This is a genomic window from Pseudomonas sp. R3.Fl (assembly GCF_023516765.1).
Taxonomy (GTDB): Bacteria; Pseudomonadota; Gammaproteobacteria; order Pseudomonadales; family Pseudomonadaceae; genus Pseudomonas; species Pseudomonas citronellolis.
The window spans coordinates 3,314,507-3,428,775 of the sequence record NZ_JAMGSO010000001.1 but is presented as its reverse complement, the minus strand read 5'-3'; the positions used below and the strand labels follow the sequence as shown (position 1 = coordinate 3,428,775).

Annotated in this window: 95 protein-coding genes and 1 pseudogene (2 of these 96 running past the window's edge); 52 read left to right on the top strand and 44 right to left on the bottom strand. The window is 68.2% G+C overall.

The features are described 5' to 3' along the window. Positions 1–485, bottom strand: the beginning of a protein-coding gene (locus M8R19_RS15075; RefSeq protein WP_283939641.1) for an inorganic phosphate transporter. The gene continues 1,087 nt to the left of window position 1, outside the view; only the first 485 of its 1,572 coding nucleotides appear in the window; it begins with the start codon at positions 483–485; its stop codon lies off the left edge, out of view. A gap of 319 nt (positions 486–804) precedes the next feature. On the opposite strand from M8R19_RS15075, the gene M8R19_RS15070 reads away from it, so the two are divergent. Beyond that, positions 805–3,318, top strand: coding sequence for an EAL domain-containing protein (locus M8R19_RS15070; RefSeq protein ID WP_249918192.1), 2,514 nt, complete (start codon positions 805–807; stop codon positions 3,316–3,318). A 256-nt stretch (positions 3,319–3,574) separates the two neighbouring features. Here M8R19_RS15070 and M8R19_RS15065 read toward each other — a convergent pair whose 3' ends face one another. After that, positions 3,575–3,841, bottom strand: coding sequence for a YheV family putative zinc ribbon protein (locus M8R19_RS15065; RefSeq protein ID WP_249918191.1), 267 nt, complete (start codon positions 3,839–3,841; stop codon positions 3,575–3,577). Further along, positions 3,841–5,886, bottom strand: a complete 2,046-nt coding sequence (prlC, locus tag M8R19_RS15060) for an oligopeptidase A (protein WP_249918190.1) — start codon at positions 5,884–5,886, stop codon at positions 3,841–3,843. The genes M8R19_RS15065 and prlC overlap by 1 nt, the downstream gene beginning before the upstream one ends. Positions 5,887–5,964: 78 nt before the next feature. Between prlC and M8R19_RS15055 the strand changes: the two genes are divergently transcribed. The 6 genes from M8R19_RS15055 to siaD all read left to right on the top strand — a co-directional run bounded on the left by M8R19_RS15055 (position 5,965) and on the right by siaD (position 11,202). Further along, positions 5,965–6,507 carry a gamma carbonic anhydrase family protein gene (locus M8R19_RS15055; RefSeq protein WP_249918189.1) on the top strand — a complete coding sequence of 181 codons (543 nt, stop codon included), beginning with the start codon at positions 5,965–5,967 and terminating at the stop codon, positions 6,505–6,507. Between the two features lie 76 nt (positions 6,508–6,583). Further along, a complete protein-coding gene (locus M8R19_RS15050) occupies positions 6,584–7,234 on the top strand; it encodes an HAD family hydrolase (protein ID WP_249918188.1) in 651 nt (216 codons plus the stop codon). A 213-nt stretch (positions 7,235–7,447) separates the two neighbouring features. Beyond that, positions 7,448–9,442, top strand: coding sequence for a biofilm regulation protein phosphatase SiaA (gene siaA / locus M8R19_RS15045; RefSeq protein ID WP_074980561.1), 1,995 nt, complete (start codon positions 7,448–7,450; stop codon positions 9,440–9,442). A gap of 9 nt (positions 9,443–9,451) precedes the next feature. Further along, positions 9,452–9,994: a biofilm regulation protein kinase SiaB gene (siaB, locus tag M8R19_RS15040; protein WP_074980562.1), complete on the top strand. Its 543-nt coding sequence runs from the start codon at positions 9,452–9,454 to the stop codon at positions 9,992–9,994. A 25-nt stretch (positions 9,995–10,019) separates the two neighbouring features. Next, positions 10,020–10,400 carry a biofilm regulation phosphoprotein SiaC gene (gene siaC / locus M8R19_RS15035; RefSeq protein ID WP_074980563.1) on the top strand — a complete coding sequence of 127 codons (381 nt, stop codon included), beginning with the start codon at positions 10,020–10,022 and terminating at the stop codon, positions 10,398–10,400. 4 nt (positions 10,401–10,404) lie between these two features. After that, a complete protein-coding gene (gene siaD, locus M8R19_RS15030; RefSeq protein WP_074980564.1) occupies positions 10,405–11,202 on the top strand; it encodes a biofilm regulation diguanylate cyclase SiaD in 798 nt (265 codons plus the stop codon). Between the two features lie 349 nt (positions 11,203–11,551). Here the strand turns inward: siaD and gbdR are convergent, their stop codons facing one another. Further along, entirely contained in the window at positions 11,552–12,655 is a 1,104-nt protein-coding gene (gbdR, locus tag M8R19_RS15025; protein WP_064581597.1) for a choline metabolism transcriptional regulator GbdR, read from the bottom strand. A gap of 365 nt (positions 12,656–13,020) precedes the next feature. Continuing rightward, on the bottom strand, positions 13,021–14,397 hold the full coding sequence (locus M8R19_RS15020) for an L-serine ammonia-lyase (protein ID WP_249918187.1): 1,377 nt from the start codon (positions 14,395–14,397) through the stop codon (positions 13,021–13,023). Positions 14,398–14,779: 382 nt separating this feature from the next. Between M8R19_RS15020 and M8R19_RS15015 the strand changes: the two genes are divergently transcribed. The 4 genes from M8R19_RS15015 (at position 14,780) to choV (ending at position 18,880) form a co-directional block, all read left to right on the top strand. Beyond that, positions 14,780–15,655: a choline ABC transporter substrate-binding protein gene (locus M8R19_RS15015; protein WP_370686637.1), complete on the top strand. Its 876-nt coding sequence runs from the start codon at positions 14,780–14,782 to the stop codon at positions 15,653–15,655. A gap of 220 nt (positions 15,656–15,875) precedes the next feature. Further along, positions 15,876–16,814, top strand: coding sequence for a choline ABC transporter substrate-binding protein (locus tag M8R19_RS15010; RefSeq protein WP_116424578.1), 939 nt, complete (start codon positions 15,876–15,878; stop codon positions 16,812–16,814). 41 nt (positions 16,815–16,855) lie between these two features. Beyond that, the gene (choW, locus tag M8R19_RS15005; protein ID WP_074980568.1) at positions 16,856–17,695 is read left to right on the top strand and encodes a choline ABC transporter permease subunit; all 840 of its coding nucleotides are present in this window, start codon (positions 16,856–16,858) and stop codon (positions 17,693–17,695) included. Positions 17,696–17,701: 6 nt separating this feature from the next. After that, entirely contained in the window at positions 17,702–18,880 is a 1,179-nt protein-coding gene (choV, locus tag M8R19_RS15000) for a choline ABC transporter ATP-binding protein (RefSeq protein WP_009614797.1), read from the top strand. 172 nt (positions 18,881–19,052) lie between these two features. On the opposite strand, the gene M8R19_RS14995 is transcribed toward choV, so the two are convergent. The 4 genes from M8R19_RS14995 to M8R19_RS14980 form a co-directional block, all read right to left on the bottom strand. Further along, positions 19,053–20,060: an alpha/beta fold hydrolase gene (locus M8R19_RS14995; RefSeq protein ID WP_249918186.1), complete on the bottom strand. Its 1,008-nt coding sequence runs from the start codon at positions 20,058–20,060 to the stop codon at positions 19,053–19,055. 300 nt (positions 20,061–20,360) lie between these two features. Beyond that, positions 20,361–21,221 (bottom strand): helix-turn-helix transcriptional regulator, encoded by an 861-nt coding sequence (locus M8R19_RS14990; protein ID WP_249920182.1) that lies wholly within the window; start codon positions 21,219–21,221, stop codon positions 20,361–20,363. A 53-nt stretch (positions 21,222–21,274) separates the two neighbouring features. Then, positions 21,275–22,693 (bottom strand): aminotransferase, encoded by a 1,419-nt coding sequence (locus M8R19_RS14985; RefSeq protein WP_249918185.1) that lies wholly within the window; start codon positions 22,691–22,693, stop codon positions 21,275–21,277. A gap of 242 nt (positions 22,694–22,935) precedes the next feature. Continuing rightward, positions 22,936–24,039 carry a polyamine ABC transporter substrate-binding protein gene (locus tag M8R19_RS14980; RefSeq protein ID WP_249918184.1) on the bottom strand — a complete coding sequence of 368 codons (1,104 nt, stop codon included), beginning with the start codon at positions 24,037–24,039 and terminating at the stop codon, positions 22,936–22,938. A 157-nt stretch (positions 24,040–24,196) separates the two neighbouring features. Here M8R19_RS14980 and M8R19_RS14975 point away from each other — a divergent pair, with 157 nt between their 5' ends. From M8R19_RS14975 to M8R19_RS14880, 20 genes and pseudogenes are all read left to right on the top strand, one after another. Then, positions 24,197–24,844 (top strand): TetR family transcriptional regulator C-terminal domain-containing protein, encoded by a 648-nt coding sequence (locus tag M8R19_RS14975; RefSeq protein ID WP_249918183.1) that lies wholly within the window; start codon positions 24,197–24,199, stop codon positions 24,842–24,844. Between the two features lie 110 nt (positions 24,845–24,954). Next, positions 24,955–25,695 carry a response regulator transcription factor gene (locus M8R19_RS14970; RefSeq protein WP_135499876.1) on the top strand — a complete coding sequence of 247 codons (741 nt, stop codon included), beginning with the start codon at positions 24,955–24,957 and terminating at the stop codon, positions 25,693–25,695. Positions 25,696–25,697: 2 nt separating this feature from the next. Then, a complete protein-coding gene (locus M8R19_RS14965) occupies positions 25,698–26,480 on the top strand; it encodes a substrate-binding periplasmic protein (protein WP_249918182.1) in 783 nt (260 codons plus the stop codon). Further along, the gene (locus M8R19_RS14960; RefSeq protein ID WP_249918181.1) at positions 26,477–28,678 is read left to right on the top strand and encodes an ATP-binding protein; all 2,202 of its coding nucleotides are present in this window, start codon (positions 26,477–26,479) and stop codon (positions 28,676–28,678) included. Before M8R19_RS14965 ends, M8R19_RS14960 begins: the two co-directional genes overlap by 4 nt. A gap of 716 nt (positions 28,679–29,394) precedes the next feature. Then, on the top strand, positions 29,395–30,798 hold the full coding sequence (locus tag M8R19_RS14955; RefSeq protein WP_249918180.1) for an amino acid permease: 1,404 nt from the start codon (positions 29,395–29,397) through the stop codon (positions 30,796–30,798). A gap of 331 nt (positions 30,799–31,129) precedes the next feature. After that, entirely contained in the window at positions 31,130–31,918 is a 789-nt protein-coding gene (locus tag M8R19_RS14950) for an enoyl-CoA hydratase/isomerase family protein (RefSeq protein ID WP_249918179.1), read from the top strand. Positions 31,919–31,935: 17 nt separating this feature from the next. Next, entirely contained in the window at positions 31,936–33,096 is a 1,161-nt protein-coding gene (locus M8R19_RS14945; protein WP_043269862.1) for an acyl-CoA dehydrogenase family protein, read from the top strand. A gap of 10 nt (positions 33,097–33,106) precedes the next feature. Then, positions 33,107–35,197, top strand: coding sequence for an acetate--CoA ligase family protein (locus tag M8R19_RS14940; protein ID WP_249918178.1), 2,091 nt, complete (start codon positions 33,107–33,109; stop codon positions 35,195–35,197). A gap of 132 nt (positions 35,198–35,329) precedes the next feature. After that, positions 35,330–37,004 (top strand): annotated as a pseudogene (locus M8R19_RS14935) (5-guanidino-2-oxopentanoate decarboxylase); the annotation flags it as partial. A gap of 54 nt (positions 37,005–37,058) precedes the next feature. Continuing rightward, complete coding sequence (locus M8R19_RS14930; protein ID WP_074980581.1) at positions 37,059–38,249, top strand: pyridoxal phosphate-dependent aminotransferase; 1,191 nt, start codon at positions 37,059–37,061, stop codon at positions 38,247–38,249. Beyond that, positions 38,242–39,660, top strand: coding sequence for an aldehyde dehydrogenase family protein (locus M8R19_RS14925; RefSeq protein ID WP_249918177.1), 1,419 nt, complete (start codon positions 38,242–38,244; stop codon positions 39,658–39,660). The genes M8R19_RS14930 and M8R19_RS14925 overlap by 8 nt, the downstream gene beginning before the upstream one ends. A 200-nt stretch (positions 39,661–39,860) precedes the next feature. Beyond that, positions 39,861–40,565 carry an NAD(P)H-dependent oxidoreductase gene (locus tag M8R19_RS14920; RefSeq protein WP_249918176.1) on the top strand — a complete coding sequence of 235 codons (705 nt, stop codon included), beginning with the start codon at positions 39,861–39,863 and terminating at the stop codon, positions 40,563–40,565. A 151-nt stretch (positions 40,566–40,716) separates the two neighbouring features. Beyond that, entirely contained in the window at positions 40,717–41,889 is a 1,173-nt protein-coding gene (locus M8R19_RS14915) for an IS4 family transposase (RefSeq protein ID WP_249918175.1), read from the top strand. Between the two features lie 386 nt (positions 41,890–42,275). Beyond that, positions 42,276–43,211, top strand: a complete 936-nt coding sequence (locus M8R19_RS14910) for a LysR family transcriptional regulator (RefSeq protein WP_249918174.1) — start codon at positions 42,276–42,278, stop codon at positions 43,209–43,211. A 121-nt stretch (positions 43,212–43,332) separates the two neighbouring features. Beyond that, positions 43,333–43,533: a hypothetical protein gene (locus M8R19_RS14905; RefSeq protein WP_009614826.1), complete on the top strand. Its 201-nt coding sequence runs from the start codon at positions 43,333–43,335 to the stop codon at positions 43,531–43,533. Positions 43,534–44,055: 522 nt separating this feature from the next. Further along, on the top strand, positions 44,056–44,913 hold the full coding sequence (locus M8R19_RS14900) for a MurR/RpiR family transcriptional regulator (protein WP_043269847.1): 858 nt from the start codon (positions 44,056–44,058) through the stop codon (positions 44,911–44,913). A 2-nt stretch (positions 44,914–44,915) separates the two neighbouring features. Continuing rightward, positions 44,916–45,557 (top strand): cysteine hydrolase family protein, encoded by a 642-nt coding sequence (locus M8R19_RS14895; protein ID WP_249918173.1) that lies wholly within the window; start codon positions 44,916–44,918, stop codon positions 45,555–45,557. Positions 45,558–45,571: 14 nt separating this feature from the next. Then, on the top strand, positions 45,572–46,903 hold the full coding sequence (locus M8R19_RS14890; protein WP_249918172.1) for a glutamine synthetase family protein: 1,332 nt from the start codon (positions 45,572–45,574) through the stop codon (positions 46,901–46,903). Beyond that, positions 46,887–47,630, top strand: coding sequence for an N-formylglutamate amidohydrolase (locus M8R19_RS14885; RefSeq protein WP_249918171.1), 744 nt, complete (start codon positions 46,887–46,889; stop codon positions 47,628–47,630). Before M8R19_RS14890 ends, M8R19_RS14885 begins: the two co-directional genes overlap by 17 nt. 77 nt (positions 47,631–47,707) lie before the next feature. Next, entirely contained in the window at positions 47,708–49,051 is a 1,344-nt protein-coding gene (locus M8R19_RS14880; RefSeq protein ID WP_249918170.1) for an APC family permease, read from the top strand. A gap of 116 nt (positions 49,052–49,167) precedes the next feature. Here the strand turns inward: M8R19_RS14880 and mifR are convergent, their stop codons facing one another. Together mifR and M8R19_RS14870 are read right to left on the bottom strand one after the other, a co-directional pair. Beyond that, entirely contained in the window at positions 49,168–50,502 is a 1,335-nt protein-coding gene (gene mifR / locus M8R19_RS14875) for a two-component system response regulator MifR (protein ID WP_043269838.1), read from the bottom strand. Next, the gene (locus M8R19_RS14870; RefSeq protein ID WP_074980589.1) at positions 50,499–52,256 is read right to left on the bottom strand and encodes a sensor histidine kinase; all 1,758 of its coding nucleotides are present in this window, start codon (positions 52,254–52,256) and stop codon (positions 50,499–50,501) included. The genes mifR and M8R19_RS14870 overlap by 4 nt, the downstream gene beginning before the upstream one ends. Before the next feature lie 103 nt (positions 52,257–52,359). Between M8R19_RS14870 and M8R19_RS14865 the strand changes: the two genes are divergently transcribed. After that, entirely contained in the window at positions 52,360–53,238 is an 879-nt protein-coding gene (locus M8R19_RS14865) for an alpha/beta fold hydrolase (RefSeq protein ID WP_249918169.1), read from the top strand. Here M8R19_RS14865 and M8R19_RS14860 read toward each other — a convergent pair whose 3' ends face one another. Next, entirely contained in the window at positions 53,239–53,700 is a 462-nt protein-coding gene (locus M8R19_RS14860) for a DUF3301 domain-containing protein (protein WP_074980591.1), read from the bottom strand. Positions 53,701–53,824: 124 nt separating this feature from the next. Here M8R19_RS14860 and pdxY point away from each other — a divergent pair, with 124 nt between their 5' ends. Beyond that, the gene (gene pdxY, locus M8R19_RS14855; protein WP_249918168.1) at positions 53,825–54,694 is read left to right on the top strand and encodes a pyridoxal kinase PdxY; all 870 of its coding nucleotides are present in this window, start codon (positions 53,825–53,827) and stop codon (positions 54,692–54,694) included. Positions 54,695–54,754: 60 nt separating this feature from the next. On the opposite strand, the gene ybaL is transcribed toward pdxY, so the two are convergent. From ybaL to M8R19_RS14830, 5 genes are all read right to left on the bottom strand, one after another. Beyond that, on the bottom strand, positions 54,755–56,452 hold the full coding sequence (gene ybaL, locus M8R19_RS14850) for a YbaL family putative K(+) efflux transporter (RefSeq protein WP_074980593.1): 1,698 nt from the start codon (positions 56,450–56,452) through the stop codon (positions 54,755–54,757). A gap of 182 nt (positions 56,453–56,634) precedes the next feature. Next, the gene (locus M8R19_RS14845; protein WP_009614849.1) at positions 56,635–57,138 is read right to left on the bottom strand and encodes an acyl-CoA thioesterase; all 504 of its coding nucleotides are present in this window, start codon (positions 57,136–57,138) and stop codon (positions 56,635–56,637) included. 142 nt (positions 57,139–57,280) lie between these two features. Further along, positions 57,281–58,039: an SDR family NAD(P)-dependent oxidoreductase gene (locus tag M8R19_RS14840; protein ID WP_043269825.1), complete on the bottom strand. Its 759-nt coding sequence runs from the start codon at positions 58,037–58,039 to the stop codon at positions 57,281–57,283. A 194-nt stretch (positions 58,040–58,233) separates the two neighbouring features. After that, positions 58,234–59,616 carry a glutamine synthetase family protein gene (locus tag M8R19_RS14835; RefSeq protein ID WP_249918167.1) on the bottom strand — a complete coding sequence of 461 codons (1,383 nt, stop codon included), beginning with the start codon at positions 59,614–59,616 and terminating at the stop codon, positions 58,234–58,236. A 311-nt stretch (positions 59,617–59,927) separates the two neighbouring features. Then, positions 59,928–61,322, bottom strand: a complete 1,395-nt coding sequence (locus M8R19_RS14830; protein ID WP_249918166.1) for an aspartate aminotransferase family protein — start codon at positions 61,320–61,322, stop codon at positions 59,928–59,930. Positions 61,323–61,583: 261 nt separating this feature from the next. Between M8R19_RS14830 and M8R19_RS14825 the strand changes: the two genes are divergently transcribed. Continuing rightward, positions 61,584–62,246, top strand: coding sequence for a GntR family transcriptional regulator (locus M8R19_RS14825; protein WP_283939465.1), 663 nt, complete (start codon positions 61,584–61,586; stop codon positions 62,244–62,246). A gap of 7 nt (positions 62,247–62,253) precedes the next feature. On the opposite strand, the gene M8R19_RS14820 is transcribed toward M8R19_RS14825, so the two are convergent. The 3 genes from M8R19_RS14820 to M8R19_RS14810 all read right to left on the bottom strand — a co-directional run bounded on the left by M8R19_RS14820 (position 62,254) and on the right by M8R19_RS14810 (position 64,659). Further along, complete coding sequence (locus M8R19_RS14820) at positions 62,254–62,466, bottom strand: YgdI/YgdR family lipoprotein (protein WP_009614860.1); 213 nt, start codon at positions 62,464–62,466, stop codon at positions 62,254–62,256. 104 nt (positions 62,467–62,570) lie between these two features. After that, complete coding sequence (locus M8R19_RS14815) at positions 62,571–62,972, bottom strand: SMI1/KNR4 family protein (RefSeq protein ID WP_249918165.1); 402 nt, start codon at positions 62,970–62,972, stop codon at positions 62,571–62,573. A gap of 817 nt (positions 62,973–63,789) precedes the next feature. Beyond that, positions 63,790–64,659 carry a Tim44 domain-containing protein gene (locus M8R19_RS14810; protein WP_249918164.1) on the bottom strand — a complete coding sequence of 290 codons (870 nt, stop codon included), beginning with the start codon at positions 64,657–64,659 and terminating at the stop codon, positions 63,790–63,792. Positions 64,660–64,908: 249 nt separating this feature from the next. On the opposite strand from M8R19_RS14810, the gene M8R19_RS14805 reads away from it, so the two are divergent. Continuing rightward, positions 64,909–66,666 carry a cation:proton antiporter gene (locus M8R19_RS14805; RefSeq protein ID WP_074978280.1) on the top strand — a complete coding sequence of 586 codons (1,758 nt, stop codon included), beginning with the start codon at positions 64,909–64,911 and terminating at the stop codon, positions 66,664–66,666. A 221-nt stretch (positions 66,667–66,887) separates the two neighbouring features. On the opposite strand, the gene uvrD is transcribed toward M8R19_RS14805, so the two are convergent. Next, positions 66,888–69,068 (bottom strand): DNA helicase II, encoded by a 2,181-nt coding sequence (gene uvrD / locus M8R19_RS14800; protein WP_074978250.1) that lies wholly within the window; start codon positions 69,066–69,068, stop codon positions 66,888–66,890. Positions 69,069–69,247: 179 nt separating this feature from the next. Here uvrD and M8R19_RS14795 point away from each other — a divergent pair, with 179 nt between their 5' ends. Next, a complete protein-coding gene (locus tag M8R19_RS14795) occupies positions 69,248–72,100 on the top strand; it encodes an EAL domain-containing protein (RefSeq protein ID WP_249918163.1) in 2,853 nt (950 codons plus the stop codon). A gap of 5 nt (positions 72,101–72,105) precedes the next feature. On the opposite strand, the gene M8R19_RS14790 is transcribed toward M8R19_RS14795, so the two are convergent. The 7 genes from M8R19_RS14790 to M8R19_RS14760 form a co-directional block, all read right to left on the bottom strand. Beyond that, positions 72,106–72,618, bottom strand: coding sequence for a nitrous oxide reductase accessory protein NosL (locus M8R19_RS14790; protein ID WP_074978244.1), 513 nt, complete (start codon positions 72,616–72,618; stop codon positions 72,106–72,108). 23 nt (positions 72,619–72,641) lie between these two features. After that, entirely contained in the window at positions 72,642–73,466 is an 825-nt protein-coding gene (locus tag M8R19_RS14785; RefSeq protein ID WP_009614874.1) for an ABC transporter permease, read from the bottom strand. Further along, positions 73,463–74,377 (bottom strand): ABC transporter ATP-binding protein, encoded by a 915-nt coding sequence (locus tag M8R19_RS14780; protein WP_074978240.1) that lies wholly within the window; start codon positions 74,375–74,377, stop codon positions 73,463–73,465. Before M8R19_RS14780 ends, M8R19_RS14785 begins: the two co-directional genes overlap by 4 nt. Continuing rightward, the gene (locus tag M8R19_RS14775) at positions 74,374–75,645 is read right to left on the bottom strand and encodes a nitrous oxide reductase family maturation protein NosD (RefSeq protein WP_370311023.1); all 1,272 of its coding nucleotides are present in this window, start codon (positions 75,643–75,645) and stop codon (positions 74,374–74,376) included. The genes M8R19_RS14780 and M8R19_RS14775 overlap by 4 nt, the downstream gene beginning before the upstream one ends. Before the next feature lie 75 nt (positions 75,646–75,720). After that, positions 75,721–77,634: a TAT-dependent nitrous-oxide reductase gene (gene nosZ / locus M8R19_RS14770; protein ID WP_074978235.1), complete on the bottom strand. Its 1,914-nt coding sequence runs from the start codon at positions 77,632–77,634 to the stop codon at positions 75,721–75,723. Between the two features lie 37 nt (positions 77,635–77,671). Beyond that, entirely contained in the window at positions 77,672–79,771 is a 2,100-nt protein-coding gene (gene nosR / locus M8R19_RS14765) for a transcriptional regulator NosR (protein WP_249920180.1), read from the bottom strand. 115 nt (positions 79,772–79,886) lie between these two features. Further along, on the bottom strand, positions 79,887–80,198 hold the full coding sequence (locus M8R19_RS14760; protein ID WP_009614885.1) for a c-type cytochrome: 312 nt from the start codon (positions 80,196–80,198) through the stop codon (positions 79,887–79,889). 199 nt (positions 80,199–80,397) lie between these two features. On the opposite strand from M8R19_RS14760, the gene M8R19_RS14755 reads away from it, so the two are divergent. The 6 genes from M8R19_RS14755 (at position 80,398) to M8R19_RS14730 (ending at position 85,899) form a co-directional block, all read left to right on the top strand. Then, positions 80,398–81,192: a CbbQ/NirQ/NorQ/GpvN family protein gene (locus tag M8R19_RS14755; RefSeq protein ID WP_009614887.1), complete on the top strand. Its 795-nt coding sequence runs from the start codon at positions 80,398–80,400 to the stop codon at positions 81,190–81,192. Then, positions 81,176–81,769 carry a cytochrome c oxidase subunit 3 gene (locus M8R19_RS14750; protein ID WP_074978229.1) on the top strand — a complete coding sequence of 198 codons (594 nt, stop codon included), beginning with the start codon at positions 81,176–81,178 and terminating at the stop codon, positions 81,767–81,769. Before M8R19_RS14755 ends, M8R19_RS14750 begins: the two co-directional genes overlap by 17 nt. Further along, positions 81,766–82,014, top strand: coding sequence for a cytochrome C oxidase subunit IV family protein (locus M8R19_RS14745; protein WP_009614890.1), 249 nt, complete (start codon positions 81,766–81,768; stop codon positions 82,012–82,014). The genes M8R19_RS14750 and M8R19_RS14745 overlap by 4 nt, the downstream gene beginning before the upstream one ends. Positions 82,015–82,128: 114 nt before the next feature. Next, complete coding sequence (locus M8R19_RS14740) at positions 82,129–82,569, top strand: c-type cytochrome (RefSeq protein ID WP_043314711.1); 441 nt, start codon at positions 82,129–82,131, stop codon at positions 82,567–82,569. Further along, positions 82,569–83,993 (top strand): cbb3-type cytochrome c oxidase subunit I, encoded by a 1,425-nt coding sequence (locus M8R19_RS14735; protein ID WP_249920179.1) that lies wholly within the window; start codon positions 82,569–82,571, stop codon positions 83,991–83,993. Before M8R19_RS14740 ends, M8R19_RS14735 begins: the two co-directional genes overlap by 1 nt. Before the next feature lie 58 nt (positions 83,994–84,051). Continuing rightward, a complete protein-coding gene (locus tag M8R19_RS14730; RefSeq protein ID WP_249918162.1) occupies positions 84,052–85,899 on the top strand; it encodes a nitric oxide reductase activation protein NorD in 1,848 nt (615 codons plus the stop codon). A gap of 513 nt (positions 85,900–86,412) precedes the next feature. Here M8R19_RS14730 and M8R19_RS14725 read toward each other — a convergent pair. The 7 genes from M8R19_RS14725 to nirK form a co-directional block, all read right to left on the bottom strand. Continuing rightward, positions 86,413–87,585 (bottom strand): IS4 family transposase, encoded by a 1,173-nt coding sequence (locus tag M8R19_RS14725; RefSeq protein WP_249917089.1) that lies wholly within the window; start codon positions 87,583–87,585, stop codon positions 86,413–86,415. A 232-nt stretch (positions 87,586–87,817) separates the two neighbouring features. Then, positions 87,818–88,000: a protein DnrP gene (locus M8R19_RS14720; RefSeq protein ID WP_074978221.1), complete on the bottom strand. Its 183-nt coding sequence runs from the start codon at positions 87,998–88,000 to the stop codon at positions 87,818–87,820. A 2-nt stretch (positions 88,001–88,002) separates the two neighbouring features. Further along, complete coding sequence (locus M8R19_RS14715) at positions 88,003–88,686, bottom strand: Crp/Fnr family transcriptional regulator (RefSeq protein WP_009614901.1); 684 nt, start codon at positions 88,684–88,686, stop codon at positions 88,003–88,005. A 101-nt stretch (positions 88,687–88,787) separates the two neighbouring features. Next, the gene (gene ytfE / locus M8R19_RS14710) at positions 88,788–89,459 is read right to left on the bottom strand and encodes an iron-sulfur cluster repair protein YtfE (protein WP_116424626.1); all 672 of its coding nucleotides are present in this window, start codon (positions 89,457–89,459) and stop codon (positions 88,788–88,790) included. Between the two features lie 78 nt (positions 89,460–89,537). Next, positions 89,538–90,269 carry a Crp/Fnr family transcriptional regulator gene (locus M8R19_RS14705; RefSeq protein ID WP_249918161.1) on the bottom strand — a complete coding sequence of 244 codons (732 nt, stop codon included), beginning with the start codon at positions 90,267–90,269 and terminating at the stop codon, positions 89,538–89,540. A 71-nt stretch (positions 90,270–90,340) separates the two neighbouring features. Continuing rightward, positions 90,341–91,153, bottom strand: coding sequence for an SUMF1/EgtB/PvdO family nonheme iron enzyme (locus M8R19_RS14700; RefSeq protein WP_249918160.1), 813 nt, complete (start codon positions 91,151–91,153; stop codon positions 90,341–90,343). A 48-nt stretch (positions 91,154–91,201) separates the two neighbouring features. Beyond that, entirely contained in the window at positions 91,202–92,350 is a 1,149-nt protein-coding gene (gene nirK, locus M8R19_RS14695; RefSeq protein ID WP_249918159.1) for a copper-containing nitrite reductase, read from the bottom strand. 237 nt (positions 92,351–92,587) lie between these two features. Here nirK and M8R19_RS14690 point away from each other — a divergent pair, with 237 nt between their 5' ends. Beyond that, positions 92,588–94,774: a PA5441 family protein gene (locus tag M8R19_RS14690; RefSeq protein WP_249918158.1), complete on the top strand. Its 2,187-nt coding sequence runs from the start codon at positions 92,588–92,590 to the stop codon at positions 94,772–94,774. 7 nt (positions 94,775–94,781) lie between these two features. Then, entirely contained in the window at positions 94,782–95,501 is a 720-nt protein-coding gene (locus M8R19_RS14685) for a DUF3142 domain-containing protein (RefSeq protein WP_249918157.1), read from the top strand. Between the two features lie 331 nt (positions 95,502–95,832). Here the strand turns inward: M8R19_RS14685 and trhP are convergent, their stop codons facing one another. Next, complete coding sequence (gene trhP / locus M8R19_RS14680; RefSeq protein ID WP_249918156.1) at positions 95,833–97,191, bottom strand: prephenate-dependent tRNA uridine(34) hydroxylase TrhP; 1,359 nt, start codon at positions 97,189–97,191, stop codon at positions 95,833–95,835. A 390-nt stretch (positions 97,192–97,581) separates the two neighbouring features. Next, positions 97,582–99,051, bottom strand: coding sequence for a glucose-6-phosphate dehydrogenase (gene zwf, locus M8R19_RS14675; RefSeq protein ID WP_116424758.1), 1,470 nt, complete (start codon positions 99,049–99,051; stop codon positions 97,582–97,584). A 107-nt stretch (positions 99,052–99,158) separates the two neighbouring features. Here zwf and hexR point away from each other — a divergent pair, with 107 nt between their 5' ends. Together hexR and M8R19_RS14665 are read left to right on the top strand one after the other, a co-directional pair. Further along, complete coding sequence (hexR, locus tag M8R19_RS14670; protein ID WP_009614923.1) at positions 99,159–100,046, top strand: transcriptional regulator HexR; 888 nt, start codon at positions 99,159–99,161, stop codon at positions 100,044–100,046. A gap of 112 nt (positions 100,047–100,158) precedes the next feature. After that, positions 100,159–100,371, top strand: coding sequence for a PA3496 family putative envelope integrity protein (locus tag M8R19_RS14665; protein ID WP_043269785.1), 213 nt, complete (start codon positions 100,159–100,161; stop codon positions 100,369–100,371). Here the strand turns inward: M8R19_RS14665 and M8R19_RS14660 are convergent. Then, positions 100,325–101,260, bottom strand: a complete 936-nt coding sequence (locus M8R19_RS14660; protein WP_249920178.1) for a LysR family transcriptional regulator — start codon at positions 101,258–101,260, stop codon at positions 100,325–100,327. The genes M8R19_RS14665 and M8R19_RS14660 overlap by 47 nt on opposite strands. A 235-nt stretch (positions 101,261–101,495) precedes the next feature. On the opposite strand from M8R19_RS14660, the gene M8R19_RS14655 reads away from it, so the two are divergent. The 4 genes from M8R19_RS14655 to M8R19_RS14640 all read left to right on the top strand — a co-directional run bounded on the left by M8R19_RS14655 (position 101,496) and on the right by M8R19_RS14640 (position 105,952). Further along, positions 101,496–102,911 carry an acetyl-CoA carboxylase biotin carboxylase subunit gene (locus M8R19_RS14655; RefSeq protein ID WP_249918155.1) on the top strand — a complete coding sequence of 472 codons (1,416 nt, stop codon included), beginning with the start codon at positions 101,496–101,498 and terminating at the stop codon, positions 102,909–102,911. Positions 102,912–102,921: 10 nt separating this feature from the next. Beyond that, a complete protein-coding gene (gene oadA, locus M8R19_RS14650) occupies positions 102,922–104,745 on the top strand; it encodes a sodium-extruding oxaloacetate decarboxylase subunit alpha (protein WP_074978197.1) in 1,824 nt (607 codons plus the stop codon). 188 nt (positions 104,746–104,933) lie between these two features. Next, positions 104,934–105,557, top strand: coding sequence for a c-type cytochrome (locus M8R19_RS14645; protein ID WP_249918154.1), 624 nt, complete (start codon positions 104,934–104,936; stop codon positions 105,555–105,557). A 56-nt stretch (positions 105,558–105,613) separates the two neighbouring features. Further along, positions 105,614–105,952: a zinc ribbon domain-containing protein YjdM gene (locus M8R19_RS14640; protein WP_074978193.1), complete on the top strand. Its 339-nt coding sequence runs from the start codon at positions 105,614–105,616 to the stop codon at positions 105,950–105,952. Positions 105,953–106,183: 231 nt separating this feature from the next. Here M8R19_RS14640 and M8R19_RS14635 read toward each other — a convergent pair whose 3' ends face one another. Then, positions 106,184–106,702, bottom strand: coding sequence for a nucleoside 2-deoxyribosyltransferase (locus tag M8R19_RS14635; protein WP_249918153.1), 519 nt, complete (start codon positions 106,700–106,702; stop codon positions 106,184–106,186). 2 nt (positions 106,703–106,704) lie between these two features. Further along, positions 106,705–107,787 carry a calcium:cation antiporter gene (locus M8R19_RS14630; protein WP_249918152.1) on the bottom strand — a complete coding sequence of 361 codons (1,083 nt, stop codon included), beginning with the start codon at positions 107,785–107,787 and terminating at the stop codon, positions 106,705–106,707. Positions 107,788–108,045: 258 nt separating this feature from the next. Between M8R19_RS14630 and M8R19_RS14625 the strand changes: the two genes are divergently transcribed. Together M8R19_RS14625 and M8R19_RS14620 are read left to right on the top strand one after the other, a co-directional pair. Beyond that, entirely contained in the window at positions 108,046–109,131 is a 1,086-nt protein-coding gene (locus M8R19_RS14625; protein WP_249918151.1) for a BMP family ABC transporter substrate-binding protein, read from the top strand. A gap of 118 nt (positions 109,132–109,249) precedes the next feature. Further along, complete coding sequence (locus tag M8R19_RS14620) at positions 109,250–110,221, top strand: isopenicillin N synthase family dioxygenase (RefSeq protein ID WP_249918150.1); 972 nt, start codon at positions 109,250–109,252, stop codon at positions 110,219–110,221. Between the two features lie 244 nt (positions 110,222–110,465). Here M8R19_RS14620 and M8R19_RS14615 read toward each other — a convergent pair whose 3' ends face one another. The 4 genes from M8R19_RS14615 to M8R19_RS14600 form a co-directional block, all read right to left on the bottom strand. After that, a complete protein-coding gene (locus tag M8R19_RS14615; RefSeq protein ID WP_249918149.1) occupies positions 110,466–110,912 on the bottom strand; it encodes an NfeD family protein in 447 nt (148 codons plus the stop codon). Positions 110,913–110,915: 3 nt separating this feature from the next. After that, positions 110,916–111,854 (bottom strand): SPFH domain-containing protein, encoded by a 939-nt coding sequence (locus M8R19_RS14610; protein ID WP_043269777.1) that lies wholly within the window; start codon positions 111,852–111,854, stop codon positions 110,916–110,918. Positions 111,855–111,995: 141 nt separating this feature from the next. Then, entirely contained in the window at positions 111,996–113,780 is a 1,785-nt protein-coding gene (gene tfpB, locus M8R19_RS14605; protein ID WP_249918148.1) for a type IV pilus assembly ATPase TfpB, read from the bottom strand. 84 nt (positions 113,781–113,864) lie between these two features. Next, positions 113,865–114,269, bottom strand: partial view of a CYTH domain-containing protein gene (locus M8R19_RS14600; RefSeq protein WP_074978175.1) — the 3' portion only. It continues 957 nt past the right edge of the window; the window shows 405 of its 1,362 coding nt (coding positions 958–1,362); its start codon lies beyond the right edge, outside the window; it ends in the stop codon at positions 113,865–113,867.

The following is a 114,269-nucleotide window of genomic DNA, read 5'->3' as shown; positions in this document are numbered from 1 at the left end:
AGGGTGTGCGACGACGACACCGGCAGCCCCAGCCACCAGGTGCCGAGGTTCCACAGGATGGAGGCGCCGAGCAGGGCGAAGATCATCGCCAGGCCGGCGGCGCTGTCTACCCGCAGCAGCAGGTCCAGGGGCAGCAGGGTAACGATGCCGAAGGCCACCGCGCCGCTGGAGAAGAGCACGCCGAGCAGGTTCCACAACCCCGACCAGCCCACCGCCACCTGCGGCGGCAGGGCGTTGGTGTAGATCACCGTGGCCACTGCGTTGGCGGTGTCGTGGAAGCCGTTGATGAATTCGAAGCCCAGGGCGATCAGCAGCGCCAGGGCCAGCACCAGCAGGGTGCCGCTGGGGCGCAGCTGGCCGCCCTGGGCGAGGATGTCCAGGGCCAGGTTGCCGAAGGTGTAGACCAGGCCGCCGCCGAGCAGGAGGAAGAACAGCGCCTGCCCGGTGGGCGTGGCCACCTCCTGCAGCACCGGGTTCACCGGCATGCGCGAGACGCGCGTGGCGCGCAGGGACTGGAGCAGGTGGTAACGGTCAAGCACGTCCGCTGTGCTCCCTGTCGGAGACTGTGGTGTCGGGGGAGGGGCGAGGGGGCACTGGCGGCTCCTTCCTGCAAATGCCTAATAGCCTAGTCCGCCGGGCGGCGCTGCGGTTCTCCAATGTTTCCGAGATAGGCGGTCCAGGCGATATGTCAAATGGCTATTAGCCGTGCCAGTATTTCAGCCACTACGCTTTCCTGGTGGGCCACCCGAGGGCACTGTCATGCAGGAAGAAAGCCCAAGTGCGTTTCCGAGATGGATGCCAGCCATGCCCTACGACCAGCTCCCGGATGTCTTCGCGCAGATTCTCGAACAGGCCATCGATGGCGTGGTGGTGCTGGACGAGCACAACCGCGTGCTGCTGTTCAACGCCGCCGCCGAGCGCCTCTGGGGCTATTCCCGCGATGCGGTGCTGGGGCAGGACGTCGGCCTGTTGCTGCCCCAGGAGGTGCGCCCGCGCCTGGACGCCAGCCTGGACACCGAGGGCATAGTCGGCAGCCGCAGCGAGGTGCCCATGCGCTGCCGCGACGGCAGCCGGCTGTGGGGCTCGATGTCGATCTCGCACATCGAGTTCGACGGCAAGCGCCTGCTCGCCGCCTTCATCAAGGACTGCACCCTGCAGCGCCGCCAGCGCGAGCAGATGGACGTGCTGTCGCTGGCCGCCAACGAGACCGACAACGCGGTCATCGTCACCGGCCGCGAGGGGCGCATCCTCTACGTCAACGCCGGCTTCAGCCGCATGTTCGGCTGGAACGCCGAGCAGGCCCAGGGGCGCTACCCCTCGGAGCTGCTGCAGGTGCCCCAGGCCAGCGTGCGGCGCTGGCGCCAGGCCGGCGCCGGGCTGTTTCGCAGCGAGGAATTGGTGCGCGACCTGATCGGCCGGCCGCTGTGGTGCTCGGTGGTGGCCAACCCCATCCTCGACGCCCGCGGCCAGCCGGTGAACTCGGTGATGCTGCTCACCGACATCACTCACACCAAGCTGCACGAGGTGTTGCAGAACAAGGTGCTCGACGCCCTGGTGCGCGAGCGCCCGCTGGTGGACGTGATGGACCTGGTGTGCCGCGAGGTGGAGCGCATCGCCCCGGAGGTCAAGGCCTCGATCCTGCGCGTGGACGCCCAGGGGCGCATGCACCCGCTGGCCGCGCCGAGCCTGCCGGAGACCTTCTCGCACTCCATCGAGGGCGCGCGCATGGGCCCCCGCGCCGGCAGTTGCGGCACCGCGGCCTACCGGGGCAAGGCGGTGATGGTCAGCGACATCGCCAGCGACCCGCTGTGGGACGACTACCGCCAGTTGGCCCTGCCCCTGGGCCTGAAAGCCTGCTGGTCGAGCCCGATCAAGAACAGCGAGGGCCGCGTCATCGGTACCTTCGCCTTCTACTACGAACAGTGCCGCGGCCCGGACGAGCTGCACCTGCGCCTGGTGGACGTCAGCCTGCCCCTCTGCGCCCTGGCCCTGGAGCGCGAGGAAGCTCGCGCGCACATCCGCCAACTGGCCTTCTACGACACCCTGACCGGCCTGCCCAACCGCAGCCTGCTGCTGGCCGAGGCCGAGCAGGCGATGACGCGCATCGAAAACGACGAGGCGGAAATGGCGGTGCTGTTCATCGACCTGGACCGCTTCAAGCAGATCAATGATTCCCTCGGCCACCCGGCCGGCGACGAGCTGCTGCGCCTGGTGGCGGCGCGCCTGCAGGACGTGGTGCGCGAGCAGGGCCTGGTGGGGCGCCTGTCGGGCGACGAGTTCGTGGTGGTGCTGCCGCACTGCGGCGGCCTGCTCGCCTCGCAGGTGGCCGAGCGCATCCTCGCCCGCCTGGCGCCGGCGCACCGGGTGGGCGGCGTCAGCCTGATCACCCTGGCGAGCATCGGCATCAGCCTGTTCCCCAGCAACGGCCGGGACATGGAGACGCTGCTGCACCGCGCCGACATCGCCATGTACCAGGCGAAGAACGGCGGGCGTGGCAGCTACCGCTTCTTCAGCGAAGAGATGAACCAGCGCGCCCAGGAACGCCTGGCCCTGGAAAGCGCGCTGCGCGAGGCCGTGCAGCGCCAGGCGCTGAGCCTGCACTACCAGCCCCAGGTGTGCCTGGACGATGGCCGCGTGCACGCGGTGGAGGCCCTGGCCCGCTGGCGCCACCCGCAACTCGGCGCGGTGGCGCCGAACCGCTTCATCCCCCTGGCCGAGGAGTGCGGCATCATCGGCGAGCTCAGCCAGTGGGTATTGCGCGAGGCCTGCCGGCAACTGGCCGACTGGCGCCGGCGCGGCATCCACATCCCGGCGGTGGCGGTCAACCTGTCCCCCGCCGACTTCCGCGACCCCGACCTGCCGGCCCGCCTGCAGGACCTGCTGCAGCGCAACGGCCTGGCCGGCACCGACCTGGTGGTGGAGATCACCGAAGGCATGCTGCTGGACAACCACCCGGCGACCCTCGACATCCTCCGCGCCGTGCACGGCCTGGGCGTGCGCCTGTCGATGGACGACTTCGGCACCGGCTACTCCAGCCTCGGCTACCTGCACCGCCTGCCGATCAGCGAACTGAAGCTCGACCGCAGCTTCGTCGCCGAGCTGAACGCCGGCGCGGCGGCGCAGGCGCTGACCGACGCGGTGATGAACATCGGCCGCAGCCTGGAGCTGATGGTGGTCGCCGAAGGGGTGGAGGACGAGGCGCAACTGGAGCTGTTGCGCCAGCAGGGCTATCCGGTGGCCCAGGGCTACCTGTTCTCGCGGCCGTTGCCGGCGGCGGCGCTGGAGGAGTGGTTGGTGAGGAGGGGAAGAGGGTTGTAGGAGCGAGCTTGCTCGCGAACCAGGTTTGCCGGTGGCTCTGGCATGTCGGGTTGACTCCGCTCCCTCTCCCCAGCCCTCTCCCTGAAGGGAGAGGGGGCTAGTCCGTGCCGAGAGAAGGTATGGTTCCAGCTGGAAACCACCGGAGCTGTCGGCTAACGCCAGAGCAACCGTTTCTGCCGAACGGTCCCCTCTCCCTTCAGGGAGAGGGTTAGGGAGAGGGCGCTCTAACCCCCAGCACCGATAGCCCCCAGCAACCTCAATCCTTCTTCTTCAACTTCGGATTAGGAAAGAACTGCACCCCCTGCACCTTCGGATCATCCGGCTTCTTCAACGCGCTGGTATTGACCCGCGTAGCCAACTCCTTCGGCACCGACTGCCCCTGGGCATTGAGCGTGTCGGCGTAACCGCAGGCCACGCACTCGCGGTGCGGCACGCCGTCCTCGTCCCACATCAGGATCTTGTCCTGTTCGCTGCAGGCCGGGCATACCGCGCCGGCGATGAAGCGCTTCTTCACCTCGGCCATCACGCAGCCTCCCCGGTCAGGCCCGAATGGCGCAGCAGCGCGTCGATCGACGGCTCGCGGCCGCGGAAGGCGACGAACAGCGCCATCGGCTCCTGGGAGCCGCCCTTGGCCAGGATGGCCTCGCGGAAGGCCGCGCCGGTCTGCGGGTTGAACACGCCTTCTTCCTCGAAGCGCGAGAAGGCGTCGGCCGACAGCACTTCCGCCCACTTGTAGCTGTAGTAACCGGCCGCGTAGCCGCCGGCGAAGATGTGCGCGAAGCTGTTGGCGAAGCGGTTGTACGCCGGCGGGCGCATCACCGCCACTTCGTCGCGCACGCCATTGAGCACGTCGAGCACGCTGCGGCCGTCGCCGTGGCTGGTGTGCAGTTCGAAGTCGAACAGCGAGAACTCCAGCTGGCGCACCATCATCAGGCCGGACTGGAAGTTCTTCGCCGCCAGCATCTTCTCCAGGATGTCCTGGGGCAGCGGCGCACCGCTCTCGTAGTGGCCGGAGATCAGCGCCAGGCCCTCGGGCTCCCAGCACCAGTTCTCCATGAACTGGCTGGGCAGCTCCACCGCGTCCCAGGCCACGCCGTTGATGCCCGAGGCGCCGGCGTGTTCCACACGGGTCAGCAGGTGGTGCAGGCCGTGGCCGAATTCGTGGAACAGCGTGGTCACTTCGTCATGGGTGAGCAGCGCCGGCTTGCCGTTCACCGCCGGGGTGAAGTTGCACACCAGGTAGGCCACCGGAGCGACCAGCTGGCCGGCGGCGTCGCGGCGGCGGTCGCGGGCGCCGTCCATCCAGGCGCCGCCGCGCTTGTTGGCGCGGGCGTAGAGGTCGAAATAGAAGCGCCCGACGTGCTGGCCGTTCTCCTCGATCTCGAACAGGCGCACGTCCGGGTGCCAGCGTTCGAAGTCATGCAGCTCGCGAATCTGGATGCCATAGAGCTTCTGCACGATGGCGAACAGGCCGGACAGCACCTTGTCCACCGGGAAGTACGCGCGCAGCGCTTCCTGCGACACGCTGTAGCGCGCCTCGCGCAGCTTCTCGCCGTAGTAGCCGGAGTCCCAGCTCTGCAGTTGCGCGCAGCCCTGCTCGGCGGCGTAGGCCTTGAGCTGGTCGAGGTCCTGCTGGGCGTAGGGCTTGCTGCGCACCGCCAGGTCGCGCAGGAAGTGCAGCACCTGCTCGGGCGATTCGGCCATCTTGGTCGCCAGCGACAGCGCCGAGAAGTTGGCGTAGCCCAGCAGGCGCGCCAGCTCCTGGCGCAGGTCGAGGATTTCCTGCATCACCGGGCCGTTGTCGTTCTGCCCGGCGTTGGGGCCCTGGTCGGAGGCGCGGGTGCAGTAGGCGGCGTAGACCTCTTCGCGCAGGGCGCGGTCGTCGGCGTAGGTCATCACCGCGAAATAGCTGGGGAATTCCAGGCTGATCAGCCAGCCGTCCAGGCCCTTGGCCTGCGCGGCCTGCTGCATCTGCGCCCTGGCCGAATCGGTCAGGCCGGCCAGGGCCGCCTCGTCGGTGACGTGCTTGGTCCAGGCCTGGGTGGCGTCCAGCAGCTGGTTGGAGAAGCGGCTGCCCAGCTCGGACAGGCGCGCCTGGATTTCCGCGTAGCGCTTCTGCTGCTCGGCCGGCAGATCGATGCCCGACAGGCGGAAATCGCGCAGGGCGTGCTCGAGGATGGTCTTCTGCGCCACGTCGATGTTCGCCGCGGCGGGGTTGGCGGCCAGGGCCTCGTAGGCCTTGAACAGCTCGCGGTTCTGGCCCAGTTCGGTCCAGTAGGCCGAGAGCATCGGCAGGCAGCCTTCATAGGCCTCGCGCAGCTCGGCGCTGTTGCACACGGCGTTGAGGTGGCTCACCGGGCTCCAGGCCGCGCCCAGGCGCGCGTGCAGTTCGTCCATGGCCAGCACCAGGCCGTCCCAGCTGGGGTTGGCGCCCTGTTCGGCGAGAATGCGCGCAATGCCGGCGCGGTTGTCGGCGAGGATCTGCTCGATGGCCGGCTTCACATGCTCGGGGCGGATGGCGGAGAAGGGCGGCAGGTCGTAGGACTGCAGAAGGGGATTCGCGCTCACGGTGGCAACCTTGGCTGAGGAAACACCCGGCCATCTTAAATACAATCGACGGCATCCGCAGCCTGAAGGAAAACTATCGTGGCCATACGTTCGTATCAGGGTAAAACGCCGAAACTCGGCGAACGCGTCTTCGTCGACCCCAGCGCCGTGCTTATCGGCGACATCGAAATCGGCGCCGACAGCTCGGTCTGGCCGCTGGTCACCATCCGCGGCGACATGCACCGCATCCGCATCGGCAGCCGGACCAGCATCCAGGACGGCAGCGTGCTGCACATCACCCACGCCGGCCCCTACAACCCCGACGGCTTCCCGCTGACCATCGGCGACGAAGTGACCGTCGGCCACAAGGTCCTGCTGCACGGCTGCAGCGTCGGCAACCGCGTGCTTGTCGGCATGGGCTGCATCGTCATGGACGGCGCGGTAATAGAGGACGAAGTCATCCTCGGCGCCGGCAGCCTGGTGCCGCCGGGCAAGGTGCTGGAAAGCGGTTTCCTCTACGTCGGCAGCCCGGCGAAGAAGGCCCGGCCGCTGAGCGACAAGGAACGGTCCTTCTTCGCCTATACCGCGGGCAATTATGTGAAGCTGAAGGATCAGCATATTGCCGAGGGCTATGCCGGGTAGGCCGTCCGTCAGTCATCTCTTTTCGCCAGGCGGCGTCAGCGTCAATCTGCGCCCGGCCCAGCCCAAGTGAGTTCCCATGCACTACCAGAACATCCTCTTCGACCTCGACGGCACCCTCACCGACCCGCGCGAGGGCATCACCCGTTCGATCCAGTACGCCCTGGCGCAGCTGGGCATCGACGAGCCGGACCTGCGCCAGCTCGAGCATTTCATCGGCCCGCCGCTGCTGCAGTGCTTCATGAGCACCTATGGCTTCGACGAGGCGCGGGCCTGGGAGGCGGTGAACCATTACCGGGTGCGTTTCAAGGACACCGGGCTGTACGAGAACCGGGTGTTCGATGGCGTCGGCGAGTTGCTGGCGCTGCTCGGCGGCCAGGGCCGCACGCTGTTCATCGCCACCAGCAAGCCCACCGTGTTCGCCGCCGAGATCGCCCGGCACTTCGACTTCGCCCGGCACTTCAAGGTGATCTACGGCAGCGAGCTGGACGGCACGCGCACCAACAAGGTGGAGCTGATCGAGCACCTGCTGCGCCTCGAAGGCCTGGACCCGGCGCAGACGCTGATGATCGGCGACCGCAAGCACGACCTGATCGGCGCGCACCGCAACGGCCTGAGCGCCGCCGGCGTCGGCTATGGCTTCGGCAGCCGCGAGGAGCTGCTGGCCGAAAGCCCGGCGCACTACTTCGCCAACCTGGGCGAACTGCGCGCGGCCTTCGCCGCCGGCTGAGGCGCAAGACCCCGGGAGGACCGCCTCCCCGTGCCGCTGCGGGGGCGCCGTGGCGGTGGGGGAAATCGCGTCTAGAATGAGTCAGTCGGATGACGTCAAAAATATGGCAAATAGCCATTAATTTGCATTGCCTGGGGAAAGGCTCGCCTGCACAATTGCGCTTTCGCCAAAAGAACGACACTGACTCGGCGAACGGGATTTCTGGGGACAGCCATGGCGGCACGATGGGGATTGCGCGGCAAATCGGTGGTAGCGCTGTTACTGGCCTGCGTTCTGGCGTTGGTTCCCGCGGTGCTGCTCGGCTGGAAGGCGATGGAGGACATCCGTACGCACTTCGGCCTGGCCTATGCGAAGAACTTCACCCTGCTCAACCAGCAGAAGATCCTCGCCCCGGTGATCCGCGAGCTGTCGCTGTCGCGGCGCCTGGCCGAGTCGGTGGTGACCCAGGACTGGCTGCTGGACGAGAGCAGTTCCGAGCGGCGCACGCGCTTCTTCCGTGAGGCCGACGGTTACCGCGGCGACCAGGGCGAGTATTCCTACTTCGTCATCGTCGACTCCTCGCTGCACTACTACTTCAACGACTCCACCTCGCCGCTGTCCAACGCCCCGCGCTACACCCTCAGCCGCGACGACCCGCAGGACGCCTGGTACTTCGCGACCATGGCCAGCGACAGCCCCTACAACATCAACGTCAACTACGACGCCAAGCTGCGCGCCACCAAGGTCTGGTTCAACGTCCAGGTCATCGCCGGCAACCACAAGGTCGGCCTGGCCGGCGGCGGGCTGGACCTGACCGCCTTCCTCGACCAGTTCATTTCGCGCCGCGAGCCCGGGGTGACGCCGATGATCGTCGACGCCGACGGCGCCATCCAGGCGCACCCGGACCGCAAGCTGATCGCCCTGAGCTCCGGCGCCGGCACCGCCGACAACGGCGGCCACCGGGTCTTCGACCTGCTGGCCAGCGACGAGGAACGCAAGGGCCTGCGCCAGGTGCTGGACGACGCCCAGGCGCACCCGGGCGAGGTGCGCACCTTCTGGGCCACCCTCGACGGCAAGCGGCAGCTGCTGGCCACCGCGTACATTCCCGAGCTGCGCTGGCACGTGCTCAGCGCCGTCGACCTGCACGCCGCGCAGGTGCTCGACAGCCGCTGGATCTGGCCGCTGGCGGGCACCCTGCTGGGCCTGCTGGCGCTGCTGCTGATCGGCTTCGCCTACACCGTCGAGCTGCTGCTGCTCAAGCCGCTGCGCGGGCTGCGCCAGTCGGCCAAGGCGATCGCCGCCGGGCAGTACGACAACCCGCTGCCCAAGTCCCGCGGCGACGAGATCGGCGAGCTGTCCGACGCCTTCGCCAGCATGGCCAACCAGGTCCGCCGGCACACCGAGGACCTGGAGGACAAGGTGCGCCAGCGCACCCAGGCCCTGGAGCAGGCCAACCGCGAGATGGCCGCGGCGCAGAAGAAGATCGGCGATTCCATCGACTACGCCAGCCTGATCCAGCGCGCCATCCTGCCCGACCGCCAACTGCAGTCGTCCCTCGGCCAGCACCATTTCGTGCTGTGGAAGCCGCGCGACGTGGTCGGCGGCGACTTCTACATCTACCGCGAAGGCAGCGAGGACAGCCTGATCGGCGTGGTCGACTGCGCCGGCCACGGCGTGCCCGGCGCTCTCATGACCATGCTGGCGCTGGCCGCCATCGACCACGCCATCGACAGCGTGCAGAGCCACGACCCCGCGTCGATCCTGCGCGAGACCGACCAGGTGATGCGCGGCATGATCAGCCAGGAGCGGGTGACCCAGGCCCTGGCCACCAACATGGACGCCGGTTTCGTGCGCGTCGACCACGGCCGCCGGCTGCTGCATTTCTCCGGGGCGAAGATCTCGCTGTTCGCCAGCAATGGTGACGAGGTTCGCGAATACAAGGGCGGCCGACGCGCCATCGGCGACAAACGCCAGGGCGAGTACGAGAATATCCAGCTGCCGCTGGAGCCGGGCTGGACCTTCTACCTGTGCACCGACGGCTTCCTCGACCAGGCCGGTGGCGAGCACGGCTTCGGTTTCGGCAACAGCCGCTTCGCCGAACTGCTGCGCCGTCATTCACGTCTGCCATTGGCCGAGCAGGCGCGGGTGTTTGCCGCTACCCTGGCGGACTATCAGGGCGAACGGCCGCAACGCGACGACATCACCATCCTGTCCTTCCGATTCGAGTAGGAGTACGCCATGGAGACACTAGACCTGTTGGCCATGCGTGAAAGCTACACCCGACAACGCATCCTGCTGTGCTTCAACGGCCCGATCTCGCGCAGCCTGATCGAGGAGATCGGCCACGCCCTGCGCAACTACATGCAGGCCGAGCAGGCGCACCCCAGCGAGGCCATGGACGTCTTCGCGGTCTACATCGAGATGACCCAGAACATCCGCCACTACGCCACCCAGCGTGGCTACGGCGACCAGGACGCCTCGGCCACCGTGGCCATCGCCCGCGACGACGACGGCCACTACGTGGTGTCCGCCGGCAACCTGGTGGAGCTGGCGGACGGCCGCGAGCTGGTGCGCAACATCGAGGCCATCGCCGGGCTCGACAAGGCCCAGCTCAAGGCGGCCTACAAGGAGCAGCTGCGCCGCCCGCGCGATTCCGGGGTCAGCAGCGGTGCCGGCCTGGGCCTGCTGGACATCGCCCGCAAGTCCGGCATGCCCTTGCAGACCTCCCTTACCGAACAACCCGATGGGCGCGCGTTCTTCAGTCTGCGCGCCGTGATCTGACCACGCGTTTCAGGAATACAAAGGTATGAGTGACCTTCACATCAGCGGCACCCAGTCCACCCCGTCGATCCACGGTGACTGGGAAGCCGGCGTCCTGGCCATGCAGGGCGACTCCTATCCCGAGAACTCCTACGAACTCTTCGGCCAGGTGATCGAATGGGTGCAGCGCTTCCTCGCCGAGGAACAGCGCCCGCTGGCCCTGGACCTGCGTCTGCTATACCTCAATACCAGTTCGATCAAGGCGATGATGGATATCTTCGACCTGCTCGAAGAGGCCCACACCGGCGGCCGCAAGACCCAGGTGAGCTGGCACTACGACCGCCGCAACGAGCGCGTCGCCGAACTGGCCGAGGAATTCCGCGAAGACTGTAGCTTCCCGTTCGTCATACAGCCCTACGACGAGTGATGCCATGAACAGCGAACGCGAGCTGGACCTGTTGATCGAGGAGCTGCTGGCCGACCCGCAGTATTTCGACCATCCGCTGCGCGAGGCGCTGTTCCTCAAGCACCAGCAGTCCCTCGACCAGCTCGCGCGCCTGGAGCGCATCGCGCGGATTTCCGACGGTTTCCAGTCGATGGCGCGGGCGCAGAACTCGACGCTGTCCGAGCGCTACCACAAGCAGTTGCGCCAGCTGGAGAAGGTGGCGCGGATCTCCGACCGCTACCAGAACATGATGCGCGACCTCAACGTGGCGCTGCGCGAGGCCTCCACCCACGACCCGCTGACCGGCATCGGCAACCGCCGCCTGCTGATGGAGCGCCTGCGCGAGGAAAGCGAGCGCGCCCAGCGCAGCGGCAAGCCCTACGTGCTGGTGATCCTCGACATCGACCACTTCAAGCAGGTCAACGACAACTGGGGCCACGAGGTGGGCGACCGCGTGCTGGTGGAGATCGGCTGCACCATGCAGGCCGCGCTGCGCCAGTACGACCTGTGCGGGCGCTGGGGCGGCGAGGAGTTCCTCCTGCTGCTGCCGGAAACCGCCATGGCCGACGCCGACCAGGTGATCGACCGGGTGCGCCAGGACATCCGCTCGCTGGCCGTGCGCGTGGGTACCGAGGCGCTGTCGGTGACCGCCAGCTTCGGCGTGGCCGAATACCGCCTGGGCGAGAGCTACTCGCAGACACTCAGCCGGGCCGATGCGGCGCTGCTGGAGGCGAAGCGCAGCGGGCGGGACAAGTGCGTGGCCAGTGCTGTGGCGAGTGGTTGAGCTACGTCCTGTGGCCTGACGGCTGTTCGTAGGAGCGAGGGGGACGCCCAGTTCTTGCTCGCGAACGGTGCTTGCCGGTGGCATGGGTGTCTCAGGTCACCTCCGCACCCTCTCCCCAGCCCTCGGCTGCGCGCCCCGCCCTGAAGGGAGAGGGGGCTTGTCCGTGCCGAGAGAAGGCTTGGCGTCAGTCGGAAACTTCGCGCTAACCGGCTAACGCCGAAATACCCGCGCACACCGAACGGTCCCCTCTCCCTTCAGGGAGAGGGTTAGGGAGAGGGGCGGAGCCAATCTCAAGCACCAAAGCGACAGGTGAACCCCCATCGCAATCACCCCGCCGCAAAAAGCCCCCTCAAACCCTCACACTGGCAAAGGTCGACTCCCCCTGCGCCTGGCTCAGTGCCGAGATTGCCGAGGAGTGCGGCATCAGCGCCAGGTCCTGGGGTATCGGCATGACCATCACCGGCTGGCCGATCGGCTGGCCCTGGCGTTCGTCGCGCGGCGGGATGCCGAAGTATTCGCGGTAGCACTTGGAGAAGTGCGGGGTGGAGACGAAGCCGCACACCGAGGCCACTTCGATGATCGACATGGAGGTCTGCTTGAGCAGCTGGCGTGCGCGGATCAGGCGCAGCTTCAGGTAGTAGCGCGACGGCGAGCAGTGCAGGTACTTCTGGAACAGCCGCTCCAGCTGGCGCCGCGAGACGTTGACGTAGACCGCCAGTTCGTCGAGGTCGATCGGCTCTTCCAGGTTGGCTTCCATCAGCGCGACGATTTCCTGCAGCTTCGGCTGGTTGGTGCCGAGCATGTGCTTGAGCGGCACGCGCTGGTGGTCCTGCTCGTTGCGGATGCGCTCGTAGATGAACATCTCGGAGATCGCCGCCGACAGCTCGCGGCCGTGCTCGCGGCCGATCAGGTGCAGCATCATGTCCATCGGCGCGGTGCCACCGGAGGAGGTGTAGCGGTTGCGGTCGATGGAGAACAGGCGGGTGCTCATGGCCACCCGCGGGAAGGCTTCCTGCATCGCCGCCAGGCATTCCCAGTGCACGCTGCAGTCGTAGCCGTCGAGCAGGCCGGCGCGGGCCAGCGCCCAGCTGCCGGTGCACACCGCGCCGAGGCGGCGGCCCAGGCGCGCCTGGGTCTGCAGGAAGGTCACGTGTTCGCGGGTGACGCTGCGCTGGATGCCCACGCCGCCGACCACGATCAGCGAATCCATCGGCGGGGCGCCGTCGGTGCTGGCGTCGGGGGTGATCTGCAGGCCGTCGCTGGCCCATACCTGGCGGCCGTCGAGGGTGAGGGTGTGCCAGCGGTACAGCTCCCTGCCGGAGAGCTGGTTGGCCATGCGCAGCGGTTCCACCGCGGAGGCCAGGGAGATCAGGGTGAAGTTGTCCAGCAGCAGGAAGCCGATGGACTGCGGAGCTCGGTTTTGCGGGGGAACTCCGGGGTTGAAAGCATTCATGATGCTCGATCTCCTCACGCTAGTCACGGTCGCCCCTGAGGGGCTTTCTTATGCTTGTTTTTTTGCCTGGGTGACCCGCAGGTCACCACCGCTTCCAAGAGCAAGGCAAATGCCGTGCCTATATTGATTGAGCGTTCAATAAAAAAAGAAAAGCGCCTGGGAACGGCGCTTTTGGGAGCTTGGATGCGACGCCTGACAGGTCGCAAATGCCTATGGGACGTGGCCTCTGGGGCATTTGGTAGCACTCGGCTCGTGGCTGCCGAGTGCCAGCATTTTCCGAAAGTAACGCTTGTCAGACCTGCCCGATAAAGGCGCGAGGCTGCGCCAAAAGGTGGCGCCGGACGCGCCGGATGAGCGAAAGGGGGTCAGCACTCGATGATGCTGACGGCCAGGCCGCCGCGGGAGGTTTCCTTGTACTTGTCGTGCATGTCGGCGCCGGTGTCGCGCATGGTGCGGATCGCCTGGTCGAGGCTGATGAAATGCTGGCCGTCGCCACGCAGGGCCATCTGCGCGGCGTTGATGGCCTTCACCGCGGCGATGGCGTTGCGCTCGATGCAGGGCACCTGGACCAGGCCGCCGACCGGGTCGCAGGTCAGCCCGAGGTTGTGCTCCAGGCCGATCTCGGCGGCGTTCTCGACCTGCTCGGGGCTGGCGCCGAGCACTTCGGCCAGGCCGGCGGCGGCCATGGCGCAGGCCGAGCCGACCTCGCCCTGGCAGCCGACTTCGGCGCCGGAGATGGAGGCGTTCTTCTTGCACAGGATGCCCACGGCGGCGGCGGCGAGGAAGAAGTCCACCACGTCCTGCTCGCTGGCATCGGGGTTGAAGCGCATGTAGTAGTGCAGCACCGCCGGGACGATCCCGGCCGCGCCGTTGGTGGGCGCGGTGACCATGCGCCCGCCGGCGGCGTTCTCCTCGTTCACCGCCAGGGCGTAGAGATTGACCCACTCCATGGCGCTGAGGGTGGAGCCGATGACGTTGGGCTTGCCGATCTCCAGCAGGTTGCGGTGCAGGCGGGCGGCGCGGCGCTGCACGTTGAGGCCGCCGGGGAGGATGCCCTCGGCCTTGAGGCCGTTGTTCACGCAGTCCTGCATGGCGCGCCAGATGCGCATCAGGCCGTCGCGGGTGTCGGTGTCGCTGCGCCACATGCGCTCGTTGGCCAGCATCAGCTGGGAGACTCGCAGGTTGTGGCGGCGGCACAGCTGCAGCAGCTCGGCGGCGCTGTTGAAGTCGTAGGGCAGGCGGGTGGCGTCCTGGTCGAGGGAACCGGCGGCGGCCTGCTCGGCATCGACGACGAAGCCGCCGCCGATGGAGTAATAGGTGTCGGCGTACAGCTCGGCATCGCCCTCGTAGGCGACCAGGCTCATGGCGTTGGGGTGGTAGGGCAGGTTCTCCTCCAGCAGACGCATGTCGCGCACCCAGTCGAAGGGAATGCGCCGCTCGCCGGCCAGCAGCAGTTCGCCGCTGCCGAGCAGCTCGGCCATGCGCGGGGCGATCTGGCTGGGGTCGATGCGGTCGGGCCATTCGCCCATCAGGCCCATGATCACGGCACGGTCGGTGCCGTGGCCGACGCCGGTGGCGGAGAGCGAACCGTAGAGCTTCACTTCGACGCGGTCGACGCGGGGCAGCAACTGGCGTTCGCGCAGGGCGCCGACGAACAGGGCGGCGGCGCGCATGGGGCCGACGGTATGCGAGCTGGAGGGGCCGATACCGATCTTGAACAGGTCGAACACACTGATAGCCATGCCGGCCTCCGCAGGAACTGGGCGTGATGCGGAGCGCCCGCGGGCACCCCTGATGCGGGGCATCATCGGCCCTCGGCCGGCTAGGCCGGCGTCCGGCACCGACTTGGCCTTATCCAAAAGCGCCGCGGCGTGCGACATGGGAAGAATCGTGCCAGTCGATGTCGCTCACGCGACAAATAATTACGAATTTGAGACGCAGTCGATAGACAACATCAATCAGTCGACAGCCCCATATTTCGGGGTGTTTCATGATGAACGGTCGACGAACGGCTATGGTTTCGCCTTCGGACCTGCGCTTGACCCCTCCCCGTAATTGCTAGAGGCTGACCTCATGAAGTGTCTTCTGTTGTCGCTGTTGGCGTTACCCGTTCTTTGCTCTGGCCTGGCCCAGGCCGCCGAACCACAGTCCTGCTCGCTGGTCCGTTTCGCCGATGTCGGCTGGACCGACATCACCGTCACCACCGCCGTCACCCGCCTGGTGCTCAGTGAACAGGGCTACCGCACCAAGGTCGAGCGTCTCTCCGTTCCCGATACCTACAAGGCCATGGCCGAGAAGCGCATCGACGTCTTCCTCGGCAACTGGATGCCGAGCATGGCCGCGGACATCAAGCCCTACGCCGACGACGGCCGGGTGCAGACCGTGCGCGCCAACCTGGAGGGCGCCAAGTACACCCTCGCCGTTCCCCAGTACGCCTACGACGCCGGCCTGAAGAGCTTCGCCGACATCGCCAGGTTCAAGGAGCAGCTGGGCGGCAAGATCTACGGCATCGAGCCGGGCAACGACGGCAACCAGCTGATCCGCAGGATGATCGCCGAGAAGGCCTTCGGCCTGGGCGACTTCAAACTGGTGGAGTCCAGCGAGGCCGACATGCTCGCCTCGGTGCGCCGCGCCGGCGCCCTCAAGCAGCCGATCGTGTTCCTCGGCTGGGAACCGCACCCGATGAACACCCGCCTGCAGATGCGCTACCTGGAAGGCGGCGATGCCTATTTCGGCCCGAACTACGGCGGCGCCACCGTCTACACCAACGTCAGGGCCGGCTATCTTGATGAATGCCCGAACGTCGCGCAGCTGCTGCGCAACCTGAAATTCGACCTGCCCATGGAGAACCGCCTGATGGACGCGGTGCTCAATGAACGGAGCAATCCGCGCCAGGCCGCCAAGGACTGGTTGCAGGCCAACCCGCAGGTGCGCGATGCCTGGCTCAAGGGCGTGCAGCCGCGCGCCCAGGCCCAGTCCAAGGCCGTCGCCCAGCAGTGAGGGCGACGTCTCCGGGCTGCCGGAACAGGGCCGTGGAACTGGATGCGACACCCCTGGTGCTGATTGCGACTTCGCCTGCACTGGTTGCGACGCACCCGGTATGCGGCGGATTTTTCCTGTTCCATGATCGTTTCCGAATCGACGAAGAAAGGGCCCGCGTCCCGGCGCGGCCCACCTAGAAACCCACGCAGATCGTCCCATCCCGTAGAGGAGTACGCTCATGAAAGGTTGCAAGTCTTTGCTGCTGGCTGTGTCCCTGAGTGCGCCGCTGGTGGTTCAGGCCGCTGAACCTGAGTCGTGCGGCACGGTTCGCTTCTCCGACGTCGGCTGGACCGACATCACCGTTACCACCGCGACCACTCGCCAGGTGCTGGAGTCGCTCGGCTACACCACCAAGGTGAACATGCTTTCCGTGCCGGTGACCTACCGCTCGCTGGCGAACAAGGACCTCGACGTCTTCCTCGGCAACTGGATGCCGAGCATGGCCAACGACATCAAGCCCTACGCCGACAACGGCTCGGTGGAAACCGTGCGGGCCAACCTGGAGGGCGCCAAGTACACCCTGGCGGTCACCCAGGCGGCCTACGACGGCGGGCTGAAGACCTTCGCCGACATCGCCAAGTTCTCCGACAAGCTCGGCGGCAAGATCTACGGCATCGAGCCGGGCAACGACGGCAACCGCCTGGTCCAGGGCATGATCGACAAGAACCAGTTCGACCTGGGCAAGTTCAAGCTGGTGGAGTCCAGCGAGGCCGGCATGCTCTCGCAGGTGGGCCGCGCCGACCGCCGCAGCCAGTGGATCGTGTTCCTCGGCTGGGAACCGCACCCGATGAACACCCGCTTCAAGATGCAGTACCTGCAAGGTGGCGATGACGTGTTCGGCCCCAACTACGGCGGCGCGACCATCTACACCAACGTGCGCAAGGGCTACGCCCAGGAGTGCCCGAACGTCGGCAAGCTGCTGACCAACCTCACTTTCACCCTGGACATGGAAAACAAACTGATGGACGCCGTGCTCAACGAGGGCAAGAAGCCCGAGGACGCGGCCAAGGCCTGGTTGAAGGATCACCCGGAACTGCTCGATGCCTGGCTGGCTGGCGTCACCACGCGTGACGGCAAGCCGGCGCTCGCCGCGGCCAAGGTCGCTTTCGCCAAGTGACCCTGGCCGGTCGCTTCCACCTTGCTTGATGGGCCCGCACTATGTTTCTGACTGAACACAAGATCCCCCTCGGTGAGCACATCGCCGCCTTCGTCGACTGGCTCACCCGCCATGGTTCGGCGGTCTTCGACAAGATCTCGGATGTCCTCGAGTTCCTCATCCACGGTGTCACCGGCGGGTTGCTGTGGTTCCACCCGCTGCTGCTCACCGCCATCCTGGTGGGCCTGGTGCACTTCATCCAGCGCAGCATCGGCCTGACGCTGTTCGCCCTGGCCTCGCTGCTGCTGATCCTCAACCTGGGCTACTGGCAGGAAACCATGGAGACCCTGGCCCAGGTCATCTTCGCCACCCTGGTGTGCGTCGCCATCGGCGTGCCCCTGGGCATCGTCGCGGCGCACAAGCCCTGGTTCTACACCGCCCTGCGCCCGCTGCTGGACCTGATGCAGACGGTGCCCACCTTCGTCTACCTGATCCCCACCCTGACGCTGTTCGGCCTGGGTGTGGTGCCGGGCCTGATTTCCACTGTGATCTTCGCCATCGCCGCGCCGATCCGTCTGACCTGCCTGGGCATCCAGGACGTGCCGGCGGAGCTGATGGACGCCGGCAAGGCCTTCGGCTGCTCGCGTTGGCAGCTGCTGACCCGTATCGAACTGCCGCACGCCATGCCCAGCATCGGCGCCGGCATCACCCAGTGCATCATGCTGTCGCTGTCGATGGTGGTGATTTCCGCGCTGGTAGGCGCCGACGGCCTCGGCAAGCCGGTGGTGAACGCGCTGAACACCGCGGACATCTCCCTGGGCTTCGAGGCCGGCCTGGCCATCGTCCTGCTCGCCATCCTGCTCGACCGGGTGTGCAAGCAACGTTCGCTGCGGGGGAGGTAAGCAACCATGGCTGCGATTGAATTCAAGAACGTCGATGTCATCTTCGGCAAGAACACCAAGGAAGCCCTGCGCCTGCTCGACGAAGGCCTGGGCCGCCAGGAAATCCTCAAGCGCACCGGCCAGGTGCTGGGCGTGGAGGACGCCAACCTGGACGTCGAGCGCGGTGAAATCTGCGTGATGATGGGCCTGTCCGGCTCGGGCAAGTCGAGCCTGCTGCGCTGCATCAACGGCCTCAACACGGTCAGCCGCGGCAAGCTGCTGATCGAGCACGAAGGCCAGCAGGTGGACGTCGCCAACTGCTCGCCGGCGACGCTCAAGACCATGCGCACCAAGCGCATCGCCATGGTGTTCCAGAAGTTCGCCCTGATGCCCTGGCTGACCGTGGCCGAGAACATCGGCTTCGGCCTGGAGATGCAGGGCCGCCCGGCCGCCGAGCGGAAGAAGGTGATCGACGAGAAGCTCGAACTGGTGGGCCTGTCGCAGTGGCGCGACAAGCGCCCGGACGAACTCTCCGGCGGCATGCAGCAGCGCGTCGGCCTGGCCCGCGCGCTGGCCATGGACGGCGACATCCTGCTGATGGACGAGCCCTTCTCGGCGCTGGACCCGCTGATCCGCCAGCAGCTGCAGGACGAACTGCTGGTGCTGCAACGCCAGCTGCACAAGACCATCGTCTTCGTCAGCCACGACCTGGACGAGGCGCTGAAGATCGGCTCGCGCATCGCCATCATGAAGGACGGCCGCATCATCCAGCACAGCAAGCCCGAGGAGATCGTGCTGAACCCGGCGGACGACTACGTGCGCACCTTCGTCGCCCACACCAACCCGCTCAACGTGCTGTGCGGCTCCAGCCTGATGCGCGGCCTGGACCAGTGCCGCCGGCAGGACGGCGAGGTGTGCTTCGACCAGGGCCGCGACTGCTGGATCGGCCTCACCGAGACCAACCAGATCAAGACCGCGCGCCAGGGCAGCAACATCATCGACCTGCAGCAATGGCGCCCGGGCGACCCGGTGGAAAAGCTCAAGCACGAGCCGACCCTGGTGGACGTCAGCATCCGCATGCGCGACGCCCTGCAGATCCGCTACCAGACCGGCCACAAGCTGGTCCTGCAGGAGCAGAGCCGCGTGGTCGGCGTGCTCGGCGACAGCGAGCTGTACCACGCGCTGCTGGGCAAGAACCTGGGCTGACGGGCCGAGGCAACGAAAACGCCGGGCAGATGCCCGGCGTTTTCGTTTTGCGTAACCGTTCGCGAGGCGGGCATGGCTTCTCGTAGGAGCGAGCTTGCTCGCGAACCGCACGGCACCGCAGCCGCCGGGAAGTCCGTTCGCGAGCAAGCTCGCTCCTACGAAGAGCGCGTCCTTAATGCTTGAGTTCGGCCAGGCCCTTGAGCAGCGCCGCGTGGAAGGCCTGCGGGTCCTGGATCTGCGGCGCGTGGCCGAGCTTGTCGAACTCCACCAGGGTGGCGTGGGGGATGGCCTGGGCGGTGCGCTTGCCCAGCTCGGCGTAGTTGCCCAGCTTGGCGCGCAGCGGCTCGGGGGCCACGTCCTTGCCGATCGCGGTGTTGTCCTGGGTGCCGATCATCAGCAGGGTGGGCGCCTGGATCTGGCCGAACTCGTAGACCACCGGCTGGGTGAAGATCATGTCGTACTGCAGCGCCGAGTTCCACGCCACGCGCTCGTGACCGGAGCCGTTGTACAGGCCGGCGAGCATGTTCACCCACTTGTCGTACTCCGGCTTCCACTGGCCGGCGTAGTAGGTGGCCTGCTCGTACTTGCGGATGCTTTCCGCGCTGGTCTTCAGCTCGCGCTCGTACCACTGGTCCGGGGTGCGGTAGGGCACGCCCAGGGCCTTCCAGTCCTCAAGGCCGATGGGGTTGACCAGCACCAGCTGCTCGACCTGCTGCGGGTACATCAGCGCGTAGCGCGCGGCGAGCATACCGCCGGTGGAGTGGCCGAGCATGGTCACTTTGTGCAGCCTGAGCTTGTCCAGCAGGGCGTGGGTGTTGCTCGCCAGTTGCTGGAAGCTGTACTGGTAGTGCTCCGGCTTGGTCGACTTGCAGAAGCCGATCTGGTCCGGCGCCACCACCCGGTAGCCGGCGGCGCTGAGGGCGGCGATGCTGGCCTCCCAGGTGCCGGCGCAGAAGTTCTTGCCGTGCAGCAGCAGCACCGCGCGGCCGTTGGGCTTGGCCGGCTTCACGTCGATGTAGGCCATGTGCACGTGCTTGCCCTGGGAGACGAAGCTGAAGTGCCCCACCGGGTAGGCGTAGTTGAAGCGTTCCAGTTCGGGGCCGTAGGTCGGCCGGGTTTCGGCGGCCTGCAACGGCAGGGCGGCGGCCAGCAGCAGGGCGGGGAGCCAGCGTCGGAACATGGGGTTTCCTCGGGAGGGCGGGGGAATGCTCTAGCATGCCTGGGGAGGGCCTGGGCTGGGAAGGGCGTGGGCGCCATCGTGCCAGGCGAATCGCGGACGAGGCACGGCGTCGAAGTCGCTGGGTTCCCGCGTTCGCGGGAATGACGTCGGAAAACACGAATCTTAATCCCGTCATTCCCGCGAACGCGGGAAACCAGAAAACAGCGTAAGCGGACTCCGTCCGCGGTATATCCGTATGTAGGAGCGGGCCCTGCCCGCGAATCGCGCGCAGGGCGCGCTCCTACATGGGGCGATCGATGTTCAGGCGGGCCCGTCGCGCGTCAGCCAGTCGATGAACAGCGAGAACAGTTCCGCCTGGGAATTGATCTCCAGCTTGGTGTAGAGGTGCTTGCGATGCATGCGCACCGTCTCCGGCGAGATGTCCAGCACGCGGGCGCTGGACTTCACCGAGTGGCCGCGCAGCAGCAGGTGGGCGATTTCCCGTTCGCGCTCGGTCAGGCAGTCGCCGCCGAAGTTCATGAAGGCTTCGCGGATGTGCCGGTTCAGCGCCGCCGCCGGTTGCGCGCCGGCGTCGCCGCCGGCCAGCAGCAGGTCGAGGCCGCCGCGGCTCTCGAACTGCCGGCACAGCTCGCGCACCAGCGGCAGCGCGGCGCGCAGCAGTTCGGTCTGTTCCTCGCTGAAGCGCGCGCCGCTACGGCCTTGATACACGCACAGGGAAAGCTTGCGCTGGGCGTCGAGGTCGACGATGTAGTGGCTGTCTTCCACCGAGCCGCACTTGAGGTAGTAGGTCTTGTAGTACTCGCTGGCGAAGAAGTCGTCCGGGGCGATTTCCGCCAGCGGGTAGAAGCCCTCGGCCAGGCCGCCTTCGATGGCCAGGCAGAAGGGGTCGAGCAGGTAGCCGCGGGCGTAGTAGCGCTCGGTCAGCGGCTCGCGGTATTCCGCGGGGATGCCGTGCTGGAACAGGTGGCGCGGCGGCTGGCCCTTGCGCTCCAGGCCGAACAGCGACGACTCGATGGGCACCAGCGCGCCGAGTGCCTCCACCAGCCGCGCCGGGAATTCCGCCGTGGCCACCGCGGCCATGGCGCGCGCCAGCCCCACATGCCAGGCATGCAGGGCCGGGCTGTTGGGTGGGGTGTCGAGTGGGGTGGCCGGTGTGCTCATGGTCGGCAGCATACGGCCGCCGCCGACCAGGTGCAAAGCGCCGCGTCCGCGCATCAGTGCCCCGCGTAGTCGCCGCTGCGCTTGAGGTCCTCGGCGGTTTCGAGAATCGCCTCGCGCAGGGTGTCGACCACCTCGTCGACCTGCTCGCGGGTGATGGTCAGCGGCGGCGACATCACATTCAGGTGCACGATGGGGCGCACCAGCAGGCCGCGCTTCTGCGCCCGCAGGTGGATCTTCTCGCCGATGTTCAGCTCCTCGGGGAACAGCGTCTTGCTGCGCTTGTCGGCGACGAACTCGACGCAGGCCATCAGCTTCTGGCAGCGGACGTCGCCCACCAGCGGCAGGTCGGCCAGCTCCTGCAGGCGCTGCTCCAGGTAGGCGCCGACGTCCTTGACGTGCTCCAGCAGGTTCTCGCGCTGGATGATCTCGATGTTCTTCAGCGCCGAGATGCAGCTCACCGGGTGCCCGCTGTAGGTGAAGCCGTGGCTGAAGCAGCGGCCCTGGTTCGGCTCGGCGATCACCTTCCAGATGCGGTCCGAGAAGATGCACGCGCCCAGCGGCAGGTAGCCGGAGGTCAGGCCCTTGGCGGTGGTGATGATGTCCGGCTGCATGCCGAACACGTCCTCGGAGGCGAAGAAGGCGCCCAGGCGGCCGAAGGAAGTCACCACCTCGTCGGCGACGTAGAGCAGGTCGTACTTCCGGCACACCTCCCACATGCGCTTGTGGTAGCCCTTGGGCGGGATGATCACGCCGCCCGAGCCCATGATCGGCTCGGCGAAGAAGGCCGCCACGTTGTCCGCGCCCAGTTCCAGGATCTTGTCCTCGAACTCCTTGACCAGGAATTCCAGGAAGTCGCCCTCGGTCATGCCCGCCGGCGCGCGGTAGGGGTTGGGGCAGGAGATGTGGTGGATGAAGTCCTTGAGGAAGTCGAACTCGGCCGGGTGGTCGGCCACCTTGCCGCCGAGCGACATGGTCAGGAAGGTCGAGCCATGGTAGGCGTTGACGCGGCTGATGATGTGCTTCTTGGCGTGCTTGCCGCGGCAGTTCTGGTAGTACTGGATCAGCCGGTAGGCGGTGTCCACGGCGGTGGAGCCGCCGGTGGTGAGGAACACGTGGTCGAGGTCGCCCGGGGCCAGTTCGGCGAGCTTTTCGCAGAGCTGGATGGCGGTGACGTTGGCCATGTCGCAGAAGGGGTTGGAGTAGGCCAGCTGGCGCACCTGCTCGGCGATGGCCTCGGCCATCTCCTCGCGGCCCAGGCCGATGTTGGTGCACCACATGCCGCCCACGGCGTCCAGGTAGCGGTTGCCCTTGGTGTCGTAGATGTAGGCGCCCTGGCCTGCGGCGATGTTCAGCGCGCCGTTCTCGCGGTGGTCGTCGAACACGTGGTAGCCGTGCACGTAGTGGGCCTTGTCGGCGGCGACCAGCTTTTCGTCATCGAATTGGGCGAAGAAGGCGGCGGATGGGGTGGTCATGGCAGTACCTCGATATTGCGGTTTCAACTCGTTAATTCCGTTTCCCTCTCCCTGACCCGCTCCCTGAAGGGAGAGGGGATCGTTCGGAGCGGGCTGAGGCTCCGAACTTCCTTGCCGGATCTGGCGTCGCCTGAGCGTTTCAGGAGGGCGCCATCAGTCATCTCGGCACTATCGGCCCCCTCTCCCTTCAGGGAGAGGGCTGGGGAGAGGGGGCTCTTAAGTCAGTAGTCAGTCACGAAAACTCAGGTCCCCGTCTTCACCGCATTCCACGTCCGGGTGATCAGCCGCGTGGCCTTGGGCCCCTGGACCTTCTGGGTGAACAGCCGCGAGCGCGTCTCGGCATCCGGGTAGATCGCCGGGTCGTCGCGCACCTCGGCGGCCAGCAGCGGCTTGGCCGCGCCGTTGCTGGTGGCGTAGCGGATGTAGTCGCTGACGTCGGCGGCCACCTTCGGCTGCAGCATGTACTCGATGAACTTGTGGGCGTTGGCCACGTGCGGCGCGTCGGCCGGGATGTAGAAGTCGTCGAACCAGATCAGCGAGCCTTCCCTGGGCACGAAGTAGCCCAGCTTGACCTTGGCCCCGGCCTCGTCGGCGCGGGCCTGGGCGGTGGCGTAGTCGCCGGACCAGGTCATGGCCATGCACTGGTCGCCATTGGCCAGGCCGTTGAGGTAGCTGGTGGAGTCGAACTTGCGGATGTACGGGCGGATCGACTGCAGCAGGTCCTGGGCGGCCTTGAGGTCCTCGGGGTTGGCGCTGTTCGGGTCGCGCTTGAGGTAGGCCAGGGCCAGCGGGATGACGTCGGTGGGCGAATCGATGATGGTCACCCCGCAGTCGGCGAATTTCGACACCACCTTGGGATCGAACAGCATCGCCAGCGAGCCGATGGGCGCGTCGGGCATGCGCTGCTTGATCTTCTCGATGTTGTAGGTGATGCCGTTGCTGCCCCAGGTGTAGGGCGCCGAGTACTGCACGCCCGGGTCATAGTGCTCCAGGTGCTTGAGCACTTCGGCGTCGAGGTTGCTCCAGCTGGGCAGCTTGCTCTTGTCCAGCGGCTGGAACACCCCGGCCTTGAGCAGCGGCGGCACCAGTGCGGCGTTGAGCACCACCAGGTCGTAGCCGGAGCGGCCGGGCAGCAGCTTGCCCTGCACCGTCTCGTAGGAGTCGAAGGTGTCGTAGACCACCTTGATCCCGGTGGCCTTCTCGAAGTCGGCGATGGTGTGCTCGCCGATGTAGTCGGTCCAGTTGTACAGCCTCAGCGTTTTGGCGCCGTCGGCGTCCGCGGCCTGGCCGAGCAAGGGGCTCAGCAGCAGGGCCGTGCCCAGGATCGCTGCGCAGGATTTGTACATGTCACTCCCACCTGTGGTTGTTTTCGAGGGTCGTGTCGGCTGTGGCCACTGTCCGCCGCCAGCTGTCGCCGGGCCATTCCCCGAATGGGTGGGTGGGGCTGGTATGCTGTTGCACATTCGTTCAGATTGGCGGCCTCGGACACAGGAGCGGCAGGCGATGAACCAGGCAGTGCGCTTTTCCCGGCTGGAACCCGAACAGCGCAAGGCGCTGCTGATCGAGGCCACCCTGGCGTGCCTGAAGCAGCACGGCTTCCAGGGTGCGTCGATCCGCAAGATCTGCGCCGAGGCCGGGGTCTCGGTGGGGCTGATCAACCACCACTACGCGGGCAAGGACGAGCTGGTCGCCGAGGCCTACCTGACGGTCACCGGGCGCGTCATGCAGTTGCTGCGCGAGGCCATCGACCAGGCCGCGCCGGACCCTCGCGCGCGCCTGTCGGCGTTCTTCCGCGCCTCGTTCAGCGCCGAACTGCTCGACCCGCAGCTGCTCGACGCCTGGCTGGCGTTCTGGGGCGCGGTGAAGACCGCCGAGGCGATCAACCGCGCCCACGACCATTCCTACGGCGAGTACCGCGCCCTGCTGGCCCAGGCGCTGAACCAATTGGCCGAAGAGGAAGGCTGGGCCGACTTCGATGCCGATCTCGCCGCCATCGCCCTGTCCGCCATGCTCGACGGCCTGTGGCTGGAATCCGGGCTGAACCCCAACACCTTCACCGCGGAACAGGGCATCCAGGTCTGCGAGGCCTGGGTCGACGGCCTGCAGGCCGGCGGGCGGCAGCGCTTCAGCCGTCGGCGGTCGGACTGTTGATCGGCCGTTCAGCAATCGCTACTCTGCGCCGGCCCCTGGGAAATTTCCCACGGGCGTCCATCCTCTAATAAGAAATCCGCCGCGACCTCGCCGGCGGCCGCAGCAGGGTATTGGCGATGGCTCCCCGTGTACTGATCGTCGACGACGATCCGCTGATCCGCGAACTCCTCCAGTCCTACCTCGCCGGGGAGGGCTACGAGGTGGCCTGCGCCAGCACCGCCGAACAGGCCGAGGCCAGCCTGGCCGAAGCCGAGCAGGGCGGCCCGCCGTTCGACCTGGTGCTGCTGGACATCCGCCTGCCCGGCAAGGACGGCCTGACCCTCACCCGCGAACTGCGCGTGCGCTCGGAGGTGGGGATCATCCTGATCACCGGGCGCAACGACGACATCGACCGCATCGTCGGCCTGGAATGCGGCGCCGACGACTACGTGATCAAGCCGCCGAACCCGCGCGAGCTGGTGTCGCGGGCGAAGAACCTGATCCGCCGCGTGCGCCATGCCCGCGCCCCGGCCACGGCAACGCCGGCGCGCCAGCCGCTGAAGCGCTTCGCCCAGTGGCGCCTGGACCCGGACCGCCGGCGCCTGGTCGACCGCGACGGCGGCGAAACCCTGCTCACCCACGGCGAGTTCCAGCTGCTCAGCGTGTTCCTGCGCAACAGCGGCCACACCCTCAGCCGCGACCAGCTGATGGACCAGATCCGCAACCGCGAGTGGCTGCCCAACGACCGCTCCATCGACGTGCTGGTCGGCCGCCTGCGCCGCAAGCTGCGCGACGACCCGGCCGAACCCGAGCTGATCATCACCATCCACGGCGCCGGCTACCTGTTCACCGCCGCCCCCAGCGACGCCTGAACGTGCGCTGGCTGGCCCTGCTCGCCCTGGCGCTGCTCGTCCTGGCCCGGGGTGGCCTGGCGCCGGCCGCCGAGCGCGTGCGCTACTGCGACTATCCGGTGTACCCGCCGGTCTCCTGGAGCGACGGCCATGAAGTGCGCGGGCTGGCGCCACAGGTGGTGAAGCGCGTGCTCGGCGGGCTCGGCTACGACGTGCAGGTGGTGGTGCTGGGCAACTGGAAGCGCTGCCTGATGGATGCCGCCGCCGGGCGCGTCGACGTGGTCCTGGCCTACCGCACGGCGCAGCGCGACCAGGGCCTGGCCTTCGCCGAGGCGCCGGTGCTGCGCGAGGAAGTGGCGCTGTTCTACAACCGCCGCAAACCGGTGCGCTTCCAGACGCTGGAGGACCTTTCCCGCTACCGCGGCGGCCTGCTCTTCGGCGAGAGCTACGGCGCCGCGTTCGACCGCTTCGTCGCCAGCCACGACAACATCGAGTACGTCTCCGACAGCACGCAGAACTTCGGCAAGCTGATCCGCCAGCGCATCGACTTCATCCCCTACGAGCGGCGCACCGGGCGGCTGCTGGTCGAGCGCCTGCCCGGCGGGGAGGACATCGTGGACGCGCCGCAACCGATCACCGTCGACTACCTGCGCCTGGCGGTGTCGCGGCACTCGCCGTTGCAGGCGCGCCTGGGCGAGATCGACAAGGCCCTGCAACGCCTGCAGGCCGACGGCAGCCTGGCGCGCTGGCTGGACGAAAGCGAGCGTGACTACCGCGCCATGCTTGCCGCCGGAGCCACGCCATGAGAGCCCTGCGCGCCCCCGGCCCGCTGGCGCGGCGCCTGCTGCTGCGGGTGCTGGGCTTCAGCCTGTGCTTCACCCTGCTGGCCGGCGCGCTGCAGCTGTACCTGGAATACCGCCGCGAGATGCGCGACATCGAAACCCGCCTGGAGCTGATCCGCAGCGGCTACCTGGCCAGCTTCGAGCGCAGCCTGTGGGACCTCAACCAGGCCCAGCTCAACGTGCAACTGCACGGCCTGGTGGACTTCCCCGACATCGCCTGGGCGAGCCTCGCCAGCGCCGACTTCAACCTGATCCAGGGCGACATCCAGGCCCCCGGGCCGCTGCGCGTCGAACACTTCCCGCTCAGCTACCAGCCGCCGGACGGCGAGCTGCGCGCCCTTGGCGAGCTGGCCGTGGCCATCGACCAGGGCGCCGTGTACCGCCGCCTTTGGCACGGCGGGCTGAGCAACCTGCTGTGGATGGGTCTGTTCCTCTGCGGCCTGGCGGTGGCCCTGAGCTGGCTGTTCCACAAGCTGGTGACGCGCCACCTGGAGCGCATGGCCGAGTTCGCCGGGCGCATGGCCGGCGGCGACCTGCAACAGCCGCTGCGCCTGGACAAGCGCATCCGCGCCGAAGACGACGAACTCGACACCGTGGCCCATTCCCTGGACGACATGCGCCAGGCCCTGCGCGAAGAGCGCGACGAGCTGCAGCGCCAGGTCGAGCGGCGCACCGCCAGCCTGCGCCGGGCCAAGGACGAGGCCGAGGCGGCCAACGAGGCGAAGAGCCGCTTCCTGGCCACCATGAGCCACGAAATCCGCACCCCGCTCAATGGCATCCTCGGCATGGCCGAACTGCTGCGCGACGCGCCCCTCGGCGAGCTGGAACGCAAGCGCCTGCACGCCCTGCACAAGGCCGGCGAGGGCCTGCTGGCAGTGCTCAACGAAGTGCTGCACTTCGCCAAGCTGGAGGACGGCGCCAGCCTGCCGGAGCCGGTGGACTTCGACCTCGGCGAGCTGCTCGACGAGGTGCTGACGCTGCTGGAACCCCGCGCGGCGGCCAATGCCACGCGCCTGTCGCTGCACCTGGACGACGACGTGCGCCGCCGTTGCCGCGGCGCCGAACAATTCCTCCGCCAGGTGCTGAGCAACCTGGTGGCCAACGCGGTGAAGTTCACCGAGGGCGGCGGAGTGCGCGTGGAGGTGGAGCTGCTGGCGCAGCAGGGCGAAGGCCAGCGCCTGCGCTTCGCCGTGGTCGACGACGGCATCGGCATTCCCGAGGCGGTGCAGGCGCGCATCTTCGAGCGCTTCACCCAGGCCAGCGAGGAAGTCACCCGCCGCTACGGCGGCAGCGGCCTGGGCCTGGCCATCAGCAAGCGCCTGGTGGAAGCCATGGGCGGGCGCATCGGCGTGCGCAGCCGGGAAGAGCAGGGCAGCACCTTCTGGTTCGAGGTCGAGCTGCAAGCCGCGCTGGCTCCCGTGGTGGAACCGCAGGCGGCCCCGCGCGGCGAACGTGCCCTGAGCGTGCTGCTGGTGGAGGACGCGCCGCTCAATCGCGAAGTGGCGCAGGGCCTGCTGGAGCGTGACGGCCATGCCGTGTGCCTGGCCGAGGATGCCGAACCGGCGCTGGTCGCCTGTCGCGAGCAGGCCTTCGACCTGATCCTGCTGGACATGCACCTGCCGGGGCTGGGTGGCATCGAACTGTGCCGGGCGATCCGCGGCCAGGAGGGCGGGCGCAACCGAGAAACGCCGATCCTCGCCTTCACCGCCAGCGTGCAGCCGGCGCTGGTGCGCACCTACTTCGAAGCCGGCATGCAAGGCGTGCTGGCCAAGCCGTTGCGGGTCGATGATCTGCGTCGTGCGCTGGCCAACCTGCATGCGCCTGTGCCCGGGCGTGAGGCGGATGGGGTGATCGACGAACAGGTGCTGGCGACTCACCGCGAACTGCTGGGTGAGCACCGGGTGAAGGAATTGCTCGGTGTGCTGAGTGACTTGCTGGCGCAACAGCTGCCGCTGCTGCACGAAGCCATCCGTGCCGGCGATGCCAGCGAGGCCGCTGGTCTGGCCCATCGCCTGGCGGGCAGTTGTCATTCCATGGGCCTGCGCGGGCTCGGCGAATGCCTGCACGGCCTGGAAGAAGCGGCCCTGGCTGGCGAACCGCTGCAAGCCTGGAGCGAAAGACTCGACACGCAACTCAGCACCGCCAGGACGCACCTCCTGTAGGAGCGAGCTTGCTCGCGAACGGATTTCCCGGCGGCTGCGGTGCCATGCGGTTCGCGAGCAAGCTCGCTCCTACGAAAAGCACAGAATGCGCAGACCCAGCAGGGAGGCACGCGCATACAGCAGGCGCGGACAGTCCCTTCTCCCTTCAGGGAGAGGGGGCCGCACGGCATGCTCGGACGTTTCGGCGTCAGCCGGTGCGTCTGGAAAGCCCCCGCTACAAATTCCTTTGCTCGCGAACGGATTCCCCGGCGGCTGCGGTGCCATGCGGTTCGCGAGCAAGCTCGCTCCTACGAAAGGCACAGAATGCGCAGATCCAGCAGGGAGGCACGCATTCCCCGCAGGCACGGACAGTCCCCTCTCCCTTCAGGGAGAGGGTTAGGGAGAGGGTTGCGGGCTCCCAGATGAACTCCGTGCGTTCGGCTGACTCCGTCCCCTCTCCCCAGCCCTCTCCCTGAAGGGCGAGGGGGCCGTTCGGCAGGCTTGGATGTTTCGGAGTTAGCCGGACGTTATCCCGAGGGCGTGGGGACTAGCCCGCTACAAATTCCTTACAGCTTTTTACATCTTCGATCCCGCCGTTCAACGCGACCTTACATCCCCTTCGAATAATCCGGCGGTATCCGTGCCACGAGCCACGGCCTCTGACTGATTGGAGATAACAACAATGATCCAACGTAGAGTTCCGCTTCGCCGCGCCCGCCGTTCAGCGGGGGTGCGCCATGTCTGATTCGAAGATCCAGCTCACCCGCGCGCTCAAGAGCCGCCACATCTTCATGCTGTCCCTCGGCGGGGTGATCGGCACCGGGCTGTTCATGGGCGCCGGCGTCACCATCAACCAGGGCGGCCCGGCCGGCGCCGTGCTGGCCTACCTGGTGGCTGGCCTGCTGATGTATCTGGTGATGGTCTGCCTGGGCGAGCTGTCGGTGCAGATGCCCGTCTCCGGCTCCTTCCAGGCCCACGCCACGCGCTTCATCGGCCCGGCCACCGGGTTCATGATCGGCTGGGTGTACTGGATGAGCTGGGCCTCCACCGTCGGCCTGGAATTCACCGCCGCCGGCATGCTGATGACGCGCTGGTTCCCCGAAGTGCCGATCTGGCTCTGGTCGGGCTTCTTCGTGGTCGTGCTGTTCTCCCTCAACGCCCTGGCCACCCGCGCCTTCGGCGAGGCCGAGTACTGGTTCGCCGGGATCAAGGTGGCGGCCATCCTCGCCTTCATCATCGTCGGCGTGCTGGTGATCTTCGGCGGCATCCACCTGAACGACGGCGCACCGGCCCCCATGCTGAACAACCTGGTCGGCGACAGCCTGTTCCCCAACGGCCTGTCGGCGGTGTTCGCGGTGATGATGACGGTGGTCTACGCCTTCCAGGGCTGCGAGATCATGGGCGTGGCCGCCGGCGAGACCGACCAGCCGGAGAAGAGCATCCCCCGCGCCGTGCGCAACGTGGTGTTCCGCGTGCTGATCTTCTACGTGCTGGCGATCATCGTGCTGGCCGCCATCGTCCCCTGGCAGCAGGCCGGGCTGGTGGAAAGCCCGTTCGTGCAGGTGTTCGACATGGTCGGCATCCCCTACGCGGCGGACCTGATGAACTTCGTCATCCTCACCGCCATCCTCTCGGTGGGCAACTCCGGCCTGTACGCCTCCACGCGCATCCTCTGGGCCATGTCCAAGACCGGCATGGCGCCCAAGGGCCTGTCCAAACTCAGTTCCCGCGGCGTACCGCTGTACGCGCTGCTGATCAGCCTGGCCTTCGCCCTGCTCTCGCTGCTGACCAGCGTGGTCGCCGCCGACACCCTGTTCATGGTGCTGATGGCGGTGAGCGGCATGTCCGGCACCGTGACCTGGATCGTCATCGCCTACGCTCAGTACCGTTTCCGCCGCGAACACATGGCCAAGGGCGGCACGGTGTCCGACCTGAAATACGCCGCGCCGCTGTTCCCGCTGATCCCCCTGGCCTGCATCGCCATCTGCTGCTCGCTGTTCGTGTTCCTCGCCATGGACCCGACCCAGCGCCCGTCGCTGTACTGGGGCTTCGGCTTCATCGCCGCCTGCTACCTGGCCTACTACGTGCTCAAGCGCAAGCGCCCGCAGGGGGTCAGCGAGGCGGTGCCCAGTATCGGCTGAACCCACGAAGCCCCGCCCCGCGGGGCTTTTCGCTTTTCGGCTTCTCGTAGGAGCGAGCTTGCTCGCGAACGGATTTCCCGGCGGCTCCGCTGCCATGCGGTTCGCGAGCAAGCTCGCTCCTACGAAGAGCCCGCAGGGCCGTTTGTTCGAAGTTGTAACAGACTCTCCCGCCACTCCCCCGCGAATCCCCACAGCCCCCGCACCGCGCGGCCTTCCCGCCGTCCGGCGGGGCGTTACAAGCCCCCCGAACGGGTGCATTGCCGTCTTGTTGAACACTTGTTTAGTATGGTGGCCAACACCGCCCTCATGCGACAACAACAACGAGGCCAGCATGACTCACGCATCCCCGCTCAGCCGGGTCCAGGACGGCATCGCCTGGATCACCCTGAACCGCCCCGAACAGCGCAACGCGCTGGACGTTCCCACGCTGAAGAACCTGCACGCGCTGCTCGACGCCTACGCCGTCGACCCGGCCGTGCGCGTCATCGTGCTGACCGGCGAGGGCCGCAGCTTCTGCGCCGGCGCCGACCTCGCCGAATGGGCCGAGGCCGAAGCCCGTGGCGAGCTGGAGACCTACGGCTGGACCGAAACCGCCCACGCCCTGATGACCCGCCTGCACGGTCTGGACAAGCCGACCATCGCCGCGGTCAACGGCACCGCCGTCGGCGCCGGCATGGACCTCACCCTGTGCTGCGACTTCCGCATCGCCGGCGCCTTGGCGCGCTTCAAGGCCGGCTACACCGGCATGGCCTACTGCCCGGACGCCGGCGCCAGCTGGCACCTGCCGCGGCTGATCGGCAGCGAAGCGGCCAAGCGCCTGCTGTTCCTCGACGAACTGTGGAACGCCGAGCGCGCGCTGAACGCCGGGCTGGTCGGCGAAGTGGTCGCCGATGACCAACTGCAGGCCCAGGTCGGCGAATTCGCCGCGCGCCTGGCCGCCGGCCCGACCTTCGCCTTCGCCCAGACCAAGCGCCTGATCCGAGACGGCGCCAACCGCACGCTGGCCCAGCAACTGGAGGCCGAGCAGGCCGCCGGGCTGCTCTGCGGCCGCAGCGAGGACGCCGCCGAAGCCCTGCGCGCCGTGGCCGAGAAACGTTCCCCCCAATTCCAAGGCCGTTGAGCGGCGAGGTATTCCCCATGGATTTCAAACTGACCCAGGAACAGGAAATGCTCGTCGAGGCGGTCAAGGCCTTCGTCGAGAAAGAGCTGCTGCCCCACGAGGAAGAAGTCGACCGCGCCGACGCGGTGTCGCCGGAACTCGCCGCGCAGATTCGCGGCAAGGCGCTGGCCGCCGGCTTCTACGCCTTCAACATGCCCGAGGAAGTCGGCGGCGGCGGCCTCGACTACCTGTCCCAGGCGCTGGTCGAGCGCGAGCTGTCCAAGGTCTCCTGGGCGCTGCACGTGTTCGTCGCTCGGCCGTCGAAAATCCTCATGGCCTGCAAGGGCCAGCAGGTGCAGGACTACCTGCTGCCCTGCGTGAACGGCGAGAAGATCGACTGCTTCGCCCTCACCGAGCCGGGCGCCGGCTCCGACGCCAACTCGATCAAGACCCGCGCCGTGCGCGACGGTGACGACTTCGTGATCAACGGCGCCAAGCACTTCATCAGCCACGCCGGCCACGCCGACTTCGCCATCGTCTTCGCCGTCACCGACAGCTACGAGCGCAACGGCAAGAAGCGCAACGCCGTGACCGCCTTCCTGGTCGACAAGGGCACCGCCGGCATGACCGTGCGCCGCGGCCCGAAATGCGTCAGCAACAAGGGCTACCACACCTACGAAATCTTCTTCGACGACTGCCGCGTGCCGGCCTCCAAGGTCCTCGGCGAAGTCGACAAGGGCTGGGAAGTGGCCAACGCCTGGCTCACCGCCGGCCGCGTGATGGTCGCCGCCAACTGCGTCGGCCAGGCCCAGCGCGCCATGGACCTGGCCCTGCAATGGTCGGCCGACCGCAAGCAGTTCGGCCAGGCCATCGGCAGCTACCAGGGCATTTCCTTCAAGCTGGCCGACATGGCCACGCAGATCCGCGCCGCCGAGCTGATGACCCTGCACACCGCGTGGAAGATGGACCAGGGCAGCATGACCGACGGCGAGGCCGGCATGGCCAAGCTGTTCGCCAGCGAAGTGCTCGGCAAGGTCGCCGACGAGACCGTGCAGATCTTCGGCGGCATGGGCCTGATGGACGAAGGCCCGGTGGAACGCATCTGGCGCAACGCGCGCATCGAGCGCATCTGGGAAGGCACCTCGGAAATCCAGCGCCACATCATCTCCCGCGAACTGCTGCGGCCGCTGCTGCGCTGAGGTCCGGACCATGCAACGCGAAAACCTCAAGCGCCTGCTGGCGCCCCGTCACCTGGCCTTCATCGGCGGCCGCAGCATGGCCCGCGCGCTCAAGCGTTGCGCCGAGGGCGGCTTCGCCGGGCCGCTGTGGCTGGTCAACCCGCAATACGACGAGCTGGAAGGCGTGCCCTGCGTGCGCAGCATCGCCGAGCTGCCCGAAGGCCCCGACGCGGTGTTCGTCGCCACCAACCGCGACCTGACCCTGAACGCGGTCGCCGAGCTGGCCGCCAAGGGCGCCGGCGGCGCCATCTGCTACGCCTCCGGCTTCGCCGAAACCGGCGCCGAAGGCCAGGCCCTGCAACAGCGCCTGCTCGATGTGGCCGGCGACATGGCCCTGCTCGGGCCCAACTGCTACGGCCTGCTCGACTACCTGCACGGCGCCGCGCTGTGGCCGGTGGCCCACGGCGGGCACATCGTCGAGAAGGGCGTGGCGGTGCTGACGCAGAGCGGCAACTTCGCCTACAACCTGTCGATGAGCGACCGCTCGCTGCCCATCGCCTACATGGCCTCGGTGGGCAACCAGGCGCAGCTGGGCGTGGCCGAGCTGATGGACGTGCTGCTCGACGAGCCGCGCGTCACCGCCATCGGCCTGCACCTGGAAGGCCTGAAGAACGTCCCCGGCTTCGCCCGCGCCGCCTACAAGGCGCTGCAGAAGGGCATCCCGGTGATCGCGCTGAAGACCGGCGTGTCGCAGATCGGCGCGGAACTGGCACTCAGCCACACCAGCTCGCTGGCTGGCTCCGACGCGCTGTACGACGCGCTCTTCGACCGCCTCGGGGTGATCCGCGTCAGCGGCCCGGTGAGCTTCATCGAAACCCTCAAGGCCGCCGCCTGCGGCAACCTGCCGGCTGGCCCGAGCCTGGCCGCGCTGGCCTGCTCCGGCGGCGACGCCGGGCTGATCGCCGACTACGCCGAACGCAACGGCCTGCCGCTGCCCAAGCTGGTCGACGCGCAGCGCGCCGAACTGGCCCAGGTGCTGCCGGACTACGCCAACATCGCCAACCCGCTGGACTTCACCACCGCCATCTGGGGCGACGGCCCGGCGCTGGAGCGGATGCTCGACAGCGCCCTGCGCACGCCGGCCGACGCGGCTCTGCTGGTGCTCGACTACCCCGGCGAGGAAACCGGCGAACGCCCGCAGTGCGACCTGTTGCTGGAACTGTATTGCGCAGCGCTGAAGCGCCACGACAAGGTCGGCTTCATCGCCTCGGCGCTGCCCGAACTGCTGCCGGCCCACGCCCGCGAACTGCTGCACGGCCACGGCGTGGCGGCGTTGCAGGGTGTGGAAGACGGCCTGGCCGCCTGGGGCCGCATCGCCCACTACCGCCAGCGCCGCGACGTACTGCTGGCGCGCGGCGAGGCGGCACTGGTGCCGCTGTGCCCGCAGGCCATCGACGGCCAGGGCCGGCTGCTCGACGAGTGGCAATCCAAGCAGGCACTGAAACCCTTCGGCCTGCCGCTGCCGGCCGCCGTGCTCAGCACCCCCGGCCAGGCCCGCGAAGCCGCTGCCGACCTGGGCTACCCGCTGGTGCTCAAGGCAGTCAGCGCCGAGTTGCCGCACAAGACCGAGGCCGGCGGCGTGGCGCTCAACCTGCGCAACGAAGCGGCCCTGGAAGCGGCGCTGTTCGACATGCGCGAGAACCTGGCGAAGCACGCACCGCAGCTGAAGTTCGAGCAAGTGCTGCTGGAACGCATGGCCAGCCCGCCGCTGGCCGAGCTGATCGTCGGCATCAAGCGCGAGGTCGGCTTCGGCCTGGCCCTGGTGCTGGGCGCCGGCGGCATCCTCGTCGAGCTGCTCAAGGACAGCCGCAGCCTGCTGCTGCCGACCACCGACGCGGCGATCCGCGACGCCCTCCTGGGCCTGCGCAGCGCACCGCTGCTCAGCGGCTTCCGCGGCCGCCCGGCGGTGGACATGGACAAGCTGGTGGACGCCATCCGCGCGGTCGCCGACTACGCATGCGAGCACGCCGACAGCCTGCTGGAACTGGACGTCAACCCGCTGCTGGTCAACGCCGAAGGCGCCGTGGCGGTGGATGCGCTCATACGGCTGGCCGACGCCTGAGGACCTGAAGGGGAACACGAACGCTCCCCTCTCCCTTCAGGGAGAGGGGCTGGGGGAGAGGGTGGCGGGCCGACGCACCGATGTGGCCGGCGAAGAGCCCCTCTCCCCAGCCCTCTCCCGCAAGCGGGAGAGGGGGCAAGAGCGCTACGGCGCGAACGGCGATCACACACGTCGCCGGACAGACGAGGATTTGCCCATGCAACAACAGAAGACCCTCACCGGCGGCCAGGCCCTGGTCCGCCTGCTGGCCAACTACGGCGTCGACACCGTGTTCGGCATCCCCGGCGTGCACACCCTGGAGCTGTACCGCGGCCTGCCCGGCAGCGGCATCCGCCACGTGCTGACGCGCCACGAGCAGGGCGCCGGCTTCATGGCCGACGGCTACGCCCGCGTCAGCGGCAAGCCCGGCGTGGCCTTCATCATCACCGGCCCGGGGGTGACCAACGCCGCCACCGCCATCGGCCAGGCCTACGCCGATTCCATCCCGCTGCTGGTGATCTCCAGCGTCAACCACACCGCCAGCCTGGGCAAGGGCTGGGGCTGCCTGCACGAGACCCAGGACCAGCGCGCCATGACCGCGCCGATCACCGCGTTCTCGGCGGTTGCCTTGACCCCGGAAGACCTGCCCGAGCTGATCGCCCGCGCCTACGCCGTGTTCGACAGCGAGCGTCCGCGCCCGGTGCACATCTCGGTGCCGCTGGACGTGCTCGCCGCGCCCATCGCCCGCGACTGGACCCACGAAGTGGTGCGCCGCGCCGGCCGTGGCCAGCCCGCCGCCGCCGCGCTGCGCCAGGCTGTGGATAAACTCGCCGCGGCCAAGCGGCCGATGATCATCGCCGGCGGCGGCGCGCTGCATGCCGCCGACGCCCTGGCCGCGCTCAGCGAGCGCCTGGCCGCGCCGCTGTTCACCAGCGTCGCCGGCAAGGGCCTGCTGGCCCCGGAAGCGCCGCTGTCCGCCGGCGCCACTCTGTGCACCCAGGCCGGCTGGGACATGATCGCCGAGGCCGACGTGGTGCTGGCCATCGGCACCGAGATGGCCGACACCGACTACTGGCGCGAGCGCCTGCCGCTGAACGGCGAACTGATCCGCGTCGACCTCGACTCGCGCAAGTTCAACGACTTCTACCCCAGCGCCGTGGCCCTGCTGGGCGATTCGAAAGCCACCGCAGAAGCGCTGCTCGCCGCGCTGCCGGTCGCCAAGCGCGACGCCGGCAGCGCCATCGACCGCGTCGCCCAGCTGCGCCAGCAACTCGATGCCAGCCACGCGCCGCTGCAGCTTATCCACAAGGCGATCCTCGAACGCATCGCCAAGGCGCTGCCGGCCAACGCCTTCATCGCCAGCGACATGACCCAGCTGGCCTACACCGCCAACTACCTGTACCCCAGTCAGGCGCCGCGCGGCTGGCTGCACCCCACCGGCTACGGCACCCTCGGCTACGGCGTGCCGGCCGGCATCGGCGCCAAGTTCGGCGCGCCGGAGCGCCCCGGCCTGGTGCTGGTGGGCGACGGCGGCTTCCTCTACACCGCGCAGGAACTGGCCACTGCCACCGAGGAGCTGGACAGCCCGCTGGTGGTGGTGCTGTGGAACAACGACGCCCTCGGGCAGATCCGCGACGACATGCTCGGCCTGGATATCGAGCCGGTCGGCGTGCTGCCGCGCAACCCGGACTTCGCCCTGCTCGGCCGCGCCTACGGCTGCGAGATGCGCCAGCCGCAGAGCCTGGACGAGCTGGAGCGCGACCTGCGCGAAGGCTTCGCCCACCCCGGCGTGACCCTGATCGAGCTGAAACACGCCTGCGCGAAGTAGGCCCCGTTGCACCCGCCGGGGCGCAGGCCCCGGCGCATTGAAGGACTCCCCGTCATGCGCTTCTCGAACCTCACCCAACGCATCGCCGGCGACGGCGCGGCCGCCTGGGACATCCACTACCGCGCCCTGGCGCGCCTGGAGCAGGGCGACGACATTCTGCTGCTGTCTGTGGGCGACCCCGACTTCGACACCCCGGCGCCCATCGTGCAGTCGGCCATCGACAGCCTGCTGGCCGGCAACACCCACTATTCCGACGTGCGCGGCAAGCGCAACCTGCGCGAGGCCATCGCCCGCCGCCACACGCAACGCAGCGGCCAGGCGGTGGACGCGAACGACGTCGTGGTGCTGGCCGGCGCGCAGTGCGCGCTCTACGCCGTGGCGCAGTGCGTGCTCAACCCGGGCGACGAGGTGATAGTCGCCGAGCCGATGTATGTCACCTACGAGGCGGTGTTCGGCGCCTGCGGGGCCAAGGTGGTGCCGGTGTCGGTGCGCTCCGAGCACGGCTTCCGCGTGCAGGCCGAGGACGTGGCGAAGCTGGTCACGCCGCGTACCCGCGCCATCGCCATCAACAGCCCGCACAACCCCTCCGGCGCCAGCCTGCCGCGCGCTACCTGGGAGGCGCTGGCCGAGCTGTGCATCGAACACGACCTGTGGATGATTTCCGACGAGGTCTACAGCGAACTGATCTTCGACGGTGAGCACATCAGCCCGGCCAGCCTGCCGGGCATGGCCGAGCGCACCGCGACCCTCAACAGCCTGTCCAAGTCCCACGCCATGACCGGCTGGCGGGTGGGCTGGGTAGTCGGCCCGCCGGCGCTCTGCGGCCACCTGGAAAACCTCGCGTTGTGCATGCTCTACGGCTCGCCGGACTTCGTCCAGGACGCCGCCTGCACCGCGCTGGAAGCCCAGCTGCCGGAGCTGGAAGCCATGCGCGAGGCCTACCGCCAGCGCCGCGACCTGGTGCTCGACTGCCTCGCCGATTGCGTCGGCCTGCGCGCGCTGCGCCCGGACGGCGGCATGTTCGTGATGGTCGACATCCGCCCCACCGGCCTCTCCGCCCAGGACTTCGCCGACCTGCTGCTGGACCGCCACGGCGTCTCGGTGCTGGCCGGCGAAGCCTTCGGCCCCAGCGCCGCCGGGCACATCCGCCTGGGCCTGGTGCTCGGCGCCGAGCCGCTGCGCGAAGCCTGCCGACGCATTGCCCTGTGCGCCGCCGAACTGCTCAAGGAGAAGCGCTATGCATGACCGCCTGCAGCTGTACATCGACGGCGCCTGGGTAGCGCCGCAAGGGCAGGGCCTGGCCGAGGTGCAGAACCCGGCCACGGAACAGACCATCGGCCGCGTGCCGCTGGGCGCCGAGGCCGACGTGAACCGCGCGGTGGAAGCCGCGCGGCGCGCCTTCCCGGCCTGGTCGCAAACACCTTCCAGCGTGCGCGCCGGCTACATCCGCGCCCTGGCCGAGCAGCTGCGGGCGCGCGCCGACGAGATGGCCGCGCTGATCACCGCCGAGCTGGGCATGCCGGTGCAGTGGTGCCGCATGGTCCAGGTCGACGGACCGATCGAGGGCCTGGAAAGCTACGCCCCGCTGGCCGCGCACATGGACGAGGTGCGCGAGGTCGGCAACTCGCTGGTGGTGAAGGAAGCGGTGGGCGTGTGCGCCTTCATCAACCCCTGGAACTACCCGCTGCACCAGCTCATCGGCAAGCTCGCCCCGGCCCTGGCCGCCGGCTGCACGGTGGTGGTCAAGCCGAGCCAGGACACCCCGCTGCACGCCTTCCTGCTGGCCGAGATGATCGACGCCATCGGCCTGCCGGCCGGCGTCTTCAACCTGGTCAGCGGCCCCGGCTCGAAAGTCGGCGAGGCGCTGGCGTGGCATCCGGACGTGGACATGGTCTCGTTCACCGGCTCGACCACGGCGGGCATCCGCGTTTCCGAAGCGGCGGCGCCGACGGTCAAGCGCGTGTGCCTGGAGCTGGGCGGCAAGTCGCCGTTCCTGATCACAGCCGACGCCGACCTGGCGGCCGCCGTGCGCCACGGCGTGCAGGACGTGATGATCAACTCCGGGCAGACTTGCACCGCGCTGACGCGCATGCTGCTGCCGGCCAGCCGCTACGCCGAGGCGCTGGAGATCGCCCGCGCCGAGACCGAGGCGCTGAAGCTGGGCGACCCGCTCGACGCCGACAGCTTCCTCGGCCCGATGTGCTCGGCCGGCCAGCGCCGTACCGTGCTGGATTACATCCGCATCGGCCAGGAGGAGGGCGCCCGCCTGCTCTGCGGCGGCGCGGAACGGCCCTTCGGCCTGGAGCGCGGCCACTACGTGCAGCCGACGCTGTTCGCCGACGTGAACAATTCGATGCGCATCGCCCGCGAGGAAATCTTCGGCCCGGTGCTGTGCCTGATCCCGTATGCCGACGAGGCCGAAGCGCTGCAGATCGCCAACGACTCGCCGTTCGGCCTGTCCAGCGCGGTCTGGGCCGGCGAGCGCGAGGATGGCCTGCGCCTCGCCCGGCAGATGCGCGCCGGCCAATGCTTCGTCAACGGCGGCGCGTTCAACTACCGCGCGCCCTTCGGCGGCTACAAGCAGTCCGGCAACGGCCGTGAGTGGGGCGAGGAGGGTTTGGCGGAGTTCGTCGAACACAAGGCCATTCAACTCTGAGCACCGTCTGAAGAGCGCCCTCTCCCCAGCCCTCTCCCGCAAGCGGGAGAGGGGGCAAAAGCGCTTCGGTGCTACCGGCGGGAGAGGGCGCTGCAGGATGAACACGAACGCCCCCTCTCCCTTCAGGGAGAGGGCTGGGGAGAGGGTGCTGAGCCAGTACGCCAATCCGCCAAGTAGCGCTTTTCTAGCCAGGAATCCACATGAACGTACTGATCATCCACGCCCACAACGAACCCCAGTCCTTCAGCACCGCGCTCTACCAACTGGCCGAGGAAACCCTCATGGGCCAGGGCCACGAAGTACAGGTCTCCGACCTCTACGCGATGAACTGGAACCCGGTGGCCAGCGCCGCCGACTTCGGCGCCCGCGCCAATCCGGACTACCTGGTCTACGCCCTGGAACAGCGCGAAGGCGCCAAGCACCAGACCATCGCCGCCGACATCCAGGCCGAGCTGGACAAGCTGCTCTGGGCGGACCTGGTGATCTTCAACTTCCCGATCTACTGGTTCTCCGCCCCGGCCATCCTCAAGGGCTGGTTCGACCGCGTGCTGGTCTCGGGCATCTGCTACGGCGGCAAGCGCTTCTACGACCAGGGCGGCCTGGCCGGCAAGAAGGCGCTGGTGACGGTGACCCTCGGCGGGCGCGACCACATGTTCGGCGAAGGCGCCATCCACGGCCCGCTGGAAGACATGCTGCGGCCGATCCTGCGCGGCACCCTGGCCTACACCGGCATGACCGTCCTGCCGCCCTTCGTCGCCTGGCACGTGCCCTACATCAGCAACGACGCGCGCCAGGACTTCCTGCGCCAGTACCAGGACCGCCTGCAGCATCTGGATCAGGACCAGCCCCTGGAATTCCCGCGCCTGGAACAGTTCGACGAACGCCTCTACCCGCTGCCGCGCTGAACGGCGCGTCGGCACCGTACTGAAACCTCGTCATTCCCGCGAACGCGCACTACTGTCCGGAATATTTATCGGGGAAAGTCTGGAGGGCTTGCGGGGGCTGAAGGCACGGGTTAAACCGTTGAGCGCCAACTCAACCTCACAGCCCCGCAAGATGTTCAGGATAAGCCGTTTTCACGATGTTCTAAAAGCGCTGCCTCGCGGCGTCTTCGATCGACTGGTCGCCGAACAAAACGCTGACAAGCACAGCAAGCGCTTTGGCTGCTGGGATCACCTGGTCGCCATGGTGTATGCCCAACTGGCCGGCGTGAGCAGCCTGCGAGCGCTTGAAACCCGCTTCAACAGCCATCCCCATCAGCACTATCACTTGGGTACGGGCCCGATCCGACGTTCCACCCTGGCCGACGCCAACGAACGCCGTAATACCGAGGTCTTCGCCCAGGCAGCGCACTACCTGATGGCGGGCGTCTGCCGGCAGTTACGCCGTGACGGGAAAGAACTGCTGTACCTGCTGGATTCCACCACGATCCCCCTCAAGGGCCCTGGCTTCGACGAATGGACGCTGTCCAATCGAACCCGCTCCCAGGGGCTGAAAGTCCATGTGCTGTATGCCGAGCAGGCGGCTGCGCCCGTGCACTGCAGCTTCAGCGCAGCCAACGTCAACGACGTTGATGAAGGCAGGAGGCTGAACATCGAACCGCAGGCCACCTACGTGTTTGACAAGGGTTATTACGACTTCAACTGGTGGGCGAGCCTGGATGCCCAGAAGGCCCGCTTCGTCACACGATTCAAGTCCAATGTGCAGCTCAAGGTCCTGGCTCAGCGCGAGATCCCCCAGCAAGACCGGGAAACGATCCTGCGAGACGAAGAGGTGAGTTTCTCCAACCGCAACCCAGGTGGCCGGCGGCGTAATCACTACACCCAGCCCCTGCGGCGGATCCTGGTGAACCGCCCAGGCGATGAGCCGCCTCTGAGCCTGGCGACCAACGACCTGAGTAGCCCGGCGGCAGAAATCGCCGAGCGCTACCGGGATCGCTGGCGGATCGAGCTGTTTTTCAAATGGATCAAGCAACACCTGAAGGTCAGGCGTTTCCTGGGCCGTAGCGAGAATGCCGTGCGCATCCAGATTCTCTGTGCGCTGATCAGCTATTTGCTGCTGAGTCTTTACCAACGCAGAACGGGAACGCAGCAGAGCCTGTGGATGTTGATGGTGGAGGTGCAGGCGACGTTGTTTCAGCGCCCTGGTCTAGAGGCCGAACGTTACCGACGACGACAGGAGCGAATGCGCGAAATCAACCTGCGTCAGGGGCAGCTGTTAATAGCATGAGGCGTGCCGGACAGCAGTGCGCGAACGCGGGAACCCAGTGGCTGATGTTCGCGGTGGAAGTCGCTGGTTCCCCGCGTTCGCGGGGATGACGGGATAGGGAAGCGGCGCTCCAGGGTTCGCGAGCAAGCTCGCTCCTACGGTTCGATGCACTCACCCCGAACGAAAAAAGGCGCACATCAATCAAGACGTGCGCCTTTGGAGGAAAAGGGCAGCCGCTGCAGCGGGGTATGCGCGGGGGAGTGTTGGCAAGCGGCTGGTGTGCCGGGTGCCAGACGATGGGCCTGATGGACCCATCGCTGCTGCAGCGACCTGGTTGCCACTATACCCGGCAACTGTCGCGGGAAAATGACCCTATACTGCGATTCAGTTTTGCAGACGGGGCAACAGTGGACACTTTACATGCGATGCGGGTCTTCGCCCGCGTGGTCGATGCCGGCAGCTTCACCGCCGCCGCCAATGCCCTGGGCCTGTCGACCGCCCAGGTCTCCCGCGTGGTCTCGGACCTGGAGGCCTTCCTGCAGGCACGGCTGTTGCACCGCACCACGCGGCGCCTGGCGCTGACCGAGACCGGCGAGCGCTACCTGCAGCGCTGCCGGGAAATCCTCCTCGACGTCGAGGAAGCCGAGGCCGAGGCCAACGGCGCGCACCTGCGCCCGCGCGGCCGGCTGCGGGTGCACTCGCTGACCGGGCTCGGCCAGCAGCATCTCATCCCGCTGATCTCGCGCTACTGCCAGCAGCACCCCGAGGTCTACATCGAGCTGACCCTGGCCCAGCGCCAGCCGGACATCCTCGAGGAAGGCCAGGACGTGGTCATCACCCGCGACCGCGAGTTGCCCGACTCCGAATACGTCGCCCAGACCCTCGGCAGCATCTACAGCGTGCTCTGCGCCAGCCCCGGCTACCTGGCCGAGCGCGGCACCCCGCGCGCCATCGAGGACCTGCGCGAGCACCGCTGCCTGCGCCTGCAGGACCCGACCTTCCCGGAAGGCTGGGCCTTCGAGGAAGACAACGAGGCGAGCGTGATCCGCCCGCGCGACACCTTCATGGTCAACGTCGCCGAGGCCCTGGCCGGGGCCGCTCGCGCCGGCATGGGCATCTGCCTGCTGCCCAGCTACGTGGCCGCGCCGGCGCTGCGCCAGGGTGAGCTGGTGCGCGTGCTGCCCGAGCGCAGCCTGCACGGGCGGCAGATCTTCGCGCTCTACCCGTCGCGGCGCTTCCTCGACGCCAAGATCCGCACCTGGGTGGAGTTCCTCAAGGAAGAACTGCCCAAGGTGTTCGATGCCGACGAGCAGGTGATGAACGATCCCGCGCACTGGGCCTGAAAACGGATTGTTGCTTTTTAGGCAATGGTTTATTGGTGCGCCGGCTATTTTTCCGCCTGTCACCGAGTCGTAACCTTTGCATCGCCCCCACTGAGCGGGGCCAATCAAAGGTTCGAAAATCATGTCCCGTAAACTTGTTGTTGCTGCCCTGCTGTCCGTTTGCTCGCTGTCCTTCGTGCAACTGAGCTTCGCCGAAGAGTCCCGACTGATGACCGACAAGATGGTGAAAGCCAACGAGGCCGCCATCGCCGCTGCCCAGCAGGCCTCCGACGCCGAGCGTACCGCCGGCAAGGCCGCTGCCCAGTCCAACGCCGATTCCTGATTGGCGTTACTTTCCCCCGGGAAGCCCGGAGCGTGAGCCGGTATTCCCAATGCCTTGCGCCGCATACGAAATGCGGCGTTTTTTTATCCCGGCGGGGGCGGCCATTCTTTCATTTTCTGAAAAAGTCTTTCGCCGTCTTCGCGCTTTATCGGAAATAGATAGGTCAATAGACTTGCCTTTATCTGCCGGGCTCTCCCGGCAGGCCCGACACGATCAGCCTGATGTGTCACCGAGGGGCGGTGACTGCGAACTTCCGCCCCTCACGCCAGCCGGTTCCTCCAACGCCGACTGGCCTTGCTTCCCGACGCCGATATCCGATTGCTCCAATCGACGTCTTCTTTCCGGCCGCTGCACTCAGCGGCCGTTTTTTTGCCCGGAAAAAACCTTCCTGCCCAACGGCCCGCCCTAGAGCGGCCGGGTTGTCGGCGCAGCGTAAATGTAGTGAATCGAACATAAACAAAGTATTTGCAATACTTTGAAATATTCACTACAAGACCAGGCACAACCTCCAAGGGAGCTGCCATGTCCAGCCTCAAAGACCGCCTGGCCGCGCCGGACGTCGCCCTGACGCCGGCCGAACGCAAGGTGCTGCGTGCCCTGCTCGACGACTACCCGCGCCTGGGCCTGGGCCCCATGGCGCGCCTGGCGCGGCAGGCGGGGGTCAGCGACCCGACCATCCTGCGCCTGGTGAAGAAGCTCGGCTTCGCCGGCTACGGCGAGTTCCAGGACGCCCTGCTGATCGAGGTGGACGACCGCCTGCGCTCGCCGCGCACCCTGCTCGCCGAACGCCGCGAGCGCATGGAGCATGACGACCCCTGGTCGAGCTACCTGGCCGACGCCTCGGACAAGCTGCAGCACACCCTGAACCTGACCCGCGCCGATGACATCCGCCTGCTCGGCGACTGGCTGCTCGACCCGCGCCTGCGCCTGTTCTGCCACGGTGGGCGCTTCAGCCGCTTCCTCGCCGGCTACCTGGTCACCCACCTGCGCCTGCTGCGCGGCGGCTGCCTGTGGCTGGACGACGGCATGGCGCTGCCCGACCTGCTGCACGACATGGACCGCCAGTCGCTGCTGGTGCTGTTCGACTACCGCCGCTACCAGGCCCAGGCCCAGCTCGTCGCGCAGACCGCCAAGGCCCGCGGCGCGCGGGTGGTGCTGTTCACCGACATCTACGCCTCGCCGCTGCGCGAGCTGGCCGACCTGATCGTCAGCGCGCCGGTGGAATCTCCCTCGCCGTTCGACTCGCTGGTGCCGGCCATGGCCCAGGTCGAGGCGCTCATCGCCAGCCTGGTAGCGCGCAGCGACAGCCAGCTCGACGAACGCCTGGACGGCATCGACCAACTGCGCGCCGCGTTCAACGCCCACCTGCTCGAGGAATGACCATGTTCAGCCTGCCCCACCCGTCGCCCCGCGACCTGCCGTACCGCCGCGGCGAAACCGCCATCCTCTTCGTCGACATGCAGAACGCCTGGGTCATCCCCGGCCGCGACGCCCACGTCGACGCGGACAAGGCCCGCTACTTCTATGAGCGCGTGCAGAACCAGGTCATCCCCAACCAGCAGCGCCTGCTGGCGGCCATGCGCGGCGCCGGGCAGAACGTGCTGCACACCATCATCGAAAGCCTCACCGCCGACGGCCGCGACCGCTCCCTGGACCACAAGCTGTCGGACATGCACCTGCCCAAGGGCCACCCCGACGCCCAGGTGATCGATGCGCTGGCGCCGGCCGAGAACGAGATCGTGCTGCCCAAGACCTCGTCCGGGGTCTTCAACTCCACCGCCATCGACTACGTGCTGCGCAACCTCGACGTGCGTCATCTGATCGTCTGCGGCGTGGTCACCGACCAGTGCGTGGACATGGCCGTGCGCGACGCCGCCGACCGCGGCTACCTGGTGACCCTGGTCGAGGACGCCTGCGCCACCCACACCGCCGAGCGCCACCAGGCCTGCCTGGAAGCCATCAAGGGCTATTGCTGGATCGCCGACACCGACGCGGTGCTGGCGCGTATCGCCGACCTCGCCTGACCGCGGAGCACGCCATGAGCCAAGCCACCGGGCCGCTGCACCTGAGCAGCTTCGTCACCACCGACCTCGCCGGCGTCACCCGCGGCCGCTCGCTGCCGGCCGCCGCGGTCGCCGAGCAACTGGCCAGCGGCTGCGGCTGGGTGCCGGCGAACAGCGCGCTGACGCCGCAGGACATCATCGCCGACGACAACCCCTGGGGCAGCCACGGCGACCTGCGCCTGCTGCCCGACCCCCAGGCGCGCCTGTACCTGGAGCAGGGCCCGGACCCGCTGGCGCCGCCGTTGGACTACTACCACGGCGACCTGGTGGAGACCGACGGCACGCCCTGGCCGGTGTGCCCGCGCACCCTGCTGCGCGAGGAGATCGCCCGCTACCGCGAGCTGGGCCTGCAGGTCACCGCCGCCTTCGAACACGAATTCACCCTGCTCGGCCTGCCCGAGGGCCCGGGCGGCGCCTTCTCGCTGCAGGCCCAGCGCGCCGCCGGCAACTTCCCGGGCTGGCTGATGGCCGCGCTGGAGCAGGCCGGCGCCGAACCGGAGATGTTCCTGCCCGAATACGGCCGCCTGCAGTACGAGGTGACCTGCCGCCCGACCCAGGGCGTGGCCGCCGCCGACCGCGCGGTGAACGTGCGTGAGCTGACCCGCGAGATCGCCCGGCAGATGGGCCTGGGCTCCTGCTTCTCGCCGCTGCGCGCACCGGGCGAAGTCACCAACGGCGTGCACCTGCACCTGAGCCTGCAGAGCCTCGACGGCGCCCCGCTGTTCTACGATGCCGAGCAGCCGGACAACCTCTCGCAGACCGCGCGCCACTGGGCCGCCGGCGTGCTGCGCCACCTGCCGGCGCTGTGCGCGCTGAGTGCGCCGACGGTCGTTTCCTACCTGCGCCTGAAGCCGCACCACTGGAGCGCCGCCTACGCCTGCCTTGGCCTGCGCAACCGCGAGGCGGCGCTGCGCATCTGCCCGGTGGTGAGCCTCGGCGGCAAGCCGCTGGCGCGCCAGTTCAACCTGGAATTCCGCCCGATGGACGCCACCGCCTCGCCGCACCTGGCCATGGCCGCGGTGCTCATCGCCGGCCGCCTGGGCCTGCAGGAGCGCCTGGCATTGAGCGCGGTCACCGACGTCGACCCGGACTCGCTGAGCGCCGCCGAGCGCGAGGCCCTGGGCATCCGCGCGCTGCCCGGCTCGCTGGAAGAAGCCCTGCAACTGCTGATGGACGATCACACGCTCTGCGCCCAGCTGCCGCCGGCGCTGCTGCAGACCTACTTCGCCATGAAGCGCCAGGAACTGGCGCTGACCCGCGACCTCACCGACGACCAGGTGTGCCAACGCTATGCCAGCCTCTACTGAAAGCGGGATCTACCGCGAGCCGCCGTTCCGCCTGCTCAACCCGCAGGGGCGCAGCCCGGTGCTGCTGGTCTGCGAGCACGCCAGCCGCTATATGCCGGCGGAGCTGGCGCAGCTCGGCCTCGACGACGCCGCGGCGCAGGAGCACATCGCCTGGGACATCGGCGCCCTGGCCCTGGCCGAGGCCCTGGCCGAGCGCCTCGACGCGCCGCTGCTGGCGGCCGGCTACTCGCGCCTGCTGATCGACCTGAACCGCCCGCTGGCGGCGCCGGACAGCATCCCCGAGCACAGCGAGGTCTACCCCATCCCCGGCAACCTGGGGCTGGGCGAGGCGAACCGCCGTGAACGCCAGGCGCGCCTGTTCGAGCCCTTCCACCGAGCCCTGGCCGAGCTGATCGACCAGCGCCAGGCGGCCGGGCAGCCGACGCGCATCGTCGGCGTGCACAGCTTCACCCCGAGCTACCGCGGCGTGCCGCGGCCGTGGATCGCCGGCGTGCTCTACGGCCGCGCCGAAGGCTATGCGCGGCGGATAGTCGACGGCCTGCGCCAGGGCGGCGGCGAGATCGGCGCCAACCAGCCCTACGACATCGACCCGGCCGAGGACATGACCGTGCCGGTGCACGGCGACGAGCGCGGCCTCGACGCCGTGCTCCTGGAAATCCGCAACGACGGGCTGCGCGAAGCCGCCGCCGTCCAGGCCTGGGCCGAGCGCCTGGCGCCCTGGCTGTAAGCCCCGGAACAAGAAACGCCGTCGCACTCGCGGCGCAGACAACAACGACAAAGCTGCCGAATCGAGAGGACTCCCCCATGGCCATCGAACAGTTTGGCTACCAGCAACAGCTCCGCCGCAGTCTTTCCCTGACCGACCTGGTCGTCTACGGGATGATCTTCATGATCCCCATCGCGCCCTTCGGCGTGTATGGCTGGGTCCACGCCGACTCCCAGGGTATGGTGCCCATGGCCTACCTGGTGGGCATGCTGGCGATGCTCTTCACCGCCCTGAGCTACGGCGCCATGGCCCGCGCCTTCCCCATCGCCGGCTCGGTCTACTCCTATGCCCAGCGCGGCATCCACCCGCACGTCGGCTTCCTCGCCGGCTGGGTGCTGCTGCTGGACTACCTGCTGATCCCGCCGCTGCTCTACGTGTTCAGCGCGCTGGCGCTCAACCACCTGTTCCCGGAAGTGCCGAAGCTGGTGTGGATGCTCGCCTTCCTGGTCTCGGCGACCCTGGTGAACCTGCGCGGCATCACCTTCGCCGCGCGCTTCAACCTGCTGTTCCTGATCGCCGAGATGATCGTCCTGGCGATCTTCCTGGTGGTCGGCTATCACGCCCTGGAAGGTGGCATGGGCAGCGGCCGGCTGACCCTGGCGCCGCTGTACCAGCCGGAGCACTTCGACCTCGGCCTGGTGATGAAGGCGGTGTCCATCGCCGTGCTGTCGTTCCTCGGCTTCGACGCCATCTCCACCCTCGCCGAGGAGGTCAAGGGCGACCCGGCCAAGCAGATCGGCCGCGCCTCGCTGATCGCGCTGTTCGTCATGGGCGGCATCTTCGTCCTGCAGACCTGGCTGGCCACCGACCTGGCCGCCGGCATGACCTTCCAGTCGGCCGACACCGCCTTCTACGAGATAGCCGAGGCCGCCGGTGGCAAGTGGCTGTCCACCCTGACCGCGGTGGCCACGGCGTTGGCCTGGGGCGTGACGGTGTCGATCACCTCCCAGGCGGCGGTGTCGCGGCTGCTCTACTCCATGGCCCGCGACGGCAAGCTGCCGCGGGTGCTGGCCAAGGTGCACACGCGCTATCAGACGCCCCACGTCAGCCTGTACCTGGTGGCGGTGCTGTCGCTGGGCATCGGCGTGGCCTTCCTCGACGCGCCGGACGTGCTCACCTCGCTGGTCAACTTCGGCGCGCTCACCGGCTTCTGCCTGCTGCACCTGGCGGTGATCAACCACTACTTCATCCGCCAGAAGAGCGGCAAGGTGGTGCGCCACCTGCTGTGCCCGCTGGTGGGCCTGGCGATCATCGGCTACGTGCTGGTCAGCATGAGCGCCGACGCCCAGTACCTGGGCCTGGCCTGGATCGCCGTGGGCCTGGTGTACCTGGCGGTGCTGCACAAGCGCGGCAAGGCCGGCGAGCTGGCAACAGGGTTGTGATCGCTGCGAGCATGGCTTCTCGTAGGAGCGAGCTTGCCCGCGAACAAACGCGGTGCCATGCGGTTCGCGAGCGCCTCACCAGGCCGCAACGCCCCTCCGGGCTTGCGCATAGGCGCTCAACCCTCCCCGCGAAACTCCCCCCGGCTCAACCCATGCCGCTGCATCTTCTCGTTGAGGGTGCGGCGCGGCAGGCCGAGCAGTTCCATCACCGCCTTGATGTCGCCCTTGCACTGGCTCAGGGCCTGGCGGATGCATTCGGCCTCGTAGGCTTCCATGCGTTCGAACAGGCCGCTGCCGGCCGGCGCTTCCAGTTGCGCCGCGCGGTCCAGGCCGAGCACGTGGCGTTCGGCGGCGTTGGCCAGTTCGCGCACGTTGCCCGGCCAGTCGTGGGCCAGTAGCCGCGCCAGTTCCGCGGTGCTCAGCGGCGGCGCTTCACGGCCGAGCTTCTCGCTGGCCAACTGGGCGAAATGCTCGAACAGCAGCGGGATGTCCTCGCGCCTTTCGCGCAGTGGCGGCAGGCGCAGCTCGGCGACGTTCAGGCGGTACACCAGGTCTTCGCGGAAACGCCCGGCGCGGGCCTCTTCCAGCAGGTCCGGCTTGGTCGCGGCGATCACCCGCAGGTCGACGCGGATGCTCTGGTTCGAGCCCAGGCGCTCCAGCTGCTGCTCCTGAAGCACGCGCAGCAGCTTGACCTGCTGGGCCAGCGGCATGCTCTCGATCTCGTCGAGGAACAGGCTGCCGCCGTTGGCGTGCTCCAGCTTGCCGATGCGCTTGCCCTGGGCGCCGGTGAAGGCGCCGCTCTCGTGGCCGAACAGCTCGCTCTCGAACAGCTGCTCGGGGATGGCCGCGCAGTTCAGCGCGACGAAGGGCTTGTCGGCGCGCGGGCCGAAGTCGTGCAGGCAGCGGGCGACCAGCTCCTTGCCGGCGCCGGTCTCGCCGCGGATCAGCACGTTCACCGGCGTGCCGGCCAGGGCCAGCACCTGGCGGCGCAGGGCTTCCATCGGCTTCGACACGCCGAGCAGGCGCGACTCCACCTGGTCCTTGAGTGTGGCCTGTTCACGCAACTGGCGGTTCTCCAGCACCAGGCGGCGCTTTTCCAGGGCGCGGCGCAGGCTGTCCAGCAGGCGCTCGGGGGTGAAGGGCTTCTCGATGAAGTCGTAGGCGCCGTCGCGCATGGCCTGCACCGCCATGGGCACGTCGCCGTGGCCGGTGACCATGATCACCGGCAGGTCGCGGTCCAGCTGCTGCAGGCGTTCGAGCAGGGCCAGGCCGTCCGTGCCGGGCATGCGCACGTCGCTGATCACCACGCCGGCGAAGCCGCGCTCCAGGTTCTTCAGGCACTCCTCGGCGCTCTTGCACAGGCGCACCGTGAAGCCGGACAGCTGCAGCCACTGCTGCACGGCTTCGCGGATGGCGGCTTCGTCATCGACGAAAATCACGTGTTCGGTCATGTCTCTTCGCTCGCGGCGGGCAGCACCAGGCGGAACAGCGCGCCGCCTTCGGGACGGTTGGCGGCCTCGAGGCGGCCGCCGAGTTCGTGGACGATGCCGTAGGATACCGCCAGTCCCAGGCCGAGTCCCTCGCCCACCGGCTTGGTGGTGAAGAAGGGATCGAAGACGTTGCCCAGGTGCTCGGCGGCGATGCCCGCGCCGTTGTCGGCGACTTCCAGAATCCAGTACGGGTCCTCGCGACGCAGCGCCACCCCGATGTGCGGGCGCTCGGCGCCGGCCACTGCGTCCAGGGCGTTGCGCAGCAGGTTGACCAGCACCTGCTCCAGGCGGATGGCGTCGCCCAGCACCCAGGCCGGCACGCTGAGCACCTGGCTGATCTCCACCTGCTCGGCGCGGATGCGCGGCGTCAGCAATTGCAGGGCCTGGTCCAGCACGTGGCCCAGTTCGATGCGTTCGCGCAGGCCGCCGGGGGTCTTGCGGGCGAAGGTCTTCAGGTGGCCGGTCAGCGCGGCCATGCGTTCCAGCAGGTCGTCCAGGCGCGCCAGCGCGGCGCGCGCCTCGTCGCTGCGCCCGGCGTCCAGCAGCAAGCGCACGCTGGCCAGGTGCATGCGCTGGGCGGTCAGCGGCTGGTTGATCTCATGGGCCAGGGCCGCCGACATCTGCCCCAGGGCCGCCAGCTTGGCGGCCTGCACCAGGCCGTCCTGGGCGGTTTTCAGGGCGGCGGTGCGCTGTTCCACCAGTTGCTCCAGTTCCTCGCGGCTGCGCTGGCGCAGGCGGGCGATGCGCCAGCGCTGTTGCAGCAGCAGGGCCAGGAACACCAGCGTCAGCCAGGCCCCGGCGGCGGCCAGGCGCGCGGTGGCGACGTCGCTCTGCACGCCGCGGGCGTCGCGCAGCAGGTGCAGGGTCCAGTCGTCGTCGGGCAGGCTCAGGGATTGCCAGAGGTAGTCGGTTTCATCGTCCTTGGCGCCGACGCGCACCAGGCGGCTGTCCTCGCCCAGCGGCTGCAGGGTGCGGTGCCGCAGCGGGCTCAGCGGCTGGCGGTCGTACTGGCGGGTCTGCGCCAGTTCCAGGCGGGCGAAAGTGTCCAGCGGCTGCAGCTCGCGGTAGCGCCAGCCGGGGTGGTTGGCGAGGAAGACGATGCCCTTGGTGTCGCTGACCAGCACCAGGTCGGGGGTCTGGCTCCACTGCTGTTCCAGGTCGGGGAACTCCAGCTTGACCACGATGGCGCCGAGGAAGCGCCCGGCCTCGTCGCGCACCGCGTTGGCCAGGAAGTAGCCGGGGATGCCGGTGGTCACGCCCACCGCGTAGAAGCGCCCGGTGCCCTGGGCGATGGTCTGGCGGAAGTAGGGGCGGAAGGCGTAGTTGTGGCCGACGTAGCTGGTCGGCAGGCGCCAGTTGCTGGCGGCCACGGCCAGGCCGTCGCGGTCGAGCAGTTCCAGGGTGGAGGAGCGCGCCGCGGCGTTGATCCGCTCCAGCTTCAGGTTCAGCGCCCGCTGCAGTTCACCCGCGACCGGGCCGGCCAGGGCCTGGCGCAGTTCCGGGTCCAGGGCCAGCACCGCCGGCAGGCTGCGGTAGCGTTCCAGCAGGGTGCGCAGCGAGCTGACGTACAGCCCCAGCTGCTCGTGGGCCGCCTCGGCCTCGGCGAGCAGCGAGCGGTGCCGCGCCTTCTCCCCGGCCCAGTACACCGACAGCAGCAGGCCGGCCAGCACCAGCAGGCTGGCGAGGATCAGGCGCAGGGGACGGCTCGGGCTCATGGCGCTCGGTGCGGGTTGGCGGAGCGCGACCATAGCACGTCCGGGCACTGGTCCGGCGCGGCCGCGGGTCGCTACACTGCGCGACCCTCGAGGAGAACGTCCGATGCAGCTGATCGCCTGGTCCCATTCCTGTTCCGCCGGCTTCACCCTGCGTGGCTGGCGCAGCGAACCCAGCGGCAAGCCGTTGCTGCACTTCCTGCATGGCAATGGTTTCTGCGGGCGTGCCTACGAGCCGATGCTCAAGCACCTGGCGCGGGACTTCGACCTCTGGCTGTGCGACGTCCAGGGCCACGGCGACAGCGACCACGGCGGGCGCTTCCACGGCTGGAACCGCAACGCCGAGATGGCCGTGGAGGCCTTCGAGGCTGGCCGCGCGGTCTACGGCGAGGTGCCGCGCTACGCCTGCGGGCACAGCTTCGGAGGGGTGCTCAGCAGCCTGATCCTGGCGCGCCATCCGCGGCTGTTCGAACGCGCGGCGCTGCTCGACCCGGTGCTGTTCACCCCGGCGATGATCGGCGTGATGGCGCTGTCCGAGGTGCTCGGCCTGCACGAGCGCCGGGCCATGGTGCAGAAGGCCAGGGCGCGGCGCAGCCAGTGGCCGGACCGCGCCGCCGCCTACGCCGGCCTGCACGGCCGCGGCATCTTCAAGGGCTGGACCGACGAGGCGCTATGGGCCTACGTGGAGAACGCCATCAAGGCGGTGGACGACGGCGTCGAGCTGAAATGCCGGCCGAGCCGCGAGGCGGAAATCTTCAGCTCCTTCCCCAAGCGCCTGTGGCCGTCGCTGGCGAAAGTGAGCACGCCGACCCTGGTGCTGTTCGGCGAGCAGACCTACCCCTTCGTGCCCAGGTCGGTGGCCCGCTGGTGCGCGCAGAACACCCACGTCGGCGGGCAGAGCGTCGCCGGCGGGCATTGCTTCATGCAGGAATATCCACAGGACAGCGCCGAGCGGGTGGCGCGCTTCCTGCTCGGGCACGAGTAGCTAGTCGCCGACCTTCTTGTCGGCGTGGTTGCGCCGCCACTCGTCCAGTCGCACCACCTCGGCCTTGTGCCGCGGCGCCTGCGGCTCGGCCGCGGGCGCCGGCAGGGCCTGGGCGATCTCCACCACCGCGCGCACCTCGTGGGGCTCGGGGTGGAAGCGGAAGGGCTCCAGCTCGATCGGGCCGGGGCGCTGGCCGAGCATGGTGATGCTGCCGTCGTAGCGGTCCTGGCCGCTGGCGGTGAACTCGAAGCCGTATTCCCGAGCCAGGCAGAGCATGCCGTTGGCGCCGCGGCGCAGACGCAGGCGACGCAGGGCGACGTTCTCGTCGAGCAGCTCCACCCCCTGCCGCGCGCAGTGCTGGCGCGCCAGCTGCAGGGCGCGCTCGCGGATGCCGTGGGCGCGCCACCACCAGGCGGCGGCCGTGGCCAGCAGGAGGAATACGAAAAGGTTGCCCAAGGTCACTTCAAGGCTCCGCTCGGGAAGAGGCGCTCCAGCTTACCGAGTCTGTAGGAAAGCGGCGAGAGCCGCCGGTTCCCAGGTGGTGATTTGCGCCCCATACTGACACATCCAGTTGCAGGAATTCGTCATGTCGTCGCGCACTCCCCACGTCCTCGCCATCCAGTCCCACGTCGTCTTCGGCCATGCCGGCAACAGCGCCGCCGTGTTCCCGATGCGCCGCGTCGGGGTGAACGTCTGGCCGCTGCACACCGTGCAGTTCTCCAACCATACCCAGTATGGCCACTGGACCGGCCAGGTGCTGCCGCCGGAGCAGATTCCGGCGCTGGTGGAGGGCATCGCCGCCATCGGCGAGCTGGGCAACTGCGACGCCGTGCTTTCCGGCTACCTGGGCAGCGCCGCCCAGGGCCGCGCGATCCTCGAGGCGCTGGCGCGCATCCGCGAGGCCAACCCGCGGGCGATCTACCTGTGCGACCCGGTGATGGGCCATCCGGAGAAGGGCTGCATAGTGGCCCCGGAAGTCGGCGAGTTCCTGCTCCAGGAAGCCGCCGCGGTGGCCGACTACCTGTGCCCCAACCAGCTGGAGCTGGACAGCTTCTGCCAGCGCAGCCCGCAATCCCTGGAGGATTGCGTGGAGATGGCGCGCAGCCTGCTGGCGCGCGGCCCGAAGGCGGTGCTGGTGAAGCACCTGAACTACCCGGGCAAGCCGTCGGACGCCTTCGAGATGCTGCTGGTCAGCGCCGAGGGCAGCTGGCACCTGCGCCGCCCGCTGCTGGCCTTCCCGCGGCAGCCGGTGGGCGTCGGCGACCTGACCTCCGGCCTGTTCCTGGCCCGCCTGCTGCTGGGCGAGGCGCCCTGCACGGCCTTCGAGTTCACCGCCGCGGCGGTGCACGAAGTGCTGCTGGAGACCCAGCACTGCGGCAGCTACGAGCTGGAACTGGTGCGCGCCCAGGACCGCATCGCCCACCCGCGGGTGCGTTTCGAGGCGAAGGCGATCTGAGGGAGGCGTCAGGCCCTGTCGTCGAGGCGGGGCCGAAAGCGCTCGGCACCCGCCGCGAACTCAAGCGGACTGCGGCAACCCATCCGGCTGCGGCGCAGGGGTGTCGTGCTGCTGCTCGACGCGCTGGTACATGCCCTGGGCGATCTCGCGTTCGCCCATGATCACCAGGTTGGCGCCGTTCTGTTCCAGGTATTCCACCTCGGCGTCGAAGTGCGCGCGGGCGATGATGTCCAGCTCGGGGTTGGCCGCACGGGCGCGGCTGGCGATCTGCCCGGCTTCGAAGCCGTTGGGGATGGCGATCAGCAGCCAGCGCGCCGTGGTGATGTTGGCCAGGGCCAGCACTTCCGGGTTGGCGGCGTTGCCGACCACCACGCTCAGGCCGCGCTCGCGCAGTTCGGCGGCCTTCTCGCGCTTGTCCTCGATCACCACCAGCGGCGTGCCGTCCTTCTGCAGGCGCGCGCTGACCAGTTCGCCGACGCGGCCGTGGCCGATGAGGATGGCGTGCTCGTGTTCGCGCACCGGCGGCGGCAGGTCCTCGTCCTGCGCTTGCGCCTCGCTGGGCTGGGCGCCTTCCTTGCGCGCCTGCAGGCGCTCGATGGCGATGAACAGCAGCGGGTTGACCAGGATCGACAGGATGGCGCCGGCCAGCACCAGGTCGCGGCCCTGCTCGGGTAGCAGTTCGAGGGTCACGCCCAGGCCGACCAGGATGAAGGAGAACTCGCCGATCTGCGCCAGGCTGGCGGCGATGGTCAGCGCGGTGCTGTTGGGGTGGCCGAACAGGCGCACGATGACGTAGGCGGCCACCGACTTGCCGAAGACGATGACCAGGAAGGTGGCCAGCACCGGCAGCGGCTCGTGAATCAGGATCGCCGGGTTGAACAGCATGCCCACTGAGACGAAGAACAGCACGGCGAAGGCGTCGCGCAGGGGCAGCGAGTTTTCCGCCGCCTCGTGGCTGAGTTCGGATTCGTTGAGGATCATCCCGGCGAAGAAGGCGCCGAGGGCGAAGGACACGCCGAACACCACCGCCGAGCCGGTGGCGATGCCCAGGGCGATGGCCAGCACGGCGAGGGTGAACAGCTCGCGCGAGCCGGTCGCGGCGATCTTCTCCAGGGCCCAGGGCACCACGCGGCGGCCGCCGAGGATCATCACCGCGACGAAGGCCACCACCTTGCCCAGGGTCAGCAGGATCGGCAGCAGGATGCCGCCGCTGGCGCCGTCCTCGGCCTTGCCGCCGAGGGTGCCGGCCAGCGCCGGCAGCAGCACCAGGGTGAGGACCATGGCCAGGTCCTCGACGATCAGCCAGCCGATGGCGATGCGCCCGCGCTTGGTGTCGATCAGCTGGCGTTGCTCCAGGGCGCGCAGCAGCACCACGGTGCTGGCCACCGACAGCGCCAGGCCGAACACCAGGCCGCCGCCCAGCGGCCAGCCCATCATCCAGGCCAGGCCCATGCCGAGCAGGGTGGCCACGCCGATCTGCACCACCGCGCCGGGGATGGCGATGGCCTTCACCGAAAGCAGGTCTTTCAACGAGAAGTGCAGGCCGACGCCGAACATCAGCAGGATCACCCCCAGTTCGGCGATTTCCGTCGACAGCGCCTGGTCGGCGACGTAGCCGGGGGTGAAGGGCCCGGCCAGCACGCCGGCCAGCAGGTAGCCGACCAGCGGCGAGATGCGCAGGCGGTTGGCCAGGGCGCCGAGGATGAAGGCCAGCACGAAGCCGACGGCGAGGGTGGTCAGTAGCGGTGTGTGGTGCATGGTCTGGGCTCCGGGCACGCAGGGAACCGCCGCCCCGGGAGGGTGGTGGTTCGAAGGTGGATCACGGGGGCAAACCCGCGGATTGGGCAAGTCTAGGCGCTGGCGAGGCTTTCGGCCTTGCCAACGCACAAGGTTAACTCGTTGACGCGCCGGACTTTTTCAGCGGCACTTGAGAAATCTTGTCAAGAAATGTCGGCATCCTTGTCCCATTCTTCACGAATTGCCTGGTAACGCTGCTCAAGTTCCTGGCGCAGCTGGCGACGCTGCTGGGCCTGGGCGAAACGCCGGCGCTCCTCCCGGGTGACCGGCTGCAGCGGCGGCACGGCGGTGGGTTTGCGCTCGTCGTCCAGCGCCACCATGGTGAAGAAGCAGCTGTTGGTGTGGCGCACGGATTTCTCGCGGATGTTCTCGGTGACCACCTTCACGCCGATCTCCATGGAGGTGCGGCCGGTGTAGTTGACCGAGGCGAGGAAGGTCACCAGTTCGCCGACGTGGATCGGCTCGCGGAAGATCACCTGGTCGACCGAGAGGGTCACCACGTAGTGGCCGGCGTAGCGGCTGGCGCAGGCGTAGGCGACCTCGTCGAGGTACTTGAGCAGGGTGCCGCCGTGGACGTTGCCGGAGAAGTTGGCCATGTCCGGGGTCATCAGGACGGTCATGCTGAGTTGGTGGTTGCCGGGTTCCATATCGCTCTCGCAAGGCGGGTGGGGGGTGCCAAGACTGGACGCACTGCGCCCAGCCCCGCGACACACTCTTTTCTATACCCCCCATTGGCCCCGGCGAACAGGGGCGCGCGCCAATCGCCGGGCGATTGGCGCGCGGCGCGGCTCAGCGGCCGGCGGAAAGGCCGAAGTCGATGGCCAGGTCGGCGCCGGTGATGGCTTCGGATTGCGGGCCGCAGAGGTACCAGACCAGGTCGGCGACCTCTTCCGGGCGGATGAAGCGCGCTTCCTTGCCCTGTGGATAATCCCGCAGCAGGCCGAGCTTGTAGGCGGCGGGGTTGCCCTGGCCGTAGCGCTCGGCCTGGTAGTCGAGCATGGGCGTGGCGATGTCGGCCGGGGAGATGGCGTTGACGCGCACGCCGTCCGCGGCCAGTTCCAGGGCCAGGGTGCGGGTGAGCATGGTCAGCGCCGCCTTGCTCGCGCAGTAGGCCGCCGAGCCGCGGTAGGCCTGGCGCCCGGAGTCGCTGGAGATGTTCACGATGCAGCCGCGGTTGTCCTTGAGGTAGGGCGTGGCGGCCTGGCACATGTAGAACGCGGCCTTGAGGTTGACCCCCAGGACCAGGTCGAAGTCGTCCTCGTTGAAGTTCTCCACCGGGCCCTCGCGCCAGACCCCGGCGGCGTTGACCAGCGCGTCCAGGCGGCCGGTGCGGGCGAGGATGTCCGCCACCAGGCTCTGGCAGTTGTCCGCCCGGCGCAGGTCGGCCACGGCGCTGGCATCCAGCGGCACCTGGGCGTTGAGCGCGTGCAGCCCGCTCTTGTCGACGTCGGTGGCGGCGATGCGCCAGTGGCTCTGGGCGAAGCGCTTGGCGATGGCCTTGCCGAGGCCGCCGGCGGCCCCGGTGATCAGAACAACGGGTGTGCTCATTGACTGAGTGATCTCCCTGCCTGATAGGGAAACGGCGCGCCGTCAGGCAGTGGCGGCACGCCGCAAGGAAGAGGGCCGCACGGGCGGCCCTCTGTCTCTACTGACCAAGAAAAGACCAGAATCTTCGCTTTGCCAGGGTAATTTTTTCGTAAATCCCGCTGGAGCTTTCGTAGGCGACTGATGGTCGCCGTGGCTCAGGCGTGGTGCAGGTACCAGCGCCAGTCCTGCTCGCCGACCTCGCCCATGAACTGGCGGTATTCCTCCCACTTGATGGCCAGGAACACCTTGAGGAACTCCTCGCCCAGCGCCTTGCGGGCCCAGCTGGAGGCCTCCAGGGCGCGCAGCGCGGTGAGCCAGTCGGTGGGCAGGAACTCGCGGGCCTGCTCGTAGCCGTTGCCCTCGATGGCCGCGCCCGGGTCGAGCTGTTCGCGGATGCCCTTGTGGATGCCGGCGAGAATCGCCGCGGCGGCCAGGTAGGGGTTGGCGTCGGCGCCACAGATGCGGTGCTCGATGTGCCGGCTCTTGGCCGGGCCGCCAGGCACGCGGAAGGACACGGTGCGGTTGTTCACCCCCCAGCTCTTGGCCAGCGGCGCGTAGCTGTTGGCCTGGAAGCGGCGGAAGGAATTGGCGTTGGGGCAGAAGATGGCCAGGGAGTCGAGCAGGGTGGCCATCATGCCGCCGATGGAGTGCCGCAGCAGCGGCGTGCCCTGGGGGCCTTCAAGGTCGGAAAGCTCGCTGGCGTAGAGGTTGCTGCCCTGTTCGTCGGCCAGGCTGACGTGCAGGTGCATACCGCTGCCGGCACGGTCGCCGAACGGCTTGGCCATGAAGCAGGCCTGCAGCCCGTGCTTGTTGGCCACGCCCTTGACCAGGCGCTTGTAGCGCACGCCTTCGTCGATGGCCTGGAGCACGTCGAAGCGGTGCTCCAGGGTCAGTTCCAGCTGGCCGGGGGCGTATTCGGAGATGGCCGTGCGCACCGGCAGGCCCTGGGCCTCGCAGGCGGCGTAGAGGTCGTCGAGGAAGGGCTGTACCTGTTCCAGCTCGTACACGCCGTAGACCTGCGGCGCCTGCGGGCGCACGCCGTTCATCTGCAGCGCCGGCTGCGGGCGGCCCTGGGCGTCGCGCTGCTTGTCCAGCAGGTAGAACTCCAGCTCCACCGCCATCACCGGGTGCAGGCCCTCGGCCTTGAGCCGCTCGACCACGCGCACCAGCGCCTGGCGCGGGTCCGCCGGGGTGGCCGGCAGGCCCTGGGTCGGGTGCATGCTGACCTGCAGCTGGCCGGTAGGCGAGCTGCGCCAGGGCTGCAGGGTCAGGCTGCCGGGCAGCGGGTAGGTCCAGCAGTCGGCGTCGGCGACTTCCCAGACCAGCCCGGTGCCTTCGACGTCCTCGCCCTGCACGGTGAGCGCGAGGATCGAACTGGGCAGCGGCCGGCCGTTGTCGTAGATGGCCAGCAGCTCGTCGCGGTGCAGCAGCTTGCCGCGCGGGATGCCGTTGGCGTCGATGATGAACAGCTCGATGCTGCGTACCTCGGGGTGCGCGGCGAGGAAGGCTTCGGCTTCCTTTCGATCGGCGAATTGCATGATGGTCCTCGGTTGGCGCTTGGCGCCGGGGATTTTTGCTTTTCGTAGGAGCGAGGGGGACGCCTAGTTCTTGCTCGCGAACCCGCCCCGCTGCGGATTTGCAAAGAGCGTTCGCGAGCAAGCTCGCTCCTACAGGTTCGGGTGCAGCTGTGGTGATGGGTATCGCAAGCTCAACCCATCCTACGAAGAGCAGTGCTTCCTGGAACCGTAGGAGCGGATTCATCCGCGATCCGCCGGCAGGCGGCGGAAGGCATCGCGGACGGAGTCCGCTCCTGCGACGGTATTTCGGGTGGGCCCAGGGGCGCGTTGCATCAAGCTTCCCGCGCGCCAGGAATCGCCAGCAGCTCGGTGATGCCCGCGTCGAGGGTATCGATCAGGTGGTCGACGTCGGCTTCGCTGGTGTCCGGGCAGCACAGGGTCATGTTGTGGAACGGCGTGATCAGGATGCCGCGGTTGATCAGGTATAGGTGCAGGGCCATCTGCAGTTCGTCGTGGAAGGCCGCTTCGGCCTCGGCGCCGGTGCGTGGCGAGACCGGGCAGAACTGGAATTCGCTGCGCGCGCCCAGCTCGGTCACCGACCACTTCAGGCCGTGCTTGGCGATCAGCCGGCGGAAGCCGTCGGCCAGGCGCCTGGCCAGCGGCAGCATGTACTCGTAGGCGGCCTGGGTCATCACCTGTTCCAGGTTGGCGCGCATGCAGTGCATGGCCAGGGCGTTGGCCGAGAGGGTGGTGCCCATGCCGCTGTGGCCGTGGCCATGGCTGTCTTCCTGGGCCTTCTGCCGCGAGGCGAGCATCTTCTCGGCCATTTCCGCGCTGCAGCCGAAGATGCCGCAGGGCACGCCGCCGGCGATCGGCTTGCCGACCACGAAGAAGTCCGGGTCGAGGTTCCACAGTTTCGTGCAGCCGCCGATGCCGGTGGAGATGGTGTGGGTTTCGTCGATGATCAGCAGCGCGCCGTACTTGCGCGTCAGCTCACGGCACTTCTGCAGGAAGCCCGGATCGGGCAGGACCATGCCGATGTTGGTCATCGCCGGCTCGCACAGCAGGGCGCAGACGTCGCCTCTGGCCAGCGCGGCTTCCAGCGCTTCGACGTCGTTGAAGGGGATGGAGCGGCTGTACTGGGTCAGGTCGTAGGCCTGGCCGACCAGGCCGGAGCGCGGCACGGTCTCGCCGTCGCGGTAGCGCACCATGACGTCGTCGACGGTGCCGTGGTAGCAGCCGTCGAACACCAGCAGGGTGTTGCGCCCGGTGACGGCGCGGGCCCAGCGCAGCACGTAGCGGTTGGAGTCGGTGGCGGTGGCGGTGACCTGCCAGAATGGCAGGCCGAAGCGCGCGGCCAGCAGTTCGCCGCAGACCACGGCGTCTTCGCCCGGGAGCATGGTGGTCAGGCCGTTGTTGGCCTGCTCGGCGATGGCGCGGGCCACCGGGTCCGGCGAGTGGCCGAACATGGTGCCGGTGTCGCCCAGGCAGAAGTCGACGTACTCGTGGCCGTCGACGTCGTAGAAGCGGGCGCCCTTGGCGCGCTCGACGAACAGCGGGCAGGGGGTGGACCAGTCGGCCATCCAGTGCATGGGCACGCCGGCGTACAGCGAGTTGCGCGCGCGCTCGGCCAGGGCCACGGATTTCGGGTTCTGTTCCAGGAAGCGTTGGCGTTCGCGGGCGGTGAATAGATCCACGGCCTGTTGGGCGATTCCGCTGGCGGTCATCTTGCACACCTCGTTTGTTTTTTTGCACATCTTCCGTTTGTGATCACAAAAAAGTCAATACATGCTGCGGGACGCCTGTTAATCTTTCTTCTCAACAGAATTTGTGATCACAAACCAGAATGGCTCATGGGAGCGCACTGGCAAGGCCGGGTGGCGCTCGCCGCGAATGCCTGATCGGAACAAGGGAAAAGATGATGACGCACAACTGCAGCCTGACCTTCGCCCAACTGCCGGCGCCGCCGGCCCGCGCGGAGTGACGCCATGGCCGAGAACCTCCAGCAGCAGCTGTACCAGAACCTGCGCCAGGCCCTGCTCAGCGGGCGCTTCCAGCCCGGCGAGCGGTTGAAGATCCGCGATCTGGCCGACGAATGGGGCACCAGCCCGATGCCGGTGCGCGCCGCGCTGCAGCGGCTGGTCGCCGAGGGTGCCCTGGAGGGCGAGCCGCAACGCTCGCTGCGGGTGCCGCTGATGACCCGCGAGCGCTTCCTGCAGATCCTGCAGATTCGCCGGTCACTGGAGGGGCTTGCCGTGGAGGATGGGGTGCCGCGCCTGCAAGGGGCGGACATCGAGGTCCTGCAGGCCTGTACCGAAGCCATGGAGGAGGCCGTGCGGCGTCGCGACGTGCAGGCCTACCTGGAGCACAACAGCCGCTTCCACCTGACGCTCTACCGCGCCTGCGGCAACCCTACGCTATTGCGCATGATCGAGGCGCTGTGGCTGCAGGTCGGGCCCTTTTTCAACCGGCTGTTCACCGGCGCCGACCTGTCGCTGCGCCTGAACGACTTCCACGGCCAGGCCCTGGACGCGATCCGGCGGGGCGATGCCCGCGGCGCGCGGGCGGCCGTCGAGCAGGACCTGGCCTACTTCGGCCAATACCTGCTGAATCTGCTGGCGCTGGAGTCGGGGGCGAGCGTGACGCGCTGAGGGCGCGTCACTCGGTCTTGATGTAGCGGACGTTTTCCTTGCGGATGAGGATCGTCTGCCCGTCGAGTTGCTCGAACTCGTAGTAGTCGTGGTACTTGTCGAAATCGGCATGGTCCTTTACCAGGACCTCGCTGCCGTCGTTCAGCATCACTACGGCCTTGTCGGCACAGCCGGCCAGGCCGAACAGCAGCGCGCTGAGGAGTAGGAATTTCAGCTTCATAGAGTCTCCAAGGGACATCGTGGACCGGCCTTGGCAGAAGGTTTGGGTACACGCTCGGTAGCCACTGTGACAACCGCTCCGCTTGGAAATTCAGTGCTCCGGGCTCAGGTGTCCAACCATACGTCGCGTGCCCAGGTCCACACCGAGTCCCAGGTTTCCTCGGTCAGTTCGCCGTCCGCCCAGAGCACCACCTCGCCGTCCTGGGCCACCGCATAGTAGTCGTCACCATCGGCGCAGAGCGGTATCAGCTCGCGCGGCAGGCCCATCGCCCAGGCCACCGCGGCCACCTCCGGCAGGTAGGTATGGGAGTGCGGGTCGGTCACCGTGACCGGCTCCAGGCGGCCGTAGATGACGTCGCTGACCTTGAGGAGGAACTCGCGGAATTCCGACGGAAGGCCGATCAGCAGCTCTTCCTCGATCTCCACCAGCAGTTCCTCGTCCGGCAGTTCCAGGGGGACAGGGACGGGCTCGTTGAGTTCACGCAATTGTTCGATGACGTCTTCCACGGCAGGGCCTCTCGATTGACTGGGGCGCTTTATACAGTAGTAGCCGGGCCTGGGCGCAAGTTCACGTCGGGGGTGTTTGGCGGACGAGTGGAAGGGATTGGGGTGGGGGCTGTCCTGAGCGGGGTGTCGATCAGGCGCCATTGGGGTGGTTCCGGGCTACCCTCGCGAATTCCCCGCCACGGAGGCCCGGACCAGGTGTCTCCCGTCGAGGGTACGTCCCTGCAGCCCATCGGGGCTCTCGCGACATTCATGTCGCATGACCTCCTGAGTGCGGGCTTCGCTCGGCCTTCTGAAGGGGCGTTCCGGTGCGCGCAGAGGTTTCTCTGGAAGTCCGAATCGCGGACAGAGTCCGCTCCTACGGTTCCAGGAAGCGCGGGCGTAGGAGCAACCGTCTTGCGCCGGGGCGCTTTTCGTAGGATGGGTTGAGCTTGCGAAATCCATGCGGTTGCGGTGATGGGTATCGCTTCGCTCAACACCATACTACGGGTCTCGTGTTTGCCGGAGGGGGTAGCGGACCTTGTCCGCGATGGCCGGAACCTCCGGCGCGATTCGCGGATGAGATCCGCTCCTACGCTGCCCACTCGCGCCATTCCCCTGTAGGAGCGCGCCCTGCGCGCGAAATCGCGGGCAGGGCCCGCTTACAGGTTGCCGGGAGGCACGGTATTCCTCCCGCCGTAGGAGCGGACTCTGTCCGCGATTGGACTCACCGACTACGCCGGACGCCCCGGTGGCACTCCCGGATACGAAAACGCCGTTTCCCGGTAGAGGGAAACGGCGTTCTGTCTTGCTCAAGCGAACAGCCCTACGGCAGAAGCCATCAGCCGTTCTGGCGGATACCAGCCAGCAGCCAGGGCTGGTCCTGGCCCTGGGCGCGTTCCATGCGCCAGCTTTCGCTGAAGGTTTCGCCCTGGTCGAAGCGCGAGGTCTTGGAGAGGCCGCTGAAGGTCAGGGTGGCGATGGTCTTGTCGGCCTGGTCGTCGACGCCTTCCAGTTGCACCTGCAGGTTGTCGATGTAGGTGGACTGGTAGCCGTCGCCCAGTTCGGCGCGTTCCTGCTTCAGCCACTGCAGCATCTGCGGGGTGACGAACTCGGCGATCTTGTCCATCTCGTTGGCGTCCCAGTGCTGTTGCAGGGACAGGAAGTGCTCGCGGGCGGCGCCGACGAAGCGTTGCTCGTCGAACCAGCTCGGCGCGTTGATCGCCGGAGCGGCCGCGGCCGGGCGGGCGCTGGCGCCGAACGGCGACGGCTGGGCGGCCGGCATCTCGCGCTGCTGCGGCGCATGGCCGGCCATCGCCGGCTGGCCCTGGGCCTGCTGGCGGCGACGGGAAGCGATGAAGCGGAAGGCGATGAAGGCGATCAGCGCGATGATCAGGATGTCGAGGAACTGCATGCCCTGGAAGCCGTCGCCCATGAACATGGAGGCCAGCAGGCCGCCGGCGGCGATGCCGGCCAGCGGGCCGAGCCAGCGGGATGCACCGCCAGCGGCGGCGGCACCTGCCGCCGCACCGGCTGCGGGAGCGGCGGCGTTGGGGGTGTTCGGGGCGGTGTTCGGTTGCGCCTGGCGGGTCTGGTGGCTCGGCGCCGAGCCCATGCTCTTGCCGCCGCCGAAACGTTTGGCGGCATTGACGTCGAGGCTGAGCGTCACGGCGACACAGAAGGCCATGGCAAGGCTGAGAAAGCGCTTCATTGGGGTCATTCTCTTGGTTGGAATACGACGCGCGTCATGTTGCCGAGCATGGCCGCCAGGAACCAGCCGGATTTTGTTTCCGGCTATTGCCCCTGCGCCGCGCCAGGTCTTGGGCCAGAAGGGCTGCGAAGGTCTGTAACCGGGTTTTTCAGCGGCCTCGAAGACGCTGGCCGTTTGATAGGCTGGCGCCCTAGCGGGGCCGCTGGCCGCGCGATCCCCCCACTGCCACATCGCGCGAGGACCGCCGCCATGCACGCTATCGACTTCATCCAGGACCTGGCGGTGATCATGCTGATCGCCGGTTTCGTCACCATCCTCTGCCACCGCTTCAAGCAGCCGGTGGTGCTCGGCTACATCATCGCCGGGGTGATCATCGGCCCGCACACGCCGCCCTTCGGCCTGGTGCACGACGAGCAGACCATCAAGACCCTCGCCGAGCTGGGGGTGATCTTCCTGATGTTCTGCCTGGGCCTGGAGTTCTCCCTGCGCAAGCTGTTCCAGGTCGGCGCCACGGCGTTCATCGCCGCCTTCCTGGAGATCACCCTGATGATCTGGGCCGGCTTCGAGATCGGCCGGCTGTTCGACTGGAACACCATGGATTCGCTGTTCCTCGGCGCCATCCTGGCGATGTCCTCGACCACCATCATCATCAAGGTGCTGGGCGACCTGAAGCTGAAGAACGAGCGCTTCGCCCAGCTGATCTTCGGCGTGCTGATCATCGAGGACATCCTCGGCATCGGCATCATCGCGCTGTTCTCCGGCATCGCCGTGAGCGGCACGGTGGAGGCCGACCAGGTGGTCTCCACGGTGGGCAAGCTGAGCCTGTTCATGGTCGTCGCGCTGGTCGTCGGCATCCTGCTGGTGCCGCGCCTGCTGGCCTACGTGGCGAAGTTCGAGAGCAACGAGATGCTGCTGGTGACGGTGCTCGGCCTGTGCTTCGGCTTCTGCCTGCTGGTGGTGAAGCTGGAGTACAGCATGATCCTCGGCGCCTTCCTGATCGGCGCGATCATGGCCGAATCGCGCCAGCTGGTGCAGATCGAACGGCTGATGGAGCCGGTGCGCGACATGTTCAGCGCCATCTTCTTCGTCGCCATCGGCCTGACCATCGACCCGCGGGTGCTGGTGGACTACGCCGCGCCGATCCTGGTCATCACCCTGGTGGTGGTGCTGGGCAAGCTGGTGTCCTGCGGCACCGGCGCCTACATCGCCGGCAACGACGGGCGCACCTCGATGCGCGTGGGCATGGGCCTGTCGCAGATCGGCGAGTTCTCCTTCATCATCGCTGCCCTGGGCATGAGCCTGGGGGTGACCAGCGACTTCCTCTACCCGGTGGTGGTCGGCGTGTCGGCCATCACCACCCTGCTGACGCCCTACCTGATCCGCTCCGCCGACCCCCTGGCGCTGTACCTGGGGCGCACCCTGCCTTCGCCCATGGTGCGGGTGTTCGGCCTGTACGGCGAGTGGCTGCGCAGCATCCGCCCGCGCGGCGACAAGGCGGTGCTGGCCGGGATGATCCGGCGCATCCTGCTGCAGGTGGGGGTGAACCTGGTGCTGGTGATCGCCATCTTCTTCGGCCTGGCGTTCTTCGCCGGGCGGATCGCCGAGTGGCTGGCCAACTGGGTCGAGCACGAGGCGCTGCACAAGGCGCTGATCTGGGGCGCCGCGCTGCTGCTGTCGCTGCCTTTCCTGATCGCCGCCTACCGCAAGCTCAAGGCGCTGGCCATGCTGCTGGCGGAAATGGGCGTGAAGGCCGAGAGCGCCGGGCGCCACACCGCGCGGGTGCGCCGGGTGATCGCCGAGATGATCCCGCTGCTGTCCCTGGGCGGCATGATGCTGCTGCTGGCGGCGCTCAGCTCGAGCATCCTGCCGCCGGGCGAGCTGCTGGTGGTGGTGGGCCTGGTGGCCGCGCTGGCGCTGGCGGTGGGCTGGCGCTGGTTCATCCGCCTGCATTCGCGGATGCAGATCGCCCTGCTGGAAACCCTGGAGCAGGGCAAGGGCGGGCATTGAGCGTGCCGGGGCGATGCGGCGTATAACCGCGAACGGTTATACGCCCTGCGAAACCCATGCGGTCGTGGTGATGGGTATCGCTTCGCTCAACCCATCCTACGGGGCTACGAGGCTACGGGGCTTTTCGTAGGAGCGAGCTTGCTCGCGAACAGTCCCAGCGATGGCGCCGCCGGTTAATCCGTTCGCGAGCAAGCTCGCTCCTACAGTTGGGGGCGGTGGCTCTACACCGCCTCCAGCTTGGCGTAGCCGAGCATCAGCCACTTGCTGCCTTCGCTGTCGAAGTTCACCTGCACCCGGGCCTGGGCGCCGGAGCCTTCGAAGTTGAGGATCACGCCGTCGCCGAACAGCGGGTGGCGTACCGACTGGCCGAGGGCGAAGGGGGTTTCCGGCACGCCGGCGCCGCTGAACAGGCTGCCGCTGCGCTGGTTGCCCGACAGCGGCCGGCTCACCGAGTTGGACAGGCGGACTTCCTGGATCAGGCTCGGCGGGATTTCGCGGACGAAGCGCGAGACCTTGTTGTAGGTCTCGCTGCCATACAGGCGGCGCGTCTCGGCGTAGGTCAGCACCAGGCGCTGCATGGCGCGGGTGATGCCGACGTAGGCCAGGCGGCGTTCCTCTTCCAGGCGGCCGGGTTCTTCCAGGCTCATCTTGTGCGGGAACAGGCCTTCTTCCATGCCGGCCAGGAACACCAGGGGGAATTCCAGGCCCTTGGCGCTGTGCAGGGTCATCAGCTGCACGCTGTCCTCGAAGGCGTCGGCCTGGGTGTCGCCGGCCTCCAGCGCGGTGTGGTCGAGGAAGGCCACCAGCGGCGGGATGTCCTCGTCCTCGGGGTTCTCGAAGGCGCGGGCGGCGCTGACCAGTTCCTCCAGGTTCTCCACCCGGGCCTGGCCCTTCTCGCCCTTTTCTTCCTTGTGGTAGCTGATCAGCCCGGACTGCTCGATGACCGTCTGGGTCATCTGGTGCAGCGGCATGCCCTCGACCTGCTGGGCCAGCAGGTCGACGGTCTCGAGGAAGCCGTTGAGCGCGCTGGCGGCGCGGCCGGTCACGGCTTTGGCGGCGATCACGTCGTTGATCGCCCGCCACATGGAGGTGCCGTTCAGCCGCGCGGCGTTGCGGATGGCTTCGACGGTCTTCTCGCCGATGCCGCGCGGCGGGATGTTGACCACCCGTTCCAGCGCGGCGTCGTCGTCGCGCAGGCGGATCAGCCGCAGGTAGGCCAGGGCGTTCTTGATCTCGGCGCGCTCGAAGAAGCGCTGGCCGCCGTAGATGCGGTAGGGGATCTTCTCCCGCAGCAGGGCCTCTTCCAGCACCCGCGACTGCGCGTTGGAGCGGTAGAGGATGGCGATCTCGCTGCGCTTGAGGCCGTCCTTGCGCAGGGCGTCCTCGATGGTCTCGACGATGTAGCGGGCTTCGTCGTGCTCGTTGAAGCCGGCGTAGAGGGTGATGGGCTCGCCGTCCACCCCGTCGGTCCAGAGTTCCTTGCCCAGGCGCCCGTGGTTGTTGGCGATCAGGGCGTTGGCGGCCTTGAGGATGGTGGCGGTGGAGCGGTAGTTCTGCTCCAGGCGGATGTCCTCGGTGCCGGCGAAGTCGTCGGCGAACTGCTGGATGTTCTCGATCTTCGCGCCGCGCCAGCCGTAGATCGACTGGTCGTCGTCGCCCACCACCATCAGGCTCTCGCCGCCCTTGGCCAGCAGGCGCAGCCAGGCGTACTGCACGGCGTTGGTGTCCTGGAACTCGTCCACCAGGATGTGCCGGAAGCGCCGCTGGTAGTGCGCCAGCAGGCTGGGGTCGTTGCGCCACAGGTCCAGCGAGCGCAGCAGCAGCTCGGCGAAGTCGACCACCCCGGCGCGGGCGCAGGCCTCTTCGTAGGCCTGGTAGACGCTGACCATGGTGGCCAGGTAGAGGTCGCCGCTGGCCTGGATGTTCTGCGGGCGGTTGCCCTCGTCCTTCTGCGCGTTGATGAACCATTGCGCCTGGCGCGGCGGCCAGCGCTGCTCGTCCAGGCCCAGCTCGCGCACCACGCGCTTGACCAGGCGCAGCTGGTCGTCGCTGTCGAGGATCTGGAAGCCCTCGGGCAGCCCGGCCTCGCGCCAGTGGGCGCGCAGCAGGCGGTGGGCCAGGCCGTGGAAGGTGCCGACCCACATGCCCGCCGGGTTGATCCCCAGCAACTGCTCGATGCGCGCGCGCATCTCCGCCGCTGCCTTGTTGGTGAAGGTCACCGCCAGGATGCTGTGGGGCGAGGCGTGCTCCACCTGGATCAGCCAGGCGATGCGGTGCACCAGCACGCGGGTCTTGCCCGAGCCGGCGCCGGCGAGCACGCGCTGGTGGCCCAGCGGCGCGGCCACGGCCTGGCGCTGCGGGTCGTTGAGGGAGTTGAGCAGGAGGGAGAGGTCGTCGTTCATGGGGCGGCATTCTACCGACGGCGGGGAAAGCCCGGCAAACCAAAGCGCCGTCCGGCACCTGCCCGACGAAAGTTCAGCGATTTGCTGGCATATTGCCGCTTTCCCGAGCTTGGGCGACCCTGCCGCCTCGGTTATGCTCGGGCCACGCCAAGGCCGACCACTACAAGAAAAAGCCGCCTATGACCGCATACCTGGATACCTCGGCCGCGCCTTTCAGCCAGGCCGAGATCCGCCAGCAATACGCCCACGAACTGGCCATCGAGCGCACCCGCCTGCTCTACCAGGGCTCGCGGGTGCCGACCCTGCTCATGCTGCTCAACGGCCTGGCCTGCGCCGGCCTGCTCTGGCATAGCCAGGACGGCCTGCTGCTGTCCGGCTGGCTGGTGTGGCTGGTGCTGCTGGCGGTGATGCGGCTGATCCAGGTCGCCGCCTTCCACAACGCCGAGCCGCAGCGCCAGGCCGAGGCGCACTGGCAGCGGGCGTTCCTCTTCGGCGCCGGCGCCTCGGGGCTGACACTGGCCTTCGCCGCCATCGCCCTGGTGCCGCCCGACGCCTTCCTGCAACAGGCCCTGGTGTTCGGCCTGATCGCCGCGGCCATTCTTTCCGCCAGCGTCGCCTACGCGGTGAGCCTGCCGGCCTTCCTGACCTTCGCCTTGCCCTGCCTGCTGCCGTCCATCGGCTACCTGCTGCTCAAGGGCAGCGACCTGCAGCAGGGCTGGGGGCTGCTCGGCTCGATCCTGCTATCGGCCCTGCTGGTGGTGGCCTGGCAGGTCAACCGGCTGGTCCAGGGCAGCCTGTTGCGGCGCTTCCAGACCCTTGCGCTGGTAGACCACCTGGAGCAGGCCAAGGGGCGCGCGGAAGCCCTCAACCAGGACCTGGGCCGCGAGGTCGAGCAGCGCCGCAGCGCCGAACGCGCCCTGCGCGAGGCGCGCGACCAGCTGCAGGTGCGGGTCGAGGCCGGCAGCGTCGAGCTAAGCAACAGCCAGGCGCGCCTGGCCATGGCCCTGGAGGCCAGCGAGCTGGGGCTATGGGACTGGAACCTGCGCACCGACGAGGTGCACCACTCGCGCCTGCGGGAAATCTTCGGTTTGGACCAGGACGTGGTGCGCAGCATGCGCGCCGACCTGCGCCCGCTGCTGCACCCGGACGACGTGCCGCTGCTGCGCCGGGCCCTGGCCGACCACCTGCGCGGGCGCACCGACGGCTACCGCGTCGAATACCGCGTGCGCCACGCCGACGGCCACTGGGTGTGGGTGGAGGACCGCGGCCGGGTGATGGCCCGCGACGCCCGCGGCAAGGTCACGCGGATGGTCGGCACCCGCTGCGACGTCAGCGCGCGCAAGCGCCGCGAGGAGGAACAGCGCCTGGCCGCCACGGTGTTCGAGGCGGCCAGCGAGGGCATCGTCATCCTCGATGCCGACTACCGCCTGCTGGCGGTCAACCAGGCCTTCAGCCGCGTCACCGGGCACCGCCCGGAAGAGGTGATCGGCCAGGTCGCCACCAGCCTTTCCGGCAACCCCGAGACGCGCCGCCAGTACCTGCTGATCCGCGAGGAGCTGGAGCGCGCCGGCAGCTGGCAGGGCGAGCTGCTGGAGACGCGCAAGAACGGCGAGCCCTACCCGCAATGGCTGCAACTGAACATGGTGCGCGACAACCGCGGCCAGCTGTCCCACGTGGTGGGCTTCTTCGCCGACCTCACCGCGCGCCGCGACGCCGAGGAGCGCCTGCGCTACCTGTCGCACTACGACGAGCTCACCGGCCTGGCCAACCGCGGCCTGTTCAAGCAGCGCCTGCACGACGCCGGCCAGCGCGCGCGGCACAGCGGGCGCAGCCTGGCCCTGCTGCTGATCGACCTGGACCGCTTCAAGCTGCTCAACGACAGCCTCGGCCACGAGGTCGGCGACCAGTTGCTGCGGCAGATCGCCCGGCGCCTGACCCAGGCGGTGCCGGAGGCGGACACCATTGCCCGGCTGTCGGCCGACGAGTTCGCCGTGCTGGTGGATTCCTATTCCAGCCTCTCGGCCCTGGCGCGCCTGTCCAGCCGCCTGCTGACGCGCCTGCGCATGCCGATGAGCGTTGCCGGCGAGGAGCTGATGCTCAGCGCCTCCCTGGGCATCAGCCTGCTGCCGGAGAACGCCCGGGAGATTTCCGCGCTGATGAGCCAGGCGAACATGGCCATGCAGCACGCCAAGCACCTGGGCGGCAACACCTTCCAGTTCTTCACCGACAACCTGCAGGCCTGCACCCTGGAGCGCCTGCAACTGGAAGTGCAGCTGCGCAAGGCCGTCGAGGACGGCCAGCTGGAGGTGCACTACCAGCCCAAGCTGAACCTGGCCAACGGCCGCCTGGACAGCGCCGAGGCCCTGGTGCGCTGGCGCCACCCGGTGCAGGGCATGATCCCGCCCGGCGACTTCATCCCCCTGGCCGAGGAAACCGGGCTGATCGGCGCCATCGGCGAGTTCGTGCTGCGCCGCGCCTGCCACCAGGGGCGCACCTGGCAGGCCCGCGGCCTGGCCGACCTGCGGGTGTCGGTGAACCTCTCGGTGCACCAGCTGCGCCAGGGCAACCTGGTCAGCCTGGTGCGCACCGTGCTCGACGAAACCGGCCTGGAGCCGCGGCTGCTGGAGCTGGAGATCACCGAGAGCCAGCTGCTGGAGAACGTCGAGAGCGTCAGCACCACCTTCCGCCAACTGCGCGAGATGGGCGTGAAGCTGGCCATCGACGACTTCGGCACCGGCTATTCCTCGCTCAGCTACCTCAAGCGCTTCCCGGTGGACTACGTGAAGATCGACCAGACCTTCATCCGCGACCTGTCCGCCCAGGGCGAGGACGCCGCCATCACCCGCGCCATCATCGCCATGGTCCACAGCCTGGAGCTGAAGGTGGTGGCCGAGGGCGTGGAGCGCCAGGAGCAGTTGGACTTCCTGCGCCAGCACCGCTGCGACGAGATCCAGGGCTACCTGATCAGCCCGCCGCTGGCGCCGGCAGCCTTCACCGCCTTCCTGGAGGCCCACGGCCAGCGGCCGCGCTAGGCCGCTCAGCGGTGCGCGTGGTCGCCGCTCACGCCCTGCAACACGGCCTGGTCTATTTCGCTGAAGCGCAGCACGCGGCCGCCTTCGGCCTTGGCCAGGCGCTCGGCGTCGGCCTGGTTGCCGAAGGAGGCGAGGGTGGCGCCCATCGCCCCGGGGCGCTGGATGCCCACCACGTAGTAGGCGCTGGTGGCGTCGATCAGGTGGCGGTCGTCCGGGTGGTTCCAGTCGCTGCGGGCCATGTCGTGCACGTACAGGCGCTGGCCGTCGTGGCGGTTCTCCGGCTGCAGCCACCAGCCGAGCAGCTCGGCGGTGGAGCAGAACTTGCGCACCTTGCCGGCGCTCACGGCCTCGCCCTTGGGCCCGGGGAAGCCGTCGATGAGCATGCCGCAGACGTGGCATTCGTCGCCGTCGTGGAAGGGCACCGGGGCGAGGTTGGCGGCGTCCTGGCGGCCGTCGCCGCAACCGGCGAGCAGCAGGCTGAACAGGGCGGCGGCGAGGTAGAGGCGGGGCAGCGGCATCGGGGGCTCCTTGGAGTGGGGGTTCAGGCCGGGCGGCGCCGGAACAGCCGGTAGGCCAGGGCCAGCGCCGCCGGCGTCCAGGCCGCCAGGGCCAGCCAGAGCACGGCGCCGGGCACCGGCAGGTCGCGGCCCAGGACCAGCACGCCGTCGATCTCCGGGCCGAGGCCGGAGAGGTTGATCAGGCGGTAGATGTCGGTGGGGTTGAGCAACAGCAGCCAGGGCAGCAGTTCGGGGCTGATGCGGCCCTTGCCGAGCACCAGCAGGGCCAGCAGGGCCAGGTCGAAGAGCAGCACGAAGAAGAACCACAGGCCCAGCGCCAGGCCGGCGGCGGTGGACTTCTCGCTCACGCGGCTGCTCAGCGCGTAGGCCATGGCCAGGAAGGCCCAGCCGAGCAGGGTGGAGGACAGGATGAAGCGGGCGAAGGCCCACAGCAGCTGCGACAGCTGGATGTCCGCCACCAGCACGGCGATGGACAGCGCGGCGGCGGCGAAGCCGAGCAGGGTGGCCAGGGCGAGGATCAGCCCGTGGCCGAGGAACTTGCCCAGCAGCAGCTGGCCGCGGCTCAGCGGGTAGGCCAGCAGGAGCAGCAGGGTGCCGCCTTCCTCCTCGCCGACGATGGCGTCGTAGGCCAGCAGCAGGGCGATCAGCGGCATGAGGATGGTGGCCAGGCTGGCGAGGCTGGCCATGGTCGCCGGGATCGAGGTGAAGCCCACCTGCCCGGCGGTGGCCGCGCCGAACCAGGCGATGCCCACGGCGAGCAGGGCGAACAGCAGGCTGATCGCCAGCAGCCAGCGGTTGCGCAGGCCGTCGGCCAGTTCCTTGCGGGCGATGTGCCAGACCGGCGTCATGCTGTTTCTCCGCAGGCGCGCGCGGCGTCCTGCATGTGGTGCAGGTAGAGGTCCTCCAGCGATGGCGGCAGCACCTCCAGGCCCTGGGGTTGTTCTTCCAGCAGCGCCTGCAGCAGCCGGCGCTGCCGCGTTTCGTCGGCCAGCAGCTCGATGCGCCCGCCATCCAGGGCGCGCACGGCGTAGCCGCTGTTGCGCCAGTGGGCCAGCCAGTGTTCGTTGCGCGGGCCGGCGATGCGGATGCGCGTCGGCAGGCCGGCCTCGCGGCGCAGCTCGGCGAGGCTGCCGCAGGTCAGCAGGCGGCCGTGGGCGAGGATGGCGGCGCGGTCGATGTGGGATTCGACGCCGGGCAGCACGTGGGAGCAGAGGATGACCCCGGTGCCCTGGTTGCGCAGGCGGTCGAGCAGGCGGTAGAGCTCGACGGTGGCCAGCGGGTCGAGGCCCACGCTGGGCTCGTCGAGCAGCAGCAGGCGCGGCCGACCGAGGATCGCCTGGGCCAGGCCGAGGCGCTGGCGCATGCCCTTGGAGTAGGTCTTCAGGCGCCGGTTGGCGGCCTGGGTCAGGCCCACCTGTTCCAGCAGCGCGTCCACCTCGGCGGCGGCCGCGCCCTTCAGGCGGGCGAAATGGCGCAGGGTCTCGCGGCCGGTCAGCTGCGGGTAGAAGGTGACGTTCTCCGGGAGGAAGCCGAGCTGGCGGCGCACCGCGGGGGCGTCGGCGGCGTGGCCGAACACCCGCACGCTGCCCGAGTCGGGGTGCAGCAGGCCGAGCATCAGCTTGATGCTGGTGGTCTTGCCGGCGCCGTTGTGGCCGAGCAGGCCGAGCACTTCGCCGGCGGCCAGGTCCAGGTCGAGCCCGTGCAGGGCGGTGAAGGCGCCGTAGCGCAGGCTGGCGCCCTGGATTTGCAGCAGCTTCATGGGGACGCCTCCGCTTGCGGTTCGCGCATCAGCGGGTGGCTGTCGCGCACCCCCGGCGAGCGCGTCACCGGGAAGGCGCGCTGCACCCAGCGCAGCAGTTCGATGGATGGGCTGGCGAGCAGCAGGCGCACCTGCGGGTACAGCCACAGCAGGCGGTCGACGTTGTCGTTGGGCTCGTAGAAGACGTCGCCCAGGCCGTCGTCGTCGCGGTCCCAGCCCAGGTAGTCGCTCCAGTAGTTGCCGCGGCCGTCGACCGACCATTCCTGGGTGCGGTTGGCCACGTAGAGCACCTGCCGGCGGTTGCCGACGAAGGCGTTGCCGGCGATGCGGTTGTCCTCCGAGCCCGCGGTCAGGTGGATGCCCAGGGCGCTGCCGGCCAGGCGGTTGCCCTCGATGCGGTTGTACAGCGAGTTGTAGATGAACAGCGCCTTGCCCTCGGCGCCGGCGATCATGCCTTCGCCGGTCACGCCGCTGCCGCTGCGCACGCCCTCGACGCGGTTGCCTTCGAGGGTCGAATAGGTGATGTAGTTCATCAGGATGCCGTAGTTCTCGTCGTCCACCGAGCGGTTGCCGATCACGCTGAGCTTGCGGCTCTGCATCAGCGCGTAGCCGGTGCGGGTGTGGCGGGTCAGGTTGCCGATCACCCGGCTGTCGTTGGTGAACATGTAGTGCACGCCGTAGCGCAGGTCTTCCAGGCGGTTGTGCTCGATGGCGCTGTCGTTGGCGGTGTCGATGTAGACGCCGTCGCGGGTGTGGCGCACCCGGTTGCCGCGCACCAGGGCGTTGCGCACCGCGTAGAGGTGGATGCCGTTGCCGCGGTCCTGGGAGCGCAGTTGCACATCGCCCTCGATGCGGTTGTCCAGCACCTGGGCGTCTTCGCTGGCGTCGAGCCAGATGCCGAAGCCCGGGCCCTGCAGCCGGTTGCCGCGCAGGACCACGCCGCGGGCGCGCTTCTCGACGAAGATCGCCGAGTCCATGTCGGTCAGGTTGCGGCCCCAGTTGCGCACCCGGCAGCCTTCGAGGGTGACCTCGGCGCTGCGCACGGTGAGGGCGCTGCCCTCGCCCTGGCCATCGAAAGTGGCGCCGTCCTCGCAGCGCAGGTGCATGGGCCGGTCGATGAGGAAGTGGCCGGCGTAGGTGCCGGCCGCCAGCGTCCACTGTCCTTCGCCCGCGGCGCGCAGGGGCAGCTCGTCGATTGGCTGCAGCGCGGCCAGCGCGGGGCCGGCGAGCGTCAGCAGCAGGGCGAGGCAGGCGCGGGAAGTGGGCACGCGGAAGCATCCTCCGGGGGCGTTTGCAGGTGGCGGCTGCCGGGCCCCCGAGCCCGGCAGCGCCCGCGGCCCGTATCAGGCCTTTTCCACCAGCATGCGGCCGACCATTTCCATGTGCAGGGCATGGCAGAACCAGCTGCAGTAGTACCAGTGCACCCCGGGCCTGTCGGCGACGAAGGTGATGGACGAGGTCTGCTGCGGGCTGATCTCCATGTTCACGCCGTGGTTGACCATGGCGAAGCCGTGGGTCACGTCCTCGATCTCGTCGAGGTTGGTGATGGTCACCGTGACCTCGTCACCCTGCTTCACGGTGAACTCGGTGATCCCGTAGGTGGGCGCCATGGAGGTCATGTACACGCGCACCTGCTTGCCGTCGCGGATGACCTTGTTGTCCTTGAGCAGGTCGATGCCGTCCTTCTTCGCCCGGGCCACGGTCGGGGCGAAGAAGGGGTCGTCGCGCGACCAGATCTTGCGCGGCTTGATCTGGTCGCGGCGGGCCATGATGCAGTCGTGCGGCTCGGCGAAGGTGGGGCCGTCGTGGACCAGTTGCATCTCGTCGCCGGAGATGTCGATCAACTGGTCGTTCTCCGGGTGCAGCGGGCCGGTGAGCAGGAAGCGGTCCTTGGAGAACTTGCTCAGCACCACCACCCACTTGCCGTCGGCTTCGCGGGTCTCGCAGAGCGAGGCGTGGTTGTGCCCCGGCTGGTAGTGCACGTCGAGCTTCTGGCGGATGTAGTCGACCTTCTCGCCCTTGTAGGCGCGCACCGCGTCCTCCAGGTTCCACTTCACCAGCTGGCTGTCGATGAACAGCGTGGTGTAGGCGTTGCCGCGGCCGTCGAAGGTGGTGTGCAGCGGGCCCAGGCCCAGCTCCGGCTCGGCGACTATGGTCTCGCGCGGGTCCTTGAGCTTGCCGGCGAAGAGGTCCGGCAGCTTGTCGATGGCGATCATGCTGCAGGTCGGCGACAGCTTGCCGTTGGCGATGAAGTACTTGCCGTCCGGCGAGGTGTTCAGCCCGTGGGGGTTCTTCGGCACCGGGATGTAGCGCGTCACCGCGCTGTCCTTGCCGTCCTTGCGGCGGCCGTCGACCACCGGGACCTTGGAGTCGCCCAGGGTGACGAAGCGCTTGGCCTTGATCTCGGCCTCGATGCGCGGGATGTCGAACACCACCACCCAGTCGCGCTCGTTGCGCATCATGCCGGCCAGGTCCACCGCCTTCTCCGAGTTGTAGCAGGTGGAGGCGGCGAAGCGGCCGGTGTAGTCCATGTCGGTGTTGTCCAGGTTGCCGTCGACGATCACCTGCCAGGCCACCTCCATGGTCTCGGCGTCGATGGCGTTGTACATGGTGAAGGCGTTGTCCGCGCCGGGGTCGAAGCTGGAGCCGTCGTTGGGGTGGGGAATGATGAACTCGGCGTTGCAGAACACGTACTTGGTGTGCGGCACCTTCTGCAGGCGCAGGCCGTGGATGGCCTGGACGTTGGGGACGGTGACGATCCTGTCGCACTTCATGATGTCCAGGCGGATGCGCGCGACGCGGCTGTTGGCCTTGTCGTTGATGAACAGGTACTTGCCATCGTACTTGCCGTCGGTCATGGAGATGTGCGGGTGGTGGCAGTCGCCGTTGTGGAAGCGCGCGCTGTCGCCGAGGATGTGCTTGCTCTCGTTGGTCAGGCCCCAGCCGGTGGCCGAGTCGACGTTGAACACCGGGATGCGCATCAGCTCGCGCATCGAGGGGATGCCCAGCACCCGCACCTCGCCGGAGTGGCCGCCGCTCCAGAAGCCGTAGTACTCGTCCAGCTCGCCGGGGCCGACGTGGGCCTTGGCCTGCGCCGCCTTGACCGTGTCGGCCCAGGCCTCGCGCGGGATCACCGCGCCGCCCAGGGCGCTGGCACCGACCAGCGCCGCGGCGCCGGTGACCGCCGAGGCGCCGAGGAAGTCACGGCGGCTGAAGCCGCTGGCGTCTTCGGGTTGCGGGTGTTTCTTCTCGTTCATGTCCGATCCTCCCAAGTTGCTATTCAAAATTGGCGCATCAGAGTTGGCGCACGGCGATCCGCTCGCCGTCGTCCGCCGGTGCCTGCTTGCTACGTTTCTTGCGCTTGTTCACCAGCGGCGGGCACTTGTTTTCGTCGTGGTAGGTGAGTTGGCAGTCGAGGCAGTAGTGACACTCGTTGGCGTTGATCCGGCCGTCCGGGTGGATGGCCTGGATCTCGCATTCGCGGGCGCACAGCTGGCAGGGTTGGCCGCATTCCTTGCGCCGCTTGAGCCAGTCGAACAGGCGCGCCTTGCCGGGGATGGCCAGGGCCGCGCCGAGCGGGCAGAGGTAGCGGCAATAGACCTTGCGGGTGAACAGGTTGACCAGCAGCAGGCCGGCGGCGTAGGCGACGAAGCCCCACTGGCGGGCGAAGCCCAGGGTGATGGCGGTCTTGAACGGCTCCACCTCGGCGGCGCGCTCGGCAGTGGAGAGCGATTCGAGGGACAGGCCGAACAGCGCCAGCAGGATGATGTACTTGATCGCCCAGAGCCGTTCGTGGACCGCGAAGGGCAATTCGAACTGCGGCACCCGCAGCTTGCGCGCGGCCTCGTTGAGCAGCTCCTGCAGGGCGCCGAACGGGCACAGCCAGCCGCAGAACACGCCGCGTCCCCAGAGCAGCACGCTGGCGGCGGTGAAGGTCCAGAGGATGAACAGGATGGGGTCGCTGAGGAACAGCTCCCAGCGGAAGCCTTCGAACAGCGCGTGGACGAAGGTGAGCACGTTGACCGCCGACAGCTGGCCCAGGCAGTACCAGCCGATGAACACCAGGGTGAACGCCAGGTAGCCGCGGCGCACCCAGTGCAGCAGGTGCGGGCGGCGGGTGAGGGCGTCCTGCAGGAAGAGGATGGTAGCGAGCAGCGCCAGGGCGCCGAGCAGCACGCCGATCCGGAAGCTCTTCTGGTACCAGATGCGCAGCCACAGGGGGCGCTTGGCCTCTTCCAGGGCCGCCAGTTCCTCGGCGCTGGGCTGCGGCCGCAGCAGGTAGGCCTCGGGCGTCTGGTAGGGCAGGGCGAAGCTGGTGAACAGGCTGGCCACCGGGCCGGTCTGGCGGCGCACCAGCAGCTCCAGGTTCCACGGCGTGCCGGGGTCGAAGCGGTGCTGGGCGCGGACGACGAAGACGGCCATCTCGGCGAAGGCCGGCATGCCCTCGGCGTAGACGTCGGACAGGCGCTGGTAGTCGAGGTCGCGGAAGCTGAGGATGTCGCCGAACTGGCGCAGCTGCACCCGGTCGAAGATGCCGCCGCGCACGTAGCCCGAGCCCTTGAACGAATACTGGCCGTTGCCCAGCACGGCGATGGCGTATTCGCCGGGCTTCAGCGAGTCCATCAGCTCCTGGTACTGCCGTTCGCCCAGCAGGTTGCGGCCGACGGTTGGCGGGTTGAGCAGGGCGGTGTAGAGGTCGATGAAGTCGTCCGCGCGGTGCGCCGCATCGGCCGCGCCGACGCCGGCGGCCTCGGTGCCCTTGAAGGCGTCGTCGATCTGCCCGCGGTTCAGTTGCAGGCGGCGGATCGCGCCGTTGCCGGTCAGCTCGGCCCAGGTCGCCGGCTGGAAGGCATCCAGGCGCACCTGCGCGGGCTTGGGCCGCACGCTGCCGCCGTCCTCGATCAGCCCCAGGGACACCGCCACGGTATGGGCGGCGCGCATGACGATCTCGTTGACCACCATCACCGTGACAGTGGCGCCGGCGACGGCATCGATGGTGGTCGTCTGGGCGTCGCTGGAGCGGCCGACCACCACGCGCTGGTCGGCCCGAACGCCGGCATAGCCGGCGGTGAAGGCATGCAGTTTCTCGACGGGAATGCCGATCAGCAGGATCGGCTCATGGTGTTCCAGCACATAGGCGTCGCGGATCACCGCATGGGGATCGAGGATCACCTGCAGGTTGATCGGCTTGCCGGAATAGGCCGGCATCTGCGTGACGCGGATGCTCTGGAAGGCGTAGCCGAGCAGCTCGTCGCCCTTGAACAGGCGGCGCACGCCGAATTCGCCCTCGGCGTCGCCGATGCGCTCGACGCCGGGGAACACCTGGGTGATGCGCGTGCGCTCCAGGTCGCTGAGTTCGGCGCCGTGGGCGGCCAGGCCGACCAGTAGCAGCAGCCAGCCCAGCAGCAGATGGAGGCACCAGACGGCGCCTTTGCGCCCGGCATCGGGCTCCGTTCTACAGTGGGCATCCTGGTCGGCGGCCATCGGGTTTCCTCCCCTCGGCGACAACTTACTTGAGCGTGACTATCCACTCGGCCAGGGTCTTGGCCTCGTCCTCGCTGACGGCGTTGGGCGGCATCGGCATCGCGCCCCAGACGCCCTGGCTGCCCTTGCGGATGCTGTGCATCACGTGGGCCACGCCGTCGGACTGGTCGCCGTACTTCTTCGCCACGTCATGGAAGGCCGGGCCCACCAGCTTCTTGTCCAGCGTGTGGCAGGCCACGCAGGCCTTGGCCTTGAACAGGTCCTCGGCGCTGCTGGCGAAGGCTGGCGCCTGTGCCAGCAACCCGGCGGCCAGCAGTACGGCCATTGCTTTGTTCATGGTTCTCTTTCCTCGCAGGCTTGGCGCCGCAGCGCCGGATCCAGATGCCGGCGTCCCGCCCGGCGGTGGCTGCGATTCTAGGAGGGGCCCTTCGCGCGGGCGCTTGATGACAATCAAGAACTTCCGGCGCGGCGCTTGAGGCGGATCGTCGCGCTGGCTAGCGTGCCAAGCCGTGGAACCCGATGGAGACCCCCCGCCCATGAACGCCCCCGCCCAGGAACTTCCGCTCTTCTACCAGCCCAGCGGCAACGAGGTGACGCTGTTCGGCGAAGCCGCGGCGCAAGGCATGCCGGTGCTGATCAAGGGCCCCACCGGCTGCGGCAAGACGCGCTTCGTCCAGCACATGGCGCAGCGCCTGGGCCGGCCGCTGTACACCGTGGCCTGCCACGACGACCTGTCGGCGGCGGACCTGGTGGGCCGCCACCTGATCGGCAGCGACGGCACCTGGTGGCAGGACGGCCCGCTGACCCGCGCGGTGCGCGAGGGCGGCATCTGCTACCTCGACGAGGTGGTCGAGGCGCGCCAGGACACGGTGGTGGTGCTGCACCCGCTGGCCGACGATCGCCGCGAGCTGTTCATCGAGCGCACCGGCGAGTCGCTGGTGGCGCCGCCCGGCTTCATGCTGGTGGTGTCCTACAACCCCGGCTACCAGAACCTGCTCAAGGGCATGAAGCCGAGCACCCGCCAGCGCTTCGTGGCGCTGCGCTTCGATTACCCGGCGGCGGAGGTGGAGGCGGGCATCATCGCCCGCGAGGCCAACGTCGACCGCGAGCTGGCCCAGCGCCTGGCGCAACTGGGCGTGGCCCTGCGCCGCCTGGGGCGGCAGGAGCTGGAGGAAGTCTGCTCGACGCGCCTGTTGGTGCTCACCGCGCGGCTGATCCATGCCGGGCTGGCGCCGCGCGAGGCGTGCCGCGCCGGGTTGGCCGAGCCGCTGTCCGACGACGAGGGCACCGTCGCCGCGCTGATGGACCTGGTCGATGTCCACTTCGCCTGAGGCCCTGGCCGGCACCCGGCGCCTGCCGGGCGACCTGGCGATGTGGCTGTTCATCCTCGCCGAGCTGAGCGTCTTCGCCATCCTCATCCTGGTCTTCGCCGTGGCCCAGCGCCTGGATGCCGAGGGCTTCCGCGACGGCCGCGCGGCGCTGGACCTGTCCCTGGGCCTGGTCCTGACGCTGAGCCTGCTGACCGCCGGCTTCCTCGCCGCCGCCGCGGTGGAGCTGGTGCGCCGCGGCTACCAGCGCCGCGCCGGCTTCCTGCTGCTGGCGGCGCTGGCGCTGGGCCTGCTGCACGTCTGGCTGAAGGCTGGCGAGTACCTGCACCTGGCGCAGCGCGGGCTGGATCTGGAGCACAGCACCTTCTTCACGCTGTTCTGGCTGGTCACCGGCTTCCACTTCCTGCACGTCTGGCTGGGCCTGGTGATCCTCGGCTGGATGGCCCTGCGCTGCCTGCGCGGCGCCTATGCCGAGGGCGCCCTCGGCGGGCTGGAATCCGGGGCGCTGTACTGGCACATGGTCGACCTGGTGTGGGTGATGCTGTTCCCGCTGGTCTACGTGTTGGCGCCGCTGCCATGAGGTCGCTGGCCCTGGCCTGGGCGTTGCTGGTGCCGCTGGCGCTGGCCGGCATCTGGCTCGGCAACCACGCCGCCAGCGCGCTGTTGCCGGTGGCGAGCATCCTGCTGCTGGCGCTGGGCAAGGCCTGGCTCATCGTGCTGCGCTTCATGGAGCTGGGCCACGGCCCGGCGCTGTGGCGCCGGCTGCTGCTCGGCTGGCCGCTGGCGCTCGCCGTGCTCCTTCTGGCCGTCCACGCAAGCTACTGATTTACCTGAAAATAAATACCTGACAGGAAGCATTGGTCTTTCTTGATCGCCATCAAGCGGATCGGCCCGGGGGCCTTCCTAGAATGGCCGCAAATCGAGACCGAGGAGGACCCCATGTCAGACACCTTCACCAAGGGCATGGCGAGGAACATCTACCTGGGGGGAGGCGTTTTCTTCTTCCTGGTGTTTCTCGCCCTGACCTATCACACCGAAACCACCTTCCCCAAACGCACCAACCAGGCCGAGCTGACCGAGTCGGTGGTGCGCGGCAAGCTGGTGTGGGAGCAGAACAACTGCGTCGGCTGCCATTCGCTGCTCGGCGAGGGCGCCTACTTCGCGCCGGAGCTGGGCAACGTGATCGGCCGCCGCGGTGGTGACGCCGCCTTCGACAGCTTCCTCGCCGCCTGGATGAAGATGCAGCCGCTGGGCATCCCCGGGCGCCGGCAGATGCCGCAGTTCCACCTCAGCGACCAGGAGGTGGCGGACCTGGCGGCCTTCCTGCGCTGGACCTCGAAGATCGATACCAACAAATGGCCGCCGAACAAGGAGGGTTGATCATGAACCCGGGCAATCCCCATCTGAAATTCGCCTCGCAAGCGGTGGCCAAGCCGTACTTCGTATTCGCCCTGATGCTGTTCGTCGGGCAGATCGTCTTCGGCCTGGTCATGGGCATGCAGTACGTGGTCGGCGACTTCCTGTTCCCGGCCATCCCCTTCAACGTCGCGCGCATGGTGCACACCAACCTGCTGATCGTCTGGCTGCTGTTCGGCTTCATGGGCGCGGCCTACTACCTGGTGCCGGAGGAGGCCGACCGCGAGCTGCATAGCCCGAAACTGGCGATCGTGCTGTTCTGGGTGTTCGCCGCGGCCGGGGTGCTGACCATCCTCGGCTACCTGCTGGTGCCCTACGCGGGGCTGGCGCGGCTGACCCACAACGAGCTGCTGCCGACCATGGGCCGGGAGTTCCTCGAACAGCCGACCATCACCAAGCTGGGCATAGTCGTGGTCGCCCTGGGCTTCCTCTACAACATCGGCATGACCTTGCTGAAGGGCCGCAAGACGGTGGTCAGCGTGGTGATGATGACCGGCCTGGTGGGGCTTGCGGTGTTCTTCCTGTTCTCCTTCTACAACCCGGAGAACCTGGCCCGCGACAAGTACTACTGGTGGTGGGTGGTGCACCTGTGGGTGGAAGGCGTGTGGGAGCTGATCATGGGCTCGATGCTGGCCTTCGTGCTGATCAAGGTCACCGGTGTCGACCGCGAGGTGGTGGAGAAGTGGCTCTACGTGATCATCGCCATGGCCCTGATCACCGGCATCATCGGCACCGGCCACCACTACTTCTGGATCGGCGCGCCGGGCGTGTGGCTGTGGCTCGGCTCGATCTTCTCCGCGCTTGAACCGCTGCCGTTCTTCGCCATGGTGCTGTTCGCCTTCAACATGGTGCGCCGCCGTCGCCGCGAGCACCCGAACAAGGCCGCCTCGCTCTGGGCCCTGGGCACCACGGTGACCGCGTTCCTCGGCGCCGGCGTGTGGGGCTTCCTGCACACCCTGGCCCCGGTGAACTACTACACCCACGGCACCCAGCTGACCGCGGCCCACGGCCACCTGGCCTTCTACGGCGCCTACGTGATGATCGTGATCACCCTGATCAGCTACGCCATGCCGCGCCTGCGCGGGATCGGCGAGGCGGCCGACGCCCGGGCGCAGAGCCTGGAGATCTGGGCCTTCTGGCTGATGACCATCTCCATGCTGCTGATCACCCTGCTGCTGACCGCCGCCGGCGTGGTGCAGGTGTGGCTGCAGCGGATGCCGGCCGACGGCGCGGCCATGCCGTTCATGGCCACGGTGGAGCAACTGAAGGTGTTCTTCTGGCTGCGCCTGTACGCCGGCTTCGGCTTCCTCATCGGGCTGATCTGCTACCTGCTGAGCTTCCGCCAGCGCGGCCGCATCGCGGTGGGCGTGGCGCAGCAGGCCGGTTGAGTTCCCTCCCCCGGGGCCCGTCTGCCTGGCAGCGGGCCCTTTTTTTCGCGAGGCCGCGATGACCATTCACCTGGAACTGGAGGAAGGCTTCGGCCGCGCCTGGCACCGCTTCATCACCCGCCGCGCGAGCCCGACGTTCGAGGACGCGACGGTGAGCCTGGACGAGGTCCGCCGCAGCCTGCTGCTGCTGTTCCGCGGCACCGGCGGCGAGGCCGGCGTCGGCGTGGAGGCGGCCAGCCCGCGCGAACTGCTGGTGCGGCGCAGCCTGTTGCAACAGGTGGCCGGCACCTGCCAGCAGCTGCCGGTGGCCTGGTTCGACGCCGATTCCCTGCGCCTGCCGCCCAGCCTGGCGGTCTACCCCGATGCGCAACTGAACCGTGAACTCTACCGCTGGCTGGCGCTGCTCGCGGCGCACAGCCAGCCGCTGCGGCACTGGGCCGGCGACAACCAGGCCTGGACCCTCGCCGTGTTGCAGCGCTACCCGCTGCTGCGCCCGCGCTATGAACGCCTGGTGGAGGCGCTGCTGCCGCTGCGCCCGGACCCGGCCCAGCTGCCGCCGGCCGAGGCGGTGCTGGAGCGCGCGCTGCGCCAGGCCCTGCGCGAGCCGGGCAGCGTCCTCCGCCTGCCGCGCAGCGAGCGCGCGCCCTGGCCGCTGCCGTTGTGGCTGTATCCGCCGCAGCAACTGGCGGCGCCGCAGCGCACCGAGCTGGTCGACGGCGAAGAGCAGGGCAGGCCGACGGGCGAAGCTCGCAACGGCATCGCCCGCAAGCGTGGCGAGCGTACCGAACAGGACCCGGGGCGCGGCGGCCTGCTGCTGTTCCGCCTGGAGAACCTGTTCAGCTGGTCCGAGCACGTCGAGCTGGACCGCGCCGGCGACGACAGCGAGGACCTGGACGCCGCGCGGGTGGCCGAGGACCTCGACCACCTGAGCCTGTCCCGGCAACGCCAGCGCAAGGGCGGCGGCCTGCGCCTGGACCTCGACCTGCCGGCGGCCGAATACGACGACCTGCCGCTGGGCGAGGGCATCCGCCTGCCAGAGTGGGACTACCGGCGCCAGTGCCTGCTGCCCGACCACGTCTGCCTGCAACCGATGCTGCCGCGCGATGCCGCGCCGGCGCCCTTGCCGGACGCGCTCGCGCCCATCGCCCGGCGTCTGCGCCGGCAATTCGAAGGCCTGCGCCAGCAACCGCAGTGGCTGCGCCGCCAGCCCCAGGGCAGCGAGCCGGACCTGCAGGCCTGGCTGGACTTCAGCGTCGAACGGCGCCTGGGCGCCTGCGCCGAGACCGGCCTGTTCCTCGAGCGCCGGCAAACCCGCCGCGACCTGGCCTGCCTGCTGCTGGCCGACCTGTCGATGTCCACCGACGCGCACCTGGACGACCGCCACCGCGTCATCGACCTGATCGGCGACAGCCTGCTGCTGTTCGGCGAAGCATTGCAGGCGGTGGGTGACCGTTTCGCGCTGTACGGTTTCTCCTCGCTGCGCCGGCACCACGTGCGCCTGACCCAGCTGAAGAGCTTCGAGGAACGCCACGGCGACGCCGTGCGCGGCCGCATCCGCGCCCTGCGCCCGGGCTACTACACGCGCATGGGCGCGGCGATCCGCCGGGCCACGCAACTGCTGCTCGAACGCGGCGAGCGCCAGCGCCTGCTGCTGATCCTCACCGACGGCAAGCCCAACGACCTGGATTGCTACGAGGGCCGCTACGGCATCGAAGACACCCGCCAGGCGGTGCTGGAAGCCCGCCGCGCCGGGGTGCTGCCGTTCTGCCTGACCATCGACCGCGAGGCGGCGGACTACCTGCCGCACCTGTTCGGCCACCAGGGCTACCTGATGCTGCGCGACCCGGCCCAACTGCCGCTGCGCCTGCCGCAGCTATACCGCCAACTGACCCGCCGCCGCGAGTGAGGCCGTGCGCCATTGTAGGAGCGGGCTCTGCCCGCGAATCGCGCGCAGGGCGCGCTCCTACAGGGGAACGATGTGGCGAGTGAGGCGGTGGACAGCCCTTTGTAGGAGCGAGGGGGGACGCCTGGTTCTTGCTCGCGAACCAATCCCCGCAGCGGGACCCGTTCGCGACCGGATTTTCCGGCCACTCAGGACAGCCCCCTCTCCCGCTTGCGGGAGAGGGTTGGGGAGAGGGCGCTCTTGAGCCCAACACTTACGCCACCGGCAAACCCCGTTCGCGAGCAAGCTCGCTCCTACGAAAAGCACCTCGTAGCCGGGCGTATCAGGATGGCTCCGGATTTACCGGCCGCTCAGGACAGCCCCCTCTCCCGCTTGCGGGAGAGGGTTGGGGAGAGGGTGCTCTTGAGCCCAACACCTGCGTCGCCGGAAACCCCGTTCGCGAGCAAGCTCGCTCCTACGAGAAGCATTCGGCTGTCTATTGGGTTCCCGCGTTCGCGCACTGCTGTCCGGCACGCCTCATGCTATTAACAGTTGCCCCTGACGCAGGTTGATCTCGCGTATTCGCTCTTGCCGTCGTCGGTAACGTTCAGCCTCCAGGCCAGGACGCTGAAACAGCGTCGCCTGTACCTCCACCATCAGCATCCACAGGCTCTGCTGCGTTCCCGTCCTGCGTTGGTAAAGGCTCAGCAACAAGTAGCTGATCAGCGCACAGAGAATCTGGATGCGCACGGCATTCTCGCTACGGCCCAGGAAACGCCTGACCTTCAGGTGTTGCTTGATCCATTTGAAAAACAGCTCGATCCGCCAGCGATCCCGGTAGCGCTCGGCGATTTCTGCCGCCGGGCTACTCAGGTCGTTGGTCGCCAGGCTCAGAGGCGGCTCATCGCCTGGGCGGTTCACCAGGATCCGCCGCAGGGGCTGGGTGTAGTGATTACGCCGCCGGCCACCTGGGTTGCGGTTGGAGAAACTCACCTCTTCGTCTCGCAGGATCGTTTCCCGGTCTTGCTGGGGGATCTCGCGCTGAGCCAGGACCTTGAGCTGCACATTGGACTTGAATCGTGTGACGAAGCGGGCCTTCTGGGCATCCAGGCTCGCCCACCAGTTGAAGTCGTAATAACCCTTGTCAAACACGTAGGTGGCCTGCGGTTCGATGTTCAGCCTCCTGCCTTCATCAACGTCGTTGACGTTGGCTGCGCTGAAGCTGCAGTGCACCGGCGCAGCCGCCTGCTCGGCATACAGCACATGGACTTTCAGCCCCTGGGAGCGGGTTCGATTGGACAACGTCCATTCGTCGAAGCCAGGGCCCTTGAGGGGGATCGTGGTGGAATCCAGCAGGTACAGCAGCTCTTTCCCGTCACGGCGTAACTGCCGGCAGACGCCCGCCATCAGGTAGTGCGCTGCCTGGGCGAAGACCTCGGTATTACGGCGTTCGTTGGCGTCGGCCAGGGTGGAACGTCGGATCGGGCCCGTACCCAGGTGATAGTGCTGATGGGGGTGGCTGTTGAAGCTGGTTTCAAGCGCACGCAGGCTGCTCGCGCCTGCCAGGTGGGCGTACACCATGGCCACCAGGTGATCCCAACTGCCAAAGCGCTTGCTGTGCTTGTCGGCGTTTTGTTCGGCGACCAGTCGATCGAAGACGCCGCGAGGCAGCGCTTTTAGAACATCGTGAAAACGGCTTATCCTGAACATCTTGCGGGGCTGTGAGGTTGAGTTGGCGCTCAACGGTTTAACCCGTGCCTTCAGCCCCCGCAAGCCCTCCAGACTTTCCCCGATAAATATTCCGGACAGTAGTGCGCGTTCGCGGGAATGACGGGATTAAGATTCGTGTTTTCCGACGTCATTCCCGCGAACGCGGGAACCCAGAAAACAGCGTAGGAGCGGATTCATCCGCGATCCGGCCGGCAGACCGGTCTCAGGACGCCTAACGCGGCAACCAGACGGCCATGGCCACGCAGAACAGCGCGAGAATGACGCAGAAAACCCGGAACCGACGCAGCCGCCTCTGCCGGGCCAGGGCCTGTTCGGCCGGCAGCGGCATGCCGCAGTGCGGGCAGTCGGCGTGCTCGTCGGTGCTGGCTTGCTGGCAATACAGGCACTGGCGCATACCTATTCGAACTGCTCCAGGCGCAGCGGATCGAGGACCTGCACGGTGCGGCCCTGCAGGTCGATGATGCGTTCGTCGATCAGCCGGCGCAGCACGCGGGAGAAGGTTTCCGGCTGGATCGACAGATGCCCGGCCACCAGTTGCTTGGCCATCGGCAGGTCGAAGCGCAGGTCGGCGTCGCCGTGGCGGTTGAGCAGCGTCAGCAGGTAGCGCACCACCCGGTGGGTGGAGTTCTTCAGCGACAGCGTCTCGATCTCGTTGATCCGCCGGTGCAGGCGGATGCACAGGGTGCCGAGCAGGGCGAAGGGCAGCTGCGGGTTGCTGTGCAGCAGTTCCAGGTAGGTGCGGTTGGCGAAGCGGTAGACCTGCGTCGGCTCCAGCGCCTGGGCTGAGGCGACGTAGTCCGGGGTGTCCATGAACATCATGGCCTCGGCGAAGGTCTGCCGGCCGACCACCACTTCCAGCACCTTCTCCTGGCCCTCCGGGGTCAGCCGGAAGATCTTCACCGCGCCGGATATCACGAAGAAGAACGCATGCGCCGGCTCGCCCTGGTGGAACAGCTTGTCGCCCTTGTCGAGGTTGAGCAGCTGGCAGGTGGCGAGCAGCTGTTCCAGCTGCGCCTCGTCGAGGGCATCGAACAGGTGATGCCCGCGCAGGATCTGCTGGTGGACGCGCTGGGACTGCATGGCGGAGCTTTCCTGGGCCGGGGACATCCGCCCAGTATGCTCGCCATGCGCGGGTTGGGGGGTGAGGCATGCTGTCACGCCGGCCTCCGGCCGATGAGTGGTCATTGCGGCCGGTTGGCGCCGACGAACAGCAGGTTGTTCTCCAGGTGGATGTGCTGCATCAGGTCGCGGCGCAGCTCCTCCAGCCCGGCGTAGAGCGCGCGCCAGGTGGTGCAGGCGTTGGCCGGGGCGGTCAGGTCGTCGGTCAGCTCGGCCAGCGCGGCCAGGGACTGGGCATGTTCGTCGTGCTCGTGGCGCATCACCCCGATCGGCCCCTGCACGTGTAGCAGCGACACGCCCTGAATCAGCCAGGGGAACAGGATGTGCTCCTCCTTGCACATGTGCGATTCGAGTTCTTCCTGCATCCGCTCCAGCAGCGCCACCAGGCCGTGGGGGCAGTACGGGTGCGCGGCGTGGGTGCGCTCCACGCGCTGGGCCAGCGGCAGCAGCGCGGGGAACTGCTGGCGATGGCGCTGGTGGTAGCGCTCGAGGATGTGCTCGATCAGTTCGGCGTTACTCGCCTGGCGCCAGTCGCGCTCTGCGCTGGCCGGGCGCAGGGCGCGCAGTTCGCTGGCGATGCGCTCGGCGTCCAGGCCCAGTTCGCCGGCGGCTTCGCGCAGGCTGCGCTGGCCGGCGCAGCAGAAGTCCAGCTTGTAGTCGCGCAGCAGGCTGGTGCTGCCGGGCAGGCTGCAGGCCAGGTCGCTGAGGGTGCGTTCGGTCAGGTTGTCGTGCATGGCGGCGGGCCTCGGGAGTCGGTGCGGTAGGCAGGCGCCAGTCTAGGAAGGGCGGTGGCCCGGGCTCCTTGATTGCGGTCAAGCGTCGCAGTGCGCGGTTTCCCGTTCGTCGTCGCCCTCGGCGATGTGCAGCAGCTGCTGCGGGTTGCGCACCAGCAGCTTCTGCCGGCCGCCGCGCACCAGGCCGCGGCCTTCCCAGGCGCAGAGGATGCGCGAGACGGTGTGCAGGGTGGTGCCGGTCATCTCGGCGATGTCCTGGCGGCTGACCGGGAAGTCGATGCGCACGCCCTCGGACTCCGCCCGGCCGCTGTTGCGCACCAGGCGCAGCACGGCGTGGGCGACGCGGCGCTCGACTTCCTCGGTGGCCAGTTCGCAGAAGCGCACGTGGGCTTCCTGCAGGCGCACGCCGATGGCCTGCACGGTGTTCAGGGCGAAGCCGGGGTGGCGCGCCAGCAGCGGTTCCCACAGCGCGGTGGGCCAGGCCAGCGCCAGGCTTTCCTGGGTGGCGCTGGCGGTGGCGGGGTAGTCCTCGCGGCCCAGGGCGCGGACGAAGCCGAACAGGTCGCCGGGGTTGACCAGGCGCACCAGCACGCGCTGGCCGTCGCAGGTCAGCTGGGTGGCCTTGAGGCGGCCGTGGACCAGCAGGTAGAAGTGCTCGGCCGGCTCGCCCTGCTCGAACACCGTGGCGCCGCAGTGCAGCGGCAGCACGCTGGCCGGGCGGAGGATGTCGTCCTGTTCCTCGCGGGTGCAGTTGGCAAAGGGTGGCAGGTTCGCCAGCCAGGCGCGGTTGATCGTCGGCTTGTCGCTCACGCTCGGGATTCCCTGGGGGCCCGCCGCAGCATACCCGTTTCGCGGGGGGGCGAAACTTGAGTGGGATCAAGTCAAGGCAGCTCTCTGACCAGGCGGAAACCCAGGTTGTCCGGCGGTTGCCCGGCGCTGCAGCCGCCGCCGCGGGCGTCGCGGACGAATTCGTTGATGGCGGCGCGGTGGCGGCCCTCGGCGATGCGGATCGAGCAGGCCTCGACGCGGCTCTTTTCCGCGCCGCCGGCATCCAGGCTGACCCGCGTGTGGCAGCTCTGCGTCCACTCCCAGACGTTGCCTGCCAGGTCGGCCACCCCCAGTTCGTTGAGGCCATGGCTGCCGCGCGGCTGCGCCCGGGCCGGGCCTTCGCTGGCCGCCGCGGCTTCGAAGCGGTAGCGCGCCAGCCAGCGGCGCGCCGGGTTGCGGCCGTCGTCGTCGATGCGCAGGGCGTCGTCGGCCCAGCGCGAGCCGGCGAAGAACGCCCATTCCTCATCGCTGGGCAGGCGCCAGCGCTGGCCGGTGCGCTTGGACAGCCAGTCGGCGTAGAGCTGCGCATCCAGCAGGCTGGCACCGGTGAGCGGCAGGTCGGCGCCGGGCGTGGCGGCCTGGCCATCCAGCGCCAGGCAGGCGCCGGCGTCCACGCAGCGGGCGTATTCGGCCTGGCTGACCTGGTATTTCATCACCGCGAAGCGCGGCGCCAGGCGTTCGCTGCGCAGCGGCGCATCCACCGGGCGGGCGTCGCGCCAGTAGTCGCCGGCGGGGCGGAAGCGGTATTCCCGCGGCGTCAGGCTGACGGTCTCCGGCGCCAGGCCCGGATCGCTGCGCGGCAGCCAGGCGCCCAGGGCGATGGCCACCAGCAGCAGCGGAAGGGCGATGATCAGCGCCTTGCGCATCGGCGTTCCCTCGTGGCGGGGCCGGCCCTCGCAGGCCGGCCGGTGGCGTCACTTGATGGGCGAGGGCGGTTCGACCTGGCTCATCAGGTCGGAGTCCCACTGCCCCTCGACCTGGAAGTGCGCGGTGGCGCCCAGCGCCACGCCTTCGATCAGGTTGTGGTTGAGGTAGGCGTACAGGCCCGGCTGGCGGAAGGTGTACAGCGCCGCGCCGGCGGCGCCGCCGGGGATGAACCAGGTCTCCAGGCCTTCCTCCGGCGGGTTGCCGAACTTGCCGGTGGCCCAGACGTGGTCGCCGTGGCCGCCGATCAGGTGCGGGCGGGTGTCGCGGTTGGCCTGGGAGTGGACGATCAGCACGGTCTCGCCGACCTTGGCGGTCAGCGCGTTCTTGCCGGTCAGGGCGCCGACCCGGCCGTTGAACACCACGTGGCTGGGGATCAACCCCTTCATGGTTTCCATGGTGTCGTTGAAGCTCTCGGCGGGCGTGGCGTAGCGCTTGAATTTGCCGTCCTTGTCGCGCGGCACGTAGAAGTCCTGCTCGCCGACGTAGAACACCTTGTCGTACTTCAGCGGGCGGCCGTCGCGGTCCTTCAGACCGTCGCGCGGCAGCACCATGATCGCGCCGTTCATGCCCGAGACCACGTGCCAGGGAATCATCATCCCGCCGGGCGCGCAGTGGTAGACGAACACGCCGGGGCGGGTGGCCTTGAAGCGCAGCTTGACCTGCTCGCCGGGGTTGACGATGGTCAGCGAGCCGCCGCCCAGGGCGCCGGTGGCGGCGTGGAAGTCGATGTTGTGGGCCATGCTGTTGCTGGCCGGGTTGACCAGGGTGAGCTCGACGTAGTCGTCCTGGTGCACCACCATCAGCGGCCCGGGCACCGAACCCTCGAAGGTCATGGCGTGGATGTGGGTTTCGTCATCGTCGATGATCAGGTCCTTCTCCTGGATGACCATGCGGAACTCCACCACCCGCGGCTTGGCGCTGGTGCGTTGTTCGTGGGCATGGACGAAGGGCGGGGCGAGCAGCTCGACCTTGCTCCTGGCCAGCTTCGACAGGTCCGGCGCCGGCCCGGTCTGCAGCGGCGCCGACTCCTTGGCGAAGGCCAGACCGCTGCCGAGGACCGAGCCGGCGACGCCGAGCGCGACGGCTCCGGCGAGCAGGCTACGGCGCGAGAAAGGCGTTTTTTCCAGGTCAGCCATGGGTACTTCTCCTAATGGACGAGATTGCGTTGTCCACAGGGAAACCCCTTGGGCGAAAACCTTCTTTGCGCCGCAGCAAATAGCGGCGCAGCTGGACAATCTGCCGCAGCGCGCCGTCTGGTTTTTCCTACGGCGCCTGTGTGAATGCGGCAAGTGCCTGTGCGCCGAGGTAAGATTCCAGCCCAAAGAGCGAACCTCCCGCGCCAAGGCGCGGGCTCCAACGGACAAGGACCTTGCATGCGCCCGCGTGGACTCCCCCTCCTGGCCCTCACCTTCGGCGTGCTTGCCGCGCAGCAGGCCTACGCCAGCAGCGACGACTCCTGCTACCCGAGCTGGAACCTCAAGCGCGACACCCTGGACGTGTGCAACAGCCTGCCGTTCCTGAGCCCCGGCAACGACAGCCGGGTCAACCTGCAGCTGCTGTTGGCCGATACCGGCCGCGCCAGCCTGCCGGTCAAGGCGCTGTCCGATGACGAGCAGCAGCTGGGCTACGGCCTGGTGCCCTTCCCGCTGACGCGCCTGTTCGACGAGCCTCTGGCCATGGAGCCCGCGCCGGGCGCCGCCAAGCCGGCGGCGCCCCTGGCGGAGCTTGCGGTGCGCATCGGCCTGCCGGCGGACGCGGTGCCGGCCGACGGCGAGCGCTTCGCCAGCGGCGAGGGCAGCCGCTGCCGCAGCAACAACCCGGCCACCGCCCAGGACTTCCTCGCCCAGCTGCTGGCCGCCGACCTGCCGCCCGCCGAGCGGCAGGGCCTGGCGCGGGCGCGCCTGGCCCTGTTGCAGGGCTGCCAGTGGGACGACGCGCAGCTCGCCGGGCTGCTGCCCAAGGACGTGGATTCCCCCGCCGGGCGTGATTTCGCCGGCTACCTGCAGGGCGTCGCCGCCTTCTACAGCGGCCACTTCCAGGCCGCGCGCAAGAGCTTCCAGGCCCTGCACGACAGCCGGCTGCCGTGGCTGCGCGAGACGGCGCGCTACATGCTCGGCCGCAGCCAGCTCAACCAGGCGCAGCAGAACGCCTTCGACGACATGGGCTACCCCGACCTGCGCAAGGTCGACCAGGCCGCGCTGAAGGTCGCCGAGAGCGACTTCAAGGCCTACCTGCAGGCTTATCCACAGGGCCGCTACGCCACCTCGGCCAAGGGCCTGATGCGCCGCGTGTACTGGCTGATGAACGACCCCGGGCGCCTGGCCGCGGAGTACGCCTGGCTGTTCGCCCAGCCGGAAACGGCCCAGGGCAACGCAGACCAGGCCCAGCTGATCGCCGAGGTGGACAACAAGCTGCTGGTCAGCGCGCACCCGGCCGAGGTCAAGAACCCGCGCCTGCTGGCGGTGCTCGACCTGATGCAGATGCGCCACCACGAAGCCGGCGAGGGCCGCGCCCTCGACCTGCCCGGGCTGCAGGCGCAGAAGCCGCTGTTCGCCGAGCTGCCGGGGCTGCACGACTACCTGCTGGCCGCCTGGCAGCTGTACGTCGAGGAGCAGCCGGCCAAGGCGGCCGAACAATTGCCGAAGGCCCTGCCGCAGAAGCTCGACTACCTCGCCTTCAGCCAGCAGACCCTGCGCGGCTTCGCCCTGGAGGCCGGCAACGACTGGCTGGGCGCGGAGAAGCTCTGGCTGCAACTGCTGCCGCTGGCCCGCCAGCCGCTGCAGCGCGAGCAGCTGGAACTGGCGCTGGCCTTCAACTACGAGCGCAGCGACCGCCTGGTGAAGGTCTATGCGGAGAACTCGCCGGTGCGCACCCCGGCCATCCGCGAGCTGCTGCTGCGCCACATCGCCGGCCCCGAGCTGCTGCGCCAGCAGGTGAAGTCCGAGACGGCGCCGGCCGAGGAGCGCGACACCGCGCTCTTCACCCTGCTGTACAAGGACCTGCTGCACGGCCGCTACGCCAACTTCGTCAACGACCTCGCGCTGCTGCCGGCCGAGCCCTCGACCAAGCCGCTGAGCGCCAGCCTCGGCTTCGTCTATGGCGGCGGGCAGCCGCTGAGCCTGTTCCAGTGGCCGGGCGGCAAGGGCAACGCCGGCTACGACTGCCCGGCCATCCGCGACCTCGCCCTGGCCCTGCAGCAGGAACCGCAGCCGCCGCAGGCGCTGAACTGCTTCGGCGAGTTCATCCTGCGCAACAACCTCGACAGCTTCCCGCTGGACAACCAGCCCGGCGTGCGCGAGCTGGGCGGCAGCCCGTCGCTGTTCGAAGGCGAGCCCTACTCGCGCCTGGACGGCTACCTGAAGGTGATCGCCGACGACCAGGCTGGCAGCGACGACAAGGCCTATGCGCTCTACCGTGCGATCAACTGCTACGCGCCCAGCGGCTACAACGGCTGCGGCAAGCAGGACATCGCCCCGGCGCAGCGCAAGCGTTGGTTCCGCACCCTGAAGACGCAGTACGCCGACACGCCCTGGTCGAAATCGCTGAAGTATTACTGGTAGCGCGGCCATGGGCCTGGCCGCGAAGAGTCTGGCGCTGGGCCTGCTGCTGTGGAGCGCCACGGCCCGCGCCGGGGTGGTGGATGCCGCCGACTACGACGCCTTCTGGCTGTGGGGCGGCGTGCAGGCCCAGCCGGTGCTGCGCCAGGCGCGCACGCTGTACGTGTTGCAGGGCCAGGTCAGCGCCCCGCGCGGCGCCCCCGAACAACCGGCGCGCCTGCACGCCCAGGGCATCGCCATGCCGCGCCTGCGAACGGGCCAGGTGTGGCTGGTCTACCGCGCCCACAGCCTGCGCTGGAGCGAGGACAGCTACGCGACCCTGCTGGCCCAGCTGCGCCGCTGGCAGCGCGCCGGCAACCCGCTGCTGGGCGTGCAGATCGACTTCGACGCCCGCACCCGCTACCTCCAGGAATACGTGGCCTTCCTGCGCGACTTCCGCCGGCGCCTGCCGATCGAATACCGCCTGAGCATCACCGGCCTGCTGGACTGGAGCAGCAACGCGGAGCCGGCGACCATCAATGAGCTCAAGGACGTGGTGGACGAGGTGGTGGTGCAGACCTACCAGGGGCGCCGGACGATTCCCGACTACCAGCGCTACCTGCCAAGGGTGGCGCGCCTGCAGCTGCCGTTCCGCATCGGCCTGGCGCAGTATGGGCAGTGGCAGGCGCCGGAGTATCTGGAGCGCAGTCCGTGGTTCAGGGGGTATGTGGTGTTTTTGCAGAATCCGTGAGTTGGTGGTCGGGGGGATTTTGTAGGAGCGAGCTTGCTCGCGAACGGAGTTTCCCGGCTGCAACGGAGCCTTGGGTTGACTCCGTCCCCTCTCCCCAGCCCTCGGCTGCGCGCCCCGCCCTGAAGGGAGAGGGGGCTAGTTCGTGCCGAGAGAGGGTGTGGTTTCACCTGAAACCTGCGGAGCTGCCGGCTGACTCAGGAATACCCAAGCACGCCGAACGGTCCCCTCTCCCTTCAGGGAGAGGGTTAGGGAGAGGGCGCTCTTCAGGTCAAGCGCCGAGATTGCCAGCGAAGCCCCGTTCGCGAGCAAGAACTAGGCGTCCCCCTCGCTCCTACGAAAAACCTCCGCAACCACAACTCCCCCCACACCCCGCCTTAGCCGGCCGCTCCACCAGATCCCGCATCAGCAACCCATGATCCAACCCCACCCCCTCAGGCACCGGCAGATACACGACGTGCCCATCACCCGGCGCCACCTCGATGGCTTCACCACGAGCGTTCTCCAGGCGTTCCAGCCGCAGCGTACGGTTCCCACCCGGCGTCATGAGTTCGAGGCTGTCACCCGCCGCGAAGCGGTTCTTCACCCTTACCTCGGCGAGGTCGCCACGCCGCCCGCCAGTGAACTCCCCGACAAACTGCTGGCGCTCCGCCCGCGAGCTGCCGTACTGGTAGTTCTGATACTCGTCATGCACATGGCGGCGCAGGAAACCCTCGGTGTAGCCGCGGTGGGCCAGGGACTCCAGCTCGTCCATCAGGCCACGGTCGAAGGGGCGGCCAGCCACGGCGTCGTCGATCGCCTTGCGGTAGGCCTGGGCGGTGCGTGCCACGTAGTAGTGCGACTTGGTGCGGCCCTCGATCTTCAGCGAGTGCACGCCCATCTCGGCCAGGCGCTGCACGTGCTGGATGGCGCGCAGGTCCTTGGAATTCATGATGTAGGTGCCGTGCTCGTCCTCGTGGGCCTCCATCAATTCGCCGGGGCGGTTGCCTTCCTCCAGCAGGAACACCGCGTCGCTGGGCGCGCCTTCTCCAAGGGTCGGCTCGCGCACCAGTTGGCCCAGCTCGTCCTCCCGCGCCGGGTGCGCCTGGTACTGCCAGCGGCAGGCGTTGGTGCAGGTGCCCTGGTTGGGGTCGCGGCGGTTGATGTAGCCCGACAGCAGGCAGCGCCCGGAGTAGGCCATGCACAGGGCTCCGTGGACGAACACCTCCAGCTCCATGTCCGGGACCTTCTCGCGGATCTCGCCGATCTCCTCCAACGACAGCTCGCGGGAGAGGATCACCCGCGACAGGCCCTGGTCGCGCCAGAAGGCCACGCTGGCCCAGTTCACCGCGTTGGCCTGCACCGAGAGGTGGATGTTCGCCGCGGGGAAATGCTGGCGCACCAGCATGATCATCCCCGGGTCGGACATGATCAGCGCATCCGGTCCCAGGGCCAGCACCGGCTCCAGGTCGGCCAGGAAGGTTTTCAATTTGGCGTTGTGCGGGGCGATGTTCACCACCAGGTAGAAACGCTTGCCCAGGGCATGGGCCTCGGCGATGCCGATGGCCAGGTTGGCCAGGTCGAATTCGTTGTTGCGCACCCGCAGGCTGTAGCGCGGTTGCCCGGCATAGACGGCATCGGCGCCGTAGGCGAAGGCGTGGCGCATGGCTTTCAGCGAGCCGGCGGGGGAGAGCAGTTCGGGGGCTTGGAGCATGGCGTGGGGACGGTTGTGGATAAAACGCTGCACTCTAGCGGGGGCGGGGGTTCGGTGCCCTGAGCGGGGTCAATGTTGGTGGGGCTTTTCGTAGGAGCGAGCTTGCTCGCGAATGGGGTTTCCTGGCTGCAGCGGAGCTTTGGATTGACTCCGCTCCCTCTCCCCAGCCCTCTCCCTGAAGGGAGAGGGGGCTAGTCCGTGCCGTTTGAAAGTAAGGATTCAGCTGGAAAGCACGGTGTCCGGCTAACTCCATAGTGTCCAACACTGCCCAACAGTCCCCTCTCCCTTCAGGGAGAGGGTTAGGGAGAGGGCGCTCTTCAGGTCAAGCGCCGAGACTGCCGGCGAAGCCCCGTTCGCGAGCAAGCTCGCTCCTACACAAAAAGCTCAACCTCACTCCAACCACCGCCGCCCCTGCAGCTCCAACAACATCTGCGCCTGCTCCGGCCCGTTGCTGCCGGCGGGGTAGGGCCTTGGGCGCTGGTAGTGCTCCTGCCAGCCGGCGATGATCGGGTCGATCCAGCGCCAGGCGGCTTCCACCTCGTCGCGGCGCATGAACAGCGTCGAGTCGCCCTGGATCACGTCCAGCAGCAGGCGCTCGTAGGCGTCCCAGCGGCGCTTGCCGGGGCTGGCGGTCTGCGCCAGGTTCAGGTCCAGCTCGGCCGGTTCCAGGCGCATGCCCTTGCCGGGGGTCTTGGTCATCAGTCGCAGGCTGATGCGCTCCTCCGGCTGCAACCTTATCCACAGGCGGTTGGCCGGGCCGCTGCCGTCGCCGATCAGGGCGTGGGGCACCGGCTTGAACTGGATGACGATCTCCGAGCACTTCTTCGCCATGCGCTTGCCGGTGCGCAGGTAGAAGGGCACGCCGGCCCAGCGCCAGTTGTCGATCTCGGCGCGCAGGGCGACGAAGGTCTCGGTGTCGCTGTCGTTGTCCACGTTCTTCTCGAACCAGTAGGCCGGCACCTCCTGGCCGCCGATCCGCCCGGCGCCGTACTGGCCGCGCACGGTGCGGTCCTGCACGTCGAGGCCGCCGATCGGGCGCAGGGCCTGGAGGATCTTCAGCTTCTCGTCGCGCACCGACTCGGCGTCGAAGTGCACCGGCACCTCCATGGCCACCAGGCACAGCAACTGCAGCAGGTGGTTCTGCACCATGTCGCGCATGGCCCCGGCGTGGTCGTAGTAGGCGCCGCGGTTCTCCACGCCGAGTGTCTCGTTGACGCTGATCTGCACGTGGTCGACGTAGGCGCTGCGCCACAGCGGCTCGAACAGGGTGTTGGCGAAGCGCAGGGCCAGCAGGTTCTGCACCGTCTCCTTGCCCAGGTAGTGGTCGATGCGGAACACCCGCGACTCGTCGAACACCTGGCCGATGGCCTGGTTGATCGCCCGCGCCGACTCCAGCGAATGGCCCAGCGGCTTCTCCAGCACGATGCGCGTGTTCGGTCCGGCGAGGCCCGCGACCTTGAGGTTCTGCGCGATGGGCGCGAAGAGGTCCGGGGCGGTGGCCAGGTAATGCACCAGCACGCGCTCGTGACCGAACTTCAGGCGCTGGCGCAGGCGGCTGAAGTCGGCGCTCTGCGAGGCGTCCATGGCCAGGTAGTCCAGGCGCGTGGCGAAGCTCTGCCAGTCGGCGACGCTGAAGTCGGCCCGCGCGACCTGCGCTCGGCAGTGCCGCTCGGCCAGAGCCAGGTAGGCCTCCTGCGAGCGCTGGCTGCGGGCCAGGGCGAGGATGCGGGTGTCGGCCGGCAGGCGCTCCTCGCGGTGCAGGTGGTAGAGCGCCGGCAGCAGCTTGTGCAGCGCCAGATCGCCGGTGCCACCGAACACCAGGATGTCGCAGGAAAGGGGAAATGCGGAAGATTCGGACATCATCGGGTACTGCTCCACCACTTATTGCCTGGGCGTGACCACCTGACTTGTAGTATAACTACAAGCCGACTACATCCCATCCGCCGATCATAGCCGAGTCCAGCCCAGTGAACCTGTTGCAGCACATTGCCCAGTCGCGTCATCTGCTTCGCAAGTCGGAACTCAAGGTCGCCGATCACGTGATGCAGGACCCCGCCTCGGTCATGCACAGCTCCATGGCCGACCTCGCCCACGGGGTGGGCGTCAGCGAGCCGACCATCGTGCGCTTCTGCCGCGCCATCGGCTGCACCGGCTTCCAGGACCTCAAGCTGAAGCTGGCGCAGAGCCTGGCCGCCGGCGCCAGCTTCGGCCAGTTCGCGATCAGCGAAAGCGACTCGGTCACCGACTTCAGCCTGAAGATCTTCGACACCACCCTGCATTCGCTGATGGAAGTGCGCGAGAAGCTCGACACCCACGCCCTGGAGCGCGCCATCGCCGCCATCGCCCACGCCCAGCGCGTGGAGTTCTACGGCTTCGGCGCCTCCGGCGCGGTGGCCGCGGATGCCCAGCACAAGTTCTTCCGCCTGCTGCTCTCGGCCGCGGCCTATTCCGACCCGCACATGCAGGCGATGTCGGCGGTGACCCTGAAGCCCAGCGACGTGGCCATCTGCATCTCGCAGTCCGGCCGCTCCAAGGACCTGCTGGTGACCGCCAACCTGGTCCGCGAGGCCGGCGCCACCCTGATCACCCTGTGCCCCAGCCAGACCCCGCTGGCCGACCTGGCCACGGTGAACCTGGCGGTGGACGTCCACGAAGACACCGACATCTACACCCCGCTGACCTCGCGCATCGCCCACCTGGTGGTGATCGACGTGCTGGCCATGGGCGTGGCCATGGCCCGCGGCCCGGACCTGGTCAACCACCTCAAGAGCGTCAAGCGCAGCCTGCGCAGCCTGCGCCTGTCGCCCAAGGTGGTGAAGAGCCACGAGGAGCCGCGGCCGGAAGAGACGTCCTGAGCCGGCGCCGACCACTCGTCGGCGTCACCGGCGCTTCACCGCCGCGCCCTCAAATTGTCATCCGTCGTCCGCATCCTGGCGTCTCCAGCCCTTCGGCCTTGGGAGATGCGAGATGCAACGCCATATCGACGACACCCAGCACCTGGACAGCAAGACCCGTCGCAAGCTCGAGGACCAGCGCCGAATGCAGTTCCGCCGGGCCATCGAAGAGCGCCTCGAAGCGCAACGCCTCGACCGCGAGATGTCCGATTATCCCGACCTGATCGCCGCCAACTACCTCAACTCTGCGCGGGCGTCGGTGAAAAGCGCTCGGCCAGCTGGCTGATCAGCGCGCGCTCCTCGCGGATGAAGGCGACGAACGCCTGGGCCACCGGGCTCAGGCGCTTGCCGCGGGCGTGCACCAGACACCAGCTGCGGTAGAGCGGCAACTCCTCCACCGGCAGTTCGCGCAGCAGCCCGGCGCGCAGTTCGCGGCTCACCGCGTGGCGCGGCAGCAGGGCCAGGCCGAGGCCGGCCAATACCCCTTCCCGTGAGCCTTCCAGCGAGGCGAATTCCAGCGTCTGCGGGAAGTGCGCGCGCTTCTGCTGGAAGTGTTCCTCGCAGGCCTTGCGCGTGCCCGAACCGGGCTCGCGGATCAGCAGCGGCCAGGATTCCAGGTCCTTCAGCGACAGCTTGGCGGCGCTGCACAGCGGGTGGTCGGGCGGCGCCACCGCGACTATCGGGTTGTTCAGGAAGGGCAGGAATTCCAGGGCCATGTCCTGCGGCACCAGGGACATGATCACCAGGTCGTCGCGGTTGTCCGACAGGCGCTTGATCACCTGGGCGCGGTTGACCACGGTGAGGTGCAGGCTGACGTCCGGGTGCTGCTTCTGGAAGGCGGCGAACAGGTGCGGGGTGATGTACTTGGCGCTGGACTCCACCGCCAGGCGCAGCTGGCCCTGCAGCGAGCCCTTGAGGTCGGAGAGCTGCATGTCCAGCACTTCCAGGCGCTGGAAGATGTCGGTGCTGGCGCGCAGCAGGGCGTCGGCGGCGTCGGTCTGGTAGAGCTTCTTGCCGATGTACTCGAACAGCGGCTGGCCGACCAGCTCCTCCAACTGGCGGATCTGCAGGCTGACCGCCGGCTGCGTCAGCGCCATTTCCTCCGCGGCGCGGCTGTAGGAACGGCTCTCGCACACCGCACGGAATACCTGCAGTTGGCGAAGTGTCATTCGCATCAAGGACTTACGCATTCGCACCGGCTCCCGCACGGGTCAGTTCGCTCGACTATAAGTCAAAAATTATGGCTATCCCAATAAATATTGATTTTGGGTAATCCTCGATCCCGCGTAGGGTAAAAAAACGCCGGAACCCTGCTCCGGCATTGCGCCGAACCGCCGCGGATCGCTCCGCGGCGGATTGCCGATTGGTTCAAGTGCCGGGTCCGCGAGCCCCGGTCGAGGGAAACCGCAAGTGATCAAGAAAATCCTGATCGCCAACCGTGGGGAGATCGCTGTCCGTATCGTGCGTGCCTGCGCCGAGATGGGCATCCGTTCGGTGGCCGTCTACTCCGACGCCGACCGCCACGCCCTGCACGTGAAGCGCGCCGACGAGGCGCACAGCATCGGCTCCGACCCGCTGGCCGGCTACCTCAACCCGCGCGCGCTGGTGAACCTGGCGGTGGAAACCGGCTGCGACGCCCTGCACCCGGGCTACGGTTTCCTTTCCGAGAACGCGGAACTGGCGGACATCTGTGCCGAGCGCGGGATCAAGTTCATCGGCCCGTCGGCGGAAGTGATCCGCCGCATGGGCGACAAGACCGAGGCGCGGCGCAGCATGATCGCCGCCGACGTGCCCTGCACCCCGGGCACCGAGGGCAACGTCGCCGACCTCGCCGAGGCGCTGTCCGAGGCCGAGCGCATCGGCTACCCGGTGATGCTCAAGGCCACCTCCGGCGGCGGCGGCCGCGGCATCCGCCGCTGCAACAGCCGCGAGGAGCTGGAGCAGAACTTCCCCCGCGTCATCTCCGAGGCCACCAAGGCCTTCGGCAGCGCGGAAGTCTTCCTCGAGAAGTGCATCGTCAACCCGAAGCACATCGAGGCGCAGATCCTCGCCGACTCCTTCGGCAACACCGTGCACCTGTTCGAGCGCGACTGCTCGATCCAGCGCCGCAACCAGAAGCTCATCGAGATCGCCCCCAGCCCGCAGCTGACCCCCGAGCAGCGCGCCTACATCGGCGACCTGGCGGTGCGCGCGGCCAAGGCCGTGGGCTACGAGAACGCCGGCACCGTGGAGTTCCTGCTCGCCGATGGCGAGGTGTACTTCATGGAGATGAACACCCGGGTGCAGGTGGAGCACACCATCACCGAGGAAATCACCGGCATCGACATCGTCCGCGAGCAGATCCGCGTGGCCTCCGGCCTGCCGCTCTCGGTCAAGCAGGAAGACATCCAGCACCGCGGCTATGCCCTGCAGTTCCGCATCAACGCCGAGGACCCGAAGAACAACTTCCTGCCCTCCTTCGGCAAGATCACCCGCTACTACGCGCCCGGCGGCCCCGGCGTGCGCACCGATACGGCGATCTACACCGGCTACACCATCCCGCCGTACTACGACTCCATGTGCCTGAAGCTGATCGTCTGGGCACTGACCTGGGAAGAGGCCCTGGACCGCGGCCTGCGCGCCCTGGACGACATGCGCGTGCAAGGCGTGAAGACCACCGCGCCCTACTACCAGGAAATCCTCAAGAACCCGGAGTTCCGCAGCGCCCAGTTCAACACCAGCTTCGTCGAAAGCCACCCGGAGCTGACCCAGTACTCGATCAAGCGCAACCCGTCGCACCTGGCCATCGCCATCGCTACCGCCATTGCCGCCCACGCTGGCCTGTGAGGATCATCGAATGAGCAAGACCGTTGAGTCGAAAAAAATAAGCGTCACCGATACCATCCTGCGCGACGCGCACCAGTCCCTGCTGGCCACCCGCATGCGCACCGAGGACATGCTGCCGATCTGCGACAAGCTCGACAAGGTCGGCTACTGGTCGCTGGAAGTCTGGGGCGGCGCCACCTTCGACGCCTGCGTGCGCTTCCTCAAGGAAGACCCGTGGGAGCGCCTGCGCAAGCTCAAGGCCGCGCTGCCCAACACCCGCCTGCAGATGCTCCTGCGCGGGCAGAACCTGCTGGGCTACCGCCACTACAGCGACGACGTGGTGCGCGCCTTCGTGGCCAAGGCCGCGGTCAACGGCATCGACGTGTTCCGCATCTTCGACGCGATGAACGACGTGCGTAACCTGCGCGTCTCCATCGAGGCGGTGAAGGCCGCCGGCAAGCACGCCCAGGGCACCATCTGCTACACCACCAGCCCGGTGCACACCATCGACGCCTTCGTCGCCCAGGCCAAGGCCATGGCGGCCATGGGTGTGGACTCCATCGCCATCAAGGACATGGCCGGCCTGCTGACCCCCTACGCCACCGGCGACCTGGTCAAGGCCCTGAAGGACGCGCTGCCCCTGGAAGTGGTGGTGCACTCCCACGACACCGCCGGCGTGGCCAGCATGTGCCAGCTCAAGGCCGTGGAGAACGGCGCCGACCGCATCGACACCGCCATCTCCAGCATGGCCTGGGGCACCAGCCACCCGGGCACCGAGTCGATGGTCGCGGCGCTGCGCAACACCCCCTACGACACCGGCCTGGACCTGGAGCTGATCCAGGAAGTCGGCATGTACTTCCATGCCGTGCGCAAGAAGTACCACCAGTTCGAAAGCGAATTCACCGGCGTGGACACCCGCGTGCAGGTCAACCAGGTGCCCGGCGGCATGATCTCCAACCTGGCCAACCAGCTGAAGGAGCAGGGCGCCCTCAACCGCATGGCCGAAGTGCTCGAAGAGATCCCGCGGGTGCGCGAGGACCTGGGCTTCCCGCCCCTGGTCACCCCGACCTCGCAGATCGTCGGCACCCAGGCGTTCTTCAACGTGCTGGCCGGCGAGCGCTACAAGACCATCACCAACGAGGTGAAGCTGTACCTGCAGGGCCGCTACGGCAAGGCCCCGGGCCAGATCAACGAGCAGCTGCGGCGCCAGGCCATCGGCAACGAGGAAGTCATCGACGTGCGCCCGGCCGACCTGATCAAGCCCGAGCTGGACAAGCTGCGCGGCGAGATCGGCGCGCTGGCCAAGTCCGAAGAGGACGTGCTGACCTTCGCCATGTTCCCGGACATCGGCCGCAAGTTCCTCGAGGAACGCGAGGCCGGCGCCCTGAAGCCCGAGGAACTGCTGCCGATCCCCAGCGGCAACGGCGTGGCCGCGGCCGGCGGCGAAGGCGTGCCGACCGAGTTCGTGGTCGACGTGCACGGCGAGAGCTACCGCGTGGACATCACCGGCGTCGGCGTGAAGACCGACGGCAAGCGCCACTTCTACCTGTCCATCGACGGCATGCCCGAGGAAGTGGTGTTCGAGCCGCTCAACGAGTTCATCGGCGGCGGCGGCAACAAGCGCAAGCACGCCAGCGCGCCGGGTGACGTCAGCACCACCATGCCGGGCAACATCGTCGACGTGCTGGTGAAGGAAGGCGACAGCGTGAAGGCCGGCCAGGCCGTGCTGATCACCGAAGCCATGAAGATGGAAACCGAGGTGCAGGCGCCCATCGCCGGCACCGTCAAGGCGATCCACGTAGCCAAGGGTGACCGCGTCAACCCGGGCGAGGTGCTGATCGAGATTGAAGGCTGACCGACGGACAGACGGGTCTCAAGGTTCAGTCCCCGGGGGAGCACGATGCTCCCCCTTTTTTATGCCTTTGCGAAAGCCATCACCTTCCGGCGCGGCCGGCTCGCCGCTTCATTGACCTGCATCCAGGCCCTTCGCCGCGCACACGCCTATAAACGGCAAGCCGCAGGCCGAGTTCCGGGGAGGAGGCGATGCGTTTCGCGATTGCTCTGCTGTTGACCGTCAGCTGTACCGCCCTGGGCGACGAGGCCGCACAGGCGCGCTTCGACGCCATCATGGCCGACCCCGCCAGGCGCGAGCAGGCCTATGCCGCCGGCCACGAGCGCATCGTGCTGTGCCGCAACTGCCACGGCGACGACGGCAACAGCCGGCGCGACTACATCCCGAACCTGGCCGCGCAGGCCCCGGGCTACCTGTTCACTGCCTTCGAGCGCTACGCCAGCGGGCAGCGCACCGACTTCGTGATGAACCAGGCGGCCCGGATGCTGAGCCTCGACGAGCGGGTGAACATCGCCGTGTACTACAGCCAGCAGCAGGTGCTGCCGCGCCAGGGCGCGGTGGACGATGCGCTGCGCGCCAGGGGCGAGGCGCTGTTCGGGCAGGTCTGCGTGGCCTGCCATGGCCCGCAGGGGCTCGGCCAGCAGGGCGTGCCGCGTATCGCCGGGCAGCCGGCGACCTACCTGCAGCGGACGCTGGAGGCCTACCGCGACAAGGACCCGCGCCGCGCCGGCTCGACCATGCTGGCGGTGGCGTCGCAGCTGCAGGCCGGGAATATCGAGGCGCTGGCGGCCTACCTGCAGCAATTGCACCCCTGAGGCGGGAAAATCCTTATATAATGCACGGTCTTTTCCCACTGTCAGTGATAGAGACCATGAGCCTGCCACCCTGCCCCAAATGCAATTCCGAATACACCTACGAGGACGGCGCGCTGCTGGTCTGCCCGGAATGCGCCCATGAATGGTCGGCCGATGCCGCCGCCGAAGGCGAGGGCGACGCCAAGGTGATCAAGGACGCCGTCGGCAACGTGCTGCAGGATGGCGACACCGTCAGCGTGATCAAGGACCTGAAGGTCAAGGGCTCGTCCCTGGTGGTCAAGGTCGGCACCAAGGTGAAGAACATCCGCCTGGTGGACGGCGACCACGACATCGACTGCAAGATCGACGGCATCGGCGCGATGAAGCTGAAGTCGGAGTTCGTGAAGAAGGTCTGAGCCGCTCGGGCTTCTCTTCTTCTTTTGTAGGAGCGGATTCATCCGCGATCGCCGTGCCTGGGCCCGGCCCATCGCGGACGGAGTCCGTTCCTACGTCATTTCCGGGCTCCCGTAGGATGGGTTGAGCTTGCGAAACCCATCCTACGAAAAGCGCCTCGGCGCAGTCGTGTAGGAGCGGGCCCTGCCCGCGAATCGCGCGCAGGGCGCGCTCCTACATGGGCGCGGTTACGATCATTCCGCCGGCTGCAGGTCCTGGCGCAGCAGCTCCAGGGCTTCGCGCGGGCCGCCGGAGACGATCTGGGTGGGCACCGCCAGCATCAGGTTCAGCGGCAGGCCGAAGGCTTCCAGGACGTTGCCGTCGCGGTCGCGGCCGGGCTGCTGGCCGAGCCATTCCGGGTACTTGCGGCGCATGCGCTCGGCGTAGTTGCCGGCGTCCGGCAGGTAGCCGTACAGCGGCTTGCCCAGGGCCGCGGCGTAGCCGACCTCGAAGCAGGTGCCGCTGTCCGGCTCGCTGCCGCGGAACGACGCCAGGTTGGCCAGCACGCAGTCGGCCTCGGCGATCAGGTGCAGGTTGGCGCGATAGATCCAGATCGCCTGCTGGTGCGGCTCGGTGATTTCCGTCGGCACCTGGACGTCCAGCGGGAACAGCCCCTCGAAACCGTATTCCGTACACAGCGCCTTGAGCTGCGCGCCGTGCCCGGCGGCGTCGGGGCGGAACACGTCGGGGCCGGCGAGGTAGATCTTCAGCATGGTCACAACCCCATGAACGACAGCATCAGGAAGGTGGCGAAGAGCACGAAGTGAGTCATGCCCTCGATGGCGTTGGTCTTGCCGTCGTGCAGGTTGAAGCCGGCCACCACCAGGGTGATGAACATCATGCCGGTCTGCAGCGGCGTCATCGCCATCTGGATCGGCTGGCCCTTGAACAGCGCCAGGGCCTCGATCACCGGCACGGTGAGGATCACCGTGGACAGCGAGGCGCCCAGGGCGATGTTGACCACCGGCTGCATGCGGTTGGCCAGCGCGGCGCGCAGCGCGGTGAGGATCTCCGGGCTGGCGGAGATGGCCGCCACCAGCAGCGCCGGCACGATCGGCGGCACGCCGCTGCCTTCCAGGCTGACGTCCAGGGCCTTGGACATGACCTCGGCCAGCGCGCCGATCAGCACCACCCCGGCCACCAGCAGGGCCATGGACTGGCGCGTGCTGCCGTGGGCCTCGTGGCCGTGCTGCTGCTCGCCGTGCACCGCGTAGTTGTAGGCGAAGAAGTAGCTGTGCTGGCCGGTCTGCATGCGCAGGAACAGGCCGTAGAGCATGACCATGCAGCCGATGGTGAACAGCGAGTAGAGCTTCCACTGCGCCGCCGGGATCAGCTCCGGTACCACCATGGAGATGCCTACCGCGGTGAGGATCATGGTCACGTAGGTCTTGCCCGAGTCGTCGTTGTACGACTGCTCGCCATGCTTCAGGCCGCCGAGCAGCGCGGCCAGGCCGAGGATGCCGTTCATGTCCAGCATCACCGCGGCGTAGATGGTGTCGCGGGCCAGGGTGGGTGAGTGGTTGTGGCCCATCATGATGGCCAGGATGACCACCTCCACCAGCACCGCGGCGAGGGTCAGGATCATGGTGCCGTAGGGCTCGCCGACCTTCTCCGCGAGAATCTCGGCGTGGTGCGCCACGCGCAGCGAGACGCTGATGATCGAGGCCAGCAGGACAGTGGCGACCACCCCGGCCAGGGTCTTGCCGCCTTCGAGCAGGCTGTGCTCCAGGGGATAGACCAGCACCGCCAGGAGCAGGGCGAGGAGGAGGAGTTTCTCGTCTTTGAGCAGGCGCAGCATCGTCGGGGGACATCCGTTCCATGGGATAGAGGCGCTCATCTTAGGCCTTGCCCGGGGCCTTGCCCACCGTCGCCGGGGCGCACCAGCAGGTGGCATGGGCGCACCAATGCAAGACGCGCGCGGCACCGCCGCACAGGGCGCGGCCGCCTGGCGCGCGGCACCTGTCCACCTGGTCAGGTTATTGCATTGGGCGAAGCGCCCCGGAGGGCCATGCACCTTCCGGCCCCGACACTGCATCGACAGGAGCGTCCCCGCACCATGAAGAACAAGACCCTGAACACCCTGCTGCGTGGCCTGGCGTTGGCCATGGGCCTTGGCGCCAGCCTCGGCGCGGCGGCGGCCGAACCGCTGAAGGTCGGCTTCGTCTACGTCGGCCCGGTGGGCGACCACGGCTGGACCTACCAGCACGAGATGGGCCGCCGCGAGCTGGTGGAACACTTCGGCGACAAGGTGCAGACCAGCTTCGTCGAGAACGTCGCCGAGGGCGCCGACGCCGAGCGGGTGATCCGCAACATGGCCAAGGACGGCTACGGGCTGATCTTCACCACTTCCTTCGGCTTCATGAACCCCACCGCCAAGGTGGCCAAGCAGTTCCCCAAGGTGACCTTCGAGCACGCCACCGGCTACAAGCGTGACAGGAACCTCGGCACCTACCTGTCGCGCTCCTACGAGGGCCGCTACGTCGGTGGCTACCTGGCGGCGAAGATGACCAAGACGCACAAGATCGGCTACATCGCCTCCTTCCCGATCCCCGAGGTGATCCGCGACATCAACTCCATCCAGCTGGCGCTGAACAAGTACGACCCCCAGGCCGAGCTGAAAGTGATGTGGGTGAGCACCTGGTTCGACCCGGGCAAGGAGGCGGACGCCGCCAACGCGCTGATCGACCAGGGCGTGGACGTGATCTTCCAGCACACCGACAGCCCGGCGCCGATCCAGGCCGCCGAGCGCCGCGGCGTGTACGCCGTGGGCTATGCCTCGGACATGCAGCACTTCGGGCCGAAGACCGTGCTGACCTCCATCGTCAACGACTGGGGCCCGCACTACATCAAGGCCACCCAGGCGGTCATGGACGGCAGCTGGAAACCGCAGGACTTCTGGGGCGGCCTGGCCGAGGACACCATCGTCCTGCCGCTGAACAAGGACGTGCTGCCGGCCGACGTGCAGACCGAGGCGAGCAAGCTGATCGCCGACATCAAGAGCGGCGCCTTCCATCCCTTCACCGGGCCGATCAAGGACCAGAGCGGCAAGGAACGCATCGCCGCCGGCGCCGTGGCCAGCAACGCCGACCTGGCCGCGATGGACTACTACGTAGAAGGCATCAAGGCCGAGCTGCCGAAATGACCCGGTGAACCCCTTCTGTAGGAGCGAGCTTGCTCGCGAACAATCCCGGCCATGGCACCGCCGGTTGATTCGTTCGCGAGCAAGCTCGCTCCTACGAGAGGCCTGCACGAGACCGACCATGGACCGCCTACCCATCATCGACATCGCCCCGCTCTACGCCGCCGACCGCTCCGCCTGGGCCGAGGTGGCCCGGCAGGTCGACGCCGCCTGCCGCGAATGGGGCTTCTTCTACATCCAGGGCCACCCGATCCCGGCGCAACGCTTCGCCGAGCTGCTGGAAGCCGCGCGTGGCTTCTTTGCCCAGCCGGCCAGCGAGAAGCTGAAGATCGACATCACCCAGAGCAGGAACCACCGCGGCTACGGCGCCATCGCCACCGAGCAGCTGGACCCGGCTCTGCCCAGCGATTTCAAGGAAACCTTCGACATGGCCCTGCACCTGCCGGCCGACCACCCGGACGTGGTCGCCGGCAAGTCCTTCTACGGGCCCAACCGCCACCCGGACCTGCCGGGCTGGGAGGCGCTGCTGGAAGGGCACTACGCCGACATGCTGGAGCTGGCCAGGACCGTGTTGCGCGCACTGGCCATCGCCCTGGAGATAGAGGAAGACTTCTTCGACAGGCGCTTCGAGCAGCCGGTCAGCGTGTTCCGCATGATCCACTACCCGCCGGCCGCGGCGCGGCAGAGCGCCGACCAGCCGGGTGCTGGCGCACACACCGACTACGGCTGCGTGACCCTGCTGTACCAGGACGACGCCGGCGGCCTGCAGGTGCAGAACCGCCAGGGCCAGTGGATAGACGCGCCGCCCATCGAGGGCACCTTCGTGGTCAACATCGGCGACATGATGGCGCGCTGGAGCAACGACAGGTACCGCTCGACCCCGCACCGGGTGATCAGCCCCCAGGGCGTGGACCGCTATTCGATGCCGTTCTTCGCTGAGCCGCACATGGACACCGCCATCGAGTGCCTGCCGGGCTGCTTCGACGCCGACAACCCGCCGAAGTACCCGCCGACCACCTGCGGCGAATGGCTGACCTCGCGCTTCGCCGCGACCTACGCCTACCGCCGCGGGGAAGAGGTGAAGGCATCGTAGGAGCGGATTTCATCCGCGAATTGCGCTGGAACGAGGACGGGCTTCTCGTAGGAGCGAGCTTGCTCGCGAACGGATTGACCGGCGGCGTCATGGCCGGGATTGTTCGCGAGCAAGCTCGCTCCTACGAAGAGCAGTTGCCCCGTAGGATGGGTTGAGCGAAGCGATACCCATCGCCACGACCGCATGGGTTTCGCAAGCTCAACCCATCCTACGAAAAGCACCTCGGCGCAGCCGGCCTACGGGTTCAGGCTGGCTCGACCAACAGCACCGCGCCATCCTGCCCGGTGACCTTCACCTGGGCGCCGGCCGGCAGGTCGGGGCCGCTGACCAGCCACAGGCTGTCGCCGACGCGGATCTTGCCGCGGCCGCCGATGATGGCGTCATGCAGGGCGAACTGCCGGCCGACCAGCTCGCTGCCGCGGCGGTTCAGGCCGCTGGCGGCTTCGCCGGCGCCCGGGCGGTGCTGGTAGCGCCACCAGAACACCACGGTGAGCAGCGCCAGGATGCCGAAGGCGAGGAACTGCCAGGTCCAGGCCAGGCCCGGGGCGAAGAAGGCGAGCACGCCGGTGGCCGCGGCGGCGATGCCGATCCACAGCAGGTAGCCGCCGGCGCCGAACACCTCGAGGATCAGCAGCAGGGTGCCGAAGGCCAGCCAGTCCCAGAAGCTCAGGTGCTGCAGGTAATCCCACATGGCTCAGCCCCGGCCCTTGGCGCCGGGCGCCCCGTCGCCGAAGGTGGCCTTGACGATCTCGCCGATGCCGCCCACCGCGCCTATCACCTGGCTGGCCTCCAGCGGCATCAGCACTATCTTGCTGTTGTTCGAGGCGGCCAGCTGGCCGAGGGCGTCGACGTATTTCTGCGCGACGAAGTAGTTCACCGCCTGCACGTTGCCGCTGGCGATGGCCTCGGAGACCACCTGGGTCGCCCGCGCCTCGGCCTCGGCCTGGCGCTCGCGGGCCTCGGCCTCGAGGAAGGCGGCCTGGCGCTGGCCTTCGGCCTTGAGGATCTGCGCCTGCTTCTCGCCCTCGGCGGTGAGGATTTCCGCGGCGCGCTTGCCCTCGGCATCGAGAATCTGCGCGCGCTTGAGGCGCTCGGCCTTCATCTGGCTGGCCATGGCTTCCACCAGGTCGGCCGGCGGGCTGATGTCCTTGATCTCGATGCGGGTGACCTTCAGGCCCCAGGGCGCGGTGGCCTCGTCGACGGTGCGCAGCAGGCGCTCGTTGATGGCGTCGCGCTGGCTGAGCATGTGGTCCAGCTCCATGGAGCCGAGCACGGTGCGGATGTTGGTCATCACCAGGTTGCGGATGGCGTTCTCCAGGCCGCTGACCTCGTAGGCCGCGCGCGCCGCGTCGACCACCTGGTAGAAGCACACCGCGTCGATCTGCACGATGGCGTTGTCGGCGCTGATGGCCTCCTGCGGGGGGATGTCCAGCACCCGCTCCATCATGTTGATCTTCTGCCCGACGCGGTCCATCACCGGGACGATGATGTTCAGCCCCGGCTTGAGGGTGCCGGTGTAGCGGCCGAAGCGCTCCACCGTCCACTCGTTGCCCTGGGGCACCACCTTGAAGCCCATGAACACGATCGCCACCGCGAGGATGACGAAGAGGATCAGGACACTGCCAGTTTCCATTTGCTGCACTCCTTGGTCGATTTTGACTTCCTGTAACGCTGTTTGCTGGCTCCCCGCGTTCGCGGGGATGACGCCGGGAAATTGGGCGCTGCGCCGCAATCCAGGCGTCGCCCCCGCGAACGCGGGGGCCCGGATAACAGCCTATTTCTGCTCGCTCTGCGGCGTCACCCGCAGCACTTCCTCGATGGTGGTCAGGCCCGCGGCGACCTTCTGCGCGCCGGACAGGCGCAGGCTGCGCATGCCTTCCTTGAAGGCCTGGCGGCGCAGCGGGATGAGGTCGGTGTCGGCGGTGATCTGTTCCTTCAGGCTGTCGGTCAGCAGCATGATCTCGTACACCCCGGCACGCCCGCGGTAGCCGGTGTCGCGGCACTCCAGGCAGCCCACCGCCTGCTGCGCGCCGCTGGGCAGCGGGGCGTTCCAGGGCCGCGTCAGCTCCTGCCAGTCGCTCTCCTCCAGCTCCAGCGGCGCCTTGCAGTGCGGGCACAGGGTGCGCACCAGGCGCTGGGCCATGACGCCGAGCACGGTGGCGCGGATCAGGTAGTAGGGCACGCCCAGCTCGAGCAGGCGGGTGATGGCCGTGGGCGAGTCGTTGGTGTGCAGGGTGGAGAGCACCAGGTGCCCGGTCAGCGCCGCCTGGATGGCCATCTCGGCGGTCTCCAGGTCGCGGATCTCGCCGACCATGATGATGTCCGGGTCCTGCCGCAGCAGGGCGCGCACGCCGCTGGCGAAGGTCAGGTCGATGTTGTGCTGCACCTGCATCTGGTTGAACGAGGGCTCGATCATCTCGATCGGGTCCTCGATGGTGCAGACGTTCACCTCGTCCGTGGCCAGCTGCTTGAGCGTGGTGTACAGGGTGGTGGTCTTGCCCGAGCCGGTGGGCCCGGTGACCAGGATGATGCCGTTGGGCTGGTTGGTCATGCTCTGCCAGCGGCGCAGGTCCTCGGGGGAGAAGCCCAGCTGGTCGAAGCTCTTGAGCAGCACCTCGGGGTCGAAGATCCGCATCACCATCTTCTCGCCGAAGGCGGTGGGCAGCGTCGACAGGCGCAGCTCCACCTCGGCGCCGTCCGGGGTCTTGGTCTTCACCCGGCCGTCCTGGGGCTTGCGCTTCTCGGCGACGTTCATGCGGCCGAGGGACTTCAGGCGGCTGACCACCGCCATGGTGACCTGCGGCGGGAACTGGTAGACGTTGTGCAGCACGCCGTCGATGCGGAAGCGCACCGTGCCCTGCTCGCGCCGCGGCTCGATGTGGATGTCGCTGGCGCGCTGCTGGAAGGCGTACTGGAACAGCCAGTCGACGATGGTGACGATGTGCGCGTCGTTGGCGTCCGGCTCCTGGTCGCTGGCGCCCAGGTTGAGCAACTGCTCGAAGTTGCCCACGCCGCTGGTCTTCATGTCCTGGGCGGAGGCGCCGCTGACCGACTTGGCCAGGCGGTAGAACTCGGTGGTGAAGCGCTGGATGTCCTGCGGGTTGCACACCACGCGCTTGATCGGGCGCTTGAGCACGTGGGTCAGGTTGCCTTCCCAGCTGTGCACGAAGGGCTGGGCGCTGGCGATGGTGACGCTGTCCGGCGCCACCGCCACGGCGAGGATCCTGTGGCGCTGGGCGAAGGCGTAGGACATCAGCGGGGTGACCGCGGCGACGTCGATCTTCAGCGGGTCGATGCGCAGGTAGGGCTGGCCGGAATACTCGGCCAGCCAGTGCACCAGGGCGTCGAGGTCCAGGTGGCGGCCGGGGCGGTGCTGGTCCGGCACCTGCTGGGCGGCGAGGAATTCCAGGGGGTGCTGCTGGTTCTTCACCGCGCTGCGGCGGATCGCCAGGCACTGTTCGGCGTCGTTCTGCGCGACGCGGCCCTGGGCGACCAGCTCGTGGAGGATATCGGCCAGGTCAAGCCAGCGATCCTGGGCGGGCGAAGCGAAGACGGACATTCGGACTCCCTGCGTTCGTGTGTGCCGCGGACGGCTGCGGGTGGAGCTGGTCTGAGTCCGGCCCGCGCCGTCGGGTTCCCCAGCTTATTTCAAAAGCGCCTTCCAGGGCTTGAGGGTCAGCACAGTATGGGCCTGGGCGGCGAGAGCATCCAGGTCCGCGCTGTCGCGCCGGTGCAGGGCCTGTTCCAGCTTGGCCAGTTCGCCGTAGAGGCGGTCGGCCTCGGGCAGGTCGAGCACGCCGCGGGCCAGGCGCAGCCACACCAGCAGGCGTTGCAGGCGCGGCAGTTGTTCGGCGAGCAGTTCCGGCTGCTGTTGGGCGCGGGCCAGGGGCAGGCCCTCGGCCTCCTCGGCGAGCAGGCGCGGCAGCCATTTGCCCAGGGCCGCGGCGCCCTGGCGGTCGCCGCGCTCGTTGCGGCCTTCCTGCCAGGCGCGGGCCAGCAGCCAGCGCGAGGCCTGCAGGGAGAACAGGCCCCAGCGCGTCTGGCCGAG

Excerpts from the sequence above, each read along its gene's own strand:
- M8R19_RS14730 (WP_249918162.1), top strand. The coding sequence starts at position 84,052 with ATGACCATTCACCTGGAACTGGAGGAAGGCTTCGGCCGCGCCTGGCAC.
- M8R19_RS14890 (WP_249918172.1), top strand. The coding sequence starts at position 45,572 with ATGAGCCAAGCCACCGGGCCGCTGCACCTGAGCAGCTTCGTCACCACC.
- siaC (WP_074980563.1), top strand. The coding sequence starts at position 10,020 with ATGAGTGACCTTCACATCAGCGGCACCCAGTCCACCCCGTCGATCCAC.
- trhP (WP_249918156.1), bottom strand. The coding sequence starts at position 97,191 with ATGCTCCAAGCCCCCGAACTGCTCTCCCCCGCCGGCTCGCTGAAAGCC.
- M8R19_RS14870 (WP_074980589.1), bottom strand. The coding sequence starts at position 52,256 with ATGAGCCCGAGCCGTCCCCTGCGCCTGATCCTCGCCAGCCTGCTGGTG.
- uvrD (WP_074978250.1), bottom strand. The coding sequence starts at position 69,068 with ATGAACGACGACCTCTCCCTCCTGCTCAACTCCCTCAACGACCCGCAG.
- M8R19_RS14750 (WP_074978229.1), top strand. The coding sequence starts at position 81,176 with ATGTCCACTTCGCCTGAGGCCCTGGCCGGCACCCGGCGCCTGCCGGGC.
- M8R19_RS14790 (WP_074978244.1), bottom strand. The coding sequence starts at position 72,618 with ATGCCGCTGCCCCGCCTCTACCTCGCCGCCGCCCTGTTCAGCCTGCTG.
- M8R19_RS14665 (WP_043269785.1), top strand. The coding sequence starts at position 100,159 with ATGCAACGCCATATCGACGACACCCAGCACCTGGACAGCAAGACCCGT.
- M8R19_RS14920 (WP_249918176.1), top strand. The coding sequence starts at position 39,861 with ATGAACGTACTGATCATCCACGCCCACAACGAACCCCAGTCCTTCAGC.
- M8R19_RS14945 (WP_043269862.1), top strand. The coding sequence starts at position 31,936 with ATGGATTTCAAACTGACCCAGGAACAGGAAATGCTCGTCGAGGCGGTC.
- M8R19_RS14825 (WP_283939465.1), top strand. The coding sequence starts at position 61,584 with ATGGCCGAGAACCTCCAGCAGCAGCTGTACCAGAACCTGCGCCAGGCC.
- M8R19_RS14820 (WP_009614860.1), bottom strand. The coding sequence starts at position 62,466 with ATGAAGCTGAAATTCCTACTCCTCAGCGCGCTGCTGTTCGGCCTGGCC.
- M8R19_RS14845 (WP_009614849.1), bottom strand. The coding sequence starts at position 57,138 with ATGGAACCCGGCAACCACCAACTCAGCATGACCGTCCTGATGACCCCG.
- tfpB (WP_249918148.1), bottom strand. The coding sequence starts at position 113,780 with ATGTCCGTCTTCGCTTCGCCCGCCCAGGATCGCTGGCTTGACCTGGCC.
- M8R19_RS14955 (WP_249918180.1), top strand. The coding sequence starts at position 29,395 with ATGTCTGATTCGAAGATCCAGCTCACCCGCGCGCTCAAGAGCCGCCAC.
- M8R19_RS15020 (WP_249918187.1), bottom strand. The coding sequence starts at position 14,397 with ATGGCTATCAGTGTGTTCGACCTGTTCAAGATCGGTATCGGCCCCTCC.
- oadA (WP_074978197.1), top strand. The coding sequence starts at position 102,922 with ATGAGCAAGACCGTTGAGTCGAAAAAAATAAGCGTCACCGATACCATC.
- M8R19_RS14915 (WP_249918175.1), top strand. The coding sequence starts at position 40,717 with ATGTTCAGGATAAGCCGTTTTCACGATGTTCTAAAAGCGCTGCCTCGC.
- M8R19_RS14905 (WP_009614826.1), top strand. The coding sequence starts at position 43,333 with ATGTCCCGTAAACTTGTTGTTGCTGCCCTGCTGTCCGTTTGCTCGCTG.
- M8R19_RS14755 (WP_009614887.1), top strand. The coding sequence starts at position 80,398 with ATGAACGCCCCCGCCCAGGAACTTCCGCTCTTCTACCAGCCCAGCGGC.
- pdxY (WP_249918168.1), top strand. The coding sequence starts at position 53,825 with ATGTCGTCGCGCACTCCCCACGTCCTCGCCATCCAGTCCCACGTCGTC.
- M8R19_RS14745 (WP_009614890.1), top strand. The coding sequence starts at position 81,766 with ATGAGGTCGCTGGCCCTGGCCTGGGCGTTGCTGGTGCCGCTGGCGCTG.
- M8R19_RS14980 (WP_249918184.1), bottom strand. The coding sequence starts at position 24,039 with ATGTACAAATCCTGCGCAGCGATCCTGGGCACGGCCCTGCTGCTGAGC.
- M8R19_RS14625 (WP_249918151.1), top strand. The coding sequence starts at position 108,046 with ATGAAGAACAAGACCCTGAACACCCTGCTGCGTGGCCTGGCGTTGGCC.
- M8R19_RS14865 (WP_249918169.1), top strand. The coding sequence starts at position 52,360 with ATGCAGCTGATCGCCTGGTCCCATTCCTGTTCCGCCGGCTTCACCCTG.
- siaD (WP_074980564.1), top strand. The coding sequence starts at position 10,405 with ATGAACAGCGAACGCGAGCTGGACCTGTTGATCGAGGAGCTGCTGGCC.
- M8R19_RS14700 (WP_249918160.1), bottom strand. The coding sequence starts at position 91,153 with ATGCGCAAGGCGCTGATCATCGCCCTTCCGCTGCTGCTGGTGGCCATC.
- mifR (WP_043269838.1), bottom strand. The coding sequence starts at position 50,502 with ATGACCGAACACGTGATTTTCGTCGATGACGAAGCCGCCATCCGCGAA.
- M8R19_RS14610 (WP_043269777.1), bottom strand. The coding sequence starts at position 111,854 with ATGGAAACTGGCAGTGTCCTGATCCTCTTCGTCATCCTCGCGGTGGCG.
- M8R19_RS14810 (WP_249918164.1), bottom strand. The coding sequence starts at position 64,659 with ATGAAGCGCTTTCTCAGCCTTGCCATGGCCTTCTGTGTCGCCGTGACG.
- M8R19_RS14660 (WP_249920178.1), bottom strand. The coding sequence starts at position 101,260 with ATGCGAATGACACTTCGCCAACTGCAGGTATTCCGTGCGGTGTGCGAG.
- M8R19_RS14925 (WP_249918177.1), top strand. The coding sequence starts at position 38,242 with ATGCATGACCGCCTGCAGCTGTACATCGACGGCGCCTGGGTAGCGCCG.
- M8R19_RS14840 (WP_043269825.1), bottom strand. The coding sequence starts at position 58,039 with ATGAGCACACCCGTTGTTCTGATCACCGGGGCCGCCGGCGGCCTCGGC.
- M8R19_RS14780 (WP_074978240.1), bottom strand. The coding sequence starts at position 74,377 with ATGAAGCTGCTGCAAATCCAGGGCGCCAGCCTGCGCTACGGCGCCTTC.
- M8R19_RS14930 (WP_074980581.1), top strand. The coding sequence starts at position 37,059 with ATGCGCTTCTCGAACCTCACCCAACGCATCGCCGGCGACGGCGCGGCC.
- M8R19_RS14635 (WP_249918153.1), bottom strand. The coding sequence starts at position 106,702 with ATGCTGAAGATCTACCTCGCCGGCCCCGACGTGTTCCGCCCCGACGCC.
- M8R19_RS14785 (WP_009614874.1), bottom strand. The coding sequence starts at position 73,466 with ATGACGCCGGTCTGGCACATCGCCCGCAAGGAACTGGCCGACGGCCTG.
- siaA (WP_074980561.1), top strand. The coding sequence starts at position 7,448 with ATGGCGGCACGATGGGGATTGCGCGGCAAATCGGTGGTAGCGCTGTTA.
- M8R19_RS14720 (WP_074978221.1), bottom strand. The coding sequence starts at position 88,000 with ATGCGCCAGTGCCTGTATTGCCAGCAAGCCAGCACCGACGAGCACGCC.
- M8R19_RS14995 (WP_249918186.1), bottom strand. The coding sequence starts at position 20,060 with ATGTTCCGACGCTGGCTCCCCGCCCTGCTGCTGGCCGCCGCCCTGCCG.
- M8R19_RS14805 (WP_074978280.1), top strand. The coding sequence starts at position 64,909 with ATGCACGCTATCGACTTCATCCAGGACCTGGCGGTGATCATGCTGATC.
- M8R19_RS14725 (WP_249917089.1), bottom strand. The coding sequence starts at position 87,585 with ATGTTCAGGATAAGCCGTTTTCACGATGTTCTAAAAGCGCTGCCTCGC.
- M8R19_RS14960 (WP_249918181.1), top strand. The coding sequence starts at position 26,477 with ATGAGAGCCCTGCGCGCCCCCGGCCCGCTGGCGCGGCGCCTGCTGCTG.
- M8R19_RS15050 (WP_249918188.1), top strand. The coding sequence starts at position 6,584 with ATGCACTACCAGAACATCCTCTTCGACCTCGACGGCACCCTCACCGAC.
- ybaL (WP_074980593.1), bottom strand. The coding sequence starts at position 56,452 with ATGCACCACACACCGCTACTGACCACCCTCGCCGTCGGCTTCGTGCTG.
- M8R19_RS14885 (WP_249918171.1), top strand. The coding sequence starts at position 46,887 with ATGCCAGCCTCTACTGAAAGCGGGATCTACCGCGAGCCGCCGTTCCGC.
- M8R19_RS14900 (WP_043269847.1), top strand. The coding sequence starts at position 44,056 with ATGTCCAGCCTCAAAGACCGCCTGGCCGCGCCGGACGTCGCCCTGACG.
- M8R19_RS14950 (WP_249918179.1), top strand. The coding sequence starts at position 31,130 with ATGACTCACGCATCCCCGCTCAGCCGGGTCCAGGACGGCATCGCCTGG.
- M8R19_RS14830 (WP_249918166.1), bottom strand. The coding sequence starts at position 61,322 with ATGACCGCCAGCGGAATCGCCCAACAGGCCGTGGATCTATTCACCGCC.
- zwf (WP_116424758.1), bottom strand. The coding sequence starts at position 99,051 with ATGTCCGAATCTTCCGCATTTCCCCTTTCCTGCGACATCCTGGTGTTC.
- M8R19_RS14795 (WP_249918163.1), top strand. The coding sequence starts at position 69,248 with ATGACCGCATACCTGGATACCTCGGCCGCGCCTTTCAGCCAGGCCGAG.
- M8R19_RS15070 (WP_249918192.1), top strand. The coding sequence starts at position 805 with ATGCCCTACGACCAGCTCCCGGATGTCTTCGCGCAGATTCTCGAACAG.
- ytfE (WP_116424626.1), bottom strand. The coding sequence starts at position 89,459 with ATGCACGACAACCTGACCGAACGCACCCTCAGCGACCTGGCCTGCAGC.
- M8R19_RS14760 (WP_009614885.1), bottom strand. The coding sequence starts at position 80,198 with ATGAACAAAGCAATGGCCGTACTGCTGGCCGCCGGGTTGCTGGCACAG.
- M8R19_RS14880 (WP_249918170.1), top strand. The coding sequence starts at position 47,708 with ATGGCCATCGAACAGTTTGGCTACCAGCAACAGCTCCGCCGCAGTCTT.
- gbdR (WP_064581597.1), bottom strand. The coding sequence starts at position 12,655 with ATGAATGCTTTCAACCCCGGAGTTCCCCCGCAAAACCGAGCTCCGCAG.
- M8R19_RS14645 (WP_249918154.1), top strand. The coding sequence starts at position 104,934 with ATGCGTTTCGCGATTGCTCTGCTGTTGACCGTCAGCTGTACCGCCCTG.
- M8R19_RS14685 (WP_249918157.1), top strand. The coding sequence starts at position 94,782 with ATGGGCCTGGCCGCGAAGAGTCTGGCGCTGGGCCTGCTGCTGTGGAGC.
- M8R19_RS14940 (WP_249918178.1), top strand. The coding sequence starts at position 33,107 with ATGCAACGCGAAAACCTCAAGCGCCTGCTGGCGCCCCGTCACCTGGCC.
- M8R19_RS14895 (WP_249918173.1), top strand. The coding sequence starts at position 44,916 with ATGTTCAGCCTGCCCCACCCGTCGCCCCGCGACCTGCCGTACCGCCGC.
- M8R19_RS14990 (WP_249920182.1), bottom strand. The coding sequence starts at position 21,221 with ATGAGCACACCGGCCACCCCACTCGACACCCCACCCAACAGCCCGGCC.
- M8R19_RS14630 (WP_249918152.1), bottom strand. The coding sequence starts at position 107,787 with ATGCTGCGCCTGCTCAAAGACGAGAAACTCCTCCTCCTCGCCCTGCTC.
- M8R19_RS14975 (WP_249918183.1), top strand. The coding sequence starts at position 24,197 with ATGAACCAGGCAGTGCGCTTTTCCCGGCTGGAACCCGAACAGCGCAAG.
- M8R19_RS14620 (WP_249918150.1), top strand. The coding sequence starts at position 109,250 with ATGGACCGCCTACCCATCATCGACATCGCCCCGCTCTACGCCGCCGAC.
- M8R19_RS14740 (WP_043314711.1), top strand. The coding sequence starts at position 82,129 with ATGTCAGACACCTTCACCAAGGGCATGGCGAGGAACATCTACCTGGGG.
- choV (WP_009614797.1), top strand. The coding sequence starts at position 17,702 with ATGGCTGCGATTGAATTCAAGAACGTCGATGTCATCTTCGGCAAGAAC.
- M8R19_RS14690 (WP_249918158.1), top strand. The coding sequence starts at position 92,588 with ATGCGCCCGCGTGGACTCCCCCTCCTGGCCCTCACCTTCGGCGTGCTT.
- siaB (WP_074980562.1), top strand. The coding sequence starts at position 9,452 with ATGGAGACACTAGACCTGTTGGCCATGCGTGAAAGCTACACCCGACAA.
- nosZ (WP_074978235.1), bottom strand. The coding sequence starts at position 77,634 with ATGAACGAGAAGAAACACCCGCAACCCGAAGACGCCAGCGGCTTCAGC.
- choW (WP_074980568.1), top strand. The coding sequence starts at position 16,856 with ATGTTTCTGACTGAACACAAGATCCCCCTCGGTGAGCACATCGCCGCC.
- M8R19_RS14835 (WP_249918167.1), bottom strand. The coding sequence starts at position 59,616 with ATGCAATTCGCCGATCGAAAGGAAGCCGAAGCCTTCCTCGCCGCGCAC.
- M8R19_RS14985 (WP_249918185.1), bottom strand. The coding sequence starts at position 22,693 with ATGACCACCCCATCCGCCGCCTTCTTCGCCCAATTCGATGACGAAAAG.
- M8R19_RS15010 (WP_116424578.1), top strand. The coding sequence starts at position 15,876 with ATGAAAGGTTGCAAGTCTTTGCTGCTGGCTGTGTCCCTGAGTGCGCCG.
- nirK (WP_249918159.1), bottom strand. The coding sequence starts at position 92,350 with ATGGCTGACCTGGAAAAAACGCCTTTCTCGCGCCGTAGCCTGCTCGCC.
- M8R19_RS14615 (WP_249918149.1), bottom strand. The coding sequence starts at position 110,912 with ATGTGGGATTACCTGCAGCACCTGAGCTTCTGGGACTGGCTGGCCTTC.
- M8R19_RS14715 (WP_009614901.1), bottom strand. The coding sequence starts at position 88,686 with ATGCAGTCCCAGCGCGTCCACCAGCAGATCCTGCGCGGGCATCACCTG.
- M8R19_RS14640 (WP_074978193.1), top strand. The coding sequence starts at position 105,614 with ATGAGCCTGCCACCCTGCCCCAAATGCAATTCCGAATACACCTACGAG.
- M8R19_RS15065 (WP_249918191.1), bottom strand. The coding sequence starts at position 3,841 with ATGGCCGAGGTGAAGAAGCGCTTCATCGCCGGCGCGGTATGCCCGGCC.